This is a genomic window from Pantoea sp. CFSAN033090, assembly GCF_001264395.1.
GTDB lineage: Bacteria > Pseudomonadota > Gammaproteobacteria > Enterobacterales > Enterobacteriaceae > Pantoea > Pantoea agglomerans.
The window spans coordinates 114,208-217,335 of record NZ_LGYX01000003.1 but is presented as its reverse complement, the minus strand read 5'-3'; the positions used below and the strand labels follow the sequence as shown (position 1 = coordinate 217,335).

95 protein-coding genes (1 of these 95 only partly in view) are annotated in these 103,128 nt (G+C 56.9%); 39 read left to right on the top strand and 56 right to left on the bottom strand.

The features are described from left to right. Positions 1-288: 288 nt before the first annotated feature. On the bottom strand, positions 289-693 hold the full coding sequence (locus AFL22_RS03420) for an OsmC family protein (protein WP_010253071.1): 405 nt from the start codon (positions 691-693) through the stop codon (positions 289-291). Positions 694-996: 303 nt separating this feature from the next. Here AFL22_RS03420 and crp point away from each other — a divergent pair, with 303 nt between their 5' ends. Together crp and AFL22_RS03410 are read left to right on the top strand one after the other, a co-directional pair. Then, a complete protein-coding gene (gene crp, locus AFL22_RS03415) occupies positions 997-1,629 on the top strand; it encodes a cAMP-activated global transcriptional regulator CRP (RefSeq protein WP_003852956.1) in 633 nt (210 codons plus the stop codon). A gap of 57 nt (positions 1,630-1,686) precedes the next feature. Then, the gene (locus AFL22_RS03410) at positions 1,687-3,762 is read left to right on the top strand and encodes a YccS/YhfK family putative transporter (protein WP_010253083.1); all 2,076 of its coding nucleotides are present in this window, start codon (positions 1,687-1,689) and stop codon (positions 3,760-3,762) included. A 1-nt stretch (position 3,763) separates the two neighbouring features. Here AFL22_RS03410 and AFL22_RS03405 read toward each other — a convergent pair whose 3' ends face one another. The 5 genes from AFL22_RS03405 to ppiA all read right to left on the bottom strand — a co-directional run bounded on the left by AFL22_RS03405 (position 3,764) and on the right by ppiA (position 7,108). After that, the gene (locus AFL22_RS03405) at positions 3,764-4,984 is read right to left on the bottom strand and encodes an aspartate aminotransferase family protein (protein ID WP_052270798.1); all 1,221 of its coding nucleotides are present in this window, start codon (positions 4,982-4,984) and stop codon (positions 3,764-3,766) included. Between the two features lie 81 nt (positions 4,985-5,065). Beyond that, positions 5,066-5,641 (bottom strand): aminodeoxychorismate/anthranilate synthase component II, encoded by a 576-nt coding sequence (locus tag AFL22_RS03400; protein WP_033758980.1) that lies wholly within the window; start codon positions 5,639-5,641, stop codon positions 5,066-5,068. Positions 5,642-5,682: 41 nt separating this feature from the next. Then, entirely contained in the window at positions 5,683-6,276 is a 594-nt protein-coding gene (locus AFL22_RS03395; RefSeq protein WP_052270797.1) for a putative adenosine monophosphate-protein transferase Fic, read from the bottom strand. Further along, positions 6,266-6,436, bottom strand: a complete 171-nt coding sequence (locus tag AFL22_RS23075) for a YhfG family protein (RefSeq protein ID WP_010253095.1) — start codon at positions 6,434-6,436, stop codon at positions 6,266-6,268. The genes AFL22_RS03395 and AFL22_RS23075 overlap by 11 nt, the downstream gene beginning before the upstream one ends. Before the next feature lie 99 nt (positions 6,437-6,535). Continuing rightward, the gene (ppiA, locus tag AFL22_RS03390; RefSeq protein ID WP_003852970.1) at positions 6,536-7,108 is read right to left on the bottom strand and encodes a peptidylprolyl isomerase A; all 573 of its coding nucleotides are present in this window, start codon (positions 7,106-7,108) and stop codon (positions 6,536-6,538) included. 261 nt (positions 7,109-7,369) lie between these two features. Between ppiA and tsgA the strand changes: the two genes are divergently transcribed. Next, positions 7,370-8,548 carry an MFS transporter TsgA gene (gene tsgA / locus AFL22_RS03385; protein WP_052270796.1) on the top strand — a complete coding sequence of 393 codons (1,179 nt, stop codon included), beginning with the start codon at positions 7,370-7,372 and terminating at the stop codon, positions 8,546-8,548. Positions 8,549-8,583: 35 nt separating this feature from the next. On the opposite strand, the gene AFL22_RS03380 is transcribed toward tsgA, so the two are convergent. Beyond that, positions 8,584-9,861: a cytosine deaminase gene (locus AFL22_RS03380; protein ID WP_022624050.1), complete on the bottom strand. Its 1,278-nt coding sequence runs from the start codon at positions 9,859-9,861 to the stop codon at positions 8,584-8,586. 217 nt (positions 9,862-10,078) lie between these two features. Here AFL22_RS03380 and nirB point away from each other — a divergent pair, with 217 nt between their 5' ends. The 3 genes from nirB to cysG are packed head-to-tail and all read left to right on the top strand — an operon-like array spanning position 10,079 to position 14,352. After that, positions 10,079-12,619 carry a nitrite reductase large subunit NirB gene (nirB, locus tag AFL22_RS03375; RefSeq protein WP_052270795.1) on the top strand — a complete coding sequence of 847 codons (2,541 nt, stop codon included), beginning with the start codon at positions 10,079-10,081 and terminating at the stop codon, positions 12,617-12,619. Beyond that, positions 12,616-12,942, top strand: a complete 327-nt coding sequence (gene nirD, locus AFL22_RS03370; protein ID WP_033772994.1) for a nitrite reductase small subunit NirD — start codon at positions 12,616-12,618, stop codon at positions 12,940-12,942. The genes nirB and nirD overlap by 4 nt, the downstream gene beginning before the upstream one ends. Before the next feature lie 45 nt (positions 12,943-12,987). Further along, entirely contained in the window at positions 12,988-14,352 is a 1,365-nt protein-coding gene (gene cysG, locus AFL22_RS03365) for a siroheme synthase CysG (protein ID WP_052270794.1), read from the top strand. A gap of 58 nt (positions 14,353-14,410) precedes the next feature. Here cysG and trpS read toward each other — a convergent pair whose 3' ends face one another. The 7 genes from trpS to aroK form a co-directional block, all read right to left on the bottom strand. Then, positions 14,411-15,412: a tryptophan--tRNA ligase gene (gene trpS, locus AFL22_RS03360; RefSeq protein ID WP_010253111.1), complete on the bottom strand. Its 1,002-nt coding sequence runs from the start codon at positions 15,410-15,412 to the stop codon at positions 14,411-14,413. Positions 15,413-15,428: 16 nt separating this feature from the next. Next, entirely contained in the window at positions 15,429-16,106 is a 678-nt protein-coding gene (locus AFL22_RS03355; RefSeq protein ID WP_052270793.1) for a phosphoglycolate phosphatase, read from the bottom strand. Then, a complete protein-coding gene (gene rpe, locus AFL22_RS03350) occupies positions 16,090-16,773 on the bottom strand; it encodes a ribulose-phosphate 3-epimerase (RefSeq protein WP_010253116.1) in 684 nt (227 codons plus the stop codon). The genes AFL22_RS03355 and rpe overlap by 17 nt, the downstream gene beginning before the upstream one ends. 67 nt (positions 16,774-16,840) lie before the next feature. After that, the gene (gene dam / locus AFL22_RS03345) at positions 16,841-17,656 is read right to left on the bottom strand and encodes an adenine-specific DNA-methyltransferase (protein ID WP_010671570.1); all 816 of its coding nucleotides are present in this window, start codon (positions 17,654-17,656) and stop codon (positions 16,841-16,843) included. A 93-nt stretch (positions 17,657-17,749) separates the two neighbouring features. Then, entirely contained in the window at positions 17,750-18,802 is a 1,053-nt protein-coding gene (locus AFL22_RS03340; RefSeq protein WP_022624046.1) for an SPOR domain-containing protein, read from the bottom strand. Positions 18,803-18,874: 72 nt separating this feature from the next. Beyond that, on the bottom strand, positions 18,875-19,963 hold the full coding sequence (aroB, locus tag AFL22_RS03335) for a 3-dehydroquinate synthase (protein ID WP_052270792.1): 1,089 nt from the start codon (positions 19,961-19,963) through the stop codon (positions 18,875-18,877). Positions 19,964-20,001: 38 nt separating this feature from the next. Next, positions 20,002-20,523: a shikimate kinase AroK gene (aroK, locus tag AFL22_RS03330; RefSeq protein ID WP_003852989.1), complete on the bottom strand. Its 522-nt coding sequence runs from the start codon at positions 20,521-20,523 to the stop codon at positions 20,002-20,004. 97 nt (positions 20,524-20,620) lie between these two features. Here aroK and AFL22_RS03325 point away from each other — a divergent pair, with 97 nt between their 5' ends. Further along, the gene (locus tag AFL22_RS03325; RefSeq protein WP_223265993.1) at positions 20,621-20,794 is read left to right on the top strand and encodes a hypothetical protein; all 174 of its coding nucleotides are present in this window, start codon (positions 20,621-20,623) and stop codon (positions 20,792-20,794) included. A gap of 91 nt (positions 20,795-20,885) precedes the next feature. Here AFL22_RS03325 and hofQ read toward each other — a convergent pair whose 3' ends face one another. Genes hofQ through pilM form a run of 5 tightly spaced genes read right to left on the bottom strand, consistent with a single transcriptional unit; the run spans position 20,886 to position 24,304 of the window. Then, complete coding sequence (gene hofQ, locus AFL22_RS03320; protein WP_072123802.1) at positions 20,886-22,157, bottom strand: DNA uptake porin HofQ; 1,272 nt, start codon at positions 22,155-22,157, stop codon at positions 20,886-20,888. Beyond that, positions 22,096-22,479, bottom strand: coding sequence for a DNA utilization family protein (locus tag AFL22_RS03315; protein WP_052270791.1), 384 nt, complete (start codon positions 22,477-22,479; stop codon positions 22,096-22,098). The genes hofQ and AFL22_RS03315 overlap by 62 nt, the downstream gene beginning before the upstream one ends. Next, positions 22,469-22,963, bottom strand: coding sequence for a hypothetical protein (locus AFL22_RS03310; protein ID WP_052270790.1), 495 nt, complete (start codon positions 22,961-22,963; stop codon positions 22,469-22,471). The genes AFL22_RS03315 and AFL22_RS03310 overlap by 11 nt, the downstream gene beginning before the upstream one ends. After that, the gene (locus tag AFL22_RS03305) at positions 22,956-23,498 is read right to left on the bottom strand and encodes a PilN domain-containing protein (RefSeq protein WP_052270789.1); all 543 of its coding nucleotides are present in this window, start codon (positions 23,496-23,498) and stop codon (positions 22,956-22,958) included. The genes AFL22_RS03310 and AFL22_RS03305 overlap by 8 nt, the downstream gene beginning before the upstream one ends. Continuing rightward, positions 23,498-24,304: a pilus assembly protein PilM gene (pilM, locus tag AFL22_RS03300; RefSeq protein ID WP_052270800.1), complete on the bottom strand. Its 807-nt coding sequence runs from the start codon at positions 24,302-24,304 to the stop codon at positions 23,498-23,500. Before pilM ends, AFL22_RS03305 begins: the two co-directional genes overlap by 1 nt. A gap of 116 nt (positions 24,305-24,420) precedes the next feature. Here pilM and mrcA point away from each other — a divergent pair, with 116 nt between their 5' ends. From mrcA to AFL22_RS03280, 4 genes are all read left to right on the top strand, one after another. Beyond that, entirely contained in the window at positions 24,421-26,970 is a 2,550-nt protein-coding gene (gene mrcA / locus AFL22_RS03295) for a peptidoglycan glycosyltransferase/peptidoglycan DD-transpeptidase MrcA (RefSeq protein ID WP_010671563.1), read from the top strand. A 487-nt stretch (positions 26,971-27,457) separates the two neighbouring features. Further along, entirely contained in the window at positions 27,458-27,868 is a 411-nt protein-coding gene (locus AFL22_RS03290) for a GNAT family N-acetyltransferase (RefSeq protein WP_052270788.1), read from the top strand. Positions 27,869-27,892: 24 nt separating this feature from the next. Then, the gene (locus AFL22_RS03285; RefSeq protein WP_052270787.1) at positions 27,893-28,582 is read left to right on the top strand and encodes a helix-turn-helix transcriptional regulator; all 690 of its coding nucleotides are present in this window, start codon (positions 27,893-27,895) and stop codon (positions 28,580-28,582) included. 20 nt (positions 28,583-28,602) lie between these two features. Then, positions 28,603-29,901: a cytosine permease gene (locus tag AFL22_RS03280; RefSeq protein ID WP_052270786.1), complete on the top strand. Its 1,299-nt coding sequence runs from the start codon at positions 28,603-28,605 to the stop codon at positions 29,899-29,901. 50 nt (positions 29,902-29,951) lie between these two features. Here AFL22_RS03280 and nudE read toward each other — a convergent pair whose 3' ends face one another. Then, on the bottom strand, positions 29,952-30,515 hold the full coding sequence (gene nudE / locus AFL22_RS03275) for an ADP compounds hydrolase NudE (protein ID WP_052270785.1): 564 nt from the start codon (positions 30,513-30,515) through the stop codon (positions 29,952-29,954). 391 nt (positions 30,516-30,906) lie between these two features. Here nudE and AFL22_RS03270 point away from each other — a divergent pair, with 391 nt between their 5' ends. The 5 genes from AFL22_RS03270 to pckA all read left to right on the top strand — a co-directional run bounded on the left by AFL22_RS03270 (position 30,907) and on the right by pckA (position 37,069). Continuing rightward, the gene (locus AFL22_RS03270; protein ID WP_010253154.1) at positions 30,907-33,042 is read left to right on the top strand and encodes an intracellular growth attenuator family protein; all 2,136 of its coding nucleotides are present in this window, start codon (positions 30,907-30,909) and stop codon (positions 33,040-33,042) included. 57 nt (positions 33,043-33,099) lie between these two features. Next, a complete protein-coding gene (yrfG, locus tag AFL22_RS03265; protein ID WP_022624036.1) occupies positions 33,100-33,747 on the top strand; it encodes a GMP/IMP nucleotidase in 648 nt (215 codons plus the stop codon). 13 nt (positions 33,748-33,760) lie between these two features. Further along, positions 33,761-34,165: a ribosome-associated heat shock protein Hsp15 gene (gene hslR, locus AFL22_RS03260; protein WP_010253159.1), complete on the top strand. Its 405-nt coding sequence runs from the start codon at positions 33,761-33,763 to the stop codon at positions 34,163-34,165. A gap of 49 nt (positions 34,166-34,214) precedes the next feature. Next, on the top strand, positions 34,215-35,081 hold the full coding sequence (hslO, locus tag AFL22_RS03255; protein WP_010671560.1) for an Hsp33 family molecular chaperone HslO: 867 nt from the start codon (positions 34,215-34,217) through the stop codon (positions 35,079-35,081). Positions 35,082-35,449: 368 nt separating this feature from the next. Beyond that, positions 35,450-37,069 carry a phosphoenolpyruvate carboxykinase (ATP) gene (gene pckA, locus AFL22_RS03250; protein ID WP_052270784.1) on the top strand — a complete coding sequence of 540 codons (1,620 nt, stop codon included), beginning with the start codon at positions 35,450-35,452 and terminating at the stop codon, positions 37,067-37,069. A gap of 39 nt (positions 37,070-37,108) precedes the next feature. On the opposite strand, the gene envZ is transcribed toward pckA, so the two are convergent. Beyond that, positions 37,109-38,476: a two-component system sensor histidine kinase EnvZ gene (gene envZ, locus AFL22_RS03245; protein ID WP_010253168.1), complete on the bottom strand. Its 1,368-nt coding sequence runs from the start codon at positions 38,474-38,476 to the stop codon at positions 37,109-37,111. Next, positions 38,473-39,192 (bottom strand): two-component system response regulator OmpR, encoded by a 720-nt coding sequence (ompR, locus tag AFL22_RS03240; protein WP_003853014.1) that lies wholly within the window; start codon positions 39,190-39,192, stop codon positions 38,473-38,475. The genes envZ and ompR overlap by 4 nt, the downstream gene beginning before the upstream one ends. A 537-nt stretch (positions 39,193-39,729) precedes the next feature. Between ompR and yjbE the strand changes: the two genes are divergently transcribed. The 4 genes from yjbE (at position 39,730) to AFL22_RS03220 (ending at position 44,879) form a co-directional block, all read left to right on the top strand. Beyond that, positions 39,730-39,978, top strand: coding sequence for an exopolysaccharide production protein YjbE (yjbE, locus tag AFL22_RS03235; protein ID WP_010253177.1), 249 nt, complete (start codon positions 39,730-39,732; stop codon positions 39,976-39,978). A gap of 182 nt (positions 39,979-40,160) precedes the next feature. Then, on the top strand, positions 40,161-40,634 hold the full coding sequence (gene greB / locus AFL22_RS03230) for a transcription elongation factor GreB (protein WP_010253180.1): 474 nt from the start codon (positions 40,161-40,163) through the stop codon (positions 40,632-40,634). Positions 40,635-40,737: 103 nt separating this feature from the next. Further along, positions 40,738-43,065: a Tex family protein gene (locus tag AFL22_RS03225; protein ID WP_050680521.1), complete on the top strand. Its 2,328-nt coding sequence runs from the start codon at positions 40,738-40,740 to the stop codon at positions 43,063-43,065. 128 nt (positions 43,066-43,193) lie between these two features. After that, the gene (locus AFL22_RS03220; RefSeq protein ID WP_052270783.1) at positions 43,194-44,879 is read left to right on the top strand and encodes an alpha-amylase family glycosyl hydrolase; all 1,686 of its coding nucleotides are present in this window, start codon (positions 43,194-43,196) and stop codon (positions 44,877-44,879) included. On the opposite strand, the gene AFL22_RS03215 is transcribed toward AFL22_RS03220, so the two are convergent. Next, on the bottom strand, positions 44,880-45,149 hold the full coding sequence (locus tag AFL22_RS03215) for a YdgH/BhsA/McbA-like domain containing protein (RefSeq protein WP_010253187.1): 270 nt from the start codon (positions 45,147-45,149) through the stop codon (positions 44,880-44,882). It lies immediately after the preceding gene. Positions 45,150-45,322: 173 nt separating this feature from the next. Next, complete coding sequence (bioH, locus tag AFL22_RS03210; RefSeq protein WP_052270782.1) at positions 45,323-46,096, bottom strand: pimeloyl-ACP methyl ester esterase BioH; 774 nt, start codon at positions 46,094-46,096, stop codon at positions 45,323-45,325. Positions 46,097-46,130: 34 nt separating this feature from the next. On the opposite strand from bioH, the gene gntX reads away from it, so the two are divergent. Then, on the top strand, positions 46,131-46,811 hold the full coding sequence (gntX, locus tag AFL22_RS03205) for a DNA utilization protein GntX (RefSeq protein ID WP_052270781.1): 681 nt from the start codon (positions 46,131-46,133) through the stop codon (positions 46,809-46,811). Between the two features lie 58 nt (positions 46,812-46,869). Beyond that, positions 46,870-47,445, top strand: a complete 576-nt coding sequence (gene nfuA, locus AFL22_RS03200) for a Fe-S biogenesis protein NfuA (RefSeq protein WP_010253194.1) — start codon at positions 46,870-46,872, stop codon at positions 47,443-47,445. Positions 47,446-47,480: 35 nt separating this feature from the next. On the opposite strand, the gene malQ is transcribed toward nfuA, so the two are convergent. The 5 genes from malQ to glpE all read right to left on the bottom strand — a co-directional run bounded on the left by malQ (position 47,481) and on the right by glpE (position 54,100). Further along, the gene (malQ, locus tag AFL22_RS03195; RefSeq protein ID WP_052270780.1) at positions 47,481-49,562 is read right to left on the bottom strand and encodes a 4-alpha-glucanotransferase; all 2,082 of its coding nucleotides are present in this window, start codon (positions 49,560-49,562) and stop codon (positions 47,481-47,483) included. A gap of 9 nt (positions 49,563-49,571) precedes the next feature. Beyond that, the gene (gene malP, locus AFL22_RS03190) at positions 49,572-51,977 is read right to left on the bottom strand and encodes a maltodextrin phosphorylase (protein ID WP_052270779.1); all 2,406 of its coding nucleotides are present in this window, start codon (positions 51,975-51,977) and stop codon (positions 49,572-49,574) included. 155 nt (positions 51,978-52,132) lie between these two features. Beyond that, entirely contained in the window at positions 52,133-52,891 is a 759-nt protein-coding gene (locus AFL22_RS03185; protein ID WP_010253201.1) for a DeoR/GlpR family transcriptional regulator, read from the bottom strand. 31 nt (positions 52,892-52,922) lie between these two features. Continuing rightward, on the bottom strand, positions 52,923-53,744 hold the full coding sequence (gene glpG, locus AFL22_RS03180) for a rhomboid family intramembrane serine protease GlpG (protein WP_010671549.1): 822 nt from the start codon (positions 53,742-53,744) through the stop codon (positions 52,923-52,925). A gap of 29 nt (positions 53,745-53,773) precedes the next feature. Further along, a complete protein-coding gene (gene glpE, locus AFL22_RS03175) occupies positions 53,774-54,100 on the bottom strand; it encodes a thiosulfate sulfurtransferase GlpE (RefSeq protein ID WP_052270778.1) in 327 nt (108 codons plus the stop codon). Positions 54,101-54,327: 227 nt separating this feature from the next. Here glpE and glpD point away from each other — a divergent pair, with 227 nt between their 5' ends. The 9 genes from glpD to mdcH all read left to right on the top strand — a co-directional run bounded on the left by glpD (position 54,328) and on the right by mdcH (position 63,278). Further along, positions 54,328-55,833 (top strand): glycerol-3-phosphate dehydrogenase, encoded by a 1,506-nt coding sequence (gene glpD, locus AFL22_RS03170; protein WP_052270777.1) that lies wholly within the window; start codon positions 54,328-54,330, stop codon positions 55,831-55,833. Positions 55,834-56,214: 381 nt separating this feature from the next. Then, positions 56,215-57,870 (top strand): malonate decarboxylase subunit alpha, encoded by a 1,656-nt coding sequence (mdcA, locus tag AFL22_RS03165; RefSeq protein ID WP_010253213.1) that lies wholly within the window; start codon positions 56,215-56,217, stop codon positions 57,868-57,870. Next, the gene (locus tag AFL22_RS03160; RefSeq protein ID WP_052270776.1) at positions 57,870-58,730 is read left to right on the top strand and encodes a triphosphoribosyl-dephospho-CoA synthase; all 861 of its coding nucleotides are present in this window, start codon (positions 57,870-57,872) and stop codon (positions 58,728-58,730) included. Before mdcA ends, AFL22_RS03160 begins: the two co-directional genes overlap by 1 nt. A gap of 8 nt (positions 58,731-58,738) precedes the next feature. After that, positions 58,739-59,038 (top strand): malonate decarboxylase acyl carrier protein, encoded by a 300-nt coding sequence (mdcC, locus tag AFL22_RS03155; RefSeq protein ID WP_010253220.1) that lies wholly within the window; start codon positions 58,739-58,741, stop codon positions 59,036-59,038. Beyond that, positions 59,031-59,864: a biotin-independent malonate decarboxylase subunit beta gene (locus AFL22_RS03150; RefSeq protein WP_010253223.1), complete on the top strand. Its 834-nt coding sequence runs from the start codon at positions 59,031-59,033 to the stop codon at positions 59,862-59,864. Before mdcC ends, AFL22_RS03150 begins: the two co-directional genes overlap by 8 nt. Continuing rightward, positions 59,864-60,664 (top strand): biotin-independent malonate decarboxylase subunit gamma, encoded by an 801-nt coding sequence (gene mdcE, locus AFL22_RS03145; protein ID WP_033768059.1) that lies wholly within the window; start codon positions 59,864-59,866, stop codon positions 60,662-60,664. Before AFL22_RS03150 ends, mdcE begins: the two co-directional genes overlap by 1 nt. Positions 60,665-60,797: 133 nt before the next feature. After that, positions 60,798-61,757, top strand: coding sequence for an AEC family transporter (locus AFL22_RS03140; RefSeq protein ID WP_010253228.1), 960 nt, complete (start codon positions 60,798-60,800; stop codon positions 61,755-61,757). 1 nt (position 61,758) lies between these two features. After that, positions 61,759-62,379, top strand: a complete 621-nt coding sequence (locus AFL22_RS03135) for a malonate decarboxylase holo-ACP synthase (RefSeq protein WP_031592684.1) — start codon at positions 61,759-61,761, stop codon at positions 62,377-62,379. Beyond that, on the top strand, positions 62,376-63,278 hold the full coding sequence (gene mdcH, locus AFL22_RS03130; RefSeq protein WP_010253234.1) for a malonate decarboxylase subunit epsilon: 903 nt from the start codon (positions 62,376-62,378) through the stop codon (positions 63,276-63,278). The genes AFL22_RS03135 and mdcH overlap by 4 nt, the downstream gene beginning before the upstream one ends. On the opposite strand, the gene AFL22_RS03125 is transcribed toward mdcH, so the two are convergent. The 7 genes from AFL22_RS03125 to asd form a co-directional block, all read right to left on the bottom strand. Further along, a complete protein-coding gene (locus AFL22_RS03125) occupies positions 63,259-64,194 on the bottom strand; it encodes a LysR family transcriptional regulator (RefSeq protein ID WP_010253237.1) in 936 nt (311 codons plus the stop codon). The two genes, mdcH and AFL22_RS03125, sit on opposite strands and share 20 nt — an antisense overlap. Before the next feature lie 222 nt (positions 64,195-64,416). Continuing rightward, on the bottom strand, positions 64,417-66,864 hold the full coding sequence (gene glgP, locus AFL22_RS03120; protein WP_010253240.1) for a glycogen phosphorylase: 2,448 nt from the start codon (positions 66,862-66,864) through the stop codon (positions 64,417-64,419). Positions 66,865-66,883: 19 nt separating this feature from the next. After that, positions 66,884-68,317, bottom strand: coding sequence for a glycogen synthase GlgA (gene glgA / locus AFL22_RS03115; RefSeq protein WP_010253243.1), 1,434 nt, complete (start codon positions 68,315-68,317; stop codon positions 66,884-66,886). Between the two features lie 63 nt (positions 68,318-68,380). After that, positions 68,381-69,673 carry a glucose-1-phosphate adenylyltransferase gene (gene glgC, locus AFL22_RS03110; protein WP_010253246.1) on the bottom strand — a complete coding sequence of 431 codons (1,293 nt, stop codon included), beginning with the start codon at positions 69,671-69,673 and terminating at the stop codon, positions 68,381-68,383. A gap of 10 nt (positions 69,674-69,683) precedes the next feature. Continuing rightward, positions 69,684-71,666: a glycogen debranching protein GlgX gene (glgX, locus tag AFL22_RS03105; RefSeq protein ID WP_052270775.1), complete on the bottom strand. Its 1,983-nt coding sequence runs from the start codon at positions 71,664-71,666 to the stop codon at positions 69,684-69,686. Continuing rightward, entirely contained in the window at positions 71,663-73,846 is a 2,184-nt protein-coding gene (gene glgB / locus AFL22_RS03100; protein ID WP_033780976.1) for a 1,4-alpha-glucan branching enzyme, read from the bottom strand. The genes glgX and glgB overlap by 4 nt, the downstream gene beginning before the upstream one ends. A 360-nt stretch (positions 73,847-74,206) precedes the next feature. Then, positions 74,207-75,316, bottom strand: a complete 1,110-nt coding sequence (gene asd, locus AFL22_RS03095) for an aspartate-semialdehyde dehydrogenase (RefSeq protein WP_052270774.1) — start codon at positions 75,314-75,316, stop codon at positions 74,207-74,209. Positions 75,317-75,533: 217 nt separating this feature from the next. Here asd and AFL22_RS03090 point away from each other — a divergent pair, with 217 nt between their 5' ends. Beyond that, positions 75,534-76,127, top strand: a complete 594-nt coding sequence (locus tag AFL22_RS03090; RefSeq protein WP_003853054.1) for a YhgN family NAAT transporter — start codon at positions 75,534-75,536, stop codon at positions 76,125-76,127. 50 nt (positions 76,128-76,177) lie between these two features. Here the strand turns inward: AFL22_RS03090 and gntU are convergent, their stop codons facing one another. From gntU to AFL22_RS03070, 4 genes are all read right to left on the bottom strand, one after another. Then, a complete protein-coding gene (gntU, locus tag AFL22_RS03085) occupies positions 76,178-77,518 on the bottom strand; it encodes a gluconate transporter (protein ID WP_052270773.1) in 1,341 nt (446 codons plus the stop codon). 2 nt (positions 77,519-77,520) lie between these two features. Beyond that, positions 77,521-78,057 (bottom strand): gluconokinase, encoded by a 537-nt coding sequence (gntK, locus tag AFL22_RS03080; RefSeq protein ID WP_022624019.1) that lies wholly within the window; start codon positions 78,055-78,057, stop codon positions 77,521-77,523. A 140-nt stretch (positions 78,058-78,197) separates the two neighbouring features. Beyond that, entirely contained in the window at positions 78,198-79,193 is a 996-nt protein-coding gene (gene gntR / locus AFL22_RS03075) for a gluconate operon transcriptional repressor GntR (protein ID WP_010253274.1), read from the bottom strand. A 102-nt stretch (positions 79,194-79,295) separates the two neighbouring features. After that, positions 79,296-79,991 (bottom strand): pirin family protein, encoded by a 696-nt coding sequence (locus AFL22_RS03070; RefSeq protein ID WP_052270772.1) that lies wholly within the window; start codon positions 79,989-79,991, stop codon positions 79,296-79,298. A 349-nt stretch (positions 79,992-80,340) separates the two neighbouring features. Here AFL22_RS03070 and AFL22_RS03065 point away from each other — a divergent pair, with 349 nt between their 5' ends. Next, positions 80,341-80,835, top strand: coding sequence for a GNAT family N-acetyltransferase (locus AFL22_RS03065; protein ID WP_052270771.1), 495 nt, complete (start codon positions 80,341-80,343; stop codon positions 80,833-80,835). 323 nt (positions 80,836-81,158) lie between these two features. On the opposite strand, the gene ggt is transcribed toward AFL22_RS03065, so the two are convergent. Beyond that, positions 81,159-82,910 carry a gamma-glutamyltransferase gene (gene ggt, locus AFL22_RS03060; RefSeq protein ID WP_052270770.1) on the bottom strand — a complete coding sequence of 584 codons (1,752 nt, stop codon included), beginning with the start codon at positions 82,908-82,910 and terminating at the stop codon, positions 81,159-81,161. A gap of 206 nt (positions 82,911-83,116) precedes the next feature. On the opposite strand from ggt, the gene AFL22_RS03055 reads away from it, so the two are divergent. Next, positions 83,117-83,410, top strand: a complete 294-nt coding sequence (locus tag AFL22_RS03055; protein WP_010253283.1) for a DUF2756 domain-containing protein — start codon at positions 83,117-83,119, stop codon at positions 83,408-83,410. Here the strand turns inward: AFL22_RS03055 and ugpQ are convergent. The 10 genes from ugpQ to AFL22_RS03005 form a co-directional block, all read right to left on the bottom strand. Beyond that, positions 83,407-84,150, bottom strand: coding sequence for a glycerophosphodiester phosphodiesterase (gene ugpQ / locus AFL22_RS03050; RefSeq protein ID WP_052270769.1), 744 nt, complete (start codon positions 84,148-84,150; stop codon positions 83,407-83,409). The genes AFL22_RS03055 and ugpQ overlap by 4 nt on opposite strands. Next, positions 84,147-85,220 (bottom strand): sn-glycerol-3-phosphate import ATP-binding protein UgpC, encoded by a 1,074-nt coding sequence (locus AFL22_RS03045; protein ID WP_052270768.1) that lies wholly within the window; start codon positions 85,218-85,220, stop codon positions 84,147-84,149. The genes ugpQ and AFL22_RS03045 overlap by 4 nt, the downstream gene beginning before the upstream one ends. 1 nt (position 85,221) lies before the next feature. Next, positions 85,222-86,067 carry a sn-glycerol-3-phosphate ABC transporter permease UgpE gene (gene ugpE, locus AFL22_RS03040; RefSeq protein WP_010671530.1) on the bottom strand — a complete coding sequence of 282 codons (846 nt, stop codon included), beginning with the start codon at positions 86,065-86,067 and terminating at the stop codon, positions 85,222-85,224. Beyond that, positions 86,064-86,951 (bottom strand): sn-glycerol-3-phosphate ABC transporter permease UgpA, encoded by an 888-nt coding sequence (ugpA, locus tag AFL22_RS03035; RefSeq protein WP_010253295.1) that lies wholly within the window; start codon positions 86,949-86,951, stop codon positions 86,064-86,066. Before ugpA ends, ugpE begins: the two co-directional genes overlap by 4 nt. A 54-nt stretch (positions 86,952-87,005) precedes the next feature. Continuing rightward, positions 87,006-88,322 carry a sn-glycerol-3-phosphate ABC transporter substrate-binding protein UgpB gene (ugpB, locus tag AFL22_RS03030; protein WP_045139548.1) on the bottom strand — a complete coding sequence of 439 codons (1,317 nt, stop codon included), beginning with the start codon at positions 88,320-88,322 and terminating at the stop codon, positions 87,006-87,008. Between the two features lie 529 nt (positions 88,323-88,851). Next, a complete protein-coding gene (gene livF / locus AFL22_RS03025) occupies positions 88,852-89,565 on the bottom strand; it encodes a high-affinity branched-chain amino acid ABC transporter ATP-binding protein LivF (RefSeq protein WP_052270767.1) in 714 nt (237 codons plus the stop codon). A gap of 1 nt (position 89,566) precedes the next feature. After that, complete coding sequence (gene livG, locus AFL22_RS03020) at positions 89,567-90,334, bottom strand: high-affinity branched-chain amino acid ABC transporter ATP-binding protein LivG (protein ID WP_022624012.1); 768 nt, start codon at positions 90,332-90,334, stop codon at positions 89,567-89,569. Then, positions 90,331-91,602, bottom strand: a complete 1,272-nt coding sequence (locus AFL22_RS03015; RefSeq protein ID WP_010253305.1) for a high-affinity branched-chain amino acid ABC transporter permease LivM — start codon at positions 91,600-91,602, stop codon at positions 90,331-90,333. The genes livG and AFL22_RS03015 overlap by 4 nt, the downstream gene beginning before the upstream one ends. Further along, entirely contained in the window at positions 91,599-92,525 is a 927-nt protein-coding gene (livH, locus tag AFL22_RS03010; RefSeq protein WP_009087789.1) for a high-affinity branched-chain amino acid ABC transporter permease LivH, read from the bottom strand. The genes AFL22_RS03015 and livH overlap by 4 nt, the downstream gene beginning before the upstream one ends. A gap of 134 nt (positions 92,526-92,659) precedes the next feature. After that, complete coding sequence (locus AFL22_RS03005) at positions 92,660-93,772, bottom strand: branched-chain amino acid ABC transporter substrate-binding protein (protein WP_010253311.1); 1,113 nt, start codon at positions 93,770-93,772, stop codon at positions 92,660-92,662. A 395-nt stretch (positions 93,773-94,167) separates the two neighbouring features. Here AFL22_RS03005 and panM point away from each other — a divergent pair, with 395 nt between their 5' ends. Next, on the top strand, positions 94,168-94,563 hold the full coding sequence (gene panM / locus AFL22_RS03000; protein WP_010253313.1) for an aspartate 1-decarboxylase autocleavage activator PanM: 396 nt from the start codon (positions 94,168-94,170) through the stop codon (positions 94,561-94,563). A 59-nt stretch (positions 94,564-94,622) separates the two neighbouring features. On the opposite strand, the gene rpoH is transcribed toward panM, so the two are convergent. The 4 genes from rpoH to ftsY all read right to left on the bottom strand — a co-directional run bounded on the left by rpoH (position 94,623) and on the right by ftsY (position 99,059). After that, a complete protein-coding gene (gene rpoH / locus AFL22_RS02995) occupies positions 94,623-95,480 on the bottom strand; it encodes an RNA polymerase sigma factor RpoH (protein ID WP_010253314.1) in 858 nt (285 codons plus the stop codon). A gap of 240 nt (positions 95,481-95,720) precedes the next feature. After that, positions 95,721-96,704: a permease-like cell division protein FtsX gene (ftsX, locus tag AFL22_RS02990; RefSeq protein ID WP_010253316.1), complete on the bottom strand. Its 984-nt coding sequence runs from the start codon at positions 96,702-96,704 to the stop codon at positions 95,721-95,723. Further along, positions 96,694-97,362, bottom strand: coding sequence for a cell division ATP-binding protein FtsE (gene ftsE, locus AFL22_RS02985; RefSeq protein WP_010253318.1), 669 nt, complete (start codon positions 97,360-97,362; stop codon positions 96,694-96,696). Before ftsE ends, ftsX begins: the two co-directional genes overlap by 11 nt. Before the next feature lie 5 nt (positions 97,363-97,367). Beyond that, complete coding sequence (gene ftsY / locus AFL22_RS02980; RefSeq protein WP_052270766.1) at positions 97,368-99,059, bottom strand: signal recognition particle-docking protein FtsY; 1,692 nt, start codon at positions 99,057-99,059, stop codon at positions 97,368-97,370. Positions 99,060-99,291: 232 nt separating this feature from the next. On the opposite strand from ftsY, the gene rsmD reads away from it, so the two are divergent. Both rsmD and AFL22_RS02970 read left to right on the top strand, forming a co-directional pair. Beyond that, positions 99,292-99,891 (top strand): 16S rRNA (guanine(966)-N(2))-methyltransferase, encoded by a 600-nt coding sequence (rsmD, locus tag AFL22_RS02975; protein WP_052270765.1) that lies wholly within the window; start codon positions 99,292-99,294, stop codon positions 99,889-99,891. Next, positions 99,881-100,153: a DUF1145 family protein gene (locus tag AFL22_RS02970; protein WP_003852192.1), complete on the top strand. Its 273-nt coding sequence runs from the start codon at positions 99,881-99,883 to the stop codon at positions 100,151-100,153. The genes rsmD and AFL22_RS02970 overlap by 11 nt, the downstream gene beginning before the upstream one ends. A gap of 26 nt (positions 100,154-100,179) precedes the next feature. Here AFL22_RS02970 and AFL22_RS02965 read toward each other — a convergent pair whose 3' ends face one another. After that, complete coding sequence (locus AFL22_RS02965; protein ID WP_022624010.1) at positions 100,180-100,536, bottom strand: DUF2500 domain-containing protein; 357 nt, start codon at positions 100,534-100,536, stop codon at positions 100,180-100,182. Between the two features lie 144 nt (positions 100,537-100,680). On the opposite strand from AFL22_RS02965, the gene AFL22_RS02960 reads away from it, so the two are divergent. Next, positions 100,681-101,310, top strand: a complete 630-nt coding sequence (locus tag AFL22_RS02960) for a lysoplasmalogenase (protein ID WP_010253326.1) — start codon at positions 100,681-100,683, stop codon at positions 101,308-101,310. Positions 101,311-101,403: 93 nt separating this feature from the next. Next, on the top strand, positions 101,404-103,128 hold the 5' portion of the coding sequence (locus AFL22_RS02955) for a zinc/cadmium/mercury/lead-transporting ATPase (protein WP_052270764.1). The gene runs 567 nt beyond the window's last position; 1,725 of the gene's 2,292 nt are visible here — the first part of the coding sequence; its start codon is at positions 101,404-101,406; the stop codon falls past the right edge of the window.

The following is a 103,128-nucleotide window of genomic DNA, read 5'->3' as shown; positions in this document are numbered from 1 at the left end:
TCGCAACGTTCTCGCGCGGTAAACCGCTGGGAACCGGGTCAGAAGAGGAAAGCGTCCCGCGCCTGGGACAAAAACGCCGGGAGCGTTTTTGAACAACGCAACGCGTTGGCCCGGCTACGGGCGCACCTCAGGGATGAGGTGCGTAATCGCGCGGGCCGAGCATGCCATGGATGGCGGTTTTTGCGTCTTTCCGATCTGACCCGGTTCCCTGCGCAGGCACAGTCTGACAGCGGACCAAACCAGATCTTGCAGATGAAATTAAAAGGCCCGCATTGGCCCCTGAGGCTACTAAAGTTCGATCACTTCATAGCTATGCGTAATGTTGACGCCTTTACCCAGCATGATGGCCACAGAGCAATATTTTTCAGCAGAAAGATCCACAGCGCGTGAGACCGCTTTATCCTGGAGGGCTTTGCCACTCACGATAAAATGCAGGTTGATGTGCGTAAAGATTCGCGGCGCCTCTTCACGACGTTCTGAGGTCAGTTTTACTTCACAATCAGCCACATCGTTTCGGCCTTTTTGCAGAATTGATACCACGTCAATCGCGCTGCATCCGCCCGCCGCCATCAGCACCATCTCCATTGGGCTGGGCGCTTTATCACCCGAATTTCCATCCATCAGTATCTGATGGCCGGATGAGGATTCTCCGAGGAATGTCAGCCCTTCTACCCATTTCACTCTTGCCTGCATGATTTTTGCTCCGGAATACGCTGTTTTGTCGCCAGAGTACGCTTTCGCCTGGTAAACAGCAATCCAGAGAAATCCGCCCGTAGCTGAAGCGAGACAACAGAAGACAGTCGGCAAAAGCTGTGCTACAAACAGTGCTGAAAATATTTTTCGTCACCCGATGACGAAGCCGGGAAGGATGATGCGCACTGCGCCTGATGCGGCCCGAATAATTTCCTGAAATGGAAACGCTTGAAGCTTTCACCGCCTGACAGGGAAAACTGCCCCCTGTATTTTGGGCACGATTACAACAGAGGATAATAGCGAATGGTTCTCGGCAAACCGCAAACAGACCCTACACTCGAATGGTTCCTGTCCCATTGCCATATTCACAAGTATCCATCCAAAAGTACGCTGATTCACCAAGGTGAAAAAGCAGAAACGCTTTACTACATCGTGAAAGGTTCCGTTGCGGTTCTGATTAAAGATGAAGAAGGCAAAGAGATGATTCTTTCCTACCTGAATCAGGGCGATTTTATTGGTGAACTTGGCCTGTTCGAAGAAGGCCAGGAGCGCAGCGCCTGGGTACGTGCGAAAAGCGCGTGCGAAGTGGCGGAAATTTCTTACAAGAAATTCCGTCAGCTGATCCAGGTTAACCCTGACATCCTGATGCGACTCTCATCGCAGATGGCGCGTCGCCTGCAGGTGACGTCTGAAAAAGTGGGTAACCTCGCTTTCCTCGACGTAACCGGACGCATTGCACAGACCCTGCTCAACCTGGCGAAGCAGCCAGATGCCATGACGCATCCCGACGGCATGCAAATTAAAATCACTCGTCAGGAAATTGGCCAGATTGTTGGTTGTTCACGTGAAACCGTGGGCCGTATTTTGAAGATGCTGGAAGATCAGAACCTGATCTCCGCACACGGCAAAACCATCGTCGTTTACGGCACCCGCTAATTCCTGTCACCCACGGCGTGATGGCAACATCACGCCGTTATTGTTTGTGTTGGGCCGATGTGGCGTCGAATTATTTACCATCCTGAAGTTAACTACGCCTTGCGGCAAACGCTGGTGCTCTGTCTGCCGGTGGCGCTGGGCTGGCTGGCTGGCGACCTGCAAAAAGGTCTGCTGTTCTCATTAGTGCCCGCCTGCTGCAACATCGCCGGTCTGGATACCCCGCATAAACGCTTCTTCAAACGCCTGATTGTTGGCGGCAGCCTGTTTGCCCTCGGCAGCTTTCTGATGCAGTGGCTCACCCTGCATGCTATTCCGCTGCCGCTGATCCTGTTTGCTATGCCCTTATTGCTCGGCGTTACCGGGGAGATCAGCCCGCTGCATGGCCGTCTGCTGCCCGGCACCCTGATTGCCGCCATCTTTACCCTGAGCCTGATTGGCCGCATGCCAATCTATGTTCCCCCGCTGCTCTATATCGGCGGCACGCTATGGTACGGGCTCTTTAACTGGTTCTGGTTCTGGCTGTGGAAAGAGCAGCCGATGCGCGAAAGCCTGAGCCTGATCTACCGCGAGCTGGCTAACTACTGCGACGCAAAATATACCCTGCTGACGCAGCTGACCGATCCGGAAAAGGCGCTGCCGCCGCTGCTGGCTCGTCAGCAGAAAGTGGTCGATCTGATTAACACCTGTTATCAGCAGATGCATATGCTGTCGGCAAGCCGCGATCACAGCCATAAACGGCTGACGCGCGCCTTTCAGGTGGCGCTGGATCTGCAGGAACATATCTCGGTCAGCCTGCATCGGCCGGAAGAGGTGCAGAAGCTGGTCGAACAGAGCCACGCCGAAGCGGTGATCCGCTGGAATGCCAAAACCATCTCGGCCCGGTTGCGGGTGCTGGCGGATAACATTCTCTATCACCAGCTACCCGATCGCTTTGCGATGGATAAACAGCTCGGCGCGCTGGAGAAAATCGCCCATCAGCATCCCGACAATCCGGTGGGTAACTTCTGCCTTTACCACTTCAACCGCATCGCGCGGGTCCTGCGCACCCAGAAACCCCTTTATCAGCGCGATCTGATGGCTGACCGCCAGCGCCGTCTGCCGCTGTTACCGGCGCTGCGCAGTTATCTCTCGTTTCGCTCATCGGCCCTGCGCACTGCCGGCCGCTTTGCGGTGATGCTGATGCTGGGCAGCGCGCTGGCGCTGTTCTTCAACATCCCCAAACCCTACTGGATCCTGATGACCATCATGTTCGTCAGCCAGAACGGCTACAGCGCTACCCGTGTCCGCATTCAGCACCGGGCGCTGGGCACTTTTGCCGGTCTGGTGATCGCGGCCGCCACGCTGCGCATGGCGGTGCCGGAGTCGCTGGTGCTGCTGATCATGCTGGCAATTACTTTTATCAGCTATCGCTTTACCCGCCAGTTCTATGGCTGGTCGATGATTGGCTTTACGGTCACGGCGGTTTACTCGCTGCAATTGCTGTCGCTGAATGGCGCGCAGTTTCTGCTGCCGCGACTCATGGATACGCTGATGGGTTGTCTGATCGCCTTTGGCGGGATGCTGTGGCTGTGGCCGCAGTGGCAGAGCGGCTTACTGCGGCAGAACGCCCATGACGCACTGGAAACCTATCAGGATGCGCTGCGGCTGTTGCTGGGTGACGAACAGTCACCAGAGAAACTGGCTTATCAGCGGGTGAAGGTCAATCAGGCACACAATGCGCTGTTTAACTCACTGAATCAGGCGATGCAGGAACCCGCGTTCAACTCCCGCTATCTGAGTGATATGCGGCTCTGGGTCACGCACAGCCAGTTTATCGTCGAGCATATCAACGCCATGACGATTCTGGCGCGGGAGCACACCATGCTCACTGCCTCGCTGGCTGAGCGTTACCTGCAATCCTGTGAAATCGCGCTGCAGCGGTGTCAGCAGCGGCTGGAATATGATGGTGAAAGCTCACAGGTTAACCTGCTGGATGAGCTGGAGAACATCAGTGAGGGACCGATCACGGTGGTGGAGCAGCATGTGCGGCGCATTCTCGATCATCTGAGCGTGATGTACACCATTTCATCGCTGGCGTGGAACCAGCGGCCGCAACATGGCCGCTGGCTGATCAGACGCTTACGTAAAAACTAAGCTAGCCGTTGAGCACGTTGCCGACGGCCGTGGCGAAGCGGCTCATGCCCTCTTCGATGTCGGCAGGCTCAATGATCAGTGACGGGGCAAAACGCATCACGTCAGTGCCGGCAACCAGCACCATCACGCCTTCTGCGGCCGCGGCATTCAGGATGTCGCGTGCTTTACCGGCATGCTGCGGTTTAAGCGCCGCGCCAATCAGCAGACCCTTGCCACGAATATCGCTGAAGAGATCATACTTCGCATCGATGGCCTGCAGCGCCGTGACAAAGTACTGACGACGTGTCTCAACGCCTGCCAGCACCTCCGGCGTATTGATAATATCTAGCGCGGTTTCGGCGATGGCGCAGGCGAGTGGATTGCCGCCATAGGTGGTGCCATGCACGCCCGGCGCCATGGTCGAGGCGATCTCGTTAGTGGTCAGCATGGCGCTGACCGGGAAACCGCCGCCCAGCGCTTTGGCTGAGGTCAGAATATCGGGCTGGATGCCATAATGCTCATAGGCGAACAGCTTGCCGCTGCGCCCCATGCCGCTCTGCACTTCATCCAGCACCAGCAGCGCCTGATGCTGATCGCAAAGCTCACGCAGTCCCTGCATAAACTCCTGCGTTGCGGGCACGACGCCACCCTCCCCCTGAATCGGTTCAACCACAATGGCGCAGGTGTGATCGTCAATCACCGCTTTTACTGCGTTCAGATCATTGAACGGCACATGAACGATATCCGCCGGTTTAGGCCCGAACCCATCAGAATATTTTGGCTGTCCGCCGACCGTGACGGTAAACAGCGTCCGGCCATGAAAGGCGTTATGAAAGGCGATAATCTTACTTTTGAATGGGCTGTGACGTTTGCAGGCGTAGTAGCGCGCCAGCTTAAAGGCGGCCTCGTTGGCTTCGGCCCCGGAGTTAGCGAAGAAGACCCGCTCGGCAAAGGTCGCCTGAATTAACTTACTGGCAAGACGCAGCGCCGGTTCGTTGGTGAAGACGTTGCTGGTGTGCCACAGCGTCTCGCCCTGACTTTTCAGCGTCTCCACCAGCGCAGGATGGCAGTGTCCAAGTGCGGTGACGGCGATACCACCTGAGAAATCGATATACTCTTTGCCCTGCTGATCCCATACACGACTGCCCTTGCCTTTTACCGGCACGAACTGCGCAGGTGCATAAACAGGCAAAATAACGTTATCGAACGTCTCCCGCGTGACCGCAATTTTTTCCGCTGCCATTGATGACCCCATTTAGATGATTGATGTGCAACTTTGAAATAATAATCACAAAATATGCATAAAAAATCACTCAAAGGCAACTTATTGCTCAAGGAAATTGCGCAGCAGCTGATGTCCCTGCTCGCTGAGAATGCTTTCGGGATGGAACTGCACGCCTTCCAGCGCCAGGGTTTTATGGCGGAATCCCATAATTTCGTCAGGCTCGCCGTCACGCACCGTCCAGGCAGTCACCTCGAAGGCATCTGGCAGGGAGTCGCGCTGTACAATCAGCGAATGGTAGCGGGTCACGGTCAGTGGATTATTCAGAGTGCGGAACACGCCCTGTCCGGTGTGCTGAATCGCAGAGGTTTTGCCGTGCATCACCTGACGCGCGCGCACGACCTGCGCGCCATACGCCTGCGCAATTGCCTGATGGCCCAGGCAGACGCCCAGCACCGGCAGCTGACCGGCGAAATGCCGGATCGCCGCCAGCGAAATGCCTGACTCCGACGGCGTGCAGGGACCAGGGGAGATCACCAGATGAGTCAGCGGTAACGCCGCCATCTGCTCCAGCGTGATGGCATCATTGCGCACCACCTGAACCTGCGCGCCCAGCTCGCAGAAATATTGATAAAGATTCCAGGTAAAGGAGTCGTAATTGTCGATAAGCAGCAGCATGGCCAGTCCAGAATAATTACCCGCGCCGCTATTCTACGCGGTTAAGCCGCCTCGCTCACCACTTTCGCAAATACCTGCTCCAGCAGAGTCAGGTCTCCGGCCACACCAACCTGATTCGCCGCTTTCCAGCTTTCAGCGTCAGTCTCTTCCCAGGAGAGCAGATAACCGGCATGCAGCGCCAGCTGTTCAAAGAAAATCCGCTGCGCCCGACCGTTGCCGTGGCGGAAAGGATGCAACATATTGATTTCGCAGTAGTAGTGGGCAACACGCTCAATAAACGCGTCACGTGGCAGGTCAGCAAGGCCCTTCTCCTCCTCCAGCGCGGCCATCAGGGCGTTACCTTCCTTTTCGATATATTCGAAATGACAGAACGGCGTCTCATCGCGCCAGATATCGATAGTGCGCAGTTCACCAGCCCAGCTGTAGACGTCCTGAAACAGCGTACGGTGGATCTGGCGCAGGTAAGGCAGTCCAGGATTACGGGGGCCCAGCTCCAGCGTGGCGGCACGCGCCGCACTAAAACTCAGCTCCGCCTTACGCAGCTGCGCGGCATCGTGAATATCGGGCAGGTTTTTCAGCACATTGTCATGCTGCCACAGGTAGGGATCCTGGCTGACGGCGGTATTAGAGTCCATATTGCCTCCTCAGTGACGCCAGACGTGCGGCCGCATCATCGCTGTTTACGCTGGTTTCATTCGGCGAGAAGCCTTCCAGCCGACAGCTGGCCTGATAGCTGGCGCTACGCCGCTGTCGCCACAGGGTGACCTTCTGTTTTTCGGTGAGTTTGTTCGCCATGCCGCCTCCTGCTCAGGTTTTTGCCCTAAGTATAAGAGCAAATTCTGGCTTTGCCGGATGCGGCAGGCGGTCGCCATCCGCAGATGGCGACGAACGGACTTAAGGCAGGACTTTGGCGGAGAGGATAACTACCGGTTTGGATGGAACATTCTGGTAAGGACCCACATCTTTGGTCGGTACCTGAGAAATTTTTTCAACCACATCCTGACCTTTCACAATCTTACCAAATACGGCATAGCCAAAATCGCGCTGTCCGTGATCGAGGAATGCATTATCCGCGACGTTGAGGAAGAACTGGCTGGTCGCACTGTCTTTATCGGCGGTACGCGCCATGGAAATCGTGCCGCGCAGGTTACGCAGGCCGTTATCCGCTTCATTCTTGATCGGCGCGTTGGTCTGCTTCTGCTGCATGTCCGTAGTGAAGCCCCCACCCTGCACCATAAAGCCCGGGATCACGCGGTGAAAAATGGTGTTGTTGTAAAAACCGTTGTTGACGTAATCAACGAAGTTTTTCACAGAAACCGGCGCTTTCTGGTTATTCAGTTCGAGTTCGATATTGCCGGCGGAGGTGGTGAGCAGAACGTGGGTGTCACCTTTTGCAGCCAGCGCCTGGGCGGAAACGGAAGAGAGCGCTAACAGGGTGATGGCCGCTGTTAAAGTACGTTTAAACATGAAAGATTCCTTACCTGGGAGAGCGGGCACAAAAACGTGATTGATTGTAAAGAGACTCTATTCCAGGAGCCAGCGTTTTACCTATATTTACGCTGTGGCAGCAAATGGGGGGAGCAAACGTTAAACCCCGGCAATTACGTGATTAAAATCACACAACACATGAAATATGGATCTCTGGTTTCACTGGTTGTTTATTAAGATCACGGTTCCGTTTACACTTTCTGACACTTTTTGGCACCCGGTTCTCAACAGGTTCAGAACATGACAAACCGTAATCGTATTGGCCTCACCTGGATAAGCTTCTTCTCCTACGCGCTTACCGGCGCGCTGGTGATTGTTACCGGCATGGTAATGGGCGATATCGCAAAAGATTTCCAGATCCCCATCTCCAGCATGAGTAATACCTTCACCTTCCTCAACAGCGGCATCCTGGCGGCGGTTTTCCTGAACGCCTGGCTGATGGTGATTGTGCCACTGAAGCGTCAGCTGATTTTCGGCTTCGTCCTGATGGTACTGGCGATAATCGGGTTGATGACCAGCCGCGATCTGACCGTCTTCTCGCTCTGTATGTTTGTGCTGGGCGTGGTCAGCGGCATTACTATGTCGATCGGCACCTTCCTGATCACCCATATGTATGAAGGCCGCCAGCGCGGTTCGCGCCTGCTGTTTACCGACTCCTTCTTCAGCATGGCGGGCACGCTGTTTCCGGTGCTGGCGGGGATTCTGCTTGCGCGTCAGCTGCCGTGGTACTGGGTCTACGTCTGCATCGGCTTTATCTACGTCGCGATCTTCATCATGACGCTGTTTGTCGAGTTCCCGGTGCTGCGTAAGCCTGAAAACAGCCCGACAGTTGAGAAAGAAAAATGGGGGATGGGCGTGCTGCTGCTGGCAGTGGCGGCGCTCTGCTACATTCTGGGCCAGCTTGGCTTTATCTCCTGGGTGCCGGAATATGCCACCAAAGTCATGGGCATGAATATTAATGATGCCGGACAACTGGTGGGCAGCTTCTGGACCGCGTATATGGTGGGGATGTGGGCCTTCAGCTTCCTGCTGCGCTTCTTCGATCTGCAACGCATTCTGATGGTGCTGGCGGGGCTGGCTACCGTGCTGATGTACTGGTTCGTCAGCAGCCAGGATGCCAGTATGCTGAAGTGGATCATTATGGTGTTGGGCTTCAGCTCGAGCGCAATTTACACCACCATCATCACGCTCGGCTCGCTGCAGACCAAAGTGGCGTCACCGAAACTGGTGAACTTTATTCTGACCTGCGGCACCGTTGGCACCATGCTGACCTTCGTGGTGACCGCGCCGATTGTTGAGAAGAGCGGCGTGCACACGGCGCTGGCCACCGCCAACGGCCTCTACGCGGTGGTGTTTGTGATGTGTGTCCTGCTGGGGCTGGTCACTAAACATCGCTCGCACGGTCACGTTACGCATTAATCATTCAGGGCGGCGATTGATCGCCGCCCTGCTGTTTAACGCCGGAAGTCTATCCGCTCCCGCTCCCGCCAGTAAATCTCGCTTTCTGCGGGCTTTGTCTCTGCCACCACAGTGCCGCGACGCAGCGAGTAGCGCACCGGAACCTGTCTTCTTACTGCATCAAAACCACTCTCTGCCGGCAGAATAATCAGGCTGGCATCGTTGCCGGTCTGAATGCCATAGCCTGACAGCTGCAGCGTCTTCGCGCTGTTATGCGTAATCAGATCCAGCCCCGCATCAATCTGCTCATAGCCCATCAACTGACAGACGTGTAAGCCCATATGCAGCACCTGCAGCATGCTGGCGGTGCCCAGCGGATACCAGGGATCGAACACATCGTCGTGGCCGAAACAGACGTTAATCTCCGCCTCCAGCATCTCTTTCACCCGCGTAATGCCGCGCCGCTTAGGATAGGTATCAAAGCGGCCCTGCAGGTGAATATTGACCAGCGGATTCGCGACAAAATTAATGCCCGACAGCTTAAGCAGCCGAAACAGTCGTGAGGTATACGCGCCATTGTAAGAGTGCATCGCGGTGGTATGACTGGCCGTCACGCGCGCGCCGTTGCCATCGCGATGCGCCAGCGCCGCCACGGTTTCCACAAAGCGCGACTGTTCATCATCGATCTCATCGCAGTGAACATCGATCAGCCGATCGTAGCGGTTAGCCAGCGCAAAGGTTTTATGCAGCGACTCAACGCCATATTCACGGGTGAATTCGTAATGCGGGATCGCGCCGACCACATCCGCGCCCAGCCGCAATGCCTCCTCCAGCAATGCTTCACCGTTGGGATAAGAGAGAATACCCTCCTGGGGAAAAGCAACAATCTGGATAGTGATCCACGGCGCCATCTCCGCCTTCAACTCCAGCATCGCTTTAAGCGCCGTCAGTGACGGGTCAGAAACGTCAACATGAGTACGGACAAACTGAATGCCGTTGGCAATCTGCCACTTCAGCGTCTGCATCGCCCGCCGCTTAACATCTTCATGACTGAGCATGGCTTTGCGTTCAGCCCAGCGCTCAATGCCTTCAAACAGCGTACCGGACTGGTTCCACGCAGGTTCGCCAGCGGTCTGGGTGGTATCCAGATGAATATGCGGCTCAATAAAAGGCGCGCAGGCTATGCCACCCTCACCGTCCAGCGATTCATCCGCCGGTGAAGCGTGCTGCGGCTGGGCTGAGATTCGGGCAATTTTGCCATCGGCGATGGCGATCTGCCATAAACCATCCCGCCAGGGTAAACGCACGTTATTGATCCACTTAGGTGACATCATTGCCGACTCCTTTTCCGGTTTTGTGTTTTAAAACTAACACGATTCAGGTGACCCGCCGCAAGCCCGAATAATCAGCGGGTTAGCCGCACCAGAAAAAATTATTTTAAATCAACCATATACCTCTTAATGGGTATATGGCGTCGTGGTTGATGTATATCAATAAGTGCCAGAAACGGCGCGCTATTGTAGCCGCAGATATCGCAAATTTGAGGCAAAAATGAGCAAGCACAATGTCGTCGTTATCGGTAACGGCATGGTCGGCCACCGCTTCATAGAAGAATTACTAGAGAAAGCGGAACCTGACCAGTTTTCGCTGACCGTCTTTTGTGAAGAACCCCGCGTCGCCTATGATCGTGTCCACCTGTCCGCCTACTTTTCCCATCACACCGCTGAAGAATTGTCGCTGGTTCGTGAAGGCTATTACGACAAACATCAGGTCAATCTGCTGCTGGGTGAACGCGCCATCACCATTAACCGTGATGAGAAGCTCATCCACTCCAGTACCGGTCGCGCGGTGCATTACGATACGCTGATTTTTGCCACCGGCTCTTATCCGTGGATCCCGCCAATTAACGGTGCCGAAGGCAGCGACTGCTTTGTCTATCGCACCATCGAAGATCTCAACGCCATCGAAGCCTGTTCGCGCCGCAGCAAACGCGGCGCGGTGATTGGCGGCGGCCTGCTGGGGCTGGAAGCGGCGGGCGCACTGAAAAATCTGGGCATTGAAACCCACGTTATTGAATTTGCGCCGGTGCTGATGGCGGAGCAGTTAGATCAGCAAGGCGGTGAGCAGCTACGTCGCAAGATTGAGCAGATGGGCGTGCGGGTCCACACCGGTAAAAACACCCAACAGATTGTGCATCACGAGCACGGCGGCAAAACGCTGCAGTTTGCTGATGGCAGCGCGCTGGAGGTCGATTTCATCGTCTTCTCCACCGGCATTCGCCCGCAGGACAAACTGGCGAAGCAGTGTGGATTAGCACTGGGGCCGCGCGGCGGCATCGCCATTGATGACCAGTGCCGGACCAGCGATCCCACTATCTACGCCATCGGTGAGTGCGCTGCCTGGCAGAATCGCGTCTATGGCCTGGTGGCGCCGGGTTACAAAATGGCCCAGGTCGCCAGCGACCATCTGCTGGGCCGCGACAATGCGTTTACCGGCGCGGACATGAGCGCCAAACTGAAGCTGCTGGGTGTTGATGTTGGCGGCATTGGCGATGCGCGCGGCACCACGCCAGGCGCTCGCAGCGTGGTCTGGCTGGATGAGAGCAAATCGATCTACAAGCGCCTGATTATCAGCGAAGATCAGAAAACCCTGCTGGGTGCCGTCCTGGTGGGCGACACCAGCGATTATGGCAACCTGCTGCAGCTGGTGCTGAATGCTATTCCGCTGCCTGCTAATCCGGAAGCGCTGATTCTGCCAGCCGGCAGCGGGGATAAACCGGCCATCGGCGTCGATTCTCTGCCTGATACCGCACAAATCTGCTCCTGCTTTGACGTCAGTAAAGGCGACATCATTAAGGCGGTACAGGGTGGCTGTCATACCGTGGCAGCACTGAAAAGCAGCACCCGTGCCGGCACCGGTTGCGGCGGCTGTATCCCACTGATCACCCAGGTTCTCAACAGTGAACTCAGCCGTCAGGGCATTGAGGTCAATAACCATCTTTGCGCCCACTTCGCCTGGTCACGTCAGGAGCTTTATCACCTGATTCAGGTAGAGGAGATTAAAACCTTTGACGAACTGCTGGCCCGCTATGGTCAGGGTTACGGCTGTGAAGTGTGCAAGCCGGTGGTTGGCTCACTGCTCGCCTCCTGCTGGAATGAGTATGTGCTCAAACCCCAGCACGCGCCGTTACAGGACAGCAACGACCTCTATCTTGGCAACATCCAGAAAGATGGCACCTACTCGGTGATCCCGCGCTCGCCCGGCGGTGAAATCACGCCTCAGGGACTGAAAGTGATTGGCGAGATCGCCGAGCGCTATCAGCTCTACACCAAAATTACCGGCTCTCAGCGTATCGGTCTGTTTGGCGCGCAGAAAGACGATCTGCCCGCTATCTGGTCACAGCTGATCGACGCCGGATTTGAAACCGGCCAGGCCTACGCCAAGGCGCTGCGGATGGCGAAAACCTGCGTTGGCAGCGCCTGGTGCCGTTATGGCGTGGGTGACAGCCTCGGCTTCGGCGTGATGCTGGAGAACCGCTACAAAGGCATCCGTACGCCGCACAAGATGAAGTTTGGCGTCTCTGGCTGCACCCGTGAATGTGCAGAAGCACAGGGCAAAGATGTCGGCATTATCGCGACCGAAAAAGGGTGGAACCTCTACGTCTGCGGCAACGGCGGCATGAAACCGCGCCATGGCGATCTGCTGGCGGCCGATCTCGATCAGCAGACGCTGGTTACCTATCTCGACCGTTTCATGATGTTCTATATCCGCACCGCCGACAAACTGCAGCGCACCTCGCTGTGGCTGGAGAGTCTGGAAGGCGGCATCGACTATCTGCGTAAGGTGATCGTGGATGACAAACTTGGCCTCAACAGCCAGATGGAGCAGCAGCTGGCCGCGCTGCGTGCCAGCGTCAGCTGTGAATGGAAAGCGACGCTGGAAGATAAGGATCACCTGACGCGCTTTGCCCACTTTATCAACTCGCCGCAACGCGATCCTGGCGTGCAGCGGGTCGCGGAGCGCGACCAGCACCGCCCGGCACGCGCCGATGAACGCATTGTCGTGACACTGATTGAGGAGACCGAATCATGAGCCAGTGGAATCCGGTGTGCCCGCTGACGCAGATCCTGCCCGCTACGGGCGTCTGCGCGCTGGTCAAAGGCCAACAGATTGCTATCTTCCGTCCCCGCAACGATGAGCAGCTCTATGCCATCAGCAATATCGATCCCTTTGCCGATGCCAGCGTGCTGTCACGCGGCATTATTGCTGAACATCAGGATGCGCTCTGGGTTGCCAGCCCGCTGAAAAAGCAGCGTTTCCGTCTTAGCGATGGCTACTGCATGGAGGATGAAACGCGCTCCGTGGCGGCCTGGCCGGTGCGGGTCAATGCCGGACAGGTTGAAGTCTGCCTGTAACTCCCGTCAACAGCCCGCCTTCGCGGGCTTTTTTAAGGACGTCTGATGGACTACTTCCCCTTGTTCTGCCGCCTGCAGGGCCGACGCTGCCTGCTGGTCGGCGCAGGTGACGTGGCTGAGCGGAAAGCCCGCCTGCTGCTGGAGGCCGGCGCCGAGCTGCTGGTCGGTGCCCTTGATTTCTCCCCCGCCTTCCGGCAATGGGCGCAGCAGGAAACCATCACGCTGCTGCCAGGGGCGTTTGATCCGCACTGGCTCACCGGCTGCTGGCTGGTGGTCGCCGCGACCAGCGATGATGCGGTTAATCAGCAGGTGGCTGAAGCCGCCGAAAAACAGCAGATCTTCTGCAATCTGGTGGATGCGCCGCAGCAGGCCAGCGCCATTATGCCGTCGATTATCGATCGTTCCCCGCTGATGGTCGCCGTCTCTTCCGGTGGACGCGCGCCGGTACTGGCGCGCCTGTTGCGGGAGAAGCTGGAGGCGATGCTGCCGCAACACCTTGGCCAGCTGGCGCAGCTGGCAGGCACTCTGCGCGCGCGGGTGAAACAGCAATTCAGCGCTGTCAGTGCCCGCCGCCACTTCTGGGAACGCTTCTTTAACAGCGAGCGGCTGGCCCAGACGCTGGCCAACGGCGACAGTGAACGCGCGGAGCAGATTACCGACCAGCTCTTTAACGCTGACCTTCGCCAACAGGGTGAAGTGGCGCTGGTCGGTGCCGGTCCGGGTGATGCCGGATTACTGACCCTGAAAGGCTTACAGCTGATCCAGCAGGCAGACGTCATCGTCTATGACCGGCTGGTCTCCAATGAGATCCTGAATCTGGTGCGCCGCGATGCCGAGCGCATTTTTGTCGGGAAACGCGCCGGACATCACTGCGTACCGCAGAATGAGATTAACCAGCTGCTCTGCGAACAGGCGCAGCGGGGAAAACGCGTAGTGCGGCTGAAAGGCGGCGATCCCTTTATCTTTGGTCGCGGCGGTGAAGAACTGGAAGCGCTGGCGCAGCGGCAGATTCCGTTCAGCGTGGTGCCGGGGATCACCGCCGCATCGGGCTGTGCGGCCTACAGCGGTATTCCCCTGACCCACCGCGATCATGCGCAGAGCGTCAGACTGGTTACCGGGCATCTGCAGAAAGAGGGCACGCTCGCCTGGGAGACGCTGGCGGCGGAACAGCAGACGCTGGTCTTTTATATGGGGCTCACGCAGGCCGGAGAGATTCAGCAGCAGTTGATAAAGCACGGTATGCGCAGCGATATGCCGGTGGCGCTGGTGGAAAACGGCACCACTACGCGTCAACGCGTGGTCACCGGGACACTGAGCGAGCTGGAGGCGTTAGCCGGTCAGGTGACCAGTCCCAGCCTGATGATCATCGGCAGCGTGGTAAGTCTGCGTGACAGCCTGCGCTGGTTCTGAGTCCGGCAAATAAAAACGGCGGGCACAATGCCCGCCGTCCTGGTTGTCTGCTCAGCCATTACGGCATCGCGACAAAGCCTACCGCCTGATACACCTTCTTCAGCGTTTCCTGCGCCTGTGCGCGTGCTTTGGCCGCGCCATCACGCATCACCTGCTCCAGCAGTGCTTCATCGTTGCGGAAGCTGTGATAACGCTCCTGCAGCTCAGAGAGCATACCCGACACAGCATCGGCTACTGCGCCCTTCAGGTGACCATACATCTTGCCTTCGAACTCCTGCTCCAGCTCGGCGATGGTTTTACCGGTCACACCCGACAGAATATCCAGCAGGTTAGAGACGCCCGCTTTCTCTTTGATATCGTAGCGCACCACTGGCGGCTCTTCAGAATCGGTGACGGCGCGTTTAATCTTCTTCACGACCGCTTTCGGATCTTCCAGCAGGCCGATCACGTTATTGCGGTTATCGTCAGACTTGGACATCTTCTTCGTCGGTTCCAGCAGCGACATCACGCGCGCGCCAGACTTCGGAATCAACGGCTCTGGTACTTTGAAGATATCGCCGTAGATCGCATTGAAGCGATGCGCGATATCGCGGCTCAGCTCCAGATGCTGCTTCTGATCTTCACCCACCGGCACCTGATGGGTCTGATAGAGCAGAATGTCAGCCGCCATCAGCACCGGATAGTCGAACAGACCGGCGTTAATGTTCTCTTCGTAACGCGCTGATTTATCCTTGAACTGCGTCATGCGGCTCAGTTCACCGAAGTAGGCATAGCAATTCAGGATCCAGCTCAGCTGCGTGTGCTCTGGCACATGCGACTGAACAAAGATGGTGCTTTTTTGCGGGTCGATACCACAGGCCAGATAGAGCGCCAGCGTGTCCAGCGTCGCTTTACGCAGTGCAACAGGATCCTGACGCACGGTGATCGCGTGCAGATCAACGATGCAATAAATGCAGTGGAAATCATCCTGCATCTGCACCCACTGACGCAGCGCTCCCATATAGTTGCCAATGGTCAGTTCGCCGGACGGCTGTGCGCCGCTGAAAACGATGGGTTTCATACTTATGTCCTGATATTTACAGCCCCAGAGCGGGCAAAAGTTCGTCGAAAGAGTCGAGGGTTAAATCGGGCTGGCTGGTGGCAATCGGCTCGCCATAGTTATAGCCAAAGGTCATGCCGATATTGGGTACGCCCGCCGCCTGTGCCGCCTGGATATCATTGCGTGAGTCGCCGACAAACAGCAACTCATTCGGCAACACACCAAAGGTACCCAGCACCATAAAGATTGCCGCAGGATGCGGTTTTTTAACCGGCACATCGTCGCCACCGATAATCAGCGAAAACGCATCAGCAATGCCAAGCGACTCCAGCAGCGGTGCCACAAACGGCGTCGGCTTGTTGGTGACTATCGCCATCGGCAGCCCGGCAGCCTTTAATGCGGCCAGCGTCTGCTTTACCTGTGGAAACAGCGTACTGCCTGCATCCACGGTATCGGCATAATGCCGGTCAAACAGCGCCCGCGCATCACGCTGCTCTTCCGGCTGCGGCTCACGGCCCAGCGCGAAGGTCAGCGCACGGGACATCATGATATCCGCGCCGTTGCCAATCCAGGTTGAGACACGCTCAAGGCCCGCCTGCGGCAGACGGAGATCGTTCAGCGTGCGATCAATCGCATCGGCCAGGCCGGGTGCGCTATCCACCAGTGTCCCATCAAGATCAAACGCCAGCGCACGAATATCAGTGAAATGAGCCATTGGCCTTCTCCAGTTCGTTGCGCATATCATCGATCACTTTTTTATAGTCAGGGTGACCGAAGATCGCGGAACCGGCGACAAACATGTCGGCACCGGCGGCAGCGATCTGGCCAATATTGTCGATCTTCACGCCGCCATCCACTTCAAGACGAATGCTGTAACCACTCTGATCGATACGCCTGCGCGCTTCACGCAGTTTATCCAGTGTGCCAGGAATAAATGACTGACCGCCAAAGCCGGGGTTCACTGACATCAGCAGAATGATATCCAGCTTATCCATGACGTAATCGAGGTAGCTCAGCGGGGTTGCCGGGTTAAACACCAGACCCGCTTTGCAGCCATGCTCTTTGATGATTTGCAGGGTGCGGTCAACGTGTTCGCTGGCTTCGGGATGAAAGGTGATGTAGGTGGCACCCGCTTTGGCGAAATCAGGGATTAGCGCATCTACCGGCTTCACCATCAGATGCACATCGATGGGGGCAGTGATGCCATAGTCGCGCAGTGCTTTCAGCACCATCGGACCCATGGTCAGATTAGGCACGTAGTGGTTGTCCATCACGTCGAAGTGAACCACGTCACCTCCGGCCGCCAGCGCTTTGGCTGTGTCTTCGCCCAGGCGAGCAAAGTCCGCCGAAAGGATTGAAGGGGCCAGCAAATATTGTTTCATCCGATTCTCCCACTGTTGTGCGCCAGCACGCAGGCTGGCGTAATGCGTTGGTCGCGGACGAAACAGACTAGCTATAAAGTGCCAGCAGTTCGTCGACCTTGGTGCGACCCGTTATGCTTCGGCTGATAGAACGCCGGGCTTTGACCACATGTAACTCTGCATCCTGATACCATAAACGCGTCAGTGCAGTGTCGTGGTTAGAAATCAGTACCGGAATCCGGTCCTCCGACGAAGCCAGCTTTGCCGCTAACGCCGCCAGGTTCTCCTGCTCACGCAGGCTGAAGCTGTTGGTGTGATAAGCCGTGAAATTGGCCGTTGCCGACAGCGGCGCATAAGGCGGATCGCAATAGACTACCGAGCCTTTACCGGCATTGGTCAGGGTAACATCGTACGATTCACAGACAAACGTCGCTTTTTGCGCACGCTCGGCAAACCATAACAGTTCTGCTTCCGGAAAGTAGGGTTTGCGATAGCGGCCAAACGGCACGTTGAACTCGCCACGCAGGTTATAGCGACAGAGGCCGTTGTAACAGTGACGGTTCAGATAGAGGAACAACAGCGCGCGCAGGTAGGCGTCGGTGCTGGTGTTAAATTCGGTGCGACGCTGGTAATAACAGATCTCGTTGTTACTTTCCGGCGTAAACAGCAGCTGCGCGTCACGGATGAAATCCGCCGTGCGCGTTTTAACAATGTTATAGAGATTAATCAGGTCACTGTTGATATCAGCCAGATGGTAGCGATCAAATTCAGTGTTCAGAAACACCGAACCCGCGCCAACAAAGGGTTCTACCAGACAGTCGCCTTGCGGCAGATGGCGATGGATCTCTTCTACTAAGGGAAATTTTCCCCCTGCCCATTTCAGGAAAGCGCGATTTTTTTTCATGCTGTCGTGGTTATTACATCTTATTGTGAGGCTGTGGCTGGACCGACAGCAGATCTGCGCTTAAAACGGGGCCAGAAACTGGCCCCACATCCGCTATTGGCTGGCTTCTTTCTTCACCTGGCTTACTGGTTTAACCCACGGGTTCTTCGCACGCACTTCGGCAGGCAGTGAGGCTACCGCGCGTTTGGCATCAGCCGGTGTGGCATAGGAACCACTCACCAGCACGTACCACGACTGACCGTTACGGGTGGTTTTGTAGACGTGATACCCACTCAGATTCTGCTGCTTAGCCCAGGCATTCAGGCTTTCCGCCTTCGATGCACCGCTCAGCTGCAGGGTATAGCTGCCGCCTGGTAATGATTTGCTGGCTGAACTGCTGCCTGCCGCCGCAGTGGCCGGAGCAGAAGGGGCTGGCGTACGTGCTGGCGTGGTATGTGTTTTGCTGTCACGGGTTGCAGGCTTCGAAGCAGTTTTATGCGATGAATCGTGCGCCGGACGGGCAGAAGCGTTTGATTTGTTTGGCGTCTGACGGCCTGCAGGGGCCGTAACCGGATTCGCAGCCGTTCCGGCATTGCCGCTGACCGTGGCAGGGGCTGTTGGCAGTGAACTGCCACCCTGCGTGCCCATCGCGGCACTGTCGACCTGCTGCTGCTGATTACTCAGCGCGCTGTTCAGATCGCCCGGCAGCGTGACACGCTGCTGATTTGCTGGCGTCTCAACAGGGGCGGCCTGCGTAGGCGTTGAAGCCACAGGCGGCATTGAGACGTCGCGCTGCGGGTCAGACGCAGCATTACCGCTGGTCGCCGCGTTATTTTCGCTGGTAGCTGGCGTGGTCTGCCCGCCGGTTGGCGTCGTCTGTCCACCTGACATGGAAGAGGAGCCGGCCAGGTCGATATTCTTCTCACTGCCGGAACCGCCGCCAGCGGCAGGCGTGTTGCCCGCAGTGGCAGGTTTTTTCTCATCCGGGCCATTCAGCGCCGAACCAATACCCAGTACCAGTAACAGCAGAACCAGGATCCCGACACCCATCATGATGCGCTGGCGCGAAACCGGTATTTTGGCTGCGGGAGACGACTTACGAGGGCGCGAGGGACGGCGATCGCTGGCGTCAGGTTTTAACTCATCTTCCGGTTTAAACTCATCCATTTTGCCTCCTCCGTAAAGCGGCATTCCGCACTGCGCACCCTGCGCGCCGCGTCACCACTCAACTGCTTAATCTCAGGATTGCTGACAATCATTAATTGCAGCCAGCACCATATCATGTGCCACGCCACCACGCACTTCAGAGCGGCCAATCGACAGCGGGAGTACCAGCCGCAATTCGCCCGCCAGAACTTTCTTATCGCGCATCATGTGCGGCAGATACATCTCCGCACTCATCGCCTCCGGCCCATGTACCGGCAAACCGGCACGCAGGAACAGAGCAATAATGCGGTCCGTCTCCTGTGCCTGGAACTGCCCCAGGCGTTCAGCCGTGCGTGCCGCCATCACCATGCCCGCTGCAATCGCTTCACCGTGCAGCCAGTTGCCATAGCCCATGTGTGCTTCAATCGCATGACCAAAAGTATGGCCCAGATTCAGCAACGCCCGCTGACCGTTTTCACGTTCATCGGCGGCCACGACTTCGGCTTTCAGTTCACAGCAGCGACGAATGCAGTACGCCAGCGCCTGTTCATCCAGCGCCAGCAGGGCATCAAGATTCTGCTCCAGCCACTGGAAAAACGCACCGTCGAGGATGATGCCGTACTTAATCACTTCCGCCAGACCCGACGCCAGTTCGCGCGCGGGCAACGTCTGCAGACAGGCAGTATCAATCACCACCGACGCGGGTTGATAAAACGCGCCGATCATGTTTTTGCCCAGCGGATGGTTAACGGCCGTTTTGCCGCCAACCGAAGAGTCGACCTGCGACAGTAAGGTGGTCGGTACCTGAATAAAGCGTACGCCACGCTGATAACTGGCCGCAGCAAAACCGGTAAGATCGCCAATGACGCCGCCGCCTAAGGCGATAAGCGTCGTATCACGACCGTGCGGCTTTTGCAGGAGCGCGGTAAAAACCTGATCCATCACGGCCAGCGTCTTATATTGCTCGCCGTCGGGTAAGATCACCTGATCCACTTTTACACCTGACGCCGTCAGCAGCGCCGTCAGCTGGTCAAGATAAAGCGGAGCCAGCGTCTGGTTTGTCACCACCATGGCGTTTTCGCCCGCGGTTAGCGGCCAAAAAGAAGCCGGATCGTTAAACAGTCCGGCAGCGATAGTGATGGGGTAACTGCGTTCCCCCAGTGAGACGGTGATCTTCTCCATGATGCCCGATACCTGTTAAGGAGCCTTCGAACGTTGGATCAACTTTTTTCCAACATGTGGATAATCTGATTCGCCACCACTTTCGCACTCTGATCATCTGTGCGAATGGTTACATCGGCGATCTCTTCGTAGAGCGGGTTACGTTCGCCAGCCAGCGCTTCGAGCACTTCACGCGGCGGTGAATCCACCTGCAGCAACGGACGTTTTTTGTCACGTTGGGTGCGCGCCAGTTGCTTCTCGATGGTGGTTTCAAGATAAACCACAACACCGCGGGCGGAGAGACGATTACGCGTTTCCCGGGATTTGACGGAACCACCGCCTGTCGCCAGGACGATGCCTTGCTTCTCGGTCAGTTCGTTAATGATTTTTTCTTCGCGATCGCGAAAGCCAGCTTCGCCTTCGACATCAAAAACCCAGCCCACATCCGCTCCGGTGCGTCGCTCAATTTCCTGATCGGAATCGAAGAACTCCATGTTGAGTTGCTGAGCCAACTGACGGCCAATAGTGCTTTTGCCGGCACCCATCGGCCCAACCAGAAAGATATTGCGTTTCTCTGCCATTTTGTCGGTATTACTAAGAATTCGTTAATGATACCCCGCGTTCAGCATTTGCTGGCGGGACAGGAACTGAGACCTCATGAGCGTTAGCAAGAGTCAGATGAAAAATTATCTCAACACTCAAGGCTGTTTGGCAACCGATTATATTGCCTTCAGCACATCCATTTCTGAATTGGCCTGTGTTCGCGAAACTGTAACGCGCCAGCGCTGCGTCTTTACAACGCTGCGTACAGAGGAGTTTTCTGATCTGTTTGCCGGGATTTACCCAGCATAGACGGTTACACCGTATTGAAAATCGCTAAACCTTGTAAGCTAATTCCTCTCCTGCGTCAACGCAGATGGCCTTAAGGGACGCATTTTCCGTTTTATCCAGCCGTAAGCGCTGCTTCCCTGACCAATCGCGGCGTAATGAAGATCACCAGCTCTCTTTTTTTGCGCTGATCAGATTGCTGGCGAAACAACCCGCCAATCAGCGGCACTTTTCCCAGTAGCGGCACCTGATTCTGTCCGCGGGTGCGCTGCTGCTGAAAGATACCGCCTAACGCCAGTGTTTGCCCGTCACTGACCGTGACCTGAGTCTCAATTTCCTGTTTATCGATGGATAATATGTCGCTATCGCCGGTTCTGATGCTGCGACCCGGCATATTCTGACTGATATGGATCTTCAGCTGGATGCGGCCATTGCCGGAAATCGTCGGTGTCACCTCCATACCCAGCACCGCTTCTTTAAACTCAATACTGGTGGCACCGCTGTTTCCTGCCGACACTTCATAAGGAATTTCTGTGCCCTGCTTAATCGAGGCGGTCTGCTGATGTGAGGTAAAGAGGCGCGGACTGGCGATGATTTCAATCTGGTTCTCCTGCTCCAGCGCACTTAACTCCAGATCCAGAAGCTGCCCTCCGATGCGCGCCAGCGCCATTCCCACGCTGATGCCGGGTGAACTCACCGCCAGCGGAACATCCAGCCGGGGATGATGCAGGATATCTGTTACGGCGGCGTCCCCCGCCTGCAATCCCCACTTCACGCCCAGCTCCTGCAGATGCTCCTCGCTGATAGTAACGATGTGGGCTGACAGCTCAATCTGTTCCAGTGGCAGATCCAGCGCCCGTATCCATCGCTCCGTCTCTTTTAAAGCCGCCGCACTATCGCGCAGTAACAATGCGTTGGTGCGTTTGTCGACCGTCACGCTACCGCGCGGTGTCATCAGCGATTGACGCTCACTAAGCAGGCTGGCATATACCTCGCTGGCGCTGGCATAACGCAATATCACAGCGCGCTGTTGCAAAGGAACCTGCTGCAACTGCGACTGCTTCTCAGCCTCACGTGCCTGCTGCTGAGCCTGCTGCCAGCTTTCCGGATAGACCAGCAGGACATTATCCTGTTCAACCAGCGTCAGCTTTGCCATGCGCGCCACCAGGTCGAGCGCCTGATGCCAGGGCAGGTTATCCAGCCGCAGCGATAACGAACCTTCAACCTCTGGCGCAATCATCAGATTGATCTGCTGATAGTCAGCCAGCGCCTGCAAAATACGCTCTACCGGGGCGTTATCAAAAGTCAGGCTGAGAGGCTCCTCATCAGCGGCGTAAACCGGCAGCAGGCAGCTTAGTAGCAGCAGCAGGGTAGCTATCCTTATCATGCGATCGTCCTTTTAAATAAAATGCGGTCTGTTGTGCGTTGCAGCTATTCGGCACCGCTAAGGTAAGGCTGCGGCGGGTCATATCCGCCAGTTGCCAGGGTGCGGATGGAAATGGCTTGCCGGTGCGGGCCGTAATACTCTCTCCCTGCGGGGTCAGCAGCCAGGCATGGAAATGCGCCTCCCGGCCGATGATCCCCTGGAGACGCCAGCCGGTGAGCGGTTCCACTGACGCCTCACAGACGGAACCGGCTACAGGCCGGAACGGATCGCGCGCCAGCACGCCGCCACAGCACAACAGTAAAATCAGCAGACTATGGCGCATCGTCAGGTTCCAGCCAGAGTTGAGCCACCAGGTACTGCGGCTGCGCCAGCAGCTGGAAATGCACAGGAAACGGTGCGGAAGCCTGGGCAAGCTCGGCAAAAAGGGACTGAAACGCCGACCACTGCAGATGCAGCGTCAGCATGCGTGAGGGGGCGTCCGGCTGCCACTCTTCCAGCTGGCTACGGCGTGCCGCCAGGATCTCTTCCACTGCACGGCCCGATGCAGATGCTGATCTCGCGATCTGCATCGACTGCAGCTGCGCCTGCAACTGTGCATTATCAGGATTCTGACGCCACTGGTGCTGGCGCAGCTGCAGAGTGCGGGTCAACTGCAACAGCGTCTGCTGTTCAGCAATGAGCGCCTGCTGCTGTGGCCGTAACCACAGGATCCAGGAGAGCAGCAGCAGACCGGATAAGAGTGCGGCGAGCAAGCCATAGCGCGCAATAGCGGCCATCTGCCACCAGCGCTCCCACCATTCACTCACTGTTCACCTCCTGCATCTCTGCCCGCAGTGAAAACCGATAATGGCCATCAGGCTGACGCTTAACCCCGCCCTGCTTCACCAGACTAAACAGGGCCACAGTGGTTAATTGCTGGCGGAACTGTCGGACTGCCGCCATATCCTGTGCCTGCCCCTCCAGTGTCAGACGGTTGTCGCGCTTCTCCAGCCGGGTCAGCCAGGCGGTGTCGGGAAGTAACGCGGGTAAATCGAGCCAGAACTGCTGCCAGGCGGCCAGTTGTGCAGCCTGCTGGCGATGCTTCGCCCGCTGTTTTTGCATGACCGCGAGCTGCTCCAGTAACTGCTTCTGTTGCGCTAACTGCTGCCCCAGGCTTTCCAGCGCCTGCTGCTGCGCCCTGCTCGCCTGCGCCACCTGCTGACGCGTCTGCTGGATCCGCCAGGTTTGCTGCATCACCACCAGTAACAGGGCGCCAGTCGCCAGTGACAGCACGACCAGGCTCTGTCGCCGCTGCTGTTGCCGACGGCGCTGCCGCCAGGGCAGCAGATTAACCGCGACCATCACTCATCTCCGTCGCGCAGCGCCAGCCCGGCCGCCAGCGCAAAAGCGCCCGGATTCTCCGGCAAAGGTGGCTGCTTATAACGAAACAGATCAAAAGGGGAAAACGCGCTAACGTCTGCGGGCAACGGCGTCTGCTCTGCGGTACACCAGGCGACAGAACGCGCCCCGGGAAAGGCCTGCCGTTGCAGTGCCTCCAGCGTGGCGGCTTCGCCTGTGTCAGCAGCGGTGTGCGCATCGCTCCAGAGCCAGCGGTTATCCTGCTGCAGAACCAGCACCGCCTCGTCCTGCAGCGCTGCCTGCCGGGCTAACCGCTTCAGCGCCTCGGTGGTCAGTTCGAACACCTGCGGCTTTAAACCCGCCTGCAACAGGGGTGCCGCCCACTGGTCGATAATCTCCAGCCGCGCTGCCGTGACGCAGAGCTGCCCGCTCTGCACATCCGGCCGGTAATCCAGCGCCAGCGCAGCGGGCTCCAGCGGAAAGAGACGGCGCGCGGCCGCCTGCACGTAGTGCCCCAGCGCGGGCTCATTCAGCGACTGCGCAGGCAGGGGAAGCTGGCGCTGCAGCACCAGCTGGGCTGGCAGTCCGACCCGCAGCGAATAATGGCGTGGCAACCGCTGACGCCAGGCCGTTAAGGCCGCCAGTAATTCAGGCGAAGATTGCAGCACGCCGTTTCTTAACGTATCTTGCGGCAGCCGCTGCTGCCACCAGTGGCGTAGCTGCCAGCCATCACGACGAGGCTGGAGGGCCAGGGCGCAAATCTGCCTATTCTGAATATCCAGCCCAATTTGCCAGGTATGAAAAGCCATACGCGCGATCTCCTTATCGTCCGGGAAAATGGACATATCAAAGCGTCTGGCTTGCCTTTATACTACCGCGCGGTTGTTTATAAACTGCTCAAACGACAACAGATGGGAAATTCCAGGTGAAGTTCGTAAAGTATTTATTGATCCTTGCAGTGTGTTGCATCCTGTTGGGAGCTGGCTCGATTTATGGTTTATACAAATACATAGAGCCACAGCTGCCCGACGTAAACACACTGAAAGATGTGCGTCTGCAAACCCCTATGCAGGTTTACAGCGCCGATGGCGATCTGATCGCCCAGTATGGCGAAATGCGCCGTATTCCTTTGACTCTGCAGCAAGTGCCACCTGTGATGGTGAAAGCGTTTATTGCGACCGAAGATAGCCGTTTTTATGAGCACCATGGTGTTGATCCGGTGGGTATTTTCCGTGCGGCCAGCGTTGCGCTGGTCTCCGGTCACGCCTCACAGGGTGCCAGTACTATCACTCAGCAGCTGGCCCGTAACTTCTTCCTGAGCCCGGAACGCACCCTGATGCGTAAAATAAAGGAAGCGTTCCTGGCGATCCGCATTGAGCAGTTGCTGAACAAAGATGAAATACTTGAGCTCTACCTGAATAAGATCTACCTCGGCTACCGTGCTTATGGCGTTGGCGCAGCCTCACAGGTCTATTTTGGTAAGCCGGTTGACCAGCTGTCGCTGAGTGAGATGGCGATGATTGCCGGTCTGCCGAAAGCCCCTTCCACCTTTAACCCGCTTTACTCGCCGAGTCGTGCCCTGTCGCGCCGCAACGTGGTGCTGGCGCGTATGCTGGATCAGCATTACATCACGCAGCAGCAGTATGACGAGGCGCGTAATACGCCGCTGGTCGCGAAGTATCACGGTCCGGAAATCGCTTTCTCTGCCCCCTATCTCAGCGAGATGGTGCGTCAGGAGATGGTGAAACGCTACGGTGAGAATGCCTACACCGACGGTTATAAGGTCTACACCACCGTGACCCGTCGCCTGCAGGAAGCCGCGCAGACCTCAGTTCGCAATAACGTCATGGCCTACGATATGCGTCATGGCTATCGCGGCCCGACCAGCGTGCTGTGGAAAGTGGGTGAACCGGCCTGGGATCAGACGAAAATTGAGAAAGCGCTGAAGACGCTGCCGGTCTATGGTCCGCTCAATCCGGCAGTAGTAACGGAAGCGCGCAGCGATGAAGCGACCGTGATGCTGAAAGATGGCAGCAATGTGTCGCTGGCATTAGCGGGTGTGCGCTGGGCGCGTCCTTATAAGTCTGACACCGTGCAGGGCCCGACGCCGAAAAGCGTGACGCAGGTATTGCAGGCCGGCCAGCAGATCTGGGTGCGCAAAGTGGGTGATGAGTGGTGGCTGGGCCAGGTGCCGGATGTGAACTCGGCGCTGGTCTCGCTGGATCCGAATGATGGTGCGGTGCGCGCGCTGGTAGGCGGCTTTGCCTTTAACCAGAGCATGTTTAACCGTGCGACCCAGGCGCTGCGTCAGGTCGGCTCTAACATCAAGCCTTTCCTCTATACCGCCGCAATGGATCGCGGGCTGACGCTCGCCTCAATCCTTAACGATGTGCCGATTTCACGCTGGGATGCGGGTGCGGGTGCTGACTGGCGTCCCAAGAACTCACCGCCAACTTACGATGGTCCGATTCGTCTGCGTCAGGGTTTAGGCCAGTCGAAAAACGTGGTGATGGTGCGTGCGATGCGTGCGATGGGCGTGGATTACGCCGCTGAGTATCTGCAGCGCTTTGGTTTCCCGGCTCAGAACATTGTTCACACCGAATCGCTGGCATTAGGTGCGGCCTCATTTACCCCGTTACAGGTGGTGCGCGGCTACTCCGTGATGGCGAATGGCGGCTTCCTGGTCGATCCTTACTTCATCACCCGGATTGAGAACGAACAGGGCGGCCTCGTATTTGAAGAGAAACCGAAGATCGCCTGCCCGCAGTGCAATCTGCCGGTGATCTACGGCGAGACCAAAAAAGCACTGGCCCTGAATGAAGAGAGCGTCGAGAACGTTGCAGCCTCAAATAACAATCAGAATCAGGCCGTTCCTCAGCCTGAACTGGAGCAGGTTCCCGCTCAGGCACAACAGGGTGAGCAGCAATATGCACCGCACGTGATCAACACCCCGCTCACCTTCCTGATCAAGAGCGCGCTGAACACTAACATCTTTGGCGAACCGGGCTGGATGGGAACAGGCTGGCGTGCCGGACGTGACCTCAAGCGTAATGATATCGGCGGTAAAACCGGTACCACTAACAGCTCGAAAGATGCCTGGTTCTCGGGTTACGGCCCTGGCGTGGTCACCTCAGTCTGGATCGGCTTTGATGATGCGCGCCGCAATCTGGGCCGCAGCACGCTCTCCGGCGCCATTCCCGATCAGATTTCGGGCTATGAAGGCGGTGCGAAGAGCGCGCAACCGGCATGGGATGAGTACATGAAGAGTGCGCTGGATGGTGTACCGGTGCAGCCGTTAACGCCGCCGGATGGCGTGGTCACGGTGACAATCGATCGCAGCACCGGCAAGCTGGCAAATGGAGGGGGTAACACCCGCCAGGAATACTTCATCAATGGCACCCAGCCAACCGAATATTCGGTTCATGATGTGGGTACCACCATTATGGATAACGGTGAGAGTCACGAGCTGTTCTGATGTGATATCTGCAATGTGAAATATCTGAGGCTGGTCACCTGAAGTGATCAGCCTTTTTTATTGGCCCGCTTATCCTGATGAAACACGCGATGCTTTTCGTGCCTGAGCGGCTCAGTCAACTGGGATGGGAAAAAAAGAAAGGTAAAAGCCGGAGAGAGATCATCATCTGTTGCTGAGGAAAATGCCGATCACCCTGAGCGATCGGCATTAAATCAGTCAGATAATATAAAGCAATGTGTATGAATCGATTCAGAAAGTGAACCTAAAAAATAATATAGTTATTATATCGCTATGATTAGCTTAGTCTTCCCTGGTGCCAGCAAAGATAGTTATTGGCATATCAGCTGAACAACGACAACCAGCTTAATATTAATTGCGCCTAATAACAGGAGGGATATTAACTCTTGCGCATCGCTTATCATCATGATAGGAATAGAAAGCCCGATATCCTCTATTTTGATTTAATCACCTATGGATACTTTTATATATGGAAATTAAGGTGTGTCATACGCAAGACCCCAAAACTGAAGAGTATATTATTCAGCGACTCTGGCAGCATAATGGACGCTTTGCTGACATCAATATGAAAACGCTGAATGTTATCCTGTATGACGACCAGAAAAATATCCAGGGTGGCCTGTTAGCCCATACCTGGTGTGGCACGCTGGATATTCATTATTTATGGATAGAGGATGCCTGGCGCCTGCATGGCACAGGACGTCAGCTTATGCATGCAGCGGAAGAAGAAGCGCGCAATCGAGGCTGCCATATGTCCATCGTTGACACGTTAAGTTTCCAGGCTCGTGGTTTTTACGAAAAACTGGGTTATCGCGTCTATGGCGAACAAGATGGATATGCGCAGCGCTACGCACGTTATTATCTGGCAAAAAGATTATAATCTGAATGCTTTCAGCGAGGCGCCATGGACAGCCCATACCGTAGTATTGATGATTTCATTTCTGCATTCGCCACCACCATGGATTTATTACCGACACCCTGGGGTTTTAAGAATGCCGCATCGCAGCATCTTTATATGAATGAAGCTGCAAAAATGTATACTGCTACGCCTAAAAGTTATTTATTTGAGGGAAAAAGAGACAGTGAGTTCCCCACGCGCTGGAGTGATTGCGCCGATGAATTCTGCGAGCATGATCAACAGGTAAAATTGAATAACAGTAGCGTGGCCGTGATTGAAACCCACTACTGGTATGGCAACAATTATCTCACTCCTTTTATCAGCGAGAAATACCCTGTTTTCGACAACCGAAATCAGTGGCTGGGCTGCATCTGGAATGCACGTCCGGTGGATAACCTTACGGCAATAAGCTTTATCGATCCCAAAAAATCTTCTGTACTGACGACGCGTCTTGAGCACCCCCTTTTTACCCCCGCCGAGCTGGATGTCATTTTCCTGTTGCTACGGCGATTCAGCGCGAAAGAGATTGCCCGCATCTACAACCTCAGCGTAAAAACTATCGGTAACCGCATCACCACGCTTTATCAAAAAGCGGGGGTGCATTCGCTACAACAATTTGAGAGCTACTGTCGTGCGGAGTCACTGGAGAATTATCTGCCAGAGAGGTTTCTCAGCACAGGCGTTATTTATATATAAACCGGTAAGGAAACCATATTTTGAGTAAATTTGATGATTATCCACTGAGCCCTGTACCTGCAAATAAAAGGCTCTCACTGCTTAGCGTCGCTATTGTGCATATGGGCATGCTGACTGCGCTGGATCAGTTTATGCTTGGCGCGGTTCTGGGCAACAGTATGACGCCGGGCGAGGCGTTTACCGCAATCACTCTGGCCAGCCTGCTATTTGGCGTGCTGACCTTCGCGCTCGGCTATGCAGGGATGCGCGAGGGATTGCCGGGCAGTCTGCTGGCTCGCTGGTGTGGTTTTGGTCGCCACGGCTCAGTGTTCATTGGTCTGCTGGTCGCGGTCAGCCTGCTGGGCTGGTTCGGCATTCAGAATGCCGTTTTCGCCCGATCGCTGAGCTATGCCCTGAACGGCAAACTCAGCTTTGCAGAGTCGGCAGCGCTTTCAGGAGCCGTGTTGACTTTACTGGTTACCTTTGGCTTTAAGGCGCTGCGCTTTACCGCACGCATTGCGGTTCCGCTCTTCATCGTGCTGGTCGGCTGGATTTTCTGGCACGCTTTCCACGGCCAGTCTGGCCAGATGACGCCGCCGGTTATTGCGAGCGAAACCATTACCGTGAGCGCCGCCATTACCATGGTAATTGGCGGTGCAATCCTGGCCAGTCTGATGACTCCCGACCTGACGCGTTTCTCACGTAACGGTAAAGATGTCTTCGCCATTACGCTGCTGACCATTCTGGCGGGAGAATATGGGATTAATGGGCTGGCAATTCTGATTGCCAGAGAACTGAAGACCTCAGACATCATCGCGATTATTACTCAAACTACCAGCTCACTGGGTTTGCTGGTTGTGGTCTTTTCTACCCTGCGCATTAACGACCTGAATCTCTATTCGTCAACGCTGGGCATCGCCAATGCGATTGAAGGCTTAACCGGCTATAAACCGCGTTATCCTGTGATTACGCTGCTGCTCGGTATGCTCGGCACACTCTGTTCAATTCTTGGGATTCTTGATCGTTTTGTCGATTTTCTGGAACTTCTGGGGGTCATCTTCCCGCCGGTACTGGGCGTGATGATCATTGACTACTATGTGCTGAAAACTGACCGCCAGACGCTGGCGCTGAGCCGCAACAGCAATTCCTTACCGGCAACGTCTCAGCTTATCGGCTGGCCCGCGCTGATAGCCAGTGCAGCGGGCGGAGCTACCGGACTGTTGGTTGAGCGCGGCGTACCGGTACTTAATTCGATTCTTGTGGCATGCGTGGTTTATCTGTTGACCGCCCCACTGTTGAAGCCTGCATCAGCCATAGAGGAAAATGCAAGAGCAGAATAAAATCGAAACGCGCCTGCTGACCAGGCTCGTTTCCTTACTTATGCGCTCGCTCAGTAACTCAGCCGCCCCTGCTTCACCAGCCATTCGCGCGCCATAAACAGCGCACTGACATTACGTGCCTCGCGGAAATCGGGTTCATCCAGCAGCGACATCATATCGCTCAGCGGCCAGCGGTGGACAATCAGCGGCTCCGGCTCATCGCCTTCCAGCTTTTCAGCGTAGAGACCTTCCGCCATCACAATGTTCATTTTGCTGGAAAAGTAGGAGGGCGCCATGGTGAGTTTGCCCAGCGTTGTCAGCTGATCGGCACCAAAACCGACCTCTTCTTTCAGTTCGCGAACTGCCGCTTCATTCACGGTTTCACCTGAATCGATCAGCCCCTTGGGGAAACCAAGCTCATAGGTTTCCAGTCCGACGGCATACTCCTGAATCAGGATCAGATGGTCATCAATAATCGGCACAATCATCACCGCTTCACGCTCTGAGGGCTTCATCCGCTCATAAACGCGATGCGCACCATTGCTGAAAGTCAGATCGACCGATTCAATGGTGAATAACCGTGAACGTGCCACGGCGGTGATATTGAGGATGTCAGGTTTTTTTGGAATTTTCATATCAGCCTCAAATTATTTTGCGCCGGCTATCTGGAGCGAATTAGCATACCTAACCACAGGCAATTGTGCGACAGTCAGACAATCACGTTATCGTTACACAGATTACATCGATTGAATAACAGCCTTTGGTTATCAGTTAAGACTAAATTTGCATTAGTCAATATGCTGCGATAAGTTTCAGATAATACCGATATTTAATCCAGTCTGAGCCGGTTACCATTCGGACAAGGCAGGGTTTAACAAATGCTAATCAGATATACGCTGGCACTATTTCATCGGGTGTCTGACTCCTCAGGGTTATATAATCTTCCGGAATGCCTCTTTTATAGTGAGCATAACCGAAAGCGAAAGTTTAAAGTGAAGGCAGCATTTTGGCTGAATTGAGCAGAGCATGAGCACAATCTTGATGATCCTGGCCATAGTGCTGACCTGTTCAATCCTGGCAGGCATTGGGTTCTGGTACGCTATGCGGCATCGTCCGCCGTTGGCGAAACCTCTGCCATTTATCAGTCCGCCCTGCCGTAAACTCTCTGCTCAGGAGCGTGAGGCGGTTGATAAGTATGTCGCCGCGCTGGAAAAGCAGCCCCGTACCACGGTGACGACCGATAAGCGCAGCGCGTCCGAACGACTGACGCTGACGGCACAAAGCAACAATGTCTACCCCGTTACCCGTGCGATTACCCGCTACGGACTCTCTACGGACGATCCCCATAAATGGCGCTACTACCTTGATGAAGTTGAAGTTCATCTGCCGCCGCTGTGGGAACAGTACATCGCCGACGAAAACTACGTTGAGTTAATCCGCACCCAATCTATTCCGCTGGTGATCTCGCTGAACGGCCACTCGCTGGTGGATTACGCCGTGGATCAGCAATCGCTGCCGACGCTGATGCGTCCGGTGTCGACCAACGCCTCTATCCGCAAAGCGGAAACGGAAAACGTCGAACTGCTGCAGGTGCGCAAAGAGACGCCGGAAGAGTATCGTCTGTCGCGACCAGATGGCACGCGTGAAGCGGTGCTCATCTCTCTTGCCTTCTTACTCTTCTTCTTCAGCCTGTTAGTCCCCGCAACGCTGATGATCTGGCTGGTGCTGACGGGTGCAGTCATGATTGCCGCCAGCCTGTGGCTGCTCTACCGCATTCCGGGTGAGCGCGGCCTGCGTGACATACACTGCCTGCGCGGCGCGCCAAAGCGCTGGGGCCTGTTCAGCGAATCGAACCAGGAGCAGAGCAATATCACACTGGGGATTATTGACCTCGCCTATCCACCGCACTGGCAGCCTTATGTCGCGCACGATCTCGGACAGGTGACGGATGTGGAGATCTACCTCAACCGTCAGGTGGTGCGTCAGGGTCGCTTCCTGTCACTGCAGGATGAAGTCAAAAATTTCCCTATTCAGCGCTGGCGGAAAAATGTGGTGCTGGCCTGTGGTTCACTGATGGTGCTGACCATGCTGGTCACCTGGATCCCGCTCGGCATGCCGATCAAACTCAGTCTGGCCTGGGCCAGGGGCACCGACAGCCTGGAGGTCAGCAGCGTCGATAAACTCAGCAGCGTGCCCCTGAATATTGGCGACAACCTCAAAGTGAGCGGTACCGGCATGTGTTCGGTGCCGGACAACTATCAGAGCAACCGGAGTTACGCCTTCATGCCGTTCGACTGCTCGGCGGTCTACTGGAATAACGCCACGCCATTGCCGCAGCCACAATCGGACATTATTGATAAAGCCGCTGCTCTGCTGGAGACCACCACAAAGCAGCTGCATCCGGAAACCAATACCGATCCTAAACTGAATCCGCAGCTGGCCTCCGCGATTCAGAAGTCCGGCATGATCCTGCTGGATGACTTCTCCGATCTGGTGATGAAAACGCAGGATCTCTGTAATCAGCCACAGGATTGTATGCGCCTGAAAAATGCGCTGGTGAACCTGGGCAATGCCAAAGACTGGGAAGCGCTGATGCGTCGCGCAGATTCCGGCCAGCTAAACGGCATGAATGTGCTGCTGCGGCCGGTCAGTGCTGAAGCCCTGGAAAACCTGGTCAATACCGCCACCTCGACCTTCTTTTTCCGCGAAACCCGTCGTGCAGCAGAAAATCTTAACAGCCCGCCGCCTGGCGGGTTCCTGATCGTCAGCGACGAGGGTCGCCAGCTGGTGAATCAGCCTCAGCCAACCGTGTCGCTGTTTGATCTTGATCCGCCCTCTCAGTGGCGCGAACTGCAACGTATCTCCGCCATGCTGCTGCATACGCCTTTCAGCGCCAGCGGCATCATCACCAGCATTTCAACGGATGCCAACGGCACGCGTCACATCGTGCTGCATAATGAACCGGATGCCATGGCGCAATGGCGCTATCTCGGCACCGTATTGCTGCTGCTGGTGCTGCTGACCTGCGGTGTGATCAATGGGTTACTGGCGCTGCGCCGTATGCATCTTAATCGCCAGCGCATGATCGATATCCAGCACTACTACGACAAGTGCTTCAATCATAACCTCGGCACTTTGCAGAGCGTGCGCCCGATATTCTGAGCCCTGCCCTTCTGTGCTACCCTGTCGCCCGGTTTTTTTACAGGGTGAAACATCCGCATGCTCAACTGGTCTGAGATTGATACCGTGCTGCTCGACATGGATGGCACGCTGCTGGATTTGGCGTTTGATCGCCACTTCTGGCTGGAGCATGTGCCTGAACAACTCAGTCAGCAACGCGGCATCACCCGGGCGGAAGCCGAAGCGATCATCGCGGAAAAGTATCAGGCCGTCGCCCATACGCTAAACTGGTATTGTCTGGATTACTGGGCAGAAGCGCTGGCGCTGGACATCCGTGCCATGACCTGGGCGATGCGCAGCCGCATTGCGCTGCGTGACGATACGCTGCCTTTTTTGCAGGCTCTGCGCCGCGCGGGCAAGTCCACTATCCTGCTGACCAACGCGCATCCTTACAATCTGGACGTCAAACTGGCGCAGACAGGTTTAGCGCCGCACCTTGATTTATTACTTTCCACCCATACCTTTGGGTATCCGAAAGAAGACCAACGTTTATGGCAGGCGGTACAACAGCACACCGGCTTTTCTGCGCCGCGCACGCTGTTTATCGATGATAGCGAAGTGATTCTGGATGCTGCGGCGTCATGGGGCATCGGCGAGTGCTTAGGCGTAAAGAACCCCGATTCGGGTCGTCCTGAGCAAATCTTTCAGCGTCATCGCGCCACCGGCGATTACCGGACGCTGATCTGAGTCAGGAGCAGCAATGAAGAAAGAGAAAAGCAGCGAAGAGGTACGCCTCGACAAGTGGCTGTGGGCCGCGCGCTTTTACAAAACCCGGGCGATTGCGCGGGAGATGATTGAAGGCGGCAAAGTGCATTACAACGGCCAGCGCAGCAAACCCGGCAAGGTGGTAGAGCTGAATGCGGAACTGACACTGCGTCAGGGCAACGATGAACGCACCGTGGTGGTGGCGGACATCAGCGCTCAGCGCCGTCCCGCCAGCGAGGCCCAGCAGCTCTATCGCGAAACCGATGCCAGCATTGAAAAACGCGAAAAAATGGCGCAGGCGCGCAAAATGAATGCGCTGACTATGCCCCATCCCGATCGGCGACCTGACAAAAAAGAGCGTCGCGATTTGATGAAGTTTAAATTATCGGGCGATGAATAACGCCGTCTTAGCTGACGCGCCATCGCCCCGTACCAGTGAGAGAAAAAATATGTCAGCCCAGGATCAACTGCACCGTTATCTGTTTGAAAATGCCGCCGTGCGCGGCGAGCTGGTGAACGTCTCTGACACCTGGCGTGAAACCGTAAAGAACCATGACTATCCGGCACCGGTTAAAACGCTGCTGGGTGAGATGCTGGTCGCCACCAGCCTGCTGACTGCCACGCTGAAGTTTGATGGCGAAATCACCGTGCAATTGCAGGGTGACGGCCCGCTGTCGCTGGCGGTGATCAACGGTAACAACAACCAGGAACTGCGCGGCGTAGCGCGTATCAAAGGCGACATCCCGGACGACAGTACCCTGAAAAGCATGGTGGGCAATGGCTATCTGGTGATCACCATTTCCCCTGAAAAGGGCGAACGTTATCAGGGAGTGGTGGGACTGGAAGGTGAAACTCTGGCGGAGTGCCTGGAAGATTACTTCATGCGCTCAGAGCAGCTGCCAACGCGGCTGTTTATCCGCACCAGCGACAAAGGCGCCGCAGGTATTCTGCTGCAGGTGATGCCGGCGCAGGATACGGAGAAAGAGGTTTTCGACCATCTGGCAACGCTAACCGAAACCATTAAAACGGAAGAGCTGATCGATCTGCCTGCGAATGAAGCGCTGTGGCGTCTCTACCATCAGGAAGAGGTCACCCTCTACGATCCGCAGCCAGTGATCTACAAATGCACCTGCTCGCGTGAGCGTTGTGGCGAAGTACTGACCACGCTGCCGCAGGAAGAGGTGGATGAGATCATCGCGGAAGATGGCAAAATCGACATGCACTGCGACTATTGCGGCTCAAACTACGTGTTTGATGCGGTCGATATCGCCGGTATTCGCAGCCACTCCCTTGAGAATAATAACCAGCTTCACTGATTAATCGGGCGGCTTCTGCCGCCCCTTCCCCGCCGCCCATGCCTATCCCCATAATTTTTCAGACAAATTATCTTTTTTTACTTTCATAACATCTTTTAAACGTTCGAAACATAGCCTTAACGCGCCCTGAGTCGCATTTTTAGATCACTGCCCTTTTTCCCTTAACGCAGAAGAGTAAACTGCGCGCGATCGTGCAAACGCCCGGAAGTCAGAGGCAGATGCCCTGAATTGCCCGGTGATCTTTGCAGGCTGTCGTGACGAAGCGCAGTCGACTGTCAGTGATTTGCCGCACCCGATACAACAGCCGGTGGCACGATCCCAACCTATCTCTGCTTTGCAGAACAGACACCGATTTAAGGAGCAGTAAAATGCGCGTTAACGGCCTGACCTCGCAAGACCTTGCCGCTTTGGGCATCGTGGATACCACGGAAGTGGTTTACAACCCTGATTACGACACGCTTTTTCAGGAAGAGACGCGCCCGGACCTCGAAGGTTTTGCTCGTGGCACCCTGACGCAGAGCGGCGCGATTGCAGTAGACACCGGGATTTTCACCGGGCGATCGCCAAAGGATAAGTACATTGTGCGTGACGACACCACGCGCGATACCCTGTGGTGGAACGACCAGGGCACCGGCAAAAACGACAATCAGCCCCTGTCGCAGGAGACCTGGAACGCGCTGAAAAGCTGCGTCACCCGCCAGCTTTCCGGCAAGCGCCTGTTTGTGGTGGATGCGTTCTGTGGTGCCAATGCCGATTCCCGTCTGAGCGTACGTTTTGTCACCGAAGTGGCCTGGCAGGCACACTTCGTGAAGAACATGTTCATCCAGCCTGACGACGCTGAACTGGCCGAATTCACTCCCGACTTTGTGGTGATGAACGGCGCCAAATGCACCAATCCAGACTGGCAGGCGCAGGGTCTTCACTCTGAAAACTTTGTCGCCTTCAATCTGACTGAACGCATGCAGCTGATTGGCGGAACCTGGTACGGCGGCGAGATGAAGAAAGGTCTGTTCGCCATCATGAACTACCTGCTGCCGCTGAAAGGCATCGCCTCGATGCACTGCTCTGCAAACGTGGGTAAAGCGGGCGATGTGGCGGTCTTCTTTGGCCTCTCGGGCACCGGCAAAACCACACTTTCTACCGATCCTGACCGCCAGCTGATCGGTGACGATGAGCACGGCTGGGACGATGATGGCGTGTTTAACTTCGAGGGCGGCTGCTACGCCAAAACCATCAACCTCTCTGAGCAGGCTGAGCCGGAGATTTACCACGCCATTCGCCGCAATGCGCTGCTGGAAAATGTGGTGGTTCGCGAAGATGGCAGCGTCGATTACGACGACGGCAGCAAAACCGAAAACACCCGCGTCTCCTATCCGATCAATCACATCGACAATATCGTGCAGCCGGTCTCAAAAGCGGGCCACGCGAAGAAAGTGATTTTCCTGACCGCCGATGCGTTTGGCGTGCTGCCACCGGTTTCACGTCTGACACCGGAGCAGACGCAGTATCATTTCCTGTCAGGTTTCACCGCCAAACTGGCGGGGACCGAGCGTGGCGTCACTGAGCCGACCCCCACCTTCTCCGCCTGTTTCGGCGCGGCGTTCCTGATGCTGCATCCGACGCAGTATGCGGAAGTGCTGGTGAAACGGATGGAGGCGTCCGGTGCGCAGGCTTATCTGGTCAATACCGGCTGGAACGGCAGCGGCAAACGCATCTCACTGAAGAATACCCGCGCCATTATCAATGCCATTCTGGCGGGTGAGCTGGATGATGCGCCGATGGAAACGCTGCCGATCTTTAATCTGCAGATGCCGGTTACGCTGGGCGAACTGGATAGTGATACGCTCGATCCGCGTCGTAGCTGGGAGAGTGAGGAGAAGTGGACCGCCGCCGCCGAAGGTCTGGCGCAGCGTTTTATTGATAACTTCGACAAGTACACGGATAACGCCGCAGGTGCTGCGCTGGTGAAAGCTGGCCCGCAACGCTAAAAGAAGCGGCGCGGCAATGAAACTGCCGCGCCGTTTTTATCATCCCGACACGCTGTTGCTGCCGTTGTTGTGGCTCAGCGCCATGCTTTCCACTAACGGCAACCAGGCACGAATGCGTAAACCGCCGCGTTCGCTCTCGCCAATCTCCAGCGAGCCCTGATGGGCATCAATGATACGCTGCACGATCGCCAGGCCCAGACCGGTACCGCTGGTGCTGCGGGCGCTGTCGCCGCGCACAAAGGGCTGGAACAGATGCGCCAGCTGATCCGGCTTGATGCCAGGTCCATCATCTTCCACCTGGAACCAGGCACGATGCAGTTCCCGTCCGCTGCTGACCCTGATCCAGCCATTACCGTATCGCGCGGCGTTAACCACCAGGTTAGCCAGTGCCCGTTTAATCGACAGCGGGTTGATATCCAGCATTAACTCTTCCGGCATCACCGCATTTTCGATCTCACGTTCATAGCCGCTTTCAGCGGCCACCACTTCGCCCAGCACACTGTTAAGGTCGGCGCGCTCAGTCTGCATCTCCTGACCGGTACGCAGGTAGTCGATGAACTGTTCGATAATGGCGTTGCACTCTTCGATATCTTTATTAATCGATTCGGCCAGGTAGCCATCCTGCTCGCTCATCATCTCGGTGGCGAGACGAATACGGGTCAGCGGCGTTCGCAAATCGTGGCTGACGCCCGCCATTAACAGCGTGCGGTCATCCGCCAGCTGCTTCACCCCGGCCGCCATCTGGTTAAAGGCGCGGGTCACCGATCGCACTTCTGACGCGCCATACTCGCGCAGCGGCGGCGGAATAATCCCGCGCCCGACCTGCAGAGCGGCGTGCTCCAGATCCACCAGCGGGCGGTTCTGGATGCGTATAAACAGCCAGGCACCGCCAATCGCCAGCAGCATAATCGCCAGGGTGTAGCGGAACAGCGGCGAGAAGTCGCCCTGATGAATCTCAGTCAGCGGCACCCGCACCCAGATATCGGGCGACAGCCAGGTTTTCAGCCAGACGACGGGCGAGTTTTTGTTAACCTCAACCCGCACATCGGTGGGACCGCCAAGCTGCTGGCCCATCTGCTCGCTCAGGAATTCATAGTGCTGCGCCCATCGCAATCCGCTCTCCTCTGCTGCTGCATTGGTGTAGAGCGAGATCCCCAGTTCGCGGTAGATTTCCCGGCGAAACGCCGGTGGCACTTCCAGCTGCGTGCCATCTTCCAGCTGCAACCGGTCGGTCATCAGCATACGAACTTCGTAAGCGAGCACCTTATTGAACTGTTGCAGGCTGGGAAGAATGGCGAAGTTCAGCACCACCAGATAGGTCGTTACCAGGCTGACAAACAGCAGGGTAACGATCAGCAGCAGGGTGCGGGCAAACGAACTGCGAGGCGAGAAGCGCAGTCGCTTCATGCTTTACTGCCGTCCGGCACAAAGACGTAGCCCAGACCCCAGACGGTCTGGATATAACGCGGATGCGCAGGATCCTCTTCCACCATGCGACGCAGGCGGGAGATCTGGACGTCAATCGAACGTTCCATGGCGCTGTATTCACGGCCACGCGCCAGGTTCATCAGCTTATCGCGAGACAGCGGCTCACGCGGGTGGCTGACCAGTGCTTTCAGCACCGCAAACTCACCGCTGGTCAGTGGCATCGGCTCATCTTCACGGAACATCTCGCGGGTGCCGAGGTTAAGTTTGAACTTACCAAAGGCGATGATCGCCTCTTCCTGCGAAGGCGCGCCTGGCAGTTCATTGGCCTGACGGCGCAGCACCGCACGGATACGCGCCAGCAGCTCACGCGGGTTAAAGGGTTTAGGAATATAGTCGTCAGCGCCGATCTCCAGCCCCACGATACGATCCACCTCTTCGCCCTTGGCGGTCACCATAATAATCGGCATCGGGTTGCTCTGACTGCGCAGACGACGGCAGATAGAGAGACCATCCTCGCCTGGCAACATCAGGTCGAGCACCATCAGATGAAAGGATTCACGGGTTAACAGACGATCCATCTGCTCGGCATTAGCGACACTGCGCACCTGAAAGCCCTGCTCGGTGAGATAGCGTTCAAGCAGTGCACGCAGACGCATATCATCATCGACGACCAGAATTTTGTAGTTCTCTTGCATTTTCAACTCCCAAAGGCGCTATTGCCTGAGCCAACATTGTTAAAAAAAGATGCCTTATAGTGACAGTCATTAATGGTTTATATTCTAGCCAAAATTGTTACAAAGCATATTAAACAGGAGCTTATATTTGATTTAAGGCCATTTCGGGTCAGTTTTAACGCGTCTGGCGCTGCCCGGCCCCTGTTACGGCAAATCTGAAAAAACGGCTCTGTTTCTCTGAATCGCTGGCGTCAGAAGCGGGCCAGTTTTTATTCGATGAACGAATTCAGCAAGTTAGCAGACAATTTGACTTAATGATCAGCTATCACTGTGGATAAGCTCCAGATAATCTACCTCAACAGCAGTCAGGCAGCATAATATTCCAGCAAACCTGCGTAACGCCCCACTCTCCTCTCGGATTAGTTTCAGCGGTGCCACCAGCAAGGCCAGTTGAAATTAAAGTCCGTTAAATCAATCAGTAAAGCCAACTTTTCGCCTTCTCCGTTTTCAACCAGACTGCTCAGGCAACATTCGATGTCTCAACGGGGATTACACACAATGAAAAAAACAATTTTACTGCTGAGCGCGCTGGCATTAAGCAGCGTCACTCCAGCTTATGCTGCCACAGCCACCGGTGAAGCAGCTGGCGCAGCGGCAACCACCACAGCACAAGGTAACTCTAACGCCATCGGTGTTGGCGCAGTCGCAGCCCTGCTGGGCGTTGCGCTGGCCACCATGGGCGGCGGCGGCGGTGACGGTCACAGCACCGGTACATCGACCACCACGGCGACTCACGCCGGTAAATAAGTATCACGACTTCTTTTACAGCTTCAGATTACTGGCTTCAGATTGTTGTTCAGCACCAACCCTTTCGCCGCCGGGGAAGTCAACGTGGGTTTTTAGCCTTTAAAAACCCTTTCCCCGCCCTTTTTTGCCGCGCCCCCTTTGTCTTACACTGTTCCTCTTTGGATCTCTCTGGCCGGTATAGCATGAAAACCCGACTCATTACCCGCGAAGGCTTCGATAAGCTGAAAGCAGAACTCGACTATCTCTGGCGTGAAGAGCGACCGGAAGTGACAAAAAAAGTCACCTGGGCTGCCAGTCTTGGCGATCGCAGTGAAAATGCCGATTATCAGTACAACAAAAAACGGCTGCGTGAAATCGACCGTCGCGTTCGCTATCTGACCAAAAGTCTTGAACAGCTGCGTATCGTTGACTATTCACCCCAGCAGGATGGCAAAGTCTTCTTTGGCGCCTGGGTGGAAATTGAAAACGATGAGGGCGACCTAAAACGCTTCCGCATTGTGGGCTACGATGAGATTTTTGGCCGCAAAGATTACATCTCCATCGACTCGCCCATGGCGCGGGCGCTGCTGAAAAAAGAGGTCGGCGATGCCGCCACCGTCGAGACGCCAGTGGGGCCGGCACTGTGGTATATCAACGCGATTGACTACCCGCAATAACCCTTCAGATTATCGCTGAAAGCCGCCCGCGTCTCTGGCAATTTTAACCATCAATCCGTATAACTGTCGGCTATTTCTCAACCCGGAAAGCAAGACAATCCTGATGATGAAAGTTCTGAGCCAGATAATTGCCAGTGAGCTCCAGGCGCGTCCAGAGCAAGTTGACGCCGCCGTTCGCCTGCTGGATGAAGGGAATACCGTGCCGTTTATCGCACGCTATCGTAAAGAGGTCACCGGCGGGCTGGATGATACCCAGTTGCGCCAGCTGGAAACCCGCCTCAGCTATCTGCGTGAACTTGAAGAGCGACGCCAGTCGATTCTGAAGTCGATTGACGATCAGGGGAAACTCACTGACGACCTCGCCCGCGCGATCAACACCACCCTCAGCAAAACCGAGCTTGAAGACCTCTACCTGCCCTACAAACAGAAACGCCGGACGCGTGGACAGATCGCTATCGAAGCGGGTCTGGAGCCGCTGGCGGAGACGCTGTGGCAGGAGCCGTCTCACATTCCTGAGCAGCTTGCCGAACAGTATGTCGATGCCGACAAAGGCGTCGCCGACGTCCGTGCCGCGCTGGATGGTGCCCGCTACATTCTGATGGAGCGTTTCGCTGAAGATGCCGCGCTGCTGGCGAAGGTGCGTAATTACCTGTGGAAAAATGCCCATCTGGTGTCACGCGTGGTGGAAGGCAAAGAGGAAGCGGGCGCGAAGTTCCGCGACTACTTTGATCACCATGAAGCGCTCAGCGGCGTGCCGTCGCACCGTGCGCTGGCGATGCTGCGTGGCCGCAACGAAGGCGTGCTGCAACTGTCGCTGAATGCCGATCCACAGTTTGATGAAGCACCGCGTGAGAGCCACGGCGAAACGCTGATTGCTGAGCACCTGAACCTGCGCCTGAATAACGCTCCTGCCGACAGCTGGCGTAAAGCGGTGGTGAGCTGGACGTGGCGCATCAAGGTGATGCTGCATCTGGAAACGGAGCTGATGGGCACGGTGCGCGAACGCGCAGAAGATGAAGCGATTAACGTCTTTGCCCGCAACCTGCACGATCTGCTGATGGCCGCTCCCGCCGGTATGCGCGCCACCATGGGGCTGGACCCAGGCCTGCGCACCGGCGTCAAAGTGGCGGTGGTCGATGCCACCGGCAAGGTCGTCGCGACCGACACCGTCTATCCGCATACCGGCCAGACCGCGAAAGCCGCAGCCGCCGTAGCGGCACTCTGCATTAAGCATCAGGTTGAGCTGGTGGCGATTGGCAACGGCACCGCTTCACGTGAAACTGAGCGCTTCTTCCTGGATCTGCAGCAGCAGTTCCCGCAGGTCACGGCGCAAAAAGTGATTGTCAGTGAAGCTGGCGCATCTGTCTATTCGGCCTCTGAACTGGCGGCGCTGGAGTTCCCGGATCTCGATGTTTCGCTGCGCGGCGCGGTGTCGATTGCCCGACGTTTGCAGGATCCGCTGGCTGAGCTGGTGAAAATCGACCCGAAATCGATCGGTGTGGGTCAGTATCAGCATGACGTCAGTCAGAGCCAGCTGGCGAAGAAACTCGACGCGGTAGTGGAAGATTGCGTGAACGCCGTTGGCGTTGACCTCAACACCGCCTCGGTGCCGCTGCTGACCCGCGTGGCGGGCCTGACGCGCATGATGGCGCAGAATATTGTCGGCTGGCGTGATGAGCATGGCCGCTTCCAGAACCGTCAGCAGTTGCTGAAAGTTAGCCGCCTTGGGCCAAAAGCCTTTGAGCAGTGTGCGGGCTTCCTGCGCATCAACCATGGCGATAACCCGCTGGATGCCTCAACTGTGCATCCGGAAGCCTACCCGGTGGTGGAGCGCATCCTGGCCGCCACCGAGCAGGCACTGAGCGATCTGATGGGCAACGCAGGCAGCCTGCGTAATCTCAGTGCCCGCGATTTCATTGATGAACGTTTTGGTCTGCCGACCGTCACCGACATTATGAAAGAGCTGGAGAAGCCGGGCCGCGATCCGCGTCCTGAGTTTAAAACTGCACAGTTCGCTGAAGGCGTAGAGACGCTGAACGATCTGACGCCGGGCATGATCCTCGAAGGTGCCGTCACTAACGTGACCAACTTCGGTGCATTTGTGGATATCGGCGTGCATCAGGATGGCCTGGTGCATATCTCTTCGCTCTCCGATCGCTTCGTGGAAGATCCGCATCAGGTGGTGAAAGCGGGCGATATCGTCAAAGTGAAAGTGATGGAGGTCGATCTCCAGCGCAAGCGTATTGCCCTGACCATGCGTCTTGATGAGCAGCCAGGCGAAGGCAATGCCCGTGGTGGCGCGAAAAACGCTGCTCCGCGCGAGGAGAAACGTCAGAACAACGCGAAAGGTCGTCCGCGTCCGGTCAGCTCGTCAGCAGGTAACAGTGCGATGGGTGATGCGCTGGCTGCGGCTTTCGGTAAAAAACGCTAAGCTTTTCAGGGGGCCACTGCCTGGCCCCCACTTCACGCCCTTCTCCCCGGTTGAAAATCCCCGCCATCGCGCTACGCTAAAAAGACGCCTGTCATAAAAACAACACCTGCTGTGGCACCCAATTCACGATGGAAACGATCACCGATCTGATTGATAAGATTTATGCTGGCACATTTCCGGAGGCGACCTTTGCGCGCCTGCTGGCTGACATCGCCACCGCCCGCAAGGCCATTAAGCTGCCGCGCAAGGCACACTGGGATGAGCAGGATGTGGTGCTGATCACCTATGCCGATCAGTTTCGCGAAGCCGATAAACCCACGCTCAGCACCTTTTCCCGGTTCTATCAGCAGCACCTGCAATCCACGTTTCCGCTGGTTCACCTGTTGCCCTTTTTCCCCTGGTCGTCCGATGACGGCTTTTCGGTGATTGATTACCATCAGGTCGATCCGCTGTGCGGCGACTGGCAGGACATTGCGCGGCTGCATCAGGAAACCCGGCTGATGTTCGATTTTGTCTGCAACCATATGTCGGCACACAGCGCCTGGTTCAGCCACTTCCTGGCGCAGGATCCCGGCTGGGACGATTTCTTTATCAGTATGCCGCCCGCCACCGATCTCAGCGCCGTGACGCGTCCGCGCACCTCGCCGCTGCTGACGCCGTTTAAAATGGCGGATGGCGAAACCCGCTTTATCTGGACCACCTTCAGCGCCGACCAGATCGACCTCAACTTTGCCAATCCTGAGGTGCTGCTGCGCATGGTCAATGTGCTGCTCGACTACCTGAAACGCGGCGCTGACTATGTGCGTCTTGATGCGGTCGGCTACATGTGGAAAACGCCCGGAACGCGCTGCATTCATCTGGAAAAGACCCATCAGCTGGTGAAGCTGTTTCGCGCTATTGCCGACCAGGTTGCGCCTGGCACGGTGATTATCACCGAGACTAACGTGCCGCATCAGGACAACATCAGCTATCTGGGCAACGGGCACGATGAGGCGCAGATGGTCTATCAGTTTTCGTTGCCGCCACTGGTGCTGCATGCGATTCACACCGGCTCGGCGCGCGCACTGCGGCAGTGGGCGAGCGCTCTGGATCTCAGCAGCAACGACACCACCTTTTTCAACTTTCTGGCGTCACACGACGGCATCGGCCTTAATCCGGCGCGCGGCATTTTGTCTGAAGTGGAGATTGTGGCGCTGGTGCGCGATCTGGCGCTGGAAGGCGCGCTGGTCTCCTATAAAAACAACCCTGACGGCACCACCAGCCCCTATGAAATCAACGTCACCTATCTGGATGCGCTCAACCGTGAAGATGACGATGACGCCACGCGGCTGAAACGTTTTTTGCTGGCCCATGCGATTCTGCTGGTCTTTCCCGGCGTGCCTGCCATCTATATCCAGAGCATTCTGGGTGGTCGTAACCATTACGATGGCGTGCGCGCCGCCGGACACAACCGGGCGATTAATCGGCAGAAGTATGATTTACAGCAGATAGAAGCGGATCTGGCGGGCGGTAACTGGCTGCGCCAGCAGGTCTATACGCGGCTCGGCCAGCTGATTCAGCTGCGTCGTCGCCAGCCTGCGTTTCACCCGGATAATCCGATGACGCTTTATGAGAGCGAAAACGCCGTGCTGGTGCTCAGACGTCATCAGCCAGAAAGCGGTGACGGGCTGCTGTGCGTGTTTAATCTCAGTGGACGGTCAGTGGAGACGCAATTGCCGGTGGCGCATACGTTGCAGGATGTGGTGAGCGGAGAGAAAATTGATGGCACCCAGCCGGTTAAGCTGGATGCCTGGCAGTTCATGTGGCTACGTTAATTACTTGTAGACTTCAGCCGTTGCGCTGAATTTGCCGTGTTCGCGACCGGCGATCACCAGGTAATATTTACCGCCTTTTTCGTCAGCGAGCTGCGACAGCACTTTTTTAGCATCCATTGGCGAGGTGGTTTCCGCCGTGGTGTTAACGGTGCCGATCTTCTGCAGGTTCATTGTCTTAACTTCTTCTTTGGTGACTTCTTTCGCTGCCATCGCAGAAAATGAAATCGCGCCCATCATCATTGAAGCCACAACCCATTTAAAAACCTTCATTATGTTTACCCTCATTCATGATCCATTGTGAGATGTAAGCAGCCGCTAAACGCGTAAGGCAGTATGGAACGGCATAGTCATTTCCATGACTAATCACATAAAATTGCAACGGCCTCGCTCACAGAGAGAAGTATTGCTGCTGTCTGCGATTTTGCCAGTTCAAAGCGTCATTATCACGGCAGATTACTGATAAAATTAACAATATGCTGGCAAAAGCGCTCAGGATGGGAAATAAAAGGCGCATGTGCGGCTTTTTCGATAACCACTGAAGGCGATGCTGGCAACATTTCATCTATCTCCGCCGCAATCCGGCGCGGCACCAGTCCATCTAACGCGCCATAGAGTCGCAGGAACGGCAGCGTAATCTGCGGTAACGCGTCGCGCAGATCGACCTGGCGCAGAATATCCAGTCCGCCATCCAGCACCGCCACCTCCGGCATCGGCTGCGACAGCACCACCTCTTTCAGCTGCCGCGCATCGGCGCGAGCCGTTTCGGTACCCAGCGTCTGCAGCGCCAGAAAGCGCTCCACCGTGCGCTGGAAATCGTTGCTGAGCATCTGCTGAAAGTTCTGCAGCGTCTCCGGTTTAATGCCGGGCCAGCTCTCTGTGGCGGTGAAACAGGGCGACGAGGCAACGGTGATCAGTGCAGCCAGTTTTTCTGGCGCACTCAGCGCCAGCTGCGTCGCCACCAGTCCGCCCAGCGACCAGCCCACCACAATCGCCTGTGGTGGCAGCGCAGGCAGCAATTGCGCTGCCATCTGCTCCAGCGTCAGCGCACCGAAATGCTGGCTGCGGCCATAGCCGGGCAGATCGACCAGATGCAGGCGATAGTGCGCGCTGAGTCGCGGAATGATGCTTTGCCAGACTTCGGCATTCAGTCCCCATCCGTGCAGCAGCACAAGATCGCGTTTTCCTTCTCCGCAGGTGTGCCAGTAGAGCGACGTCATCAGTTACTATCCCGAAAATGATAAGGAGGTCGCTATGCTAGCAATGCCCGCCCTATGTTGGCTATGCCGGATGCCGTTGCGGATAGCCCGGCACGGCATCTGCAGCTTATGTCTGCGCGGATTACCGCCGTTACCGCTGCTCTGTCCACGCTGCGGATTGCCGGCAGGTTCAGCAAAGGTCGCCTGCGGCCGCTGCCAGCTTAAACCGCCCGCCTGGCAGGCGCTGGTCTGCGTCAATGACTATTGTCCGCCGTTCAGCCAGTGGGTTAACCAGCTTAAATTTTCTCACATAACCGCACTCAGGGTGATGCTGGCGCGGCTGCTTTTGCTAAGCTGGCTTAATGTTTACCGGCGTGGCAGTGTGCCGCGTCCCGATCTGCTGCTGCCGGTTCCGCTGCATCGGCGACGACGCTGGCAGCGCGGCTTTAATCAGACGGTACTGCTGGCCGCACCGCTGGCGCAGTGGCTGGGATGTGAATGGCGCGAAGGTCTTTCCCGCAAGCGCGGGGGCGCATTACAGCATCAGCTCAGCGCCCGCCAGCGCCGCACCAACTTACGGGGTGCTTTCTGCCTTGAAATGGTGGTGCAGGGACGCCATATCGCTTTGCTGGATGACGTCATTACCACCGGCAGTACGGTAGATGAAATCAGCCGCCTGTTAATGGCCCAGGGTGCCGCCAGCGTGCAGGTCTGGTGCCTGTGCCGTACCTTGTAGAGCGTCTTTGATGGGCGTATTATAACCAACTAAATTAGTCAACTATTGAGCAATCGACATGATCCGAATTACTGACTCTGCCCAGGAACATTTTTCTAAACTGCTATCCAAACAAGAAGATGGCACCCAGATTCGCGTATTCGTGATTAACCCGGGTACGCCAACAGCCGAGTGTGGCGTCTCTTACTGTCCGCCCGATGCCGTTGAAGCTACTGACACCGAACTGAAGTTCGAAAAGCTCTCTGCTTACGTTGATGAACTGAGCAAGCCGTATCTGGAAGATGCTGAAATTGACTTCGTTACCGACAATCTTGGTTCACAGCTGACGCTGAAAGCGCCGAATGCCAAAATGCGTAAAGTCTCTGATGATGCGCCAATGGTTGAGCGCGTTGAGTATCTGCTTCAGGCGCAGATCAACCCACAGCTGGCCGGCCATGGCGGTCGCGTGTCGCTGATGGAGATCACCGATGAGGGCTACGCCATTCTGCAGTTTGGCGGCGGCTGTAACGGCTGTTCGATGATCGACGTGACCCTGAAAGATGGTATCGAGAAAGAGCTGCTGGCCGCCTTCCCGGAACTCAAAGGCGTGCGGGATATTACTGAGCATCAGCGCGGTGAACACTCGTTCTACTGATGATTAAGCGCGGCAGCATGGCTGCCGCGCTTCTGTTATTGCTCTTTCTCTCCTGACTGACGCTGCTGGCTGACCACCTTCAGCAGTGCATTCACTTCCTTGTCCGCAAAGATCTCCTCCAGCGTTTTGCTCAGCTTGCGTCGCCAGTTAGGGTACTGATCCACCGTGCCCGGGACGTTGACCGGCGTGGTCATGCCAAGCCAGTCCTCAGGCTGCAGGCCAAGCAGCGCACTGTCGGTATCCGCCAGGAAGCGATGTATTGCCCGATTCAGCGCAGGCGTCATGGTGAGCTTCTCTGCCTTCTTCTGGCTGCGTGCCGGTAAGGCACCCGCCTGATGCAGCGCATCCAGCAGCGCCTGCTTCTGCGCGGCGCGCTGCTGATGTAACGCTTTCACCGCATCGCCCGGATAGAGGCCAATCTTCTCACCCAGCGCCAGGTCGCCCTGCTCCCAGAAGCCGGTCAGCGTAGGCAGATCGTGCGTGCTGGCGCTGGCGATAGACTGGCGCGGATAGTCCTGCGGCGCGCGATAGCGCTCATCCTTCTCCTGCTCAAACCAGAGCACCTTCCATGAAAAGACGCCACTTTTACGCAGCAGGCTGACAATCTCCTGGGGCACAGTGCCAAGGTCTTCACCAATCACCATACAGCGCAGCCGGTGGCTCTCCAGCGCCAGGATACCCAGCAGATCGTTGACCGGATAGGCCACATAGGCGCCTTTATCCGCCGTTTCCCCGGCAGGCACCCACCACAGACGCAGCAGTGACATCACATGGTCGATGCGCAACGCGCCGCAGTCGCGCATATTGGCGCGCAGCATGTCGATAAATGGCTGGTAGCCGCGCGCCTTCATGACATGCGGATCCATCGGCGGTAAGCCCCAGTTTTGTCCCAGCGGACCAAGACGGTCAGGCGGCGCACCCACCGAGGCCTTGAGGCGGTAAAGCTCCGGGTCGTGCCAGGTTTCCGCGCTGCCTTCCGCCACGCCCACTGCCAGGTCACGATAGAGTCCGACGCTCATGCCCAGCGCCTGACTGTGCGTCCAGCAGCCAGAGAACTGCTGCTGCGCCAGCCATTGCAGCCACTGCCAGAAAGCGATCTCCTCTTCATGCTGTGCACACCACTGCTGCACCTCCGGCAACTGGCTGTTGCGCCACCCTTCCGGCCACGCAGGCCAGCCGCCCTGCTGCGCCTTATCTGCCCGCCGCTCCAGCTGTATGCCGTCGTAGGCGGCCTGATAACGCAGGCTGTCGCCGCCTTCACGCACAAAGGCCGCCCAGGATTGATGCTCTTCGCTCTGGCTGTCTCGCGTCTGAAAGTGTGCCCAGGCGTGCCGCAGCGCAGCGAGCTTAAGCGCCATTACGGCCTCGTAGTCAACCAGCTCCGCCTCACGCGCTTTGGTCAGCGCCTTCCGGGTTCTGGCGCTATTCCACCACTTCTGTGCCGCCGCGCTTTGCTGAAAATCGGCCACCTGACTGACGTCGATATAGATTACGTTCAGCCAGCGGCGCGACGACGGGCTGTACGGACTGGCGAAACCGGCGCTGGCGGGATAGAGCGCATGCAGCGGATTCAGCCCGACGAAATCGCCACCGCGTTCAGCCAGCTGCACCAGCAGCTGGTCGAGATCGCCGAAGTCGCCGATGCCCCAGTTCTGTTCAGAGCGCACGGTGTAGAGCTGCACCAGCGCACCCCAGCGTTTTTCCCCCGCTTCCAGCGCCGGAGGCAGATAGCAGCGGCGCGGCGCGACGATAATCCGCGTCTGCCAGCTTTTTTTGCCCTTACTGAGTGTGAGCTGGTGGTACCCCTGCGCCAGCGGACCAGGCAGTGTAAAAGGCTCACAGGCGGTTAACTCGCCGCTGTGCTGTTTGCCGTTTTCAGTCTGCAACTGCCAGCGGTAAACGCCGCTGCCCTGTGGCGTCAGCTGTCGCTTGCCACTGCCGCTGAACACCGCGACCGGCGGCAGCGGCGATTTTTTTGCGTCCTGCGGATCGTCCATCACCGCCAGCAGCGCCTGCAGGGTCTCATCGCTGATCGCCTCTTTCTCGCCATTGACGTTGATGTAGTCCAGTGAAATTCCCGCGGCACGGGCGGCCTGACCGAGTGAATGTTGCTTCATTGCTGCTCCTTAGCGCGGTGCCTGCCAGATACGTTGCTGATAGTCACGAATTGACCGGTCCGAACTGAACATGCCGGTTCGTGCCGTATTGAGGATGGCGGCGCGGGTCCAGCCTTCCTGGTCGCGCCACAGGGCTTCCACCCGTTGCTGCGCCTCGATGTAGGCCTGGAAATCGGCCAGCACCAGCCAGGGATCGCCATGTTTCGTCAGGCTCTCCAGCATCAGGTCAAACGCATGTTTATCCCCGTTGCTGAATTTGCCCTTCTCCAGCGATTTCAGTAGATCGTCCAGCGGCTTGTTCTGCTTACGCACCTTTTTCGGGTTATAGCCTTTCGCCTTGAGCGCTTTGACCTCGTCCACGGTGTGACCGAAGATAAAGATATTCTCCTCACCCACCTGTTCGGCAATCTCGACATTGGCGCCATCCAGCGTGCCAATCGTCAGCGCACCGTTCAGCGCCAGCTTCATGTTGCCGGTGCCGGAGGCTTCATATCCGGCGGTGGAGATCTGCTCTGAGAGATCGGCCGCCGGGATCATCAGTTCGGCCACGGTGATGCGGTAGTCCGGGATGAACACCACTTTGAGTCGGTCACCGACCCGTGGATCGTTGTTCACCACCTCCGCCACCTTGTTAATGGCGTAAATGATATTTTTGGCGAGGTAATAACCCGGCGCGGCTTTGGCACCGAACAGGAACACCCGTGGCGTAAAGGTGACATCCTCCGGGTTATGACAGATTTTCTGATAGCAGTAGAGGATATGCAGCAGGCTGAGGTGCTGGCGCTTGTACTCATGCAGCCGTTTGATCTGCACATCGAACAGCGCGGCCGGGTTCACGATAATCCCCGTGTGGCGGGCGATATACTCCGTAAGCTGCGCTTTGTTCTGCTGTTTGATGCTGCGATAGCGCTGACGAAACGCCTGATCGTCGGCATAGGCCTCCAGACCGCTTAACGCCTCAAGGTTATTGGCCCACTCGGTTTTCAGCGTCTCATCAATCAGCCCGGCCAGCGCCGGATTACACTGCTTCAGCCAGCGGCGCGGCGTGATGCCGTTGGTGACGTTGTGGAATTTCTGCGGCCAGAGCTGGTGATATTCCGGGAAAAGATCGCTGACCACCAGGCTTGAGTGCAGCGCCGCCACACCGTTGACCGCAAACCCGCTGACGACGCAGAGATTCGCCATCCGCACCTGACCGTCAGCGACCACCGCCAGCTTGTGCCACATCGCTTTGTCATCCGGCCAGCGCTGCTTCACCTGCTTTTTCAGCCGCTGATTGATCTCTTTGATGATCAGCATATGGCGCGGCAGCAGACTGCGCATCAGCTTCTCATCCCAGCGCTCCAGCGCCTCCGGCATCAGCGTGTGGTTGGTGTAGGCAAACAACCGGCTGGTGATCTGCCACGCCTCATCCCAGCTCAGCTGATGCTCATCCAGCAACACGCGCAGCATCTCCGGGATGGCGATGGTGGGATGTGTATCGTTGAGCTGAATCACTTCGAAGTCAGGCAGGCTGTGAATGCTGCGTCCCGCCAGATGGTGACGACGCAGGATATCCGCCACCGCACAGGCGCACTGGAAATATTGCTGCATCAGGCGCAGCCGCTTGCCGGCCTGATGGTTGTCATTGGGATAGAGCACTTTGGTCAGTTTTGCCGCCTCGATGCCGGGCTGCTCCGCCTGCAGAAAATTGCCGTCGTTAAACGCCGTGAGATCAAACGGATGCGCACTCACTGCCTGCCACAGACGCAGCGGCAGCGTCACGCCGTTGCGGTAGCCGGTCACCGGCAAATCCCAGGCCTCGCCGCGCAGCGTAAAATCGGGCAGCCAGCGTACACCGCCGTTTTCCTGCTTTTCTACCCGGCCCCCCATCGCGACTTCCACATCCAGCGCCGCGTTGTGGCGGAACCAGGGATAGCGCTCACGCTGCCAGTCATCGGGTGCTTCAATCTGCTGGCCATCATCGAAAGACTGGCGGAACAGGCCATACTGGTAGTTCAGTCCGTGGCCGGTGGCGGACTGCCCCACCGTTGCCATCGAATCCATGTAGCAGGCAGCCAGTCGTCCCAGCCCGCCGTTACCCAGCGCCGGATCGACCTCCTGCTCCAGCAGTTCCGTTAAATCCAACTCGTGCTCAGCCAGCGCCGCTTTGACGTCGTTATACCAGCCGAGATTGAGCAGGTTGTTGCCGGTCAGACGGCCAATCAGAAACTCCATTGAGAGGTAATTAACGTGACGCTGCTGCACAGCCGGACGCGGTGCCGGTTGCGCGTCCAGTAGCTCCGCCAGCGCCGCGCTGACCGCCTGCCACGCCTGGTGCGGGGTCATCTGCTGGGCGGAACGGAGACTTAACTGTTGCCACTGGCGGGTAAAGGCGGCATTAAAACGGGCTTTATTAAATTTTTGCTGCGGCATATCACTCCCTTCTGTTACGCAATGAGGTGAAGCAAAAATAGAAAGCGCACGGGCTGGCAACCGGGTGCCAGCAACCGTTAAGTAAAGACGGGAGTGAGGAAAAAAGCGACAGCAATCAAAGAAAAACGCCAGCCGGGGGGCTGGCGTGGCAGAAATCAGCAGAGTTCGAGATGAACCTCATGCTGCTCAATCACCTTCATTACGCTGGCAGGCGGCGTTTTGTCGGTGTAGAGGTAGTCAAGCAGACTCATGTTGCCGAGGTTGACCATGGCGTTCCGGCCAAACTTCGAGTGATCCACCACCAGCATCACGCAGCGTGAATTTTCGATGATGGCGCGCTTGGTGCGGACTTCGTGATAGTCAAACTCCAGCAGCGAACCATCCATATCGATGCCGCTGATCCCCAGAATGCCGTAGTCGAGCCGGAACTGAGAAATGAAGTCGAGCGTCGCTTCACCCATTACCGCGCCATCGCGGGTCCGCACTTCACCGCCCGCGATAATGACCCGGAAATCGGGTTTATCCATCAGCAGCATGGCGACGTTAAGGTTATTGGTGACCACGCGCAAATCGCTGTGGTTGAGCAGCGCATGCGCCACCGCTTCCGGCGTGGTGCCGATATCGATAAACAGCGTAGCACCATCCGGGATCTGGCTTGCCACGCGCTGGGCAATCCGCGCTTTTTCCGCTGACCACATCATTTTACGGTCGTGCCAGGCGGTATTCTCAGAGCTGGAGGGAAGCGCCGCGCCGCCGTGGTGACGCTGAATTTTGTTCTGATCGGCCAGATCGTTGAGATCGCGACGAATGGTTTGCGGGCTGACCTCAAAATGATCCACCAGCTCCTCAGTACTGACATATCCCTGACGACGGACTAAATCGATAATCGCGTCATGACGTTGCGTCTGCTTCACGTTCCTCTCCTGTTAACCCGCATAATCCTGTCTAACGACGCGTGACTTTACGCGTATCCACCAGCGCCATCGCCAGTCCGACCACCAGACCGGCGACGTGCGCCGCGTTGGCAATAGCCAGACCAAAGACGCCAAACCAGCCAATCACCAGCCAGACCAGCGCAAAACCGATCAATCCCCGTTCAAGATAGACGCCGCTGTCGGGATCGCGCTCCCCGCGCAGCCAGCAGTAACCCATCAGGGCATAGACCACGCCCGACAGGCCACCAAACCAGATGCCGCTGAACTTCGCCTGCAGCCAGCCGCTGAGCAGAGCCGAAATCAGCAGAATGACAAAGAGTTTGCCGCTGCCAAGTCGCTTCTCAACCGCGCCGCCCAGATACCACCACCACATCAGATTAAACAGAATGTGCAGCAGTGAAAAGTGCAGCAGCGCATGGCTGAACCAGCGCCAGACCTGAAGATGCTGATCGGCATCCGGCCAGGAGAGCCAGGCCATCACGGTGCGATCGCCCATGACCTGCATCAGAATAAATATCGCGATACAGAGCACCATCAGCGTCATGGTCAGCGGACCGGCACGCTCACGGATATTCGCCCAGATATTGCTGCGCTCATAGCGCAGGCCACTGTCAGTTTTTCCGCTATGCCAGCTGGCGGCCTGATAACGCGGATGGTTAGGGTCGTGCAAAAACTGCTGAAGTTCGTTTTCGACCAGTGAAATCTTGCTCTCATCATCCAGCATGATGACGTAGTGATTTTCATGCTCAATACGCAGCGTGATGCCCCGCGTCGCCATGTAGTCAACAAAGGCCTGCGCCATGCGGGGCTGATTAAATTGAGTAATGCGCATCAGTAACTCTCCATGTGACGAGCGGCAATCTATTCGCTGCCGAGGGCAACCTGCTGAGGAAAGGCAGCACGCCAGGCATCAAAGCCGCCATCAATGCTGTACGCCGCGCTGAAGCCCTGTCCCAGCAGATATTGTGCCGCGCTTTTGCTGCTGTTGCCGTGATAGCACATCACCAGCACCGGCAGGCTGTGATCGGCACCAGTTACAAAATCGCTGAGGTTGCTGTTGGTCAGATGCAACGCACCCGCCGCATGACCCAGGGCATAACTTTGCGGATCGCGGATATCTACCAGCAGCGCACCCTGCGCCAGACGCGCCTGCGCCTGCTGCACATCAATACATTCGAACGTTTCCATGGGATCTCTCATAACAGCGTCACAATAGCGCGTAGTGTAACCCGAGAATCCACGCCGATAACCTGACAATCGTTACGGCTATCGGTTTTTTTGGTGGGCAGAATGTTAGCTATATCACGCAAAAATGTTTTTACCTGGTTAAAAGCTGGCGTCAATGTTGGTTTGCGATTATGATTATGCTCGAAAACGAACATTAGTGAACTATTCCGAACATCGGAGGAGATGACGTGGAAACCAAAGACCTGATCGTGATCGGCGGCGGCATCAACGGTGCCGGCATTGCAGCAGACGCTGCAGGACGCGGACTGTCGGTGTTAATGCTGGAGGCGCGGGATCTGGCTTGCGCGACCTCCTCTGCCAGTTCAAAACTGATTCACGGCGGCTTGCGCTACCTTGAACATTACGAATTCCGTCTGGTCAGTGAAGCACTGGCCGAGCGTGAAGTGCTGCTGAAAATGGCTCCGCATCTGGCGTTCCCGATGCGCTTCCGTCTGCCGCACCGTCCGCATCTGCGTCCGGCGTGGATGATCCGCACCGGCCTGTTTATGTATGACCATCTTGGCAAGCGTACCAGTCTGCCAGGCAGTAAAAGTTTGCGATTTGGCGCGGATTCGGCCCTGAAGCCGGAAATTACGCGCGGATTCGAATATTCTGACTGCTGGGTCGATGATGCCCGCATGGTGGTACTGAACGCACAGGAAGTCGTGAAGCGTGGCGGCGAAGTCCGTACCCGCACCCGCGTGACCCGTGCCTGGCGTGAAGGCGGCCTGTGGAAGGTCGAAGCGGAAGATGTCGACAGCGGTAAAACCTTTACCTGGCAGGCGAAAGGCCTGGTCAATGCTGCCGGCCCGTGGGTCAAACAGCTGTTCGACGACAGTCTGAAGCTGAAATCACCTTACGGTATTCGCCTGATCAAGGGCAGCCACATTGTGGTGCCACGCGTCCATACCGAAAAGCAGGCTTACATTCTGCAGAACGAAGATAACCGCATCGTGTTTGTCATCCCATGGATGGATGAGTTCTCTATCATCGGTACCACCGACGTCGAGTACAAAGGCGATCCGAAAAACGTCAATATTGATGACAGCGAGACCGACTATCTGCTGAAAGTGTTCAACGGACACTTTAAAAAGCAGCTGACCGCTGACGATATCGTCTGGTCCTATTCCGGTGTCCGTCCGCTGTGTGATGACGAATCCGATTCGCCACAGGCGATCACCCGTGATTACACCCTGGATGTGCGCGACGATAATGGTCAGGCTCCGCTGCTGTCGGTGTTTGGCGGCAAGCTGACCACCTACCGTAAGCTGGCAGAACATGCGCTGGAGAAACTGGCGAAGTACTATCCGAACGCGGGCCCGGCATGGACGAAGAACTGCGTGTTGCCAGGCGGAAATATCTCCGGCACCCGTGAAGATTATGCGGCCAGCCTGCGTCGTCGCTATCCATTTATCAGTGAAAATATGGCGCGCCACTTCTCGCGCACCTACGGCAGCAGCACTGAAACCCTGCTGGCTGGCGCGAAAAGCCTGGACGATCTGGGTGAGAACTTCGGTCACGAGTTTTACGAAGCAGAATTACGCTACCTGGTACAGCATGAGTGGGTTCGTGAGCTGGATGATGCTATCTGGCGTCGTACCAAACAGGGCATGTGGCTGACCAAAGAGCAGCAGGCGCGAGTCACCGAGTGGCTGGCAGCGAAAGCTAAACCCGTCCTGTCGCTGGCATCATAAACGGACAGTAACTAACTAAAGAATCAGAAAGCAGGCTTCGGCCTGCTTTTTTTATGTCTGCGATAGCGGGTCGGTGAATCCGGTTGCTGATCCAACAGGTAGCTCTTTTCAGCGTATAGCAGAGTTTATTTTTGTACGACGTACTTTTTATTAAAAATGCCAGGCTCACACCATTCTTTATACAGAAATCCGTTTATGCGATCACATTTTTGGTCAGCGCCTAAACTCAACTCTTTCTGCTTCGCATATCAAAACGTTCACATCCTATTGTTACTGTAAATATAACGTTCAGGCTTTTTGCTTAATTGAACGACGTCAACAGAAAGCACAAACTTTCCTCAGTAAAAACGAAACAACCGTTATTTTAATCAGGAGGTTGAAATGAACACAGGCCAAACGCCTGCCCGGGAATGGAACACGCGCCGCAGTGAAAAAGCGCGTCGTCTGGCATCCTTCCCTGTTGATGGCAAAGTCATTCCTACTGAAAGAGCTGTAGAAGCATTTGAAAAACTGATTGCTCCGGGCGACCGGGTGGTACTGGAAGGGAATAACCAGAAGCAGGCCGATTTTTTATCACGTACCCTGGCTGAGGTTAATCCGGCGATAGTACACGACCTGCATATGATTATGCCGAGCGTGGGTCGCAGTGAGCATCTGGATATTTTCGAAAAAGGCATTGCGCGTAAACTCGACTTCTCTTTTTCCGGTCCGCAAAGTCTGCGTATTTCTCAGTTGTTAGAAGATGGTCAGCTGGAAATAGGCGCAATCCACACCTATATCGAACTCTATTCCCGCCTTTATGTCGATCTGAGTCCAAACGTCGCGCTGATTGCCGGTTATAAAGCTGACCGCAAAGGCAACCTATACACCGGCCCGAGTACTGAAGATACGCCTGCCCTGGTGGAAGCCGCCGCGTTCCGTGACGGTATCGTGATTGCCCAGGTAAATGAGCTGGTCGATGACGAGACCGACCTGCCCCGCGTCGATATTCCCGGCTCCTGGATCGATTACATCGTCGTAGCCGATAAACCTTTCTTTATCGAACCGCTGTTTACCCGCGATCCGCGCCTGATTAAGCAGGAACATATCCTGATGGCGATGATGGCGATTAAAGGCATTTACGCCGAACATCAGGTGCAGTCACTTAACCACGGTATCGGTTTTAACACCGCCGCGATCGAACTGCTGCTGCCTACCTACGGCGAACAACTCGGCCTGAAAGGCAAAATCTGTAAGCACTGGACCCTTAACCCGCATCCGACACTGATCCCGGCGATTGAGAGTGGCTGGGTTGAGAGCGTGCACTGCTTCGGTGGCGAGCTGGGCATGGAAGAGTACATTCGCGCCCGTCCCGATATCTTCTTCACCGGCAGCGACGGCTCTATGCGCTCTAACCGCGCCTTCTGTCAGCTGGCAGGTCAGTATGCGGTGGATATGTTTATCGGTGCCACCCTGCAGGTCGATGGCCTGGCAAACTCCTCAACCGTGACCCGCGGTCGCCTTTCCGGGTTCGGCGGTGCGCCTAACATGGGCCACGATCCGCACGGCCGACGCCATGCCACGCCTGCATGGCTCAATATGATCACCGAACCGGATCCGATGCAGCGCGGTAAAAAACTGGTGGTTCAGATGGTGGAAACCTTCCAGGCCGGTGCCAAACCGACCTTTGTTGAAACGCTAGATGCCGTTGAAGTGGCGAAATCGACCGGTATGCCGCTGGCACCCGTGATGATCTATGGCGATGACGTCACCCACGTGCTGACCGAAGAGGGTATTGCCTATCTCTATCGCGCGGAAAGCCTTGAAGAGCGCCGTGCGATGGTCGCTGCGGTAGCCGGCATCACCGATATCGGCCTTGGCGTCGATGCGGCGCGCGTGGCGGCCCTGCGTAAAAGCGGCAAAGTGGTCTATCCGGAAGATATGGGCATTCGTCGTTCAGATGCGACCCGCTCACTGCTCGCCGCCAGCAGCGTCTCTGACCTGGTGGAATGGTCGGGTGGTCTTTATAACCCACCGGCAAAATTCCGGAGCTGGTAATGAAACTTCTGTCGCAGACTCAAACCGAGGCGCAGGCCAGCCAGCTGGCGACGATTGCGCGCGATTGTCTGACCGATGAAGCGCGGCTAAGCCCCAAGCCGGGTCTGGTAGACAGTCGGGGGAACGGCGCGCATCAGGATCTGACGCTGGCGCTGATGGAGCGTTCCGCTCACAGCCTTGTGCCGACCTTTCTGGCGCTGGCCCGTCACAGCTGGCTGCGTCCTGCTGATATTGCCCTGCGTGAAACGGTGGGTCGGCTGGGCCGTGACGGTGAACAGCAGATGATGGCGGCAACCGGCGGCGTCAACACCCATCGGGGTGCGATCTGGGCGCTGGGACTGCTGGTCAGTGCTGCAGCCATGCACGGTGGCGCGGCCAGTGCCGACCAGCTGACCCGCACCGCAGCCGCGCTGGCCAGCCTGCCCGACCGCGCTGCACCAAAACTGTTCAGCAAAGGGTTAAAAGCGACGCACCGCTATCAGGTGCCCGGCGCACGCGAAGAGGCGCAACAGGCGTTTCCTCACGTGATGAAGCTGGCGCTGCCACAACTGATGACCAGTCGTGCAACGGGTGCCAGTGAAAATGAAGCCCGCCTTGATGCGCTGATGGCGATCATGACCTCGCTCAGCGATACCTGCGTGCTGTCACGGGCCGGTATGACCGGACTGAAAGCGATGCAGCAGGGAGCATGCGCCGTGCTGCTGTCTGGCGGCTGTCGCACAGCAGGCGGCCAGAAAGCGCTGGCGCGGCTCGATCAGCGCATGCTGTCGCTCAACGCTTCGCCTGGCGGGGCCGCCGATTTGCTGGCCGCGACGCTGTTCATTGATCGGGTCTGTTCACCTGAACATTCTTATTTCTAGAGGCCATTATGGAACACATCACATTATCTTTACCTGCTAACCGCTCACTCAGCGGTAAAGCTCTGGCAGGGGTCGTTGGTTCCGGTGATATGGAAGTGCTGTACACCGCAACTGAAGGACAAACGCTTAGCATTGATATCACCACCTCACTGGATAACAGCGACGCCCGCTGGAAGGCGCTGTTTGACCGCCTGAATTTAACCAACGGTCTGCCTGCCGGAAAGCTGATTATTCACGATTTCGGCGCGACACCCGGCGTGGCGCGTATCCGTATTGAACAGGTTTTTGAGGAGGTGAGCCATGCGTAACGATGCCAGTTTTATTGAATTACGCGCCCGTGAGCGCGCCCGTGCACTGCTGGACGACGGCAGCTATCGCGAACTGCTGGATCCTTTCGAAGGCATCATGTCGCCGTGGCTGGCCCCGCAGGGTGTGGTCCCACAGTCAGATGACGGCATGGTGGTGGCACGCGGCACGCTGAACGGGCAGCCTGCGGTCGTTATCGCCATTGAAGGCACCTTCCAGGGTGGCAGCATGGGCGAAGTCTCCGGTGCCAAAATGGCGGCGGCGCTGGAACTGGCAGCCGAAGACAACCGCAATGGAATACCCACTCAGGCGGTGCTCTGCCTGGAAACCGGCGGCGTGCGTTTACAGGAAGCCAATCTGGGGCTGGCGGCGATTGCCGATATTCATGCCGCGATTGTCGATCTGCGCCGCTATACCCCGGTTATCGGCATTATTGCCGGTACCGTCGGCTGCTTTGGCGGGATGTCCATCGCCGCTGCGCTGTGCAGCTACCTGATTGTGACGCGTGAAGCGCGCCTGGGGCTGAACGGTCCGCAGGTGATTGAGCAGGAAGCGGGCATTGAAGAGTATGACTCGCGCGATCGCCCGTTTATCTGGAGCATGACCGGCGGTGAAATCCGCTACGCCAGCGGCCTGGTCGATGCGCTGGTCGGTGATGGCGTCAATGCGGTTAAGAGTGCGATGAATGACTTCATTGCCAAAGGCGTTCCGGCGCAGCACCGCAGCGATAAATATGCCGATTTCCTGCCACGCCTGACGCAGTTCGACACCCGTCAGCAGGCGGACACGGCGCAGATTAAACAGCTTTTCGCCCGGGAGGATAAATAATGACCCAGACAAACAGCCGCGGTGCAATCTGGCTGGAAAAACTTGCACCTGATGCGCAGCGCCTCAGCGGCCTGTGCGCCTCTGTCCAGGTGGCGGACGGTGAACTTAATGGCGAAAGCGTGCGCTTTATCGCCGTGGTGCCCGATGCACAAAACCACTATCCGCGTGCCGCGAGGGGCGAAGTCGGTCTGCTGGAAGGCTGGACGCTGGCGAAAGTGGTGAATGAAACGCTGGAAGAGGACAAGAACAGCGACGTGAAACGCCCGATTGTGGCGGTGATCGACGTGCCGAGTCAGGCCTATGGTCGTCGCGAAGAGGCGTTCGGTATTCATCAGGCGCTGGCCGGGGCTGCGGGCGCTTATGCCAAAGCACGCCTTGCGGGTCATCCGGTGATTGGACTGATTGTTGGCAAAGCGATGTCTGGTGCCTTCCTGGCGCACGGTTATCAGGCCAACCGCCTGATTGCGCTCAACGATCAGGGTGTGCTGGTGCACGCGATGGGTAAAGAGTCCGCCGCGCGTATCACGCTGCGTTCGGTGGAGGCGCTGGAGAAACTGGCGGCGACCATTCCGCCGATGGCCTATGACGTGAATAACTTCGCCACGCTGGGTCTGCTCTCCGATCTGCTGAACGTGGCCAATCCCGATGCGCCTTCTGACGCCGATGTGGCGATGGTCGAGATCGCGTTGCAGAAAGCCATTAGCGATGCGCGTCAGGATCCGAGCCTGAAAAACCGGCTGGGCGCATCCAATCGCCACAGCTCCTCCCTGGTTCGCGAGCGGATGCGCGCAACCTGGTAATTAAATAAAAAAATAAACCTGCCGAAACCGGTCTGACGGGGCGCATTGCTAAGTGCGCCCCGGGGCAGTGGCCGTGTTCAGAATTATAAACATCGCTGTTAACAGAAAATTCTTTCTTAAATACAGGTGATTTATGATTTATATAATTGTTCATGCCCTTGCTCCGATTTTTGTCATCATGCTGCTGGGTTTCTGGGCCGGTAAGGCCGGAATGGTCAACAACAAAGACGTCTCTCTGCTGAATATTTTCGTCATGGATTTTGCGCTGCCCGCCGCGCTGTTCAGTGCCACGGTACAAACGCCCTGGCCGGGCATCGTGGCGCAATGGCCGCTGATTGTGGTTATTACCGGCGCAATGTGGATTACCTATGGAGCTGTCTATTTCGCGGCTACAAAAGTTTTCAAAAAGTCACCGCAGGATGCGGCTGTGCTGACACTGACTGTGGCGCTGCCAAATTACGCCGCGCTGGGCCTGCCCATTCTGGCCAGCGTACTGGGTGAAAATGGCGCCACCTCGCTCTCGGTAGCGGTCTCCATCGCCTGTGGTTCAGTGCTGCTTACACCGCTTTGCCTGCTGATTCTGGAACGTGAAAAAGCGTTTGCCGACGGCACCGAACACGGTTCAACCCTGACCATGCTGCCGATTCTGATGTGGCGTTCAGTGAAAAAACCGATCGTACTGGGACCGTTGATTGGCGTGGTGTTATCAGCGCTGGGCGTTAAAATGCCTGATCTGGTGCTGGCCGCCATCAAACCGCTGGGTCTGGCTGCCACGGCCGCTGCACTCTTCCTGACCGGTGTCATCCTGTCGGCACGCAAACTGAAACTCAACGCGGTGGTGGGCGTCGGCACGGTGACTAAACTGCTGATTCAGCCCTTTATCGCCTGGGGTCTGGTGCTGGCATTGGGTCTCAGCGGTCCGGTGGCCATTACCGCCATTCTGATGATTGCGCTCTCCGCCGGTTTCTTCGGAGTGGTGTTTGGCAACCGCTTTGGCGTGCAGTCGCCGGATGCAGAGGCTGTGCTGCTGCTCAGCTCTATTCTCTGTATTTTGTCATTACCGCTGTTCATTACGCTGACATCAGGAATGTAATATGAGCTCTGTACCGCGCCCCCACGATCTGCTCTGGCTGCGAGACGGCAACGCCTTAGCCGCCATCAGTGAGAGCTGGGTCAGTCAGTTCTGGCATCCCGGCCTTCCGGTCGTGGTGCGGCGCGACAGAAGCGAAACCGGGCTGATACCGGTGGGTGTGCGCGGCGAGCGCCGCGAACAGCGCGCCGCCGGATGGGTCAATGCAGCGGACATCGTTCGCGTTGTCACACCGGAGATGCTGGCGGCGCGTGCGCAGTTGCTTGCCTCGCCGTTCACCGCTTATGCGCCGGTCGGCGCGGCGATTGCCCTCAGTGAGCACGACTGGCCGTGGCGCTGGGGCATTACCGGCAGTACCGGTTACGCACTGGCAACTCAGCAACCCACGCTGCATGCCGCCAGCGATCTTGATTTAGTTATTCGCGCGCCAGAGCCGCTGGCGCGCGATGCGCTGCAACGCTGGCAGGCGCAAACCGACACGCTGGCCTGTCGGGTCGATACGCAGGTAGAAACGCCGTCCGGCGCGTTTGCCCTCAGCGAGTGGCTGCGTGAAGGCCGCGCGCTGGTTAAAACCGTTACCGGGCCGATACTGACCGCTTCACCCTGGAGCAGGGAGCTACAATGAAAATACTCTTTACCTTTCCCGGCCAGGGCACTCAGCGTGCCGGGATGTTACAGCACCTTCCCGACGGCGACGCCCTGTTAAACAGCGTGCGTGCAGTGCTGGGCGACGAGACTGACCAGCTCGACAGTGCCGATGCACTGCGCCACACGCGCGCCGTGCAGCTCAGTCTGCTGATTTGCGGTGTTGCCTGGGCGCGCGAGCTGATCCGCCGTGGGGTGAAACCCGATATCGTCAGCGGTCTGTCGATCGGTGCGTTTCCTGCTGCGGTGATTTCCGGCGCATTGGATTTCAGTGATGCTCTGCGGCTGGTGGCACTGCGCGGCGATCTGATGGAGCAGGCTTATCCGGAGGGATATGGCCTGACCGCCATCACCGGCCTGACGCTGAGTCGTCTGGAAAAACTGCTGCCCGGCAGCAACACCTATATCGCCAACCTGAATGCGGAAACGCAGATTGTGATTGCTGGCCGCGACGAGGATATGGCGGTAGTCGCGCAGAAAGCGCTGGATGCCGGTGCCAGCAAAGCGATTAAACTCGCGGTGAGCGTGCCGTCGCACTGCGCGCTGCTGGATAAGCCCGCCGCAGAACTGGCGCGCGCATTCGGGTCCGTCAGCCTTTCCCGTCCCCATTGCGCTTACCTCAGTGGTTCAACCGGACGCGTGATTTGGGAGCCGGAGAAGATTGCCGACGATCTTGCCTTTAATATGGCGCGTACGGTGCAGTGGAATGATGCGATGGTTTCAGCCAATCAGCGCGATGCCCGACTGGCGATTGAGATGCCGCCTGGCAATGTGCTGACCGGCCTGACGCTTCAGGCGGGCTGGCAGGGCGACGCGATTTGTCTGGAGCGCAACAGCGTTGAGGTTGCACTCCATCTGGTTAAACGGCTGAGTCAGTAAGGCTGCGGGCGTACATCCGCCCTTCTGCCGCCAGTGCCAGCAGGTCATTATCCCGTTCGCGGCGATGTGAGTAGACAATCGAGATCTGCTGACGCATCTGGTAAGGCTCAGCGAGCGTCAGCAGCTGAATGTTGTTTTCATACACCTTCTTCATCCGTCCCGGGATCAGTGCCAGGCCGACGCCCGCCTGCACCAGGCTTATCATCGAGAAGATGTCATTCACCTGGGTGACCATGCGCGGTTCAAATCCGGCTATCTGGAACGCCTCCTGCGAACCGGCATAGGTGGCAAACCCTTCAGCCAGCGAGACAAAATCACGGTCGGCATAATCACGCAGATCCACCGGACCGGCTCCGTCCCGCGTCTCCCCGGCCGGTGTGGCCAGAAAGATCCTGTCCTCAAACAGCGGAATCACATCAAAATGCGCGTCGCTGAGTTCGCCGTCATCGGTGGCGATCAGAATCGCATCCAGCGCGTCATCTTCCAGCATATTCAGCAGCATTTGATTGGAACCCATGGTCAGATCGAGCTCCAGCGTGGGCCGACGCAGCTTCATGCCCATGATCAGCCGGGGAATGGTCTCCAGCGTCAGGGAGTAGAGCGTGCCAAGTCGCAGACGCCCTCCGCCGATGCCTGCGACTTTGCGCGCCTCTTCAATGCCTTTGCCCATCAGGGTGGTCACATCGCGACAATAGTCCAGCAGCGTCCAGGCGGCAGGCAGCGGCACCAGGTTGCGGCCCTTGTGGATAAACAGCGGGCAGTCGATGCCCTCTTCCAGCGTATGCAGTGCGCGATGCACGCTGACACTGCTCAGCGCCAGCGCTTCCGCCGTACGGGCGATATTGCCCTTGCTCATAAACATCATGAAGACGCTGAGTTTACGAAAGGTAATTTCCTGGTTGATGTTGTCACTCATTGCTGCTGTTGCCTGTAGGGTCATTTTGCTTTCCCGCATAGTAGCGATTCTCAGCCAGGGTGTAATGATCTGGCTCGCACAAGAGGCACTTACGGAGGCAGAGGCGATAAGAGGCTGAACCTGCTGAAAGAGGTGCGGGATAGACGGTGAGCAAAGAGAGCACAGGAGAGTGCGGCCGATCCCTCGGCCGCATAGAAAGTCAGAAACCTGACTGCACGCGCCTTACAACCTTACTGGCGAGATATTCCAGATCTCATCAGCGTACTCCTGAATCGTACGGTCCGACGAGAAGTAGCCCATTCCGGCGATGTTTTTAGCCGCGCGGCGTTGCCACTCATCCGGTTTACGGTAGAGCGCATCCACTTTATCCTGGGTATCCACATAGCTGCGATAATCCGCCAGCAACTGGTAGTGATCGCCGAAGTTGACCAGTGAATCGAACAGATTGCGGTAGCGGCCCGGATCCTGCGGACTGAACAGACCGGAAGCAATCTGAGTCAGCACCTGATGCAGCTCTTCATCCTTTTCATAATAGTCACGCGGGTTATAGCCCCCTTTACGCAGGGCTTCGACCTGCGGCGTGGTATTACCGAAAATGAAGATGTTCTCTTCACCGACGTGATCCAGCATTTCAACGTTGGCCCCATCCAGCGTACCGATGGTCAGCGCGCCATTCAGCGCAAACTTCATATTACTGGTGCCGGACGCCTCTGTCCCTGCGGTAGAGATCTGCTCAGAGAGATCGGCCGCCGGAATAATGATCTGCGCCAGGCTCACGCTGTAGTTCGGGATGAAGACCACCTTCAGTTTGTTCTTCACCTGCGGATCGTTGTTGATCACATTGGCGACATCGTTGATCAGATGAATGATGTGCTTGGCAACGTAATAGGCCGACGCCGCTTTACCGGCAAAGATATTGACGCGTGGCACCCAATCCGCCTGCGGATCGGCCTTGATACGGTTGTATCGGGTGATCACATGCAGCACGTTGAGCAGCTGGCGTTTGTACTCGTGAATGCGCTTGATCTGCACATCAAACAGCGCGTTCGGGTCGAGCACCACGTCCAGATTCTTCGCCACCCAGTCGGCCAGCCGACGCTTGTTCTGATACTTGGCGACCGCCACTTTTTCAATAAACGCCGGATAGTCGATCTGCGCCTTCAGCTCGCCCAGCTGGCTGAGATCGGTGCGCCAGTTGCGGCCAATCTCCTCATCCAGCACCTCTGACAGCGCCGGGTTCGCCAGCGCCAGCCAGCGGCGCGGAGTGACGCCATTGGTTTTGTTACAGAAGCGGCCAGGGAACAGGCGGGAGAAATCGGCAAACAGCGACTGTACCATCAGGTTGGAGTGCAGCTCCGAAACGCCGTTTACTTTGTGGCTGACCACCACCGCCAGCCAGCCCATGCGTATCCGGCGGCCATCGTTTTCATCGATGATCGAAATGCGCGACAGCAGATCCAGGTCATCGGGATAGTGATCCTGAATGGTCTTAAGGAAGAAGTCGTTAATTTCAAAAATAATGCTGAGGTGACGCGGCAGGATCTTGCCGATCATATCGACCGGCCAGGTTTCCAGCGCTTCGGTCATCAGCGTATGGTTGGTGTAGGAGAAGACCTGACAGCAGACGTCAAAAGCGTTGTCCCAGCTGAATTTATGATCGTCGATCAGCAGGCGCATCAGTTCGGGGATCGCCAGCACCGGATGGGTATCATTCAGGTGAATAGCGATTTTATCCGCCAGGTTATCCCAGGTCTGATGCATCCGCCAGTGACGATTCAGAATGTCCTGCACCGTCGCGGAGACCAGGAAATATTCCTGACGCAGGCGCAGTTCACGGCCTGAGTAGGTCGAGTCATCCGGATAGAGCACGCGCGACACGTTCTCGGAGTGGTTTTTATCTTCCACCGCCGCAAAGTAGTCGCCCTGGTTGAACTTGCCGAGGTTGATTTCGTTGCTGGCCTGCGCGCCCCACAGCCGTAAGGTGTTGGTAGCGTCGGTGTCAAAGCCCGGAATGATCTGGTCATAGGCCATCGCCAGGATCTCTTCGGTCTCCAGCCAGCGCACTTTCGCGCCTTCGTGCTGGACGCGGCCACCAAAGCGCACTTTGTAACGGGTATTGAAACGCTGGAATTCCCACGGATTACCATATTCAAGCCAGTAATCCGGCGACTCTTTCTGCTCACCTTCCACAATGTTCTGTTTGAACATGCCGTAGTCATACCGGATGCCATACCCACGGCCCGGCATGCCCAGCGTCGCCAGCGAGTCGAGGAAACAAGCCGCCAGGCGACCCAGACCGCCGTTGCCCAGCCCCGGATCGTTCTCCTCTTCCATCAGCTCGGCCAGATCAAGACCCATCTCATCCAGCGCCTGGTTGAGATCGTCATAAATCCCCATCGCCAGCAGCGCATTGCCCAGCGTGCGGCCCATCAGGAACTCCATCGACAGGTAATAGACCTGCCGGACATCCTGAGAAAGCTGAGCACGGCTGGAACGCAGCCAGCGCTCCACCATCCGGTCGCGCACCGCCAGCAGCGAGGCGTTAAGCCACTCATGCTTATTGGCGATAGAGGGATCTTTGCCGATGGTAAACATCAATTTATAGGCAATCGAATGCTTTAAGGCATCAACCGTCAACGTTGGTGAGGCGTAAGTGAAAGGTGCATTCATATCCAGTTTTCCCAATCCGTTACATCAAACGTTGGTAGAGATCACGGTAGGCTTGTGCTGCCACCTGCCAGCTAAAGTCCATCGCCATTGCCTGGCGCTGAACATAGCGCCAGAGCGAAGGACGGGACCACAACACAAACGCGCGCCGGATAGCCCGAAGCAGTGACCAGGCGTTGGCATCTTCAAAACTGAATCCACTGGCGATGCCGTCGGCCAGATTCTCCAGTGAGCTGTCATTCACGGTATCGGCCAGCCCGCCGGTGCGGCGCACTAACGGCAACGTACCATACTTGAGGCCATAAAGTTGTGTCAGACCGCAGGGCTCAAAGCGACTCGGCACCACAATCACGTCCGCGCCGCCGACAATGCGGTGTGAGAACGCTTCGTGATAGCCGATCTGCACGCCAACGCTGCCCGGATGCTCTGCCGCCGCCGCCAGGAAGCCCTGCTGCAGTTCAGCATCGCCCTGGCCCAGCAGCACCAGTTGACCGCCCTGCGCCAGCAAGCCGGGCAGCGCCTCCAGCACCAGGTCCAGCCCTTTCTGTTTGGTCAGACGGCTGATCACGCAGAACACCGGCGCTTTATCATCCACCTTCAGCCCCATCGCCACCTGCAGCTGACGTTTGTTCTCCGCTTTCGCTTCCAGCGTGTCGCGGTTATAACGCGCGCTGAGCAGCAGATCGTGCGCCGGATCCCAGATAGAGGGATCAACGCCGTTGAGAATGCCGCTAAGACGGCCTTCACGCATCCGCTGTGCCAGCAGGGTTTCCATGCCGTAAGCATATTCCGCAGAAGTAATTTCATGGGCGTAAGTCGGGCTGACCGCCGTGATATGGTCGGCGTAAAAAAGTCCCGCTTTCAGGAAGGAGATCTGACCGAAGAACTCCAGTCCATGCATGTTAAAGAACGACCATGGCAGGCCAATCTCTTCCATGTGGTGCGCCATGAACAGCCCCTGATACGCTAGGTTGTGCACGGTGAAGACCGATTTAGCCGGACGACCACGCGCTTCCAGATAGGCGCAGGTCAGGCCTGCGTGCCAGTCATGGGCATGCACAATATCGGGACGCCACATCGCGTCCATGCCGCACGCCAGTTCACAGCCGACCCAACCCAGCAGCGCAAAGCGCAGATAGTTGTCGACATACGCAAACTGCGATTCGTCATGGTAGGGACTACCCGGACGATCGTAGAGGCCGGGAGCATCAATCAAGTAGATGCCCACACCGTTAAATTCACCAAATAGCAGACGTACATGACCGGCAAATGTTTCTCGCTCTGTCACGACCTGGAGATCAGGTATGCCTTTGCGCAATGCGGGAAAAGCGGGCAGTAGTACCCGCGTATCCGTGCCGCCCGCAATTTGTGCCTGAGGTAATGCCCCGACTACATCAGCCAGTCCGCCCGTTTTTAGCAGCGGGAAAAGTTCCGAACAGACATGTAAAACCTGCATCCTCGACCTCATTAAGTTATCCGACACGCTCCGCGTGCCGATTGCGTAAGTTTCGCTTATCGCTTACAGCCCCGCTTTGGCCAGCCTGGCCAGCATGGCGCGGGTTACCAGTACGATGCCTTCATCCGAACGGTGAAACCGGCGACTGTCTTCATCCGGGTTTTCGCCAATGACCATGCCTTCCGGTAACTCGCAGGCACGATCAATGACGCAGCGACGCAGACGACACGATCGGCCCACTACCACATCAGGCAGCAGTACAGTTGAATCTATATTGCAAAAAGAGTTAACGCGTACCCGCGGGAACAGCACCGAATTGACCACCACTGAACCGGAGATGATGCAGCCCCCCGAGACCAGCGAGTTCATAGTCATCCCGTGACTGCCGGAACGATCCTGAACAAATTTGGCAGGCGGCAGCGGCTCCATGTGGGTACGAATCGGCCAGGTGACGTCATACATATCGAGTTCAGGCATCACCGATGCCAGGTCGAGATTGGCGCGCCAGTAGGCTTCCAGCGTCCCGACGTCGCGCCAGTAAGGCGGCGCATTGTCATCGTTCTGTACGCAGGAGAGCGCGAAGGAGTGCGCATAGCCTTCGCCGCTTGCCACGATTTTCGGCAGGATATCTTTGCCGAAGTCGTGGTTAGAGCCTGGCGTCTGCAGATCCTCTTCCAGCAGTTCATAGAGATAGTCTGCATTGAAAACGTAGATCCCCATGCTGGCGAGCGCCTGGGTGTCATCACCCGGCATGGTGGGCGGTTTCGCGGGTTTCTCCACGAAATCGATCACCATGTTCTCTTCGTCCACCGCCATCACGCCAAACGCCGTGGCTTCATGCACCGGCACCGGTAAACAGGCGATGGTACATTTCGCCTCGTTGACCACGTGATCCAGCAGCATGCGTGAGTAATCCATCTTATAAATGTGGTCCCCGGCGAGGATCACGATGTACTGCGCCTGATAGCGGCGAATCACATCAAGGTTTTGCGTCACGGCATCGGCCGTCCCGCGATACCACTGTTCGGTCGAAAATCGCTGCTGCGCTGGCAGCAAATCGACAAACTCATTCATCTCTTCATTGAAGATCGACCAGCCACGCTGGATGTGCTGAGTCAGGGTATGAGACTGATACTGAGTAATCACGCCAATCCGTCGGATACCGGAGTTGACGCAGTTGGAGAGGGCAAAGTCGATAATGCGGAACTTGCCGCCGAAATGCACCGCCGGTTTGGCACGTTTGGCCGTTAAATCGACCAGGCGCGTGCCGCGTCCGCCGGCGAGGATCAGAGCAACCGTCTGTGTAGGGAGCTGGCGGGCCAGCATCAGGTGATCTGTTCTATCTAACTTAACCATGTCTGACTCCTTATGATTGCTTTTGGAACACGCACACACCGTGTGCGGGACCATGCCAGACAGTTAGCAGGATGGGGTTGTCGTCCCCGGCGAAAGGAGGAAGGGCGCGCCATTCTCCGTCTGGTAACACGATGTCATTCACCGTATCCGTGGCGTTTATTGTTATTAACCAGCGGCCGGACAGCAGGATCTGCAATCTGTGCATCCCCTGTGCCCATTCATCGTGTTGCAGTGGCTGGCCACCGGCATTGAGCCACTGCACATTGCCGTCACCGTCCTGCCACCAGCGATCTGCGGTCAGCGCCGGAATGCGCTGGCGCAGCTCGATCAGTGCAGCGGTGAATCCGACTAATCCCTTCTCATCCGCCTGCCAGTCAAGCCAGCTCAGGGCGTTGTCCTGACAGTAGGCGTTGTTATTGCCGCGCTGGGTGTGGCCGCGCTCATCGCCTGCCAGCAGCATCGGCGTGCCCTGTGACAGCAGCAGCGTCGTCAGCAGTGCCCGCACGCTGCGACGGCGACGTTCAATCACGTCGAAGCTGACGTTCAGCCCCTCTTTGCCGTGGTTGTGGCTGTAGTTATCGCCGTGACCATCACGGTTATCTTCCCCGTTCGCTTCGTTGTGTTTACGTTCGAAGCTCACCACATCCCACAGCGTAAAGCCGTCGTGGGCGGTGATCAGGTTAACCGTGGCGTGTGGCGACCGGTCATCATGCTGGTAGAGATCGCTGGAGGCGGCAAAGCGACGGACGAACTCGCCGTTGCTTATGTCGCCGTGCAGCCAGTAACGTCGCGCGGTGTCGCGAAACTGATCGTTCCATTCGGCAAACGGCGGCGGAAAACGACCAACCTGATAGCCGTCAGGGCCGATATCCCAGGGTTCAGCAATCAGCTTGACCTGAGAGAGCAGCGGACAGGCGCGTATCGCCTCAAAAAATGGCGCATCACGCTGGTAATCCGGTGTGCGGCCCAGCACCGGCGCGAGGTCAAAGCGGAAGCCGTCGACGTGGCAGACCCGCACCCAGTAGCGCAGCGCCTCTAAAGCCCACGTCATCACCTGCGGATGATGAATATTCAGCGTGTTGCCGCAGCCGGTCCAGTTCTGATAATCGCCCTGCTCATCGAGCCAGTAGTAGCTGGCGTTGTCGATGCCGCGCATAGAGAGCGTCGGGCCAATCTCATCCAGTTCAGCGGTGTGGTTGAACACCACATCCAGCAGCACTTCGATACCCGCGGCGTGCAGGTTTTTGACCGCCTGCTGAAACTCCTGCAACGGCGTCACGCCCGGCTGACCGGAGGCGTAACGGGGATCCACCGCCCAGAGCGCAAAGGGGTTATAGCCCCAGTAGTTGCTGAGGCCGAGCTGCAGCAGTCGCGGCTCGCTGGCGAAGTGCGCCACCGGCAGCAGCTCAAGGGTGGTAATCCCCAGACTGCGCAGGTAATTCACCATAACAGGATGACCGAGCGCCGCGTAAGTCCCGCGCAGCGTTTCCGGAATTTCCGGATGCTGCTGCGTCAGGCCGCGCACGTGGGCTTCGTAAATCACCGTGTTACCCCAGGGAATACCCGGTGCGACGTCGTCCTGCCAGTCAAAATCCTCCGCGACTACCCGTGACTTCGGCGCAATCGCCGCGTTGTCATGCGGATCGGGCTGCGCCTCGCCGCCATGAAACAGCGGGTCATCCGGTACATCGCCCTCAACCGCGCGGGCGCAGGGATCAACCAGCAGCTTCGCCGGATTAAAACGGTGTCCCTGCTGCGGTGCCCAGGGACCATGCACCCGGTAGCCGTAGCGCTGTCCCGGTTTTAACGCCGGAACATAACCATGCCAGATATCCCCGCTGCGGCCAGGCAGGTCAAGACGCTGTTCTGCGCCCTGCTCATCAAACAGGCAGAGCTCTACGCGCCCGGCATGCTGTGAGAACAGGGTGAAGTTAACGCCTTTGCCATCGTAACTGGCACCCAGCGGTTCGGGATCTCCGGCAGTGATGGTCATTCAGCCTCCCGCACCAGCCATACCGTTGCCAGCGGCGGCAGATTGAGACTCAGCGACTGCGGTCGCCCGTGGCTCTCCTGCTCATCGGTATGCACCCGATGGTTGCGCACGTCGCTGCCGTGATACTCATGCTGATCGGTATTCAGCACTTCACGCCAGTAGCCAGGCTGGTTAACGCCAAAGCGATAGCCCGGACGCGGCACCGGCGTAAAGTTACTGACCACGATCACTTCGTTGCCTTCACGGTCACGACGGACAAAGGCGAAGACGGAGTGTTCCGCATCGTTTACCACCAGCCACTCAAAGCCTGCCGGATCGAAGTCGAGCTGATGCAGCGGCGTGTAGTACTGATAGGTGTGGTTGAGATCGCGCACCAGACGGTGAACGCCGTGGTGCCAGTTGTCGTCCCCTTCCAGCAGATGCCAGTCAAGGCTGACGTCGTGGTTCCACTCGCGACCCTGGGCAAATTCATTGCCCATAAACAGCAGTTTCTTGCCGGGGAAGCCCCACATCCAGCCGTAGTAAGCACGCAGGTTGGCGAACTTCTGCCATGCATCGCCCGGCATACGATCGAGAATCGAGCGCTTACCGTGCACCACTTCGTCATGCGACAGCGGCAGCACAAAGTTTTCGGTGTAGTTGTACATCATGCCGAAGCTCATCAGATCGTGATGGTGCTTACGGTAGATGGGATCGACCTTCATGTAGTCGAGTGTGTCGTGCATCCAGCCCAGATTCCATTTGAACCAGAAACCCAGCCCGCCGTCTTCGGTGGGACGCGTCACGCCAGGATAGTCTGTCGACTCTTCGGCCATGGTCACCGAACCGGATGCCACGGTGCCGAGCGTACGGTTGGTGTGACGCAGAAACTCAATCGCTTCCAGGTTCTCACGGCCGCCATACTGATTCGGCACCCATTCCCCTTCGCTGCGGCTGTAGTCGCGGTAGATCATCGACGCCACCGCATCCACACGCAGGCCATCAATGCCAAAGCGCTCCGTCCAGTAGAGCGCGTTGCCCGACAGGTAGTTGCTCACTTCCCGGCGACCAAAGTTGTAGATCAGGGTATTCCAGTCCTGGTGAAAGCCTTCACGCGGGTCGCTGTGCTCATAGAGCTCGGTGCCGTCGTATCTTGCCAGACCGAAATCGTCGCTGGGGAAGTGGCCCGGCACCCAGTCGAGCAGCACGTTGAGGCCCGCTTCATGGGCGGCGTCAATGAAGGCGCGGAACTCGTCACGGGTACCAAAACGTCGGGTCGGCGCATACATGCCCAGCGGCTGATAGCCCCAGCTGCCATCAAACGGATGTTCGTTGATCGGCAGCAGTTCGATATGGGTAAAGCCCATCTCTTTGACGTAGGGCACCAGCTGTTCAGCCAGCTCTTTGTAGCTCAGCCAGAAGTTGTTGTCGGTGTGACGACGCCAGGAGCCCAGATGCACTTCATAGATGGAGATCGGCGCGTCAAAGGCGTTGGCCGCCTTGCGCTCTGCTTTCATCTCAACCGGCTCTGGCAGACCACAGATCATCGACGCAGTTTGCGGACGCATCTGCGCCTCAAACGCGTACGGGTCCGCTTTGATGCGCAGTTCGCCATTGGCGTCGATGATTTCATACTTGTAGAGCTGGCCGTTGACCGCGCCCGGTACAAACAGCTCCCAGATGCCCAGTTCCTGACGCAGACGCATCGGATGACGGCGGCCATCCCAGAAGTTGAAATCGCCAACCACTGACACGCGACGGGCGTTGGGTGCCCAGACGCAGAAGCGGGTGCCGAAGACGCCATCGATGACGTCGCCGTGCGCGCCCAGCGTCTCATAAGGGCGCAGGTGTGTCCCTTCCGCCAGCAGCCACAGATCCATCTCCTGCAGCAGCGGGCCAAAGCGATAGGCATCGTCTATCAGGTTTTGCTGGCCGTGCCAGTTCACCGCCAGCTGATAGCGGAACGGGTTTTTGCGGCGTGGAATAACGCCACTGAAAAAGCCACGTGCATCTTCACACACCAGCTGAGCCAGTTTGCGCCCGGTGGAGGTTTCAATGACCCACACTTCAAGCGCTTCGGGGAGCAATGCCCTGACTTCAAGGCCTTGCTGAGTTCGGTGCATCCCTAGTAACGAAAAAGGGTCGGCATAATTACCCGCAAACAGGGCATTGATCGCATCGCGATCGGGAAGCTCTGACATGACTTTCTTCCTGTGATAATTGGCAGCCGAAATGAACGCGACACAGCCTGTCGCGGTTCACCTGCGCTGCTCTTCATTGAGCCATACGTACAACGACAAAGAAGTCAGGCCATTCCGTGGGAAAAGTGTTTTTGCCGTGTACCACAACCATTTAATCCGGAAAGCACAAGAGTTACCTGTGGCACATCATGGTTAAATCATAGCTTGGTCACGGCACTTGCCATGGACTAAAGCAAAATAATCTTTACCGACCGGCAAAAAAGGGAAGTTGATCACTGAGTAAGCGAAACGGCAGATTGTTTCGTGTACGACAAAAACAAAAAAGGCCGGATAAATCCGGCCTTTGGCGATGTTTTCTGTTTAGCTGGTTAACAACCGCAGCATGCGACGTAGCGGTTCGGCTGCGCCCCATAACAGCTGGTCGCCCACCGTGAAGGCGGAGAGATATTCCGGCCCCATATTCAGTTTACGCAACCGGCCAACCGGCGTGGTCAGCGTACCGGTGACAGCGGCAGGCGTCAGTTCACGCATCGTCAGTTCGCGGTCATTCGGCACCACTTTGACCCACTCATTATGAGAGGCCAGCAGCTGCTCAATTTCAGCCAGCGGCAGGTCGCGTTTCAGCTTCAGCGTAAAGGCCTGGCTGTGGCAGCGCAGTGCCCCGACGCGCACGCACAATCCATCCACCGGAATGACGTTACGGGTGGCGAGGATCTTGTTGGTTTCCGCCTGGCCTTTCCACTCTTCTCGGCTCTGACCGTTTTCCAGCTGTTTGTCGATCCACGGGATCAGGCTGCCCGCCAGCGGCACGCCGAAGTTATCGGTCGGCAGGGTGCCGGAACGGGTGAAGTCGGTCACGCTACGCTCGATGTCGAGGATGGCGGAGGCCGGGTTCTGCAGCGCTGGCGCAACGTGATCGTGCAGCATGCCCATCTGGGTCAGCAGTTCACGCATGTGGCGCGCGCCGCCGCCAGAGGCCGCCTGATAGGTGGCAACCGAAGCCCACTCCACCAGGTCCTGAGCAAACAGGCCGCCCAGAGACATCAGCATCAGGCTGACGGTACAGTTACCGCCGACAAAGGTTTTGATCCCACTGTCGATACCCTGGCGAATCACCGCATGGTTGACCGGATCGAGGATGATGATGGCATCATCTTTCATGCGCAGCGTGGAGGCCGCATCAATCCAGTATCCCTGCCAGCCGCTGGCGCGCAGCTTTGGATAGACTTCACTGGTGTAGTCGCCACCCTGGCAGGTAATAATGATATCAAGCGCCTGAAGCGCCTCAATATCAAACGCATCCTGCAGTATGCCCTGCTGTTTGCCCGCAAATGTGGGTGCCGCCTGACCATGCTGCGACGTCGAGAAGAAGACCGGATTGATTGCATCAAAATCACGCTCTTCACTCATGCGGGACATCAGCACGGAGCCGACCATACCGCGCCAACCAACAAAACCTACATTCTTCATGTCGTGTCCGTCTAAGGCAGTTACACCTGCTTTTCATTTCAGAGGAGAGAGCGGCGTGCTATTTTCACGCCGCTCTGCGTAATAATAAGATTTACCTGTGTCCCTTCACTCTACAAAATGCAGGCCGGGTAGCAAGTGAATTAATTCGATTACGCTAACTTTTTCAGCAGCGTAACTAATAACTCCGCTTTTTCGTGAACAACATGGCGTAAAACCGATGACTGAAATGATTTCAGCGACAATATTATTGTTGTTAATTATGGATCCGCTGGGCAATCTGCCGATTTTTATGTCGGTTTTAAAGCATCTGGAGCCGAAACGGCGGCGAGTGGTGCTGATCCGTGAAATGTTGATTGCTCTGATCATCATGCTGCTGTTCCTGTTTACCGGTGAACGCATCCTGGCATTTTTGAATCTGCGTACTGAAACGGTGTCGATTTCCGGCGGGATCATCCTGTTTCTTATCGCCATTAAGATGATTTTCCCGTCGGCGGAAAGCAGCAGTTCTGGTTTACCGGCGGGTGAAGAGCCCTTCCTGGTGCCACTGGCGATCCCACTGGTAGCCGGGCCATCGCTGCTGGCGACGCTGATGCTGCTGTCGCATCAATATCCGCATCAGATGTCGCACCTGGTCGGCGCGCTGCTGATCGCCTGGGGCGTGACGGTGGGTATTCTGCTGATGTCAGGTCTGTTCCTGCGGCTGCTGGGCGACAAAGGCGTGAATGCGCTGGAGCGGCTGATGGGATTAATACTGATTATGCTGGCAACTCAGATGTTCCTGGACGGCATTCGGGCTTATCTGAAGCTGTAGGAGAGTGTCTGCGCTTCCCATGAAGCCAGGGAAGCGCAGAACCGACATGATTAAGAGAGTAGTGTGAAGGCGATCATTCCGACCACCGCACCAACGGTACCGAGAATGGTTTCCATCAGTGTCCAGGTCTTCAGCGTTTCCGCTTCGCTGGCCCCGGTGAAGCGACCAAACAGCCAGAACCCAGCATCGTTCACATGGCTGATAATGATTGAGCCACCGCCGATGCAGATCGACAGCGCCGCCAGCTGAGCGCCGCTGTAGTGCAGCGGTTCAATCACCGGCATGATTAAGCCTACCGTAGTCAGACAGGCGACCGTCGCCGATCCCTGAATCACCCGCACCGCACCTGACAGGATAAAGCAGGCCAGCGCAATCGGCAGTCCTGCGCCGGTCAGCGCATTGCCCAGCACCGGACCCACGCCGGAGTCTACCAGCACCTGCTTAAACACGCCGCCCGCGCCAATCACCAGCAGGATAATACCGGCCGGTTGCAGCGCGCTGCCACACACCTGCATTACCCGCTCTTTATCCATACCCTGACGGTAAGCCAGGCCATAAATCGCCACCAGCAGCGCCAGCAGGATTGCGGTGAAAGGATGGCCGATAAATTCCAGCCACTCATACAGGGTGGTGCCTTCGGTCGTGAAGCGTGCGCCGATGGTTTTCAGGCCAACCAGCACCAGCGGAAACAGAATCAGTGAGAGGCTGAAGCCAAACGACGGCAGCTTGCTCTCATCGACATCCGGTTGATGATCTTCCGGCGGCGCGCTGAACGAGACGTGGTTGCCAATGAAGTTGCCAAACATTGGCCCGGCAATCAGCATGCCCGGGATCGCCGCACAGAGACCCAGCAGGATCATCCAGCCAAAGTCTGCGTGCATCTGCGAGGCCAGCAGCATCGGGGCCGGTCCGGGCAGCAGAAACGCCGCCGCTGCGGCCACACCGGCAAACAGCGGGATCACCAGCTTCACCAGATTGCCGCCGGTACGCCGTGCCACCGCAAAAGCGATGCTGATCAACAGCACGACTGCCACCTCAAAAAAGAGCGGCAGCGCGCAGATCAGACCGGCAATGCCCATCGCGTAATGGGCACGGCTCTGACCAAAGGTTTTCAGCATCCGGATGGCGATCTGATCAACTGCGCCGGTTTCATGCAGGATTTTGCCGAACATCGCGCCCAGCGCGACCACAATCGCGAGGAAGCCGAGCGTGCCGCCCATCCCCTTCTGCATGGTTTCAGCGATTTGATTCAGTGGCATGCCGGAGAACAGCCCGGCACCGATGGACACTAACATCAATGCGACGAAGGCGTGCATACGGGCCTTCATCACCAGGAAAAGCAGCAGCAGGACGGAGCCCGCTGCGGTCAAAACGAGTGTTGCGGTATTCATCTCTAACCCTGGCTGATAGCGTCCTGGATAGTCGCAACCGTAGCCGCCACCACATCGTCCAGTGAATGCGCGATATCCACCACCAGTACATCCGGCTCGTCCCGCCCTGGCTCTTCCAGCGTCGCAAACTGCGTCACCAGCATCTGCGGCTTGAAGAAGTGGCCTTTACGCGCTTTCAGGCGAGCTTCGATGGTGTCGAAGTCGCCCTTCAGGTAGACGAAACGCAGATTGTCATTTCCCTGACGCAGGATGTCGCGATAACTTTTCTTCAGGGCTGAACAGACAATGATGGAAATCGCCTGGGTGCGCTGCATGGCAAACGCGGCGTCGTTCAGTGCCTGTAACCATGGCTGGCGATCGTTGTCATCCAGCGGATGACCATCGGCCATCTTCAGGATGTTGGCGCGGGGGTGGAGAAAATCACCGTCAAGAAAGGCTGTATTCAGCTGGTGAGAGACCTGATTGGCGACGGCAGACTTTCCGCTGCCTGAAACGCCCATCAGGATAAAAACGTGATGCGACGGGGATTGCGTTGTCATTTTTCTGCTCCGGCAGGTGAGAATTTGCCAATGTTACCGATAACAATGTCGTTTCTCATTCTCCTGGCCGCTTAACAGCCTGGCAACCTTTTTACCAGGAAATGCATGAAAGTGTGAGCTGACTCATAAAAACGCCACAATCAGATGCTGCCACCTTCACTGATCTCAAAACCGACATCCAGCGGCTGGCAGGTGCTGGTTTCTCCGGCAATGCGCGCCAGCAGCAGCGCCGCGGCTTCGCGTCCCATGCGGTCGCGTGGCGTCAGCACTGTCGCCAGTTGTGGCGTGACAACCTGACTGATGTCATGGCCGTGGAAACCGGCTATCGCCATCTGAGAGGGCACCTGCAATCCCTGGCGCTGGCACTCAAACATCGCGCCGACCGCCAGATCGTCATTGGTACAGAACAGGCTATCTGTTTCGGGGTAAAGGCGCTGCGCCTCACGCAGCAGATCACAACCGGCGCTGAATGAAGAGGCATCTTCCATCATCACACTGCGTGGCGTCAGCCCCGCTTCGCGCATCGCGATTTCGTAACCGCGCTGCTTCTGCAGCGTACGTTCATCCAGGCGTGCGCCAAGGTAGACGGTATGGCGATGACCTTTGCTGAGGATCGCCTGCGTCATCTGCCGGGCCGCTTCAACGTTATCAAAGCCTACCGCCATATCCAGGCAGGGCGTGACGCTGTCCATCACCTCAATCACCGGGATACCGGCCACTTCCAGCATGCGCAGCGTGCCTGGTGTATGGGTGCGTTCGGTGAGGATAACCCCATCAATGTTCCAGCCCAGCAGCGAGCGCAGTTGCAGCTCCTCTTTTTGCGGGTTGTAACCAAAGTGGGCGACCAGCGTCTGATAGTTGGCTTCGTCAGTGACGGCTTCGATGCCGCGCAATACGTCAGCAAAAACCTGGTTTGTGAGTGACGGCAGCAGTACGCCAATGGCGCGGCTGGTGGCGTTAGAAAGCATATCGGGGGCGCGATTGGGGATATAACCCAGCTCATCCAGTGCCACCGCGATCTTATCCCGCAGGGCAACGGAGACCTGCTCTGGATTACGCAGGTAACGGCTGACGGTCATTTTAGTAATGCCGACGCGATCGGCAACGTCCTGTAATACCGGTCTTTTCTTCTTCATCGTAGCGCCTGGGATCGCCCTTAAAGCTAAAGTACGATGAGTCTATCACTTTTCTGTCACAAAATTGCCAACCGGGCGCGACGATGCGCGCCCGTTATCTGCTTAGACCGGTGGCAGATCAAACAGCAGGACTTCTGCAGCCGAGCTGGCTTCAATGGTCAGCGCGCTTTCGTCCCAGATAGCCAGGGCGTCGCTGGTGGTGATCGCGTTGCCGTTAACGGTAACATCACCTTTCACCACCTGAATCCAGATACGACGTCCCGCATCAATCGAGACATTGTCCTGTTCGCCAGCAGCCATTACCCAGCGCGATAAGGTCATGTCCTGAAAGACTTTCAGCGACCCTTCACGGGCATCCGGGCTTAACACCAGCTGACGTCCCTGCACATCCGGGAAGCGGCGCTGATCGTAGCGTGGTTCGATACCGGTACGCTCAGGAATGATCCAGATCTGATAAAGGTGCAGCGGCTCGCTTTCGCTGGCGTTGTACTCAGAGTGACGTACGCCGGTGCCGGCGCTCATAATCTGAAACTCCCCTGCCGGGATCTGCTCTTTGTTGCCCATGCTGTCCTGATGCTCAACCGTACCGGAGAGCACGTAGGTCAGGATTTCCATATCTTTGTGAGGATGGGTACCAAACCCCTGGCCGCCATCAATCACATCTTCATTGATGACCCGCAGCGCGGAGAAACCCATAAAGTTCGCATCGTGATAACTGGCGAAAGAGAAAGTGTGCCAGCTATCCAGCCAGCCATGGTTTGCGTGACCGCGTTCTTCAGCTTTGCGTACATAAATCATGTTCAAATCTCCTCAATGTTTTTTATAGTCTGTCCCTGAGGGGGTCTGATTGATAGCTGAAAAACTTCACGCCTCTGTTCAAAATAGTTGAATGAGCATTGAGCAGTGGCTGAAAAGCACTGAAGAAGGGCAGGCAAAAAAAAAGCCAGCGGATAAGCTGGCTAAATAATACTGGAAGCAATGTGAGCAATGTCGTGCTTTCTCAGGCTGTCGGGCGACCTCCCGAGAATGCATGACAATAATAATCATTATCATTCGCGTCTGTAAAGTCATTTTCACATTTTTTACGCTGATTAACGCGGTGAATACCTTGATGTTTAAAGGGTTTTAATGGGCTAAAGGAGAAACCATGAGTGAAATAGTTGTCCGCCACGTCACGCCTGAAGATGCTGCTGCGCTGCACAGGATCTACGGTCAGCCAGATACCCAGGCCAGCACACTCCATTTGCCCCACTCATCACTCCAGATGTGGCATACCCGTCTCGCGACGTCTCAGCCCCATGCGCATCTGCTGGTGGCCTGTATCGATGATGTCGTCGTCGGTCAGTGTGCGCTGCATGTGGAAGAGCGCGCCAGACGCCGTCATGTCGCCTCACTGGGTATGGGCGTGGATGAACGCTATCGTCAGCGTGGCGTCGGAACCGCACTCATGCGTGAAATGGTCGCGTTGTGCGACAACTGGCTACAGGTGAGCCGAATGGAACTGACAGTGTTCGTCGATAATGGCCCGGCTATCGCCCTTTATCAGCGTTTCGGTTTTGAGATTGAGGGAACGGCTAAAGGCTTCGCAATGCGGCACGGTGAACTGATCGACGCGCATTATATGGCGCGGGTTAAAGCCTGACGTGTGTGAAAAAGGGCACTTTTCATTGCCCTCCAGACCGATGACAAACCCAAAAGTTAACTAACCTGGCAGCAACTTATTAGCCTAACGCGCAGGGAACACGGGCAAAAGAGGAAAGCGTCCCGCGCCAGGGACAAAAACGCCGGGAGCGTTTTTGAACAACGCAAAGCGTTGGCCCGGCTACGGGCGCACCTCAGGGATGAGGTGCGTAATAGCGCGGGCCGAGCAGTCAGGGATGACGCTTTTGCGTCTTTCCGATCTGACCGTGTTCCCTGAGCAGGCTCGATCTCACAGCCACTCAACCCCGTCCTGGCTATCAGATATCAATAACCCGCACTCAAATCATCGATGCTGCGCGGATCGGAAGCGCCATAGAGCATGCCATCCGGCCCGATCATGATGCTCTGCGTACTGCCCATCGACGGAAGTACCTTCACATGCTGGCCTTTGGTTTCCAGCAGACGCAGCGTATCGGGGCTGAAGCCCTTCTCCACCCGCAGCTGATCCGGCAGCCACTGATGATGGAAGCGCGGCGCATTAGTGGCTTCCGCCACGTTCATCCCGAAATCGATGCTGTTAACCACCATCTGCAACACCGTGGTGATAATGCGGCTGCCGCCAGGACTGCCGGTCACCAGCCATGTTTTGCCCTCTTTGGCGACGATGGTCGGCGACATCGATGACAACGGACGTTTCGCCGGTTGCACCGCATTCGCTTCCCCGCCGACCAGTCCATAGACATTGGGCGTGCCGGGCTTGGCTGAGAAGTCATCCATCTCGTTATTCATCAGGATGCCGCTGTTGCCCGCCACAATTCCGCTGCCGAAATAGGTGTTAAGCGTATAAGTCACCGCGACCGCATTCCCCTGCTTATCCACCACCGAGAAATGGGTAGTCTGATTGCTTTCATAAGGTTCGAGCTTGCCCGGTTTGATCTCGCTGGAGGGCCGCGCCTTCGCCACATCGATCTGCTGCGCCAGGGTTTTGGCATAGGCTTTACTGGTCAGCGCCTGCCACGGCACCTTCACGAAATCGGGATCGCCGAGATATTCCGAACGGTCCGCGTAGGCATATTTCTCCGCTTCTGCCATCACCTGCATGGCATCAGCACTGCCAAAGCCCATCTTCGCCAGATCGAAATTCTCCAGGATATTCAGAATCTGCACGATGTGGATGCCACCGGATGACGGCGGCGGCATTGAGAAGACTTCATAGCCACGGTATGTCCCGCTAATGGGCTTACGCTCGACCGCACGATAGGCCGCCAGGTCAGCTTTGTTGATCAGCCCGCCATGCTGCGCCATCTCTCCGGCGATCTCATCCGCAATTTCACCTTTGTAAAAGGCATCCGGCCCCTGACGGGCAATCAGTTGCAGGCTGTGAGCCAGGTTTTTCTGCACCAGCCGATCGCCCTTCTGCCACGGCGTACCGTCCGGTTTGTAGAAGATCGCTTTGCTGTTGGGATGGTTGATCAGCACTTCTTTGCCGTAGGTCTTCAGGTCATCTGCCAGCGCGTCGTTGACCGGAATACCGTCACGCGCCAGTTTGATCGCCGGTGCCAGCAGCGTGCTCAGCGGCAGAGTGCCATATTTCTGCGCAGCCAGCGCCAGTCCGGCCACGGTGCCCGGTGTGCCCGAGGCGAGATGTGATGTCAGCGACAGCTTGCTGTCGGCGTTGCCCTGCTTATCCAGGAACATGTCACGCGACGCGTGTCCCGGGGCCATCTCACGGAAATCGATAGCCGTGGCGCGGCCAGAGGCAGTGCGCAGCAGCATAAAACCACCGCCGCCGAGATTGCCCGCCTGCGGATGGGTCACGGCCAGCGCAAAGCCTACCGCCACCGCGGCATCCACCGCATTACCGCCCTGACGCAGGATCTCGACGCCAACCTGCGTCGCCATCGCATCCACTGACGCTACCATGCCGTGCTGCGCTTTTACCGGGTGAAAAGTGTCACTGTCCACACCGTAGGAGACCGGAGGAGCCTGCGTTGGCGCGGCGTTAGCGCCTGCCACTACGGTGAAACTCATCACCAGCGACCAGCTAAGCTGACGCACTGTTTGCTGCATTTTCATCCTGCCACCATCCCATATTGTTATTTACATTTTTTTATCATTTCTGCAAGTGCCTACAAATACAGCAAAATAACCGGGGTTAAGTCAAATCAGGAATAGATCGGAAAGTAAGGTCTGTGATATCGGGTAAACTTATGGCTACGACCCTGATATCGGTGTACGCCGGTGTGCACCCAAAACCCTGTCGCTTTAAGGAAGGAGGAGTGATGAAAAAGTGGATGATTATTCTGGCCGCTCTGCTGCCTTTCGCCAGTCAGGCGAACACGCTGAACAGCACTAACGATCCGAATAAACCTGGCTATAACCCCAGCCAGCAGCGGATGCAGTCGCAGATGCAGACCCAGCAGCAACAGCAACAGCTGAAGCTGCGCCAGGATCAGCAGCGTCAGACGCAGGACACGCAGCGTAAAATGCAGGAGCAGCGGAACAGCGCCCAGCAGCGGGTGATTACCACGCAGCCGGGCCAGCAGAATCAGAATCAGAATCTAAACCAGAACTAATGAAAATCGGGGCCGATGATGTCGATGGCATCAGTACAGATGGCATCGACGCCCCATTTCAGCAATTCCCGCGCCCGATCCGGGCTGTTCACGGTATAAACCAGAATCTTCAGGCCTGCGGCTTTCAGTTCGGTGACCCGCTCAGCGGTCAGCACCTTATGATTAAGGTGAATTGAGACGCACGCCAGCGCAGCTGTTTTCTCCTGCCACTGCGGGTCCCAGCTGTGCGACAGCAGGCCACGCGGCAACTGCGGCTCTGCCTTCATCGCGGCTTCCAGCGCCTCAAAAGAGAACGAAGAGAGCAACGGTGCGACCTGATCCTGCCACAGTATCGCGGCAGCCTGTGCCACGGCGCGTCCGGTTTCAGCATCGCTGCCGGTGGTCGGTTTGATTTCGATGTTCGCCATCATCTGATGCTGACGGCAGCGTGCCGCCACCTGATCGAGCCGCGCCAGCTTTTCACCGGTAAACGCGTTGCCAAACCAGCTGCCCGCATCAAGCTGCGACAGCTTCTCCCACGGCAGCTGACCCGCCACGCCCCAGCCGTTGCTGGTGCGATCGAGCGTGTCGTCATGCAGCAGGAAGATCTGCGCATCGGCCGATAATTTGGCATCAAATTCAATCATCTGATGACCATATTTCGCGCCGGTGTCGATCGCCGCCAGCGTATTTTCCGGTGCCAGTTTACCGCCGCCGCGATGGGCGACGATGCGGGGATAGGGCCAGTGTTGTGTGCTCATTCCAGACGCTTTCCATGGGTTGAATCGAAGAAGTGTAACGCATCTGACGGCAGATGCAGCCACAGCGTACTGCCTGGCTGCGGGCGTTCACTGTGGGCTAAGCGTACCACCAGTGGCGTGTCACCGATGCGGCCATGTGCCAGATTATCAGCCCCCAGCATCTCCAGCGTATCGACCCGCAGCGGCACGCCGCCCTGCTCGCGGCTACTGAGCTGGATGTGCTCTGGCCGGATACCCAGCACCACCGGCCGGTTAGCCCATTTCGCTTTACTGTCGCTGAGCGGCAGAGCGTGCGAGGCGTCGAGGTCAAAGCGTGATCCATCGCTGCTGAACTGCCCTTTCAGTAAATTCATGGCGGGCGCGCCAATAAACGAGGCAACGAACTGGCTGGCGGGACGCTCATACACCTCGACCGGCGTGCCGAGCTGCTCGACCACCCCTTTGTTCATCACCATCACCCGCTGCGCCAGCGTCATCGCCTCCACCTGATCGTGGGTGACATAGAGGCTGGTGGTCTGTAAGCGGCGATGCAGCTGCTGCAGTTCCAGCCGCATCTGCACCCGCAGACGGGCATCAAGGTTGGAGAGCGGCTCATCAAACAGAAAAACTGCCGGTTCACGCACGATCGCGCGGCCCATCGCCACGCGCTGGCGCTGTCCGCCGGAGAGTTCGCGAGGCCGACGCATCAGCAGATGATCCAGCTCCAGACTGCGCGCCGCGTCGAGCACCCGCTGGCGGACCTGCTCTTTGCCCATGCCACGGATTTTCAGGCCATAGGCCATGTTCTCTTCCACTGACATATGGGGATAGAGCGCGTAGTTCTGGAACACCATTGCAATCCCGCGATCTTTTGGCTCTTCCTGAGTAACGCGCCGGTCGTCGATATAGATATCGCCGGAGCTGACGCGCTCCAGTCCGGCCACCATGCGCAGCAGGGTCGATTTACCGCAGCCGGATGGCCCGACCATCACCATAAATTCGCCGTCATTGATGGTGACATTCAGCGGCTGGATGATCTGATTTTTGCCATCGTAGGATTTGGTTACTGCCTGAAGGGTTACGCCTGCCATCTTATTTCTCACTCTCAACCAGACCGCGCACAAAGGCACGCTGCATGACTAACACCACCACCAATGGTGGGATCAGGGTTAATAACATTGCCGCCATCACTTCATTCCACTGGGTCGGCGATCCGCTGGAGGAGATCATGCTTTTAATCCCCGCCACCGCCGTGCCGAGGCTGGCGTCATTGATGATCAGCAGCGGCCAGAGGTACTGGTTCCAGCCGTAAATAAAGGTGATCACAAACAGCGCCGCCAGATTGGTTTTCGACAGCGGCAGAACAATGTCGATAAAGAAGCGCATCGCGCTGGCCCCGTCGATGCGTGCCGCCTCCACCAGCTCATCCGGCAGCGACATAAAGAACTGGCGGAACAGGAAGGTGGCTGTCGCTGAGGCCATCAGCGGCAGGGTTAATCCGCTGTAGCTGTCGAGCAGGTTGAGATCGGCAATCACCTGTACTGTCGGGAAGATACGCACCTCTACCGGCAGCATCAGGGTGATGAAGATCAGCCAGAAAAAGAGCGTGCGCAGCGGAAAGCGAAACCAGACCAGCGCAAACGCCGACAGCATCGACACCGTGATTTTGCCGAAGGTGATGCCCAGCGCCATGATCATGCTGTTGAGCAGCATCAGGCCAAACGCCGGCCCGTTGCCGTTGACGCCATGCGTCCAGATGCGCGAGATGTTCTCCCACAGGTGCGTGCCGGGCACCAGCGTCATCGGCACCTGATAGACCGCTTCGTTATCCAGCGTCGCCGCCACAAAGGCAACATAGAGCGGAAACAGGATGGTGAGCACGCCCAGCACCAGCACGATGTGGCTGAAGAGATCCAGCCCGCGTCGATTCTCAATCATTGGTATTGCACCTTACGTTCAACAAAGCGGAACTGGAGCACCGTCAGCCCGATGACCAGCAGCATCAGCACCACCGACTGCGCAGCGGACGAGGAGAGATCCAGACCGGTAAAGCCTTCGCGATAGATTTTGTAGATCAGCGTGGTGGTCGCCTGCACCGGCCCGCCGCCGGTGGCGGCATCGATCACCGGGAAGGTATCGAAGAAGGCGTAGATCAGATTCACCACCAGCAGGAAGAAGCTGACCGGCGTAATCAGCGGCAGCGAGAGGTTGAAGAAGCGACGCACCGGTCCGGCACCGTCAATGGCGGCGGCTTCCACCAGCGATTTGGGGATCGATTGCAGCGCAGCGAAGAAGAACAGGAAGTTGTAGCTCATCTGCTGCCAGATTGATGCCAGCACAATCAGGAACATCGCCTGACCGCTGTTTTGCGCATAGTTCCAGTTGTAGCCGATGTGGTTCAGCAGATAGCTGAACAGGCCCAGGCCCGGATTAAACAGGAACATCCACAGTACCGCGGCCACGACAGGCGCAACGGCGTAGGGCAGAAGCAACAGCGTCTGATAGAGACGGCGCAGCCGCACCACATAATCCACCAGCGCCGCCAGCAGCAGCGAAAAGACCATGCCGAACACCGTGACCATGCCGCTGAATTTTATGGTGGTCCAGAACGAATCCAGATAGTAAGGATCGGCAAACAGGCGTCTGAAATTTTCCAGCCCGACAAAGCTGCTGGAGATGCCAAAGGGATCGAGGCTTTGCAGCGAGTACCACAGCGCTTCACCGGCAGGCCAGAGAAAGAAGATGGCGGTAATCAGCAGTTGCGGCAGCACCAGAAGATAGGGCAACAGGCTGGTGCGAAAGACCGGACGAGATGAAGACATGGTGTACCTGGCGTCAGAGAGAGGGGCCAGCCTGAGCTGGCCCGCAAGGAGAGATTACTTCACCTGCTGCTGGAAGCGGCGCAGCAACTCGTTACCGCGTTTCACTGCGTTATCCATCGCGTTCTGCGGCGACTGCTTGCCGGTCCAGACGCTTTCCAGCTCTTCGTCGATCACGGTACGAATCTGCGGCATGTTGCCCAGACGCATGCCTTTGGTAAACGGCAGTGGCGGCTTGTTCATCATCTGACGGGTAGCGATATCCGCGCCCGGATTCTTATCGTAGAAGCCCTGCTGTTTAGTCAGCTCGTAGGCGGCGGTGGTAATCGGCAGATAGCCGGTTTTCTGGTGCCATTCCGCGGCGATTTCCGGTTTAGCGAGGAACTGCATAAACTCAGCCACGCCTTTGTAGGTTGTCGCATCTTTGCCTTTCATCACCCACAGGCTGGCACCGCCGATCAGGGCGTTCTGCGGCGCATTCGGCACGGTCTCGTCATACGGCATCATGCCAACACCGAAGTTGAATTTGGCGTAATGACGGATATCAGCCAGCGATCCGGATGAGGCAGTGGTGATGCCGCAGTCGCCGTTGTAGAACTTGGCGGTGGACTCATCTTTGCGGCCAAAGTAGGTGAAGTCCCCTTTCTTGTTCATCGCTTCCAGCAGCTCGATATGACGAACCAGTACAGGTTTGTTGAACTCCAGCACCGCATCAAGTCCGTCAAATCCGTTGTTTTTAGTCGCTACCGGCAGAGCGTGCCAGGCGCTGAAGTTTTCAATCTGGATCCAGCCCTGCCAGCCGCTGGCGTAGCCACAGCTCATGCCCGATTTGCGCAGGGCAGCGGCATCCATCGCCAGCTCCTGCCAGGTTTTCGGTGGTTGATCCGGGTTCAGACCCGCTTTTTTAAAGGCATCTTTGTTGTAGTAGAGCACTGGCGTCGAGCTATTGAACGGCTGAGAGATCAGCTGACCTTTGCTGTCGCTGTAGTAGCCCGCCACCGTTGGCACGAACTGCTTTTCATCAAAGGGGATACCGGCGTCTTTGAAGACCTGATGCACCGGCACAATCGCCTGCGAGGCCATCATGGTCGCCGTACCGACTTCATAAACCTGCAGCACCGCAGGGGCTTTGCCGCTGCGCACTGCCGCAATCCCTGCCGCCAGGCTCTGCTCGTAGTTACCTTTGTAGGTCGGAACAATTTTGTAATCGGGATGCGTCTGGTTAAAACGCTGTGCCAGCGAATCCACTTCTTTGCCTAGCTCGCCTTCCATAGAGTGCCAGAAAGGGATCTCAGTGGCAGCCATGGCATGGCTGCTGAGCGTCAGACCGAGCAGCACGCTCATCAGGCTACGACGAAAGGTAACGACGGACATAGAATTTTCCTGTGCAGGTAAATACGCGTGAAATCACGGATTTCTGTTTCGCGAAGTAACATGACACGGGGAAATGAAGGATTAATAACAGAAAGATGACAGCCGGGTGACAGACCGGTATGCGCAAAAGAGGAGGCTGGCAGCGCAGCGGTAACGCGTCACTGCTGCCAGGTTTTGGTTACATAATTTGCAGAGCGGCTGGGCAGTAAAAAAGCCCGCAGCGGATTCTACTTCACCAAATGCAAAAGGCGATGGCGGCCCCTCTAACACCGACACTCAAGGCCGTCTGCGCCGCATCACACACCCATTTTGAAGGCCGTCGGCGGCGCAGGCAGGTTGCGGGCGGACAGCGCGCAGCCACCGGAGCGTACACGTAGTACGTGAGGATGGCGAGCACTGCCCAACCGCAACCTGACCAGTAAGCCAGGCCTGTGTACCAAAGCGCGCAGTAACCGGAGCGTATATATATACGTGAGGATTACGAGCACTGCCCGGTGTCGAAATGGCAAGCAAGCCAGGCCGTGCCCCATCAGGCACCTAAGTAAGCACTGCGGACGGCTTCGTTGGAAAGGAGTGCTGCACCTGTGTCTTCGAGCACCACATGCCCGTTCTCCAGCACATAACCCCTATCCGCCAGCTTCAGCGCCTGATTCGCATTCTGCTCCACCAGAAAAATCGTCATCCCCTCGCTGCGCAGCTGCTCAATGGTGTCGAAGATCTGCTGAATAATGATCGGTGCCAGTCCCAGCGACGGCTCATCCAGCAACAGCAGGCGCGGCTGGCTCATCAGCGCACGGCCAATCGCCAGCATCTGCTGTTCGCCGCCCGACATCGTCCCGGCGCGCTGGATTTTACGCTCCTCCAGACGCGGAAAAAGTTCATAAACGCGCTTGATCCGCGTCAGGTAGTCCGGACGGCTGGCAAAAAAGCCTCCCATCGCCAGGTTCTCTTCCACCGTCATGCGCGAAAAAACCCGTCGGCCTTCCGGCACGATGGCGATCGCTTCACGCATAATGCGCGAGGTTTGCCAGTCGGTGATGGTTTTGCCATCAAAGGTAATGGTGCCCTGCGTCGCGCGCGGCTCGCCGCACAGCGTACCCAGCAGCGTGGTTTTCCCGGCACCGTTAGCGCCAATCAGGGTGACGATTTCGCCCTGATTGATATAGAGGCTGACGTTGTGCAGCGCCTGAATTTTGCCGTAATGAGCGCTGACGCTCTCAATGGTTAACATCGCATTTGCCATCTCAGGCCTCTCCTAAATAGGCACGAATGACATCCGGGTTATTACGAATCTCTTCCGGCGTTCCGTTAGCCAGCGGCGTTCCCTGATTGACCACATAAATACGGTCAGAAATCCCCATCACCAGCTTCATATCATGTTCAATCAGCAGCACCGACACCTTGTGTTCGCCACGCAGCTCCGCAATCAGCGCGTCCAGCTCGTGCGTCTCTTTGGGATTAAGGCCCGCCGCCGGTTCATCCAGCATCAGAATTTCCGGGCGCGTCACCATACAGCGCGCAATCTCCAGTCGACGCTGCTGACCATAGGCCAGATTGCCTGCCTGACGGTTAGCCAGATCCAGCAGCCCCACCCGCTCCAGCCAGGTCGCCGCACGATCCAGCGCCTCGTTCTCACTGCGGCGAAACGCCGGGGTTTTCAGCAGACCGGAAAATACGCCGCTTTTCAGATGCTGATGCTGCGCCACCAGCAGGTTCTCAATGACCGTCATCTCACGGAACAGACGCACGTGCTGGAACGTCCGCACGATGCCCATCCGCGCAATCTTCTGGCCCGGCAACCCTTCCAGATGCTGCTCACGCAATGTGATCGTCCCGCCGGTTGGCTTGTAAAAGCCGGTCAGGCAGTTAAACACGGTGGTTTTACCGGCACCGTTGGGGCCAATCAGCGAAACGATCTCCTGCGGACGCAGCTCCAGCGCCACATTGTTCACGGCTAACAGACCGCCGAAGCGCATCATCAGGCCTTCAACGGCTAATAAAGGCTGAATCATGCCTGCTCTCCTTGTTTACCGGTTCTGAGCTTCAGATGCGGACGCTTCATCGGCAACAGGCCCTGCGGACGCCAGATCATCATCAGCACCATCAGGCCACCCAGCACCAGCATGCTGTACTCATTGAGATCGCGCATCAGCTCGCGTGACACCACCAGCAGGATGGCGGCCAGAATCACCGCAAACTGCGACCCCATCCCGCCCAGGACGACAATCGCCAGCACAAAGGCGGATTCGACAAAGGTAAAGGATTCCGGGCTGACAAAGCCCTGACGCGCCGCGAACAGGCTGCCGGCAAAACCGGCAAACGCGGCACTGATGGTAAAGGCGGTCAGCTTGATGCGGGTCGGGCTGAGGCCCAGTGAACGACAGGCAATCTCATCCTCGCGCAGGGCTTCCCAGGCTCGGCCCAGCGGCATCCGCAGCAGCCGGTTGATCACAAACAGCGTCAGCACCACCAGCAGCAGCGCCACCAGGTAGAGGAAGATAATGCGGTCGCTGGGATCGTACTTCAGCCCAAAGAAGTTATGGAAGGTATCCCAGCCGCCTTCACGCGGCGTACGACCAAACTCCAGACCAAACAGCGTCGGTTTCGGGATCTGGCTGATGCCATTCGGCCCGCCGGTCAGGGCGGTATTGTTCAGCAGCAGAATACGCACGATCTCACCGAAGCCCAGCGTCACTATCGCCAGATAGTCGCCGCGCAGTCGCAGCACCGGGAAGCCCAGCAGCAGACCAAACAGCGCGGCAACTATGCCGGAGAGCGGCAGGCACTGCCAGAAGCCGAGACCGTAATAGTGGTTCAACAGCGCAAAGGTATAGGCACCGATGGCGTAAAAGCCGCCATAACCCAGCACCAGCAGGCCAGAGAGGCCGACCACCACGTTTAAGCCCAGACCGAGCATCACGTAGATCAGCGTCATGGTGGCGATATCGACGGTGCCGCGTGACACCAGGAATGGCCAGGCAACGGCGGCGATAATCAGCACCGCCATCACCAGTTTCTGCTTCGGCGTCGAGCCATCCAGACCCGGTAACACCAGCGCCGGACCGGAGATTTTCTTCAGGCCGCTTTGCCATACCGGACGCAGCAGCTGAAACAGAAACACCACCGCACAGCCTGTGGCGATCCAGTTCCAGCGCACGCTACCGGCGTTCTGCACCACCAGATTAGTGCCGTCCAGGTTCAGGCGCAGCCCCATAAAGAAGGTGGCGAGCACCAGCAGCATCACCGAGGAGATCAGGGCATTGATAAAGGAAGTCTTCATACTTTTTCGACCTCCGGGCGACCCAGAATCCCGGTCGGCATCACCAGCAGCACCACAATCAGCAGGGCAAACGAGACCACATCTTTATATTCCGTGCTGAGATAGGCCGAGGTCAGCGCCTCGGCGATGCCCAGTACCAGACCACCAATCATCGCGCCCGGAATACTGCCAATCCCGCCCAGCACGGCGGCGGTGAATGCCTTCATACCTGCCATAAAGCCGATGAAGGGGTTGATTGAACCGTAGAACTGTCCCAGCAATACGCCCGCCACCGCGGCCATCGCGGCACCGATGACAAAGGTCAGCGAGATCACGCGGTCAGTGTTTATCCCCAGCAGGCTGGCCATTTTCAGGTCTTCTGCGCAGGCGCGGCAGGCGCGGCCCATGCGTGAATAGCGGATAAAGGTGGTCAGCGCCAGCATCGCCAGGAACGTCACCACCCAGATCACTATCTGCATGGTAGAAATCGTGGCGGCAAAGCCGTTGCTCTCGCCTACCGTCCACTGTCCGGTAATCAGACTCGGCAGCGCCAGGTCGCGTGAACCCTGCGTCAGGCTGACGTAGTTTTGCAGGAATATCGACATCCCGATGGCGGAGATCAGCGCAATCAGGCGCTTGGACGAGCGCACAGGCCGGTAGGCGACGCGCTCGATGCTCCAGCCGTAGGCGCTGGAGATAATTACCGCCATCACAAAGCCGGCCGCAATCATCAGCCAGGTGGTGTCGATGCCCATCATCATCAGGGCGGCAATCACGATAAAGGAGACATAGCTACCGATCATGTAGACCTCGCCGTGGGCGAAGTTGATCATGCCGATAATGCCGTAAACCATGGTGTAACCGATGGCGATCAGCGCGTAGGTGCTACCCAGGGTCACACCGTTAAACATCTGCTGAATAAAATAGAGGAACTGCTCGGACATACCTTGACCCTTACTTAACCGATCGTGGGCGATCGGGGTACAAAAAACGCCTGGCAGACCAGCACCAGGCGTTCGTGTCGCTGGTCAGGGGAAACCGGTTAACCGGTCTCCCGCTCACCACAAAACAGCCTGGTTTACTTCACAGCAGTCGAGGTGCCATCGGCATGCCATTTAAAGACGCCGAATTCAAAGCCCTTAAGGTCACCCTTCTCATCCCAGTTCAGGTTGCCCATCACGGTTGGCACCGCGGCACCTTCCTTGAGGTTTTTCACGATAGCGTCCGGCTCAGCGCTCTTGCTGCGCTCCATGCCGGTTGCCAGCGACTGCAGTGCGGCATAGGTGGTCCAGACGAACGGTCCGGTCGGATCCAGTTTCTTCGCTTTCAGCGCTTCCACGATCGGTTTGTTGGTTTCAACCTGGTCGTAGCGTTTTGGCAGGGTCACCAGCATGCCTTCAGAAGCGGCACCGGCGATGTTCGACAGCGAGGCGTTACCCACGCCTTCCGGTCCCATAAACTGGGTTTTCAGGCCCGCAGCACGTGCCTGACGCACGATCTGGCCCATTTCCGGGTAGTAACCGCCGAAATAGACGAAATCGACGTTCTCTTTCTTGAAGCGCGCGACCAGCGTAGAGAAATCTTTATCGCCAGCGGTGATACCTTCAAACATCACGATATTAGCGCCCTGCTTTTTCAGGCTCTCCTGTACGGAGCGCGCCAGGCCTTCGCCATACTGCTGTTTGTCATGCACTACGGCGATGCGCTGCGGTTTAAGCTCGCTCATCACATATTTCGCGGCGGTCGGCCCCTGATCGGAGTCGAGACCGGTGGTGCGCATAATCAGTTTATAGCCGCGGGAAGTCAGGTCAGGGGCGGTCGCCGCCGGGGTAATCATCAGCACGCCTTCATCTTCATAGATGTCAGAAGCGGGCTGGGTGGATGAAGAGCAGAGATGACCGATCACGTAGCGGATGCCGTCGTTAATCACCTTGTTCGCTACCGCAACCGCCTGTTTCGGGTCACAGGCGTCGTCATATTTCACCGCAACCAGTTTGTTGCCGTTAACACCGCCTTTGGCGTTGATATCTTCAATTGCCTGAGTCGCACCGGCGAACTGCATGTCGCCGTACTGCGCCACCGGGCCAGACATTGCGCCAACAATCGCCACTTTGATATCTTCAGCCAGCGCCGCATGGCTCATCGCCAGTGCTACACATCCCGCCAGTAATGCGCGACCTTTCATTTTCATCCTGACTACCCCATTTGTTTTGTCGTGTATGTTGTGAGTGTTTGTGCTGTCAGATAAAGTCGAAAACTGATTAAGCATGAATGAGTTAGCGTACTTTTCTGACATTTTTTATTAATAAGGCTTTATTTTTCAGGTTATTAAACAGGAAGTTTCTTCTGTAAATCAACTGACATATTCAGAATTGACTGAGTGAAACAGCATAATACACTGGAGGCAACGGCCGGTTTTTCACCGCTTTGCCAGCGCGTTATGCTGGATTGATCGCACGCTCTCCCTGTTTACAACTATCATCCTGGCATCCCGACCATCTTTTGACCTGTTTTATTGATGAAAATGTGGTAGCACTCTGGTTGTACATTTTCGCTGCACTTTCCCCTGTTACAGAGGTTTTTGTTATGAAGCTCACTATCCAGCGTTTAACCACGCTGACCGCGCAGGACCGCATTGATCTTGGCAAAGTCTGGCCGGATCTGGAGATTGAACAACTGGAGCAGCAGCTGGATGAGCGCCATCGTCTCTATGCTGCCCGTTTTAACGACCGGCTACTGGCGGGTTTGCAGCTGGAAATCGCCGGGATCCACGGCAAAGTTCACCGGCTGTCGGTGCGCGATGTCACGCGCCGACGCGGGGTGGGACAATATTTACTGGAAGAGACGATCAGGCAGAATGGGTCGATAGCGGACTGGTGGATTGCCGATGATGGCAGTGACGATCAGCAGGTGCGGGCAGCCTTTATGCAGGCGTGTGGCTTCAGGGCGCAGAGTGATGGCTGGATAATGGCAGTAGAATAGTCAGGCGCAGAAAAACAAAAAGGGCGACATAAAGTCGCCCCTTAAGATGTCGAAGTGCGTTACGCTTCGATCGCCATACGTAGTTTCTTCATGGCATTCTTCTCCAGCTGCCGGACACGTTCGGCTGACACGCCGTACTGATCGGCCAGCTCCTGCAGCGTGGTTTTATTGTCTTCGTCCAGCCAGCGGGCGCGAATGATGTGCTGACTACGCTCATCCAGACCTTCCATCGCATAGCTCAGCTTGTCAGCCGCGTGCGCATCCCAGTTATCCTCTTCAATGCCGTCAGCAAAGTCAGAGGTTTTATCCTGAAGATAAAGCACGGGTGCCATAGATCGGCCTTCGCTGCTCTCGTCGTCGGCAGACATATCAAAGGTCATATCCTGCGCGGCCATACGCGATTCCATTTCACGCACATCTTTGCTGCTTACGCCCAGCTCACGCGCAACCATCTCGACTTCGTCCTGATTGAACCAGCCCAGACGCTGCTTGGTTTTACGCAGGTTAAAGAACAGCTTACGCTGTGCTTTGGTGGTCGCGACTTTCACGATACGCCAGTTACGCAGCACGTATTCGTGAATCTCCGCTTTAATCCAGTGCACGGCAAACGAAACCAGACGCACGCCCACTTCTGGGTTGAAGCGACGTACCGCTTTCATCAGGCCGATATTGCCTTCCTGGACCAGGTCAGCCTGTGGCAGACCGTAGCCGGAGTAATTACGAGCGATATGAACTACAAAGCGTAGGTGAGACAGGATCAGCGTCTTTGCCGCATCCAGATCGCCCTGGTAATGCAGCCGTTCAGCCAACGCTTTTTCCTCTTCTGCCGAGAGCATCGGCCAGGTATTCGCAGCCCGGACGTAAGACTCCAGGTTGCCAAGAGGAGCAATAGCTAAAGTTTGCATTTCTTTGGTCATTCAAACCCTCACAAATTCAGTGGAATTGCCGCACATTTCCCTGCGCAGACGATACATTACGTTAACGTCGCGCGAAATCCGAAAGCAATCTGTGCTACTTAGAGTGGTAAAGTTATCCACAAGTTCAATTATAGCGGTGAATATTTTACACACAGATGACAGGAAGGGAAGAGGGGAAATATCCTCTGCACCCACCATCGGTAGCAGAGGACCATTATAACAAAAAAATGTTGCAGGCGTTTACTGCGGCGTAAATCGACGTAAATGTTGTACCGTTGCCAGCCACGCAGCCACCCAGCCGATGATCGCCGCAATCAGTAACAGCAGCAGCGCCTCATCCCACGAGAAGCCTTCCAGCGAGAAGGTGGTACCAAATACCGTCGCCACACTGGCAACAACGGACTGCAGACGCAGCACCAGCACTTCCGACAGCAGCAGTGACAGCACTGCCCCGCTGAAGCCCAGCAGCGCCCCGCCATAGAGGAATGGACGCAGGATAAAGCCGTCAGTGGCACCAATCAGCTTCTGCACGTTAATGGTGTCGCGTCGGGCAAAGATGCTGAGCCGGACGCTGTTACCGATCACCAGGAACACTGCCACGATCATCAGCACACCAATCATTGAGGCGATCTGCCCCACCAGCCCGGTCAGCGCCGCCAGCCGCGCAAACCAGCTATCATCCATCCGCACTTCATCCACGCCCTGCACTTTGGTCACCCGATCGCGCAGGCTTTGCATGGTGTCTGAGTTCTGGAAATTGAGCTTAGGTGTAATGATGGCCACCGCAGGCAGCGGATTCTGCTCCAGCATATCCATTGCGCCGCCAAAGCCTGACCAGTTGCGGAACTCGTTCAGCGCCTCTTCCCGCGTCAGGTAGTTGACGTTATCCACGCCTTCGACCTGCTTGAGCTGCGCCACCACGTTTTCTGCCGCCGTGTCATCCAGCGTTTTGGAGAGATAAACGGTTAACTGCGGCGCAGGATACCACTGCGTTGCCGCCTGGCTGACGTTTTTCCACACCATGTAGCAGACGCTGGGCAGCGTCAGTGAAATGGCGATGACCATCACCGTCAGCAGGGTTGCCAGCGGCTGACGCCACATATCAGAAAGCGTGCCGCGCAGCGCATAGCGCCACTGCTCCTGCCAGCCGCCTTTCAGCGCTTTGCTCTTTGACTGCTGCTTCGCTTTCGGCGCAGCCGGACGTTTAATGCGTTTATTGACCATCGTGGCCTCCGTGCAGACGTCCCTGATTCAGCGTCATCATCCGGTAGTTGCGTCGGGCGATAAGACCGCTGTCATGCGTCGCCATCAGGACGGTGACGCCGACGCGGTTGAACTCTTCGAACAGGCGCAGAATATCTTCTGACAGCGCGTCGTCAAGGTTACCTGTCGGTTCATCGGCCAGCAGCACGGCGGGCTTGTTCACCACCGCACGGGCGATGCCCACACGCTGCTGTTCACCGCCAGAAAGCTGAATCGGATAACTTTTCGCTTTGTCGAGCAGACCCACTTTATCCAGTGCCGCCGAAACACGACGACGAATATCTTCGCCGCTGGCACCGGAGATAATCAGCGGGATCGCCACATTTTCATAAACCGAACGATCCATCAGCAGGTGGTGATCCTGGAAAATCATGCCGATCTGACGACGCAGAAAAGGCACCTCGCTGTTACGCAGGCGGGAAATGTCATGGCCGCTGAACCAGATTTTTCCGGCACTCGGGCGCTCAATGCCACAAATCAGCTTCAGCAAGGTACTTTTACCGGCACCGGAGTGGCCGGTCAGAAACGCCATTTCGCCAGGACGCAGACGGAAATCTACTCCCTGCAGCGCCTGACGTCCGCCGAGATATGCCTTACTGACCTCTTCAAAGCGAATCATCCTAATTAGTCCTCTCGGGCAAACAGTGCCTCAATAAAATCTTCCGCCTTAAACGGCCGTAAATCTTCAATGCCTTCACCGACGCCGATGTAGCGAATCGGAATACCGAACTGATCGGCCACCGAGAAGATCACGCCGCCTTTGGCGGTGCCATCCAGCTTGGTGAGCGCAATACCGGTCACGCCAACGGCTTCGTTAAACAGTCGAGCCTGGCTGACCGCATTCTGTCCGGTGCTGGCATCCAGCGTCAGCATCACTTCGTGTGGCGCTGAATCATCCAGTTTCTTCATCACACGGGTGATTTTTTTCAGCTCTTCCATCAGGTGCGATTTGTTCTGCAGACGACCCGCGGTATCGGCAATCAGCACGTCAACGCCACGCGATTTAGCCGCCTGAATAGCATCGAAGATCACCGAAGCGGAATCTGCACCGGTGTGCTGAGCAATCACCGGAATGTTATTGCGCTGGCCCCACACCTGCAGCTGCTCAACAGCCGCGGCGCGGAAGGTATCACCAGCCGCTAACATCACGGATTTGCCTTCAGCCTGATACTGGCGCGCCAGTTTACCGATGGTGGTGGTTTTACCTACACCATTGACGCCAACCATCAGGATCACAAACGGCGTTTTGCCTGAGACGTCCAGTGGCGCGTCCACTTTCGCCAGAATCGAGGCCATCTCCGCTTTCAGCAGGCCGAAGAGCGCTTCCGCGTCACGCAGCTGCTTGCGGTTTGCCTGCTGGGTCAGATGCGTGATGATGCGGCGAGTGGTATCCACACCCACATCCGCAATCAGCAGTTGCTCTTCCAGCTCGTCAAACAGCTCATCATCAATCTTTTTGCCACGGAACAGGCTGATAAAACCGGAACCGAGGTTCTGACGGGTTTTCACCAGGCTGCGCTTCAGGCGGGCAAAGAAGCCCTCTTTGCTGGGACGCTCCTGCTCCTGCACGATGAGTGGCGCGGCGGCCAGCGGGAGATCGCTGACGGTATCGGATAATGTCTCTGCCGGTTCCGCGTCGGTGACTTCGGCTTCGCCCAGTGCCAGTGCGGTCAGCTCTTCTTCGGTCAGCGGCGCTTCCGCTTCGCTGTCCGATGTTTCAACGATCGCAGCCTCGTCCGGCGTCAGCGCTTCATCGCTTAACGGCGCTTCGGTTTCGCTGTGCGGGGTTTCAACGATCCCGGCGTCATCCAGCGCCAGCGCGGTCAGCTCTTCTTCGCTTAATGGCGCGTCCGCTTCGCTGTCCGGGGTTTCAACGATCGGGGCGTCGCCCAGTGCCAGGGCGGTCAGCTCTTCTTCGCTTAACGGCGCATCGGCGGGTTCCGCATCAACGGCTGGTTTTACCACGTCGTCGGCGTCAATAACCGGCGTCGCGTCATGTTCAGGTGCGGTGATTTCCAGTAGCGCTTCAGGATCGGCCTCAATCGGCGCAGCTTCATCCAGCACCATGGGTGCTGACTCGTGCGGCGCTGCCGCGGTGACTTCCGCCTCACGCTGCTGCCCGGCCACCGTTTCGGTGATAACGACAGTCTCTTCCGCTTGCGCTTCAGCCTGGCTTAATGCCGGGGCGTCCTGTTCTGCCTGCTGCTCTGCGGGTTCTGCGACCTCTTGTGTCTGCTCCTCCGCTACAGGTTGTTTCTCTTCCTCTTTGCCAAATCCCAGCCAGGAAAAAAAGCCACGTTTTTTCTCTTTTGCCATTGTGTGACGACACTCCTCGATGGCTTTGTCCCGGTCGCGCGTGGTTTCCAGGGGTAAATCAATGAAAGTTGGTCAGCGCCAGACCGGCGTAAACCGCAGAATAATGCATGACTTCAGCAACTCAGTAGTCTAACACTTTCCAGCCAGCTCACCACAGCACCCTTTTTTAACGTTTCTTCTCACCGATTCGCCCGTTAAACTACGCAACAAATTATGACGAGTTGTGAGCAAGATGAATAAAAACCCCCGCAGTACAGGCGGTGCCGGGCAGATTCGCATCATTGGCGGCCAGTGGCGCGGACGCAAACTGCCGGTGCCGGACAGCGCCGGACTGCGCCCGACCACCGATCGGGTACGTGAGACGCTGTTTAACTGGCTGGCCCCGGTGCTGCCAGAGGCGCGCTGCCTCGACTGCTTTGCCGGTAGCGGCGCATTAGGACTGGAAGCCCTGTCGCGTTACGCGGGATCGGCGACGCTGCTCGAGCTGGAACGGCCGGTGGCGCAGCAGCTGACAAAAAATCTGCAGACGTTGCGCGCCAGTAATGGCACCGTGATTCAGACCAATGCGTTAAACTGGCTGGCACAGCCAGGTGAACCCTTTGATGTGGTGTTTATCGATCCGCCGTTTCGTCAGGGATTGCTGGAACAGACGTTACAGCTGCTGGAGCAGAATCACTGGCTGGCCGATCAGGCGCTGATTTACATCGAAAGTGAAGTGGAAAATGGCGCACCGCCGGTGCCGCCAGAGTGGGATCTTTATCGCGAGAAAATAGCCGGACAAGTGGCTTATCGTTTGTATCAACGTCAACAGGAGACGCAGGATGTTACTTAATTTGGGGCGTCTGTTGATGCTATGCGTATGGGGATTTCTGCTGGCTAACCTGGTTCATCCCTACCCGAAACCGCTGACTTATTTTATCAACGTTGCGCTGATTTTCATGATCCTGATGCATGGCCTGCAGCTGGTGTTACTGCGCACCACGCAGACCAAAGATGCGCCGCCGATTGACCGCGTCACCCAGGCCAAAGTGTTTCTGTTCGGGGTGTTCGAACTGGTCGCCTGGCAGAAGAAAAACTTCCCACGCAAGAAATAATTCCGGGCGGGCGCACTGCCCGCCGGTTACTGCCGGGGTGTGAAGCTGATAAAGCGCGTGCCCTGCATCTTCAGTTCACCTCTGGCGCCCTTGTCCAGCTGATGATATTCCGCCTCTTTAAGCTGCACTTTGATGTCGCTGGCACCGTTAAGCGGGTGAAACAGCACCTCGTAGCGCATCTCTTCCCCGGCGATCACTTCCCGCTGCCGTGAACGGCGATTGGGTGCAGGAAATTCACGTTTGGTTTTGACCTCAGCCTGCAGAGAACGCTCGGGTGAAGCGTCATTCACCGCCACTTCCCGGCGTTGCTTAATGAACTGACGGGTCGCCAGCACGGCGATAATCGCCAGAACGATGATAAAGATTAGCGGCGGTTTGCTCATAGCGTTCTTGTGCCTGCAGGATGATTAATCAGGCGGCAAAGCATACAACCAGAGTTGCCTGATTGTCACATCTCAGAGGCTTAACCTAAACTGGAAGGGATATTTTGGGATCTTTCACCATTTTGAACAAAAAAGGGAGAAACAATGCTCTGGTCTTTCCTCGCTGTACTTTTCTCCGGCTGGCTCTATGTCGACGCCACCTATCGCGGCCCGCAATGGCAACGCTGGTTATTTAAGCCGGTCACGCTGCTGCTGCTTGTCGGACTGGCCTGGCAGGCACCGGTGCTGCAGACTACGGACTACCTGATTCTGGCCGGTCTGGTCGCGACGCTGGTCGGTGATGCGTTAACGCTGCTGCCGCGTCAGCAGATGCTCTATGCCATCGGGGCTTTCTTCCTGTCGCACCTGCTTTATACCCTCTGCTTCGCCGCCAGCATGACCATGACCTTCTTCTGGCCGATTCCGCTGACGCTGCTCATCATCGGTGCCGCCCTGATTGGCATCATCTGGAGCCGACTGGAAGATCTGCGCTGGCCTGTCTGCACCTTTATCGGCATGACGCTGGTGATGACCTGGATAGCGACCGAGCAGTACTTCTTCCGCCCGACCGATTACAGCTTCTCGATCATGGTGGGTGCCGGTCTGCTGCTGCTGGCAAACGCCGTCTGGTTTATCTCACACTATCGTCGCCGCTTTACCGCCGACAGCGCGATTGTCGCCGCCTGCTACTTCGCCGGTCACTTTATGATCGTGCGCTCGTTGTGGGTCGTCTGAAAAAATAGCCTTGACTCTGGAGTTCACTCCAGAGTGTAGGATAAGGGATGGGCTGCGTTGCTCATCCCACTACCCTTACACTCTGGAGGTCATATGCATCAACATCACGCCTGTGGCTGCGGCAAACCCCGTGCCAGTCACGCCGCAGCAAAACCGCTGTGCCAGGTTCGCCAGGCCCGCCCCCTCTCCCTTTCTATTCACGCCGCGACGCCTGTACCTGCCGAGACGGCAGGCTGTTGCTGTGACAGTCACTGCAGCCCTGGCAACGACGCCGACACCGCTGAGGAAAGCGACCGGCGAGGCGCCGACAGTTATCCCTTTAGCTGGCAGGTCAGCGGGATGGATTGCCCGTCGTGTGCCCGCACCATTGAAACCGCTGTCCGTCAGGTAAGTGGCGTGACCGACGCCCGTGTCTTGTTCAGCAGCGAGAAACTGGTGGTCAACGCTGAACACGATGTACAAAACGCCGTTAAACAGGCGGTGAAAAAAGCCGGGTTCCAGCTCGCAACCCCATCAGCCACGTCGGCCACATCCCCCGCTACGCCGGGCTGGCAGCATAACCGGATGCTGATTTTGCTGGCGCTGCTGGTGCTTGCCAGTAGCATTCTCAGCCAGTTCGCGCCCGCCTGGGGCGATCGGCTGTTTGTGCTGACCACGCTGGTCGGCCTGGTCCCGGTGGCGCGCGGTGCCTGGCAGCGTCTGCGCAGCGGATCGCCTTTTACTATTGAGACATTAATGACGCTGGCGTCAGCTGGCGCACTGATTATAGGCGCACACGCTGAAGCCGCGATGGTGCTGGTGTTGTTTCAGCTGGGCGAACAGCTGGAAAGCTATGCCGCTTCCAGGGCGCGCAGCGGCGTTACCAGCCTGATGGCGTTGCGGCCTGAATCGGCGATCCGTCTTGAACAGGGCAAACGTACTGAGGTACCGCTCGCAGCGCTGCAACCCGGCGATGTGATTGAAGTCGCGGCGGGCAGCCGCTTGCCGGTCGATGGCAGCTTAATCAGCCCGCTTGCCAGTTTCGATGAGAGCGCGCTGACCGGTGAATCACTGCCGGTAACGCGGGCCAGCGGCGAAAAAATCCTCGCCGGTGCTACCAGCGTTGATCGCCTGGTGATGCTGGAAGTGGTGTCGAAGCCGGGTGAAAGCGCGATCGACCGTATCCTGCAGCTGATTGAAGAAGCGGAAACGCATCGTGCGCCGGTCGAACGCTTTATCGACCAGTTCAGCCGTATTTACACGCCGCTGGTCATGCTGCTGTCGCTGCTGGTGATGGTGGTGCCGCCACTGCTCGGCGCAGGCGACTGGCAGCCGTGGATCTACAAAGGGCTGACACTGCTGTTGATTGGCTGCCCCTGTGCACTGGTGATCTCCACGCCTGCCGCCATTACCTCCGGGCTGGCTGCAGCGGCGCGACAGGGCGCACTGATCAAAGGCGGTGCGGCGCTGGAGCGGCTGAGTTCGGTGCGCAGAATGGCGTTTGATAAAACCGGTACTCTGACGCTGGGCAAGCCACAACTGACGCAGATCCTGCGCTTTGGCACGGCCAGCGAGTCAGAGATGCTGGCGCTGAGCGCCGCTGCGGAACAGGGTGCCACCCATCCGCTGGCCAGCGCTATCGTGGCGGCCGCGCAGGCGCGTGATCTGGTGATTCCTGACGCGCAGGATCAGCAGGTGCAGGCGGGACGCGGCATCAGCGCGAAAGTCGCTGGCCAGCAGATTCAGCTGCTGACGCCCGGCCATGCACCCGGTCTGACGCCGCAGCAAAATGCGCAGATAGCGCAACAGGAAGCTGAAGGTGAAACCCTGGTGGTGCTG

Coding starts and splice junctions, on each gene's coding strand:
- AFL22_RS03420 (WP_010253071.1), bottom strand. CDS start 693: ATGCAGGCAAGAGTGAAATGGGTAGAAGGGCTGACATTCCTCGGAGAA.
- crp (WP_003852956.1), top strand. CDS start 997: ATGGTTCTCGGCAAACCGCAAACAGACCCTACACTCGAATGGTTCCTG.
- AFL22_RS03410 (WP_010253083.1), top strand. CDS start 1,687: ATGTGGCGTCGAATTATTTACCATCCTGAAGTTAACTACGCCTTGCGG.
- AFL22_RS03405 (WP_052270798.1), bottom strand. CDS start 4,984: ATGGCAGCGGAAAAAATTGCGGTCACGCGGGAGACGTTCGATAACGTT.
- AFL22_RS03400 (WP_033758980.1), bottom strand. CDS start 5,641: ATGCTGCTGCTTATCGACAATTACGACTCCTTTACCTGGAATCTTTAT.
- AFL22_RS03395 (WP_052270797.1), bottom strand. CDS start 6,276: ATGGACTCTAATACCGCCGTCAGCCAGGATCCCTACCTGTGGCAGCAT.
- AFL22_RS23075 (WP_010253095.1), bottom strand. CDS start 6,436: ATGGCGAACAAACTCACCGAAAAACAGAAGGTCACCCTGTGGCGACAG.
- ppiA (WP_003852970.1), bottom strand. CDS start 7,108: ATGTTTAAACGTACTTTAACAGCGGCCATCACCCTGTTAGCGCTCTCT.
- tsgA (WP_052270796.1), top strand. CDS start 7,370: ATGACAAACCGTAATCGTATTGGCCTCACCTGGATAAGCTTCTTCTCC.
- AFL22_RS03380 (WP_022624050.1), bottom strand. CDS start 9,861: ATGATGTCACCTAAGTGGATCAATAACGTGCGTTTACCCTGGCGGGAT.
- nirB (WP_052270795.1), top strand. CDS start 10,079: ATGAGCAAGCACAATGTCGTCGTTATCGGTAACGGCATGGTCGGCCAC.
- nirD (WP_033772994.1), top strand. CDS start 12,616: ATGAGCCAGTGGAATCCGGTGTGCCCGCTGACGCAGATCCTGCCCGCT.
- cysG (WP_052270794.1), top strand. CDS start 12,988: ATGGACTACTTCCCCTTGTTCTGCCGCCTGCAGGGCCGACGCTGCCTG.
- trpS (WP_010253111.1), bottom strand. CDS start 15,412: ATGAAACCCATCGTTTTCAGCGGCGCACAGCCGTCCGGCGAACTGACC.
- AFL22_RS03355 (WP_052270793.1), bottom strand. CDS start 16,106: ATGGCTCATTTCACTGATATTCGTGCGCTGGCGTTTGATCTTGATGGG.
- rpe (WP_010253116.1), bottom strand. CDS start 16,773: ATGAAACAATATTTGCTGGCCCCTTCAATCCTTTCGGCGGACTTTGCT.
- dam (WP_010671570.1), bottom strand. CDS start 17,656: ATGAAAAAAAATCGCGCTTTCCTGAAATGGGCAGGGGGAAAATTTCCC.
- AFL22_RS03340 (WP_022624046.1), bottom strand. CDS start 18,802: ATGGATGAGTTTAAACCGGAAGATGAGTTAAAACCTGACGCCAGCGAT.
- aroB (WP_052270792.1), bottom strand. CDS start 19,963: ATGGAGAAGATCACCGTCTCACTGGGGGAACGCAGTTACCCCATCACT.
- aroK (WP_003852989.1), bottom strand. CDS start 20,523: ATGGCAGAGAAACGCAATATCTTTCTGGTTGGGCCGATGGGTGCCGGC.
- AFL22_RS03325 (WP_223265993.1), top strand. CDS start 20,621: ATGAAAAATTATCTCAACACTCAAGGCTGTTTGGCAACCGATTATATT.
- hofQ (WP_072123802.1), bottom strand. CDS start 22,157: ATGATAAGGATAGCTACCCTGCTGCTGCTACTAAGCTGCCTGCTGCCG.
- AFL22_RS03315 (WP_052270791.1), bottom strand. CDS start 22,479: ATGCGCCATAGTCTGCTGATTTTACTGTTGTGCTGTGGCGGCGTGCTG.
- AFL22_RS03305 (WP_052270789.1), bottom strand. CDS start 23,498: ATGGTCGCGGTTAATCTGCTGCCCTGGCGGCAGCGCCGTCGGCAACAG.
- pilM (WP_052270800.1), bottom strand. CDS start 24,304: ATGGCTTTTCATACCTGGCAAATTGGGCTGGATATTCAGAATAGGCAG.
- AFL22_RS03290 (WP_052270788.1), top strand. CDS start 27,458: ATGGAAATTAAGGTGTGTCATACGCAAGACCCCAAAACTGAAGAGTAT.
- AFL22_RS03285 (WP_052270787.1), top strand. CDS start 27,893: ATGGACAGCCCATACCGTAGTATTGATGATTTCATTTCTGCATTCGCC.
- nudE (WP_052270785.1), bottom strand. CDS start 30,515: ATGAAAATTCCAAAAAAACCTGACATCCTCAATATCACCGCCGTGGCA.
- AFL22_RS03270 (WP_010253154.1), top strand. CDS start 30,907: ATGAGCACAATCTTGATGATCCTGGCCATAGTGCTGACCTGTTCAATC.
- yrfG (WP_022624036.1), top strand. CDS start 33,100: ATGCTCAACTGGTCTGAGATTGATACCGTGCTGCTCGACATGGATGGC.
- hslR (WP_010253159.1), top strand. CDS start 33,761: ATGAAGAAAGAGAAAAGCAGCGAAGAGGTACGCCTCGACAAGTGGCTG.
- hslO (WP_010671560.1), top strand. CDS start 34,215: ATGTCAGCCCAGGATCAACTGCACCGTTATCTGTTTGAAAATGCCGCC.
- pckA (WP_052270784.1), top strand. CDS start 35,450: ATGCGCGTTAACGGCCTGACCTCGCAAGACCTTGCCGCTTTGGGCATC.
- envZ (WP_010253168.1), bottom strand. CDS start 38,476: ATGAAGCGACTGCGCTTCTCGCCTCGCAGTTCGTTTGCCCGCACCCTG.
- ompR (WP_003853014.1), bottom strand. CDS start 39,192: ATGCAAGAGAACTACAAAATTCTGGTCGTCGATGATGATATGCGTCTG.
- yjbE (WP_010253177.1), top strand. CDS start 39,730: ATGAAAAAAACAATTTTACTGCTGAGCGCGCTGGCATTAAGCAGCGTC.
- greB (WP_010253180.1), top strand. CDS start 40,161: ATGAAAACCCGACTCATTACCCGCGAAGGCTTCGATAAGCTGAAAGCA.
- AFL22_RS03225 (WP_050680521.1), top strand. CDS start 40,738: ATGATGAAAGTTCTGAGCCAGATAATTGCCAGTGAGCTCCAGGCGCGT.
- AFL22_RS03220 (WP_052270783.1), top strand. CDS start 43,194: ATGGAAACGATCACCGATCTGATTGATAAGATTTATGCTGGCACATTT.
- AFL22_RS03215 (WP_010253187.1), bottom strand. CDS start 45,149: ATGAAGGTTTTTAAATGGGTTGTGGCTTCAATGATGATGGGCGCGATT.
- bioH (WP_052270782.1), bottom strand. CDS start 46,096: ATGACGTCGCTCTACTGGCACACCTGCGGAGAAGGAAAACGCGATCTT.
- gntX (WP_052270781.1), top strand. CDS start 46,131: ATGCTAGCAATGCCCGCCCTATGTTGGCTATGCCGGATGCCGTTGCGG.
- nfuA (WP_010253194.1), top strand. CDS start 46,870: ATGATCCGAATTACTGACTCTGCCCAGGAACATTTTTCTAAACTGCTA.
- malQ (WP_052270780.1), bottom strand. CDS start 49,562: ATGAAGCAACATTCACTCGGTCAGGCCGCCCGTGCCGCGGGAATTTCA.
- malP (WP_052270779.1), bottom strand. CDS start 51,977: ATGCCGCAGCAAAAATTTAATAAAGCCCGTTTTAATGCCGCCTTTACC.
- glpG (WP_010671549.1), bottom strand. CDS start 53,744: ATGCGCATTACTCAATTTAATCAGCCCCGCATGGCGCAGGCCTTTGTT.
- glpE (WP_052270778.1), bottom strand. CDS start 54,100: ATGGAAACGTTCGAATGTATTGATGTGCAGCAGGCGCAGGCGCGTCTG.
- mdcA (WP_010253213.1), top strand. CDS start 56,215: ATGAACACAGGCCAAACGCCTGCCCGGGAATGGAACACGCGCCGCAGT.
- AFL22_RS03160 (WP_052270776.1), top strand. CDS start 57,870: ATGAAACTTCTGTCGCAGACTCAAACCGAGGCGCAGGCCAGCCAGCTG.
- mdcC (WP_010253220.1), top strand. CDS start 58,739: ATGGAACACATCACATTATCTTTACCTGCTAACCGCTCACTCAGCGGT.
- AFL22_RS03150 (WP_010253223.1), top strand. CDS start 59,031: ATGCGTAACGATGCCAGTTTTATTGAATTACGCGCCCGTGAGCGCGCC.
- mdcE (WP_033768059.1), top strand. CDS start 59,864: ATGACCCAGACAAACAGCCGCGGTGCAATCTGGCTGGAAAAACTTGCA.
- AFL22_RS03140 (WP_010253228.1), top strand. CDS start 60,798: ATGATTTATATAATTGTTCATGCCCTTGCTCCGATTTTTGTCATCATG.
- AFL22_RS03135 (WP_031592684.1), top strand. CDS start 61,759: ATGAGCTCTGTACCGCGCCCCCACGATCTGCTCTGGCTGCGAGACGGC.
- mdcH (WP_010253234.1), top strand. CDS start 62,376: ATGAAAATACTCTTTACCTTTCCCGGCCAGGGCACTCAGCGTGCCGGG.
- AFL22_RS03125 (WP_010253237.1), bottom strand. CDS start 64,194: ATGAGTGACAACATCAACCAGGAAATTACCTTTCGTAAACTCAGCGTC.
- glgP (WP_010253240.1), bottom strand. CDS start 66,864: ATGAATGCACCTTTCACTTACGCCTCACCAACGTTGACGGTTGATGCC.
- glgA (WP_010253243.1), bottom strand. CDS start 68,317: ATGCAGGTTTTACATGTCTGTTCGGAACTTTTCCCGCTGCTAAAAACG.
- glgC (WP_010253246.1), bottom strand. CDS start 69,673: ATGGTTAAGTTAGATAGAACAGATCACCTGATGCTGGCCCGCCAGCTC.
- glgX (WP_052270775.1), bottom strand. CDS start 71,666: ATGACCATCACTGCCGGAGATCCCGAACCGCTGGGTGCCAGTTACGAT.
- glgB (WP_033780976.1), bottom strand. CDS start 73,846: ATGTCAGAGCTTCCCGATCGCGATGCGATCAATGCCCTGTTTGCGGGT.
- asd (WP_052270774.1), bottom strand. CDS start 75,316: ATGAAGAATGTAGGTTTTGTTGGTTGGCGCGGTATGGTCGGCTCCGTG.
- AFL22_RS03090 (WP_003853054.1), top strand. CDS start 75,534: ATGACTGAAATGATTTCAGCGACAATATTATTGTTGTTAATTATGGAT.
- gntU (WP_052270773.1), bottom strand. CDS start 77,518: ATGAATACCGCAACACTCGTTTTGACCGCAGCGGGCTCCGTCCTGCTG.
- gntK (WP_022624019.1), bottom strand. CDS start 78,057: ATGACAACGCAATCCCCGTCGCATCACGTTTTTATCCTGATGGGCGTT.
- gntR (WP_010253274.1), bottom strand. CDS start 79,193: ATGAAGAAGAAAAGACCGGTATTACAGGACGTTGCCGATCGCGTCGGC.
- AFL22_RS03070 (WP_052270772.1), bottom strand. CDS start 79,991: ATGATTTATGTACGCAAAGCTGAAGAACGCGGTCACGCAAACCATGGC.
- AFL22_RS03065 (WP_052270771.1), top strand. CDS start 80,341: ATGAGTGAAATAGTTGTCCGCCACGTCACGCCTGAAGATGCTGCTGCG.
- ggt (WP_052270770.1), bottom strand. CDS start 82,910: ATGAAAATGCAGCAAACAGTGCGTCAGCTTAGCTGGTCGCTGGTGATG.
- AFL22_RS03055 (WP_010253283.1), top strand. CDS start 83,117: ATGAAAAAGTGGATGATTATTCTGGCCGCTCTGCTGCCTTTCGCCAGT.
- ugpQ (WP_052270769.1), bottom strand. CDS start 84,150: ATGAGCACACAACACTGGCCCTATCCCCGCATCGTCGCCCATCGCGGC.
- AFL22_RS03045 (WP_052270768.1), bottom strand. CDS start 85,220: ATGGCAGGCGTAACCCTTCAGGCAGTAACCAAATCCTACGATGGCAAA.
- ugpE (WP_010671530.1), bottom strand. CDS start 86,067: ATGATTGAGAATCGACGCGGGCTGGATCTCTTCAGCCACATCGTGCTG.
- ugpA (WP_010253295.1), bottom strand. CDS start 86,951: ATGTCTTCATCTCGTCCGGTCTTTCGCACCAGCCTGTTGCCCTATCTT.
- ugpB (WP_045139548.1), bottom strand. CDS start 88,322: ATGTCCGTCGTTACCTTTCGTCGTAGCCTGATGAGCGTGCTGCTCGGT.
- livF (WP_052270767.1), bottom strand. CDS start 89,565: ATGGCAAATGCGATGTTAACCATTGAGAGCGTCAGCGCTCATTACGGC.
- livG (WP_022624012.1), bottom strand. CDS start 90,334: ATGATTCAGCCTTTATTAGCCGTTGAAGGCCTGATGATGCGCTTCGGC.
- AFL22_RS03015 (WP_010253305.1), bottom strand. CDS start 91,602: ATGAAGACTTCCTTTATCAATGCCCTGATCTCCTCGGTGATGCTGCTG.
- livH (WP_009087789.1), bottom strand. CDS start 92,525: ATGTCCGAGCAGTTCCTCTATTTTATTCAGCAGATGTTTAACGGTGTG.
- AFL22_RS03005 (WP_010253311.1), bottom strand. CDS start 93,772: ATGAAAATGAAAGGTCGCGCATTACTGGCGGGATGTGTAGCACTGGCG.
- panM (WP_010253313.1), top strand. CDS start 94,168: ATGAAGCTCACTATCCAGCGTTTAACCACGCTGACCGCGCAGGACCGC.
- rpoH (WP_010253314.1), bottom strand. CDS start 95,480: ATGACCAAAGAAATGCAAACTTTAGCTATTGCTCCTCTTGGCAACCTG.
- ftsX (WP_010253316.1), bottom strand. CDS start 96,704: ATGGTCAATAAACGCATTAAACGTCCGGCTGCGCCGAAAGCGAAGCAG.
- ftsE (WP_010253318.1), bottom strand. CDS start 97,362: ATGATTCGCTTTGAAGAGGTCAGTAAGGCATATCTCGGCGGACGTCAG.
- ftsY (WP_052270766.1), bottom strand. CDS start 99,059: ATGGCAAAAGAGAAAAAACGTGGCTTTTTTTCCTGGCTGGGATTTGGC.
- rsmD (WP_052270765.1), top strand. CDS start 99,292: ATGAATAAAAACCCCCGCAGTACAGGCGGTGCCGGGCAGATTCGCATC.
- AFL22_RS02970 (WP_003852192.1), top strand. CDS start 99,881: ATGTTACTTAATTTGGGGCGTCTGTTGATGCTATGCGTATGGGGATTT.
- AFL22_RS02965 (WP_022624010.1), bottom strand. CDS start 100,536: ATGAGCAAACCGCCGCTAATCTTTATCATCGTTCTGGCGATTATCGCC.
- AFL22_RS02960 (WP_010253326.1), top strand. CDS start 100,681: ATGCTCTGGTCTTTCCTCGCTGTACTTTTCTCCGGCTGGCTCTATGTC.